The sequence below is a fragment of the Burkholderia sp. KL41 genome (assembly GCF_057005415.2).
On the sequence record NZ_CM174447.1, the window covers coordinates 1,031,783 to 1,142,763 of the forward strand.

110 protein-coding genes and 1 pseudogene (2 of these 111 running past the window's edge) are annotated in these 110,981 nt (G+C 68.2%); 60 read left to right on the forward strand and 51 right to left on the reverse strand.

The genetic code is table 11. From position 1 onward, the window contains the following. Positions 1–874, forward strand: the final stretch of a protein-coding gene (gene asnB / locus PQB87_RS22170; protein WP_060066567.1) for an asparagine synthase (glutamine-hydrolyzing). The gene continues 1,094 nt to the left of window position 1, outside the view; only the last 874 of its 1,968 coding nucleotides appear in the window; the start codon falls outside the window, past its left edge; it ends in the stop codon at positions 872–874. 19 nt (positions 875–893) lie between these two features. Here asnB and PQB87_RS22175 read toward each other — a convergent pair. Continuing rightward, positions 894–1,076: pseudogene (locus tag PQB87_RS22175) on the reverse strand (lytic transglycosylase); the annotation flags it as partial. Positions 1,077–1,594: 518 nt separating this feature from the next. Continuing rightward, positions 1,595–1,993 (reverse strand): winged helix-turn-helix domain-containing protein, encoded by a 399-nt coding sequence (locus PQB87_RS22180; protein WP_027789523.1) that lies wholly within the window; start codon positions 1,991–1,993, stop codon positions 1,595–1,597. A gap of 405 nt (positions 1,994–2,398) precedes the next feature. Between PQB87_RS22180 and PQB87_RS22185 the strand changes: the two genes are divergently transcribed. After that, positions 2,399–2,542: a hypothetical protein gene (locus PQB87_RS22185; RefSeq protein WP_021162971.1), complete on the forward strand. Its 144-nt coding sequence runs from the start codon at positions 2,399–2,401 to the stop codon at positions 2,540–2,542. A gap of 221 nt (positions 2,543–2,763) precedes the next feature. Here PQB87_RS22185 and PQB87_RS22190 read toward each other — a convergent pair whose 3' ends face one another. Both PQB87_RS22190 and PQB87_RS22195 read right to left on the reverse strand, forming a co-directional pair. Then, the gene (locus PQB87_RS22190; RefSeq protein ID WP_489243813.1) at positions 2,764–4,974 is read right to left on the reverse strand and encodes a xanthine dehydrogenase family protein molybdopterin-binding subunit; all 2,211 of its coding nucleotides are present in this window, start codon (positions 4,972–4,974) and stop codon (positions 2,764–2,766) included. A 2-nt stretch (positions 4,975–4,976) separates the two neighbouring features. Continuing rightward, positions 4,977–5,438 carry a (2Fe-2S)-binding protein gene (locus PQB87_RS22195; protein WP_021162969.1) on the reverse strand — a complete coding sequence of 154 codons (462 nt, stop codon included), beginning with the start codon at positions 5,436–5,438 and terminating at the stop codon, positions 4,977–4,979. Between the two features lie 466 nt (positions 5,439–5,904). On the opposite strand from PQB87_RS22195, the gene PQB87_RS22200 reads away from it, so the two are divergent. Continuing rightward, on the forward strand, positions 5,905–6,828 hold the full coding sequence (locus tag PQB87_RS22200; RefSeq protein ID WP_027789521.1) for an AraC family transcriptional regulator: 924 nt from the start codon (positions 5,905–5,907) through the stop codon (positions 6,826–6,828). Positions 6,829–6,870: 42 nt separating this feature from the next. On the opposite strand, the gene PQB87_RS22205 is transcribed toward PQB87_RS22200, so the two are convergent. Genes PQB87_RS22205 through PQB87_RS22225 form a run of 5 tightly spaced genes read right to left on the reverse strand, consistent with a single transcriptional unit; the run spans position 6,871 to position 13,333 of the window. Beyond that, positions 6,871–9,537: a glycosyltransferase family 2 protein gene (locus PQB87_RS22205; protein WP_489243815.1), complete on the reverse strand. Its 2,667-nt coding sequence runs from the start codon at positions 9,535–9,537 to the stop codon at positions 6,871–6,873. A 26-nt stretch (positions 9,538–9,563) separates the two neighbouring features. After that, positions 9,564–10,967, reverse strand: a complete 1,404-nt coding sequence (locus PQB87_RS22210; protein WP_489243816.1) for a UDP-glucose dehydrogenase family protein — start codon at positions 10,965–10,967, stop codon at positions 9,564–9,566. Positions 10,968–11,002: 35 nt separating this feature from the next. Then, the gene (galE, locus tag PQB87_RS22215; RefSeq protein WP_489243818.1) at positions 11,003–11,992 is read right to left on the reverse strand and encodes a UDP-glucose 4-epimerase GalE; all 990 of its coding nucleotides are present in this window, start codon (positions 11,990–11,992) and stop codon (positions 11,003–11,005) included. Beyond that, a complete protein-coding gene (locus PQB87_RS22220; RefSeq protein ID WP_489243820.1) occupies positions 11,989–12,996 on the reverse strand; it encodes a UDP-glucuronic acid decarboxylase family protein in 1,008 nt (335 codons plus the stop codon). The genes galE and PQB87_RS22220 overlap by 4 nt, the downstream gene beginning before the upstream one ends. Then, positions 12,989–13,333, reverse strand: coding sequence for a hypothetical protein (locus PQB87_RS22225; RefSeq protein WP_301863318.1), 345 nt, complete (start codon positions 13,331–13,333; stop codon positions 12,989–12,991). The genes PQB87_RS22220 and PQB87_RS22225 overlap by 8 nt, the downstream gene beginning before the upstream one ends. Before the next feature lie 1,753 nt (positions 13,334–15,086). Here PQB87_RS22225 and PQB87_RS22230 point away from each other — a divergent pair. The 7 genes from PQB87_RS22230 (at position 15,087) to PQB87_RS22260 (ending at position 21,151) form a co-directional block, all read left to right on the forward strand. Next, positions 15,087–15,413, forward strand: a complete 327-nt coding sequence (locus PQB87_RS22230) for a hypothetical protein (RefSeq protein ID WP_027789515.1) — start codon at positions 15,087–15,089, stop codon at positions 15,411–15,413. 111 nt (positions 15,414–15,524) lie between these two features. Next, positions 15,525–16,115 (forward strand): hypothetical protein, encoded by a 591-nt coding sequence (locus PQB87_RS22235; RefSeq protein ID WP_034195965.1) that lies wholly within the window; start codon positions 15,525–15,527, stop codon positions 16,113–16,115. A 75-nt stretch (positions 16,116–16,190) separates the two neighbouring features. Beyond that, complete coding sequence (locus tag PQB87_RS22240; protein ID WP_011354481.1) at positions 16,191–16,472, forward strand: hypothetical protein; 282 nt, start codon at positions 16,191–16,193, stop codon at positions 16,470–16,472. A 44-nt stretch (positions 16,473–16,516) separates the two neighbouring features. Next, complete coding sequence (locus PQB87_RS22245; RefSeq protein WP_489243822.1) at positions 16,517–18,241, forward strand: chemotaxis protein CheA; 1,725 nt, start codon at positions 16,517–16,519, stop codon at positions 18,239–18,241. 154 nt (positions 18,242–18,395) lie between these two features. Further along, the gene (locus tag PQB87_RS22250; RefSeq protein ID WP_060066530.1) at positions 18,396–18,980 is read left to right on the forward strand and encodes a hypothetical protein; all 585 of its coding nucleotides are present in this window, start codon (positions 18,396–18,398) and stop codon (positions 18,978–18,980) included. A gap of 110 nt (positions 18,981–19,090) precedes the next feature. Further along, positions 19,091–20,512: a sigma-54 dependent transcriptional regulator gene (locus PQB87_RS22255; protein ID WP_155635724.1), complete on the forward strand. Its 1,422-nt coding sequence runs from the start codon at positions 19,091–19,093 to the stop codon at positions 20,510–20,512. A gap of 132 nt (positions 20,513–20,644) precedes the next feature. Next, positions 20,645–21,151 (forward strand): hypothetical protein, encoded by a 507-nt coding sequence (locus PQB87_RS22260; protein ID WP_059587033.1) that lies wholly within the window; start codon positions 20,645–20,647, stop codon positions 21,149–21,151. Positions 21,152–21,178: 27 nt separating this feature from the next. On the opposite strand, the gene PQB87_RS22265 is transcribed toward PQB87_RS22260, so the two are convergent. Next, complete coding sequence (locus PQB87_RS22265; RefSeq protein WP_060086283.1) at positions 21,179–21,673, reverse strand: hypothetical protein; 495 nt, start codon at positions 21,671–21,673, stop codon at positions 21,179–21,181. 396 nt (positions 21,674–22,069) lie between these two features. On the opposite strand from PQB87_RS22265, the gene PQB87_RS22270 reads away from it, so the two are divergent. Continuing rightward, positions 22,070–22,747, forward strand: coding sequence for a LuxR C-terminal-related transcriptional regulator (locus PQB87_RS22270; RefSeq protein ID WP_048023326.1), 678 nt, complete (start codon positions 22,070–22,072; stop codon positions 22,745–22,747). Positions 22,748–22,772: 25 nt separating this feature from the next. On the opposite strand, the gene PQB87_RS22275 is transcribed toward PQB87_RS22270, so the two are convergent. Then, the gene (locus tag PQB87_RS22275) at positions 22,773–24,326 is read right to left on the reverse strand and encodes a methyl-accepting chemotaxis protein (protein WP_048023222.1); all 1,554 of its coding nucleotides are present in this window, start codon (positions 24,324–24,326) and stop codon (positions 22,773–22,775) included. Between the two features lie 552 nt (positions 24,327–24,878). Between PQB87_RS22275 and panE the strand changes: the two genes are divergently transcribed. The 8 genes from panE (at position 24,879) to PQB87_RS22315 (ending at position 34,130) form a co-directional block, all read left to right on the forward strand. Continuing rightward, on the forward strand, positions 24,879–25,826 hold the full coding sequence (gene panE / locus PQB87_RS22280) for a 2-dehydropantoate 2-reductase (RefSeq protein ID WP_111939401.1): 948 nt from the start codon (positions 24,879–24,881) through the stop codon (positions 25,824–25,826). A gap of 231 nt (positions 25,827–26,057) precedes the next feature. Continuing rightward, on the forward strand, positions 26,058–27,017 hold the full coding sequence (locus PQB87_RS22285; RefSeq protein ID WP_489243825.1) for an AraC family transcriptional regulator: 960 nt from the start codon (positions 26,058–26,060) through the stop codon (positions 27,015–27,017). 118 nt (positions 27,018–27,135) lie between these two features. Then, positions 27,136–28,080 carry a substrate-binding domain-containing protein gene (locus PQB87_RS22290; protein ID WP_059686662.1) on the forward strand — a complete coding sequence of 315 codons (945 nt, stop codon included), beginning with the start codon at positions 27,136–27,138 and terminating at the stop codon, positions 28,078–28,080. Positions 28,081–28,142: 62 nt separating this feature from the next. Continuing rightward, positions 28,143–29,663 (forward strand): sugar ABC transporter ATP-binding protein, encoded by a 1,521-nt coding sequence (locus tag PQB87_RS22295; RefSeq protein WP_489243827.1) that lies wholly within the window; start codon positions 28,143–28,145, stop codon positions 29,661–29,663. Then, complete coding sequence (locus PQB87_RS22300) at positions 29,650–30,663, forward strand: ABC transporter permease (protein ID WP_060066519.1); 1,014 nt, start codon at positions 29,650–29,652, stop codon at positions 30,661–30,663. The genes PQB87_RS22295 and PQB87_RS22300 overlap by 14 nt, the downstream gene beginning before the upstream one ends. A 46-nt stretch (positions 30,664–30,709) precedes the next feature. After that, the gene (locus tag PQB87_RS22305) at positions 30,710–31,798 is read left to right on the forward strand and encodes an alcohol dehydrogenase catalytic domain-containing protein (RefSeq protein WP_489243831.1); all 1,089 of its coding nucleotides are present in this window, start codon (positions 30,710–30,712) and stop codon (positions 31,796–31,798) included. 29 nt (positions 31,799–31,827) lie between these two features. Then, positions 31,828–33,375: an FGGY-family carbohydrate kinase gene (locus PQB87_RS22310; RefSeq protein WP_060066513.1), complete on the forward strand. Its 1,548-nt coding sequence runs from the start codon at positions 31,828–31,830 to the stop codon at positions 33,373–33,375. Next, complete coding sequence (locus PQB87_RS22315) at positions 33,372–34,130, forward strand: SDR family oxidoreductase (protein ID WP_301863789.1); 759 nt, start codon at positions 33,372–33,374, stop codon at positions 34,128–34,130. Before PQB87_RS22310 ends, PQB87_RS22315 begins: the two co-directional genes overlap by 4 nt. A gap of 78 nt (positions 34,131–34,208) precedes the next feature. Here PQB87_RS22315 and PQB87_RS22320 read toward each other — a convergent pair whose 3' ends face one another. The 8 genes from PQB87_RS22320 to PQB87_RS22355 form a co-directional block, all read right to left on the reverse strand. Next, complete coding sequence (locus PQB87_RS22320) at positions 34,209–34,349, reverse strand: hypothetical protein (protein ID WP_021158153.1); 141 nt, start codon at positions 34,347–34,349, stop codon at positions 34,209–34,211. Between the two features lie 203 nt (positions 34,350–34,552). Beyond that, the gene (locus PQB87_RS22325; protein ID WP_021158154.1) at positions 34,553–35,137 is read right to left on the reverse strand and encodes a nucleotidyltransferase family protein; all 585 of its coding nucleotides are present in this window, start codon (positions 35,135–35,137) and stop codon (positions 34,553–34,555) included. 103 nt (positions 35,138–35,240) lie between these two features. Next, positions 35,241–35,921 carry a M15 family metallopeptidase gene (locus tag PQB87_RS22330; RefSeq protein ID WP_489243835.1) on the reverse strand — a complete coding sequence of 227 codons (681 nt, stop codon included), beginning with the start codon at positions 35,919–35,921 and terminating at the stop codon, positions 35,241–35,243. Positions 35,922–36,077: 156 nt separating this feature from the next. Continuing rightward, complete coding sequence (locus tag PQB87_RS22335) at positions 36,078–36,473, reverse strand: type II toxin-antitoxin system VapC family toxin (protein ID WP_042973908.1); 396 nt, start codon at positions 36,471–36,473, stop codon at positions 36,078–36,080. Further along, on the reverse strand, positions 36,470–36,709 hold the full coding sequence (locus tag PQB87_RS22340; RefSeq protein WP_011659184.1) for a type II toxin-antitoxin system Phd/YefM family antitoxin: 240 nt from the start codon (positions 36,707–36,709) through the stop codon (positions 36,470–36,472). The genes PQB87_RS22335 and PQB87_RS22340 overlap by 4 nt, the downstream gene beginning before the upstream one ends. An 88-nt stretch (positions 36,710–36,797) precedes the next feature. Beyond that, a complete protein-coding gene (locus PQB87_RS22345) occupies positions 36,798–37,481 on the reverse strand; it encodes a Fe2+-dependent dioxygenase (RefSeq protein ID WP_059485426.1) in 684 nt (227 codons plus the stop codon). Beyond that, positions 37,478–38,245 (reverse strand): tetratricopeptide repeat protein, encoded by a 768-nt coding sequence (locus PQB87_RS22350; RefSeq protein ID WP_060066503.1) that lies wholly within the window; start codon positions 38,243–38,245, stop codon positions 37,478–37,480. Before PQB87_RS22350 ends, PQB87_RS22345 begins: the two co-directional genes overlap by 4 nt. A 3-nt stretch (positions 38,246–38,248) precedes the next feature. Continuing rightward, the gene (locus PQB87_RS22355; protein ID WP_059686649.1) at positions 38,249–40,495 is read right to left on the reverse strand and encodes a TonB-dependent receptor; all 2,247 of its coding nucleotides are present in this window, start codon (positions 40,493–40,495) and stop codon (positions 38,249–38,251) included. Between the two features lie 310 nt (positions 40,496–40,805). On the opposite strand from PQB87_RS22355, the gene PQB87_RS22360 reads away from it, so the two are divergent. Further along, positions 40,806–41,045 (forward strand): FitA-like ribbon-helix-helix domain-containing protein, encoded by a 240-nt coding sequence (locus PQB87_RS22360; protein WP_021158161.1) that lies wholly within the window; start codon positions 40,806–40,808, stop codon positions 41,043–41,045. Then, a complete protein-coding gene (locus PQB87_RS22365; protein WP_021158162.1) occupies positions 41,042–41,461 on the forward strand; it encodes a type II toxin-antitoxin system VapC family toxin in 420 nt (139 codons plus the stop codon). Before PQB87_RS22360 ends, PQB87_RS22365 begins: the two co-directional genes overlap by 4 nt. Before the next feature lie 135 nt (positions 41,462–41,596). On the opposite strand, the gene PQB87_RS22370 is transcribed toward PQB87_RS22365, so the two are convergent. Continuing rightward, positions 41,597–42,892 (reverse strand): aspartate carbamoyltransferase, encoded by a 1,296-nt coding sequence (locus PQB87_RS22370; protein ID WP_027789492.1) that lies wholly within the window; start codon positions 42,890–42,892, stop codon positions 41,597–41,599. A gap of 233 nt (positions 42,893–43,125) precedes the next feature. Here PQB87_RS22370 and PQB87_RS22375 point away from each other — a divergent pair, with 233 nt between their 5' ends. Next, positions 43,126–43,260 (forward strand): entericidin A/B family lipoprotein, encoded by a 135-nt coding sequence (locus tag PQB87_RS22375; protein ID WP_021158165.1) that lies wholly within the window; start codon positions 43,126–43,128, stop codon positions 43,258–43,260. A gap of 95 nt (positions 43,261–43,355) precedes the next feature. On the opposite strand, the gene PQB87_RS22380 is transcribed toward PQB87_RS22375, so the two are convergent. The 3 genes from PQB87_RS22380 to PQB87_RS22390 all read right to left on the reverse strand — a co-directional run bounded on the left by PQB87_RS22380 (position 43,356) and on the right by PQB87_RS22390 (position 46,359). After that, positions 43,356–43,904, reverse strand: a complete 549-nt coding sequence (locus PQB87_RS22380) for a permease (RefSeq protein WP_174415215.1) — start codon at positions 43,902–43,904, stop codon at positions 43,356–43,358. 183 nt (positions 43,905–44,087) lie between these two features. After that, the gene (locus PQB87_RS22385; RefSeq protein ID WP_489243839.1) at positions 44,088–45,041 is read right to left on the reverse strand and encodes a DMT family transporter; all 954 of its coding nucleotides are present in this window, start codon (positions 45,039–45,041) and stop codon (positions 44,088–44,090) included. A gap of 523 nt (positions 45,042–45,564) precedes the next feature. Further along, positions 45,565–46,359, reverse strand: coding sequence for an AraC family transcriptional regulator (locus tag PQB87_RS22390; RefSeq protein ID WP_489243841.1), 795 nt, complete (start codon positions 46,357–46,359; stop codon positions 45,565–45,567). A 170-nt stretch (positions 46,360–46,529) separates the two neighbouring features. On the opposite strand from PQB87_RS22390, the gene PQB87_RS22395 reads away from it, so the two are divergent. Next, entirely contained in the window at positions 46,530–47,363 is an 834-nt protein-coding gene (locus PQB87_RS22395; protein ID WP_048026766.1) for a molybdenum cofactor biosynthesis F family protein, read from the forward strand. Further along, positions 47,360–48,169: an SDR family oxidoreductase gene (locus tag PQB87_RS22400; RefSeq protein WP_489243843.1), complete on the forward strand. Its 810-nt coding sequence runs from the start codon at positions 47,360–47,362 to the stop codon at positions 48,167–48,169. Before PQB87_RS22395 ends, PQB87_RS22400 begins: the two co-directional genes overlap by 4 nt. A gap of 103 nt (positions 48,170–48,272) precedes the next feature. On the opposite strand, the gene PQB87_RS22405 is transcribed toward PQB87_RS22400, so the two are convergent. From PQB87_RS22405 to PQB87_RS22435, 7 genes are all read right to left on the reverse strand, one after another. Beyond that, on the reverse strand, positions 48,273–48,755 hold the full coding sequence (locus PQB87_RS22405) for a cupin domain-containing protein (protein ID WP_021158171.1): 483 nt from the start codon (positions 48,753–48,755) through the stop codon (positions 48,273–48,275). A gap of 277 nt (positions 48,756–49,032) precedes the next feature. Continuing rightward, entirely contained in the window at positions 49,033–49,755 is a 723-nt protein-coding gene (locus tag PQB87_RS22410) for a dihydrodipicolinate reductase (RefSeq protein ID WP_174415205.1), read from the reverse strand. Positions 49,756–49,927: 172 nt separating this feature from the next. Next, a complete protein-coding gene (locus PQB87_RS22415; RefSeq protein WP_153489218.1) occupies positions 49,928–50,695 on the reverse strand; it encodes a DUF4410 domain-containing protein in 768 nt (255 codons plus the stop codon). 348 nt (positions 50,696–51,043) lie between these two features. Then, entirely contained in the window at positions 51,044–52,390 is a 1,347-nt protein-coding gene (locus tag PQB87_RS22420; protein ID WP_489243846.1) for an ATP-binding protein, read from the reverse strand. Then, the gene (locus PQB87_RS22425) at positions 52,390–53,103 is read right to left on the reverse strand and encodes a response regulator (protein ID WP_048026791.1); all 714 of its coding nucleotides are present in this window, start codon (positions 53,101–53,103) and stop codon (positions 52,390–52,392) included. The genes PQB87_RS22420 and PQB87_RS22425 overlap by 1 nt, the downstream gene beginning before the upstream one ends. A 43-nt stretch (positions 53,104–53,146) precedes the next feature. After that, positions 53,147–53,452, reverse strand: a complete 306-nt coding sequence (locus PQB87_RS22430; protein ID WP_081064652.1) for an EF-hand domain-containing protein — start codon at positions 53,450–53,452, stop codon at positions 53,147–53,149. Between the two features lie 89 nt (positions 53,453–53,541). Beyond that, positions 53,542–54,621 (reverse strand): hypothetical protein, encoded by a 1,080-nt coding sequence (locus PQB87_RS22435; RefSeq protein ID WP_489243849.1) that lies wholly within the window; start codon positions 54,619–54,621, stop codon positions 53,542–53,544. 786 nt (positions 54,622–55,407) lie between these two features. Here PQB87_RS22435 and PQB87_RS22440 point away from each other — a divergent pair. From PQB87_RS22440 to creD, 5 genes are all read left to right on the forward strand, one after another. Beyond that, positions 55,408–56,316 carry a sterol desaturase family protein gene (locus PQB87_RS22440; RefSeq protein ID WP_048026789.1) on the forward strand — a complete coding sequence of 303 codons (909 nt, stop codon included), beginning with the start codon at positions 55,408–55,410 and terminating at the stop codon, positions 56,314–56,316. A gap of 105 nt (positions 56,317–56,421) precedes the next feature. Continuing rightward, the gene (locus PQB87_RS22445) at positions 56,422–57,135 is read left to right on the forward strand and encodes an SDR family NAD(P)-dependent oxidoreductase (protein ID WP_301863803.1); all 714 of its coding nucleotides are present in this window, start codon (positions 56,422–56,424) and stop codon (positions 57,133–57,135) included. An 85-nt stretch (positions 57,136–57,220) separates the two neighbouring features. Further along, positions 57,221–57,931 carry a two-component system response regulator CreB gene (creB, locus tag PQB87_RS22450; protein WP_027789482.1) on the forward strand — a complete coding sequence of 237 codons (711 nt, stop codon included), beginning with the start codon at positions 57,221–57,223 and terminating at the stop codon, positions 57,929–57,931. 15 nt (positions 57,932–57,946) lie between these two features. Further along, on the forward strand, positions 57,947–59,398 hold the full coding sequence (creC, locus tag PQB87_RS22455; protein WP_059683954.1) for a two-component system sensor histidine kinase CreC: 1,452 nt from the start codon (positions 57,947–57,949) through the stop codon (positions 59,396–59,398). A gap of 103 nt (positions 59,399–59,501) precedes the next feature. Further along, positions 59,502–60,911 carry a cell envelope integrity protein CreD gene (gene creD / locus PQB87_RS22460; protein ID WP_489243852.1) on the forward strand — a complete coding sequence of 470 codons (1,410 nt, stop codon included), beginning with the start codon at positions 59,502–59,504 and terminating at the stop codon, positions 60,909–60,911. Positions 60,912–60,983: 72 nt separating this feature from the next. Here creD and PQB87_RS22465 read toward each other — a convergent pair whose 3' ends face one another. Then, positions 60,984–61,406, reverse strand: coding sequence for a RidA family protein (locus tag PQB87_RS22465; protein WP_226145318.1), 423 nt, complete (start codon positions 61,404–61,406; stop codon positions 60,984–60,986). A gap of 160 nt (positions 61,407–61,566) precedes the next feature. On the opposite strand from PQB87_RS22465, the gene PQB87_RS22470 reads away from it, so the two are divergent. Together PQB87_RS22470 and PQB87_RS22475 are read left to right on the forward strand one after the other, a co-directional pair. Next, positions 61,567–62,004 carry a hypothetical protein gene (locus tag PQB87_RS22470; protein WP_261318291.1) on the forward strand — a complete coding sequence of 146 codons (438 nt, stop codon included), beginning with the start codon at positions 61,567–61,569 and terminating at the stop codon, positions 62,002–62,004. A gap of 82 nt (positions 62,005–62,086) precedes the next feature. Next, positions 62,087–62,278 carry an oxidoreductase-like domain-containing protein gene (locus PQB87_RS22475; RefSeq protein WP_081064653.1) on the forward strand — a complete coding sequence of 64 codons (192 nt, stop codon included), beginning with the start codon at positions 62,087–62,089 and terminating at the stop codon, positions 62,276–62,278. Between the two features lie 78 nt (positions 62,279–62,356). Here PQB87_RS22475 and PQB87_RS22480 read toward each other — a convergent pair whose 3' ends face one another. Next, positions 62,357–63,817 carry an MFS transporter gene (locus PQB87_RS22480; RefSeq protein ID WP_059698695.1) on the reverse strand — a complete coding sequence of 487 codons (1,461 nt, stop codon included), beginning with the start codon at positions 63,815–63,817 and terminating at the stop codon, positions 62,357–62,359. Positions 63,818–63,987: 170 nt separating this feature from the next. Between PQB87_RS22480 and PQB87_RS22485 the strand changes: the two genes are divergently transcribed. Further along, positions 63,988–64,860, forward strand: a complete 873-nt coding sequence (locus PQB87_RS22485; protein ID WP_059485416.1) for a LysR family transcriptional regulator — start codon at positions 63,988–63,990, stop codon at positions 64,858–64,860. A 55-nt stretch (positions 64,861–64,915) separates the two neighbouring features. Then, entirely contained in the window at positions 64,916–65,236 is a 321-nt protein-coding gene (locus PQB87_RS22490) for a DUF7660 family protein (protein WP_060066453.1), read from the forward strand. 79 nt (positions 65,237–65,315) lie between these two features. Here PQB87_RS22490 and PQB87_RS22495 read toward each other — a convergent pair whose 3' ends face one another. Continuing rightward, on the reverse strand, positions 65,316–66,218 hold the full coding sequence (locus tag PQB87_RS22495) for a LysR family transcriptional regulator (RefSeq protein ID WP_059683961.1): 903 nt from the start codon (positions 66,216–66,218) through the stop codon (positions 65,316–65,318). A gap of 98 nt (positions 66,219–66,316) precedes the next feature. On the opposite strand from PQB87_RS22495, the gene PQB87_RS22500 reads away from it, so the two are divergent. The 3 genes from PQB87_RS22500 to PQB87_RS22510 all read left to right on the forward strand — a co-directional run bounded on the left by PQB87_RS22500 (position 66,317) and on the right by PQB87_RS22510 (position 69,190). Continuing rightward, entirely contained in the window at positions 66,317–67,300 is a 984-nt protein-coding gene (locus PQB87_RS22500) for an NAD-dependent epimerase/dehydratase family protein (RefSeq protein ID WP_060066450.1), read from the forward strand. Positions 67,301–67,432: 132 nt separating this feature from the next. Next, a complete protein-coding gene (locus PQB87_RS22505) occupies positions 67,433–68,824 on the forward strand; it encodes an RtcB family protein (protein WP_436407308.1) in 1,392 nt (463 codons plus the stop codon). 225 nt (positions 68,825–69,049) lie between these two features. After that, positions 69,050–69,190 (forward strand): hypothetical protein, encoded by a 141-nt coding sequence (locus PQB87_RS22510; RefSeq protein ID WP_166741967.1) that lies wholly within the window; start codon positions 69,050–69,052, stop codon positions 69,188–69,190. Between the two features lie 33 nt (positions 69,191–69,223). Here PQB87_RS22510 and PQB87_RS22515 read toward each other — a convergent pair whose 3' ends face one another. The 5 genes from PQB87_RS22515 to PQB87_RS22535 form a co-directional block, all read right to left on the reverse strand. Further along, positions 69,224–69,931 (reverse strand): DUF2848 domain-containing protein, encoded by a 708-nt coding sequence (locus PQB87_RS22515; RefSeq protein WP_301863809.1) that lies wholly within the window; start codon positions 69,929–69,931, stop codon positions 69,224–69,226. A 49-nt stretch (positions 69,932–69,980) separates the two neighbouring features. Further along, entirely contained in the window at positions 69,981–71,300 is a 1,320-nt protein-coding gene (locus tag PQB87_RS22520) for an MFS transporter (RefSeq protein WP_027789470.1), read from the reverse strand. 104 nt (positions 71,301–71,404) lie between these two features. Next, on the reverse strand, positions 71,405–72,091 hold the full coding sequence (locus tag PQB87_RS22525) for a DUF4286 family protein (RefSeq protein WP_060066439.1): 687 nt from the start codon (positions 72,089–72,091) through the stop codon (positions 71,405–71,407). Positions 72,092–72,192: 101 nt separating this feature from the next. Next, entirely contained in the window at positions 72,193–73,251 is a 1,059-nt protein-coding gene (locus PQB87_RS22530) for a LysR family transcriptional regulator (protein WP_489243859.1), read from the reverse strand. Between the two features lie 190 nt (positions 73,252–73,441). Next, the gene (locus PQB87_RS22535) at positions 73,442–74,233 is read right to left on the reverse strand and encodes an SDR family NAD(P)-dependent oxidoreductase (protein ID WP_060350044.1); all 792 of its coding nucleotides are present in this window, start codon (positions 74,231–74,233) and stop codon (positions 73,442–73,444) included. A gap of 379 nt (positions 74,234–74,612) precedes the next feature. Here PQB87_RS22535 and ypfJ point away from each other — a divergent pair, with 379 nt between their 5' ends. Continuing rightward, the gene (ypfJ, locus tag PQB87_RS22540) at positions 74,613–75,494 is read left to right on the forward strand and encodes a KPN_02809 family neutral zinc metallopeptidase (RefSeq protein ID WP_059683973.1); all 882 of its coding nucleotides are present in this window, start codon (positions 74,613–74,615) and stop codon (positions 75,492–75,494) included. 28 nt (positions 75,495–75,522) lie between these two features. Here ypfJ and PQB87_RS22545 read toward each other — a convergent pair whose 3' ends face one another. After that, a complete protein-coding gene (locus PQB87_RS22545) occupies positions 75,523–75,729 on the reverse strand; it encodes a hypothetical protein (protein WP_489243862.1) in 207 nt (68 codons plus the stop codon). A 74-nt stretch (positions 75,730–75,803) separates the two neighbouring features. Between PQB87_RS22545 and PQB87_RS22550 the strand changes: the two genes are divergently transcribed. The 11 genes from PQB87_RS22550 (at position 75,804) to PQB87_RS22600 (ending at position 87,816) form a co-directional block, all read left to right on the forward strand. Further along, complete coding sequence (locus tag PQB87_RS22550; protein ID WP_489243864.1) at positions 75,804–76,544, forward strand: helix-turn-helix transcriptional regulator; 741 nt, start codon at positions 75,804–75,806, stop codon at positions 76,542–76,544. Between the two features lie 74 nt (positions 76,545–76,618). After that, positions 76,619–76,816 (forward strand): hypothetical protein, encoded by a 198-nt coding sequence (locus tag PQB87_RS22555; RefSeq protein WP_111943017.1) that lies wholly within the window; start codon positions 76,619–76,621, stop codon positions 76,814–76,816. A gap of 191 nt (positions 76,817–77,007) precedes the next feature. Then, the gene (locus PQB87_RS22560) at positions 77,008–78,510 is read left to right on the forward strand and encodes an aldehyde dehydrogenase family protein (protein ID WP_021163649.1); all 1,503 of its coding nucleotides are present in this window, start codon (positions 77,008–77,010) and stop codon (positions 78,508–78,510) included. A gap of 70 nt (positions 78,511–78,580) precedes the next feature. Further along, entirely contained in the window at positions 78,581–79,921 is a 1,341-nt protein-coding gene (locus PQB87_RS22565) for an aspartate aminotransferase family protein (RefSeq protein WP_021163648.1), read from the forward strand. Positions 79,922–80,157: 236 nt separating this feature from the next. Continuing rightward, on the forward strand, positions 80,158–81,660 hold the full coding sequence (locus tag PQB87_RS22570) for an APC family permease (protein ID WP_027789461.1): 1,503 nt from the start codon (positions 80,158–80,160) through the stop codon (positions 81,658–81,660). Then, complete coding sequence (locus tag PQB87_RS22575; RefSeq protein ID WP_174413935.1) at positions 81,657–82,244, forward strand: DUF3156 family protein; 588 nt, start codon at positions 81,657–81,659, stop codon at positions 82,242–82,244. The genes PQB87_RS22570 and PQB87_RS22575 overlap by 4 nt, the downstream gene beginning before the upstream one ends. A gap of 62 nt (positions 82,245–82,306) precedes the next feature. Next, entirely contained in the window at positions 82,307–83,245 is a 939-nt protein-coding gene (locus PQB87_RS22580) for a helix-turn-helix domain-containing protein (protein ID WP_021163645.1), read from the forward strand. Between the two features lie 167 nt (positions 83,246–83,412). After that, complete coding sequence (locus PQB87_RS22585; RefSeq protein WP_489243868.1) at positions 83,413–84,621, forward strand: porin; 1,209 nt, start codon at positions 83,413–83,415, stop codon at positions 84,619–84,621. A gap of 195 nt (positions 84,622–84,816) precedes the next feature. Continuing rightward, positions 84,817–86,055: an ABC transporter substrate-binding protein gene (locus tag PQB87_RS22590; protein WP_048022011.1), complete on the forward strand. Its 1,239-nt coding sequence runs from the start codon at positions 84,817–84,819 to the stop codon at positions 86,053–86,055. Between the two features lie 34 nt (positions 86,056–86,089). Continuing rightward, complete coding sequence (locus tag PQB87_RS22595) at positions 86,090–86,959, forward strand: carbohydrate ABC transporter permease (RefSeq protein ID WP_048022009.1); 870 nt, start codon at positions 86,090–86,092, stop codon at positions 86,957–86,959. Further along, positions 86,956–87,816, forward strand: coding sequence for a carbohydrate ABC transporter permease (locus PQB87_RS22600; RefSeq protein WP_111943025.1), 861 nt, complete (start codon positions 86,956–86,958; stop codon positions 87,814–87,816). Before PQB87_RS22595 ends, PQB87_RS22600 begins: the two co-directional genes overlap by 4 nt. A gap of 97 nt (positions 87,817–87,913) precedes the next feature. On the opposite strand, the gene PQB87_RS22605 is transcribed toward PQB87_RS22600, so the two are convergent. Beyond that, a complete protein-coding gene (locus PQB87_RS22605; RefSeq protein ID WP_489243871.1) occupies positions 87,914–88,951 on the reverse strand; it encodes a LacI family DNA-binding transcriptional regulator in 1,038 nt (345 codons plus the stop codon). 6 nt (positions 88,952–88,957) lie between these two features. On the opposite strand from PQB87_RS22605, the gene PQB87_RS22610 reads away from it, so the two are divergent. After that, the gene (locus PQB87_RS22610) at positions 88,958–89,878 is read left to right on the forward strand and encodes a phosphatidylinositol-specific phospholipase C (RefSeq protein ID WP_489243873.1); all 921 of its coding nucleotides are present in this window, start codon (positions 88,958–88,960) and stop codon (positions 89,876–89,878) included. On the opposite strand, the gene PQB87_RS22615 is transcribed toward PQB87_RS22610, so the two are convergent. From PQB87_RS22615 to PQB87_RS22625, 3 genes are all read right to left on the reverse strand, one after another. After that, complete coding sequence (locus PQB87_RS22615) at positions 89,875–90,831, reverse strand: alpha/beta hydrolase family protein (RefSeq protein WP_489243875.1); 957 nt, start codon at positions 90,829–90,831, stop codon at positions 89,875–89,877. The genes PQB87_RS22610 and PQB87_RS22615 overlap by 4 nt on opposite strands. A gap of 83 nt (positions 90,832–90,914) precedes the next feature. Continuing rightward, complete coding sequence (locus tag PQB87_RS22620) at positions 90,915–91,190, reverse strand: hypothetical protein (RefSeq protein ID WP_155637276.1); 276 nt, start codon at positions 91,188–91,190, stop codon at positions 90,915–90,917. Positions 91,191–91,291: 101 nt separating this feature from the next. Next, positions 91,292–91,903 carry a LysE family translocator gene (locus PQB87_RS22625; RefSeq protein ID WP_048022001.1) on the reverse strand — a complete coding sequence of 204 codons (612 nt, stop codon included), beginning with the start codon at positions 91,901–91,903 and terminating at the stop codon, positions 91,292–91,294. 87 nt (positions 91,904–91,990) lie between these two features. Between PQB87_RS22625 and PQB87_RS22630 the strand changes: the two genes are divergently transcribed. Beyond that, the gene (locus tag PQB87_RS22630) at positions 91,991–92,518 is read left to right on the forward strand and encodes a GNAT family N-acetyltransferase (RefSeq protein ID WP_489243878.1); all 528 of its coding nucleotides are present in this window, start codon (positions 91,991–91,993) and stop codon (positions 92,516–92,518) included. A gap of 42 nt (positions 92,519–92,560) precedes the next feature. Here PQB87_RS22630 and PQB87_RS22635 read toward each other — a convergent pair whose 3' ends face one another. Continuing rightward, the gene (locus tag PQB87_RS22635) at positions 92,561–93,598 is read right to left on the reverse strand and encodes a LysR family transcriptional regulator (RefSeq protein ID WP_230950429.1); all 1,038 of its coding nucleotides are present in this window, start codon (positions 93,596–93,598) and stop codon (positions 92,561–92,563) included. On the opposite strand from PQB87_RS22635, the gene PQB87_RS22640 reads away from it, so the two are divergent. Genes PQB87_RS22640 through PQB87_RS22650 form a run of 3 tightly spaced genes read left to right on the forward strand, consistent with a single transcriptional unit; the run spans position 93,597 to position 97,323 of the window. Next, entirely contained in the window at positions 93,597–94,784 is a 1,188-nt protein-coding gene (locus PQB87_RS22640) for a M20 aminoacylase family protein (protein ID WP_489243880.1), read from the forward strand. The two genes, PQB87_RS22635 and PQB87_RS22640, sit on opposite strands and share 2 nt — an antisense overlap. A 60-nt stretch (positions 94,785–94,844) precedes the next feature. Further along, positions 94,845–96,017 (forward strand): porin, encoded by a 1,173-nt coding sequence (locus PQB87_RS22645; protein ID WP_489243882.1) that lies wholly within the window; start codon positions 94,845–94,847, stop codon positions 96,015–96,017. Positions 96,018–96,030: 13 nt separating this feature from the next. Continuing rightward, the gene (locus PQB87_RS22650; RefSeq protein ID WP_111943037.1) at positions 96,031–97,323 is read left to right on the forward strand and encodes an MFS transporter; all 1,293 of its coding nucleotides are present in this window, start codon (positions 96,031–96,033) and stop codon (positions 97,321–97,323) included. Between the two features lie 101 nt (positions 97,324–97,424). On the opposite strand, the gene PQB87_RS22655 is transcribed toward PQB87_RS22650, so the two are convergent. Together PQB87_RS22655 and PQB87_RS22660 are read right to left on the reverse strand one after the other, a co-directional pair. After that, on the reverse strand, positions 97,425–98,486 hold the full coding sequence (locus PQB87_RS22655; protein ID WP_059684001.1) for an alkene reductase: 1,062 nt from the start codon (positions 98,484–98,486) through the stop codon (positions 97,425–97,427). Positions 98,487–98,567: 81 nt separating this feature from the next. Beyond that, positions 98,568–98,876 carry an ArsR/SmtB family transcription factor gene (locus PQB87_RS22660; RefSeq protein ID WP_027789442.1) on the reverse strand — a complete coding sequence of 103 codons (309 nt, stop codon included), beginning with the start codon at positions 98,874–98,876 and terminating at the stop codon, positions 98,568–98,570. A gap of 511 nt (positions 98,877–99,387) precedes the next feature. On the opposite strand from PQB87_RS22660, the gene PQB87_RS22665 reads away from it, so the two are divergent. From PQB87_RS22665 to PQB87_RS22675, 3 genes are all read left to right on the forward strand, one after another. Then, positions 99,388–100,068, forward strand: coding sequence for an HAD family hydrolase (locus tag PQB87_RS22665; protein WP_174413927.1), 681 nt, complete (start codon positions 99,388–99,390; stop codon positions 100,066–100,068). Positions 100,069–100,140: 72 nt separating this feature from the next. Next, a complete protein-coding gene (locus PQB87_RS22670) occupies positions 100,141–100,332 on the forward strand; it encodes a hypothetical protein (RefSeq protein WP_153489234.1) in 192 nt (63 codons plus the stop codon). 28 nt (positions 100,333–100,360) lie between these two features. After that, positions 100,361–101,530 (forward strand): alpha/beta fold hydrolase, encoded by a 1,170-nt coding sequence (locus tag PQB87_RS22675; protein ID WP_489243886.1) that lies wholly within the window; start codon positions 100,361–100,363, stop codon positions 101,528–101,530. Positions 101,531–101,656: 126 nt separating this feature from the next. On the opposite strand, the gene PQB87_RS22680 is transcribed toward PQB87_RS22675, so the two are convergent. The 4 genes from PQB87_RS22680 to PQB87_RS22695 form a co-directional block, all read right to left on the reverse strand. Next, positions 101,657–102,796, reverse strand: coding sequence for a patatin-like phospholipase family protein (locus tag PQB87_RS22680; protein ID WP_153489236.1), 1,140 nt, complete (start codon positions 102,794–102,796; stop codon positions 101,657–101,659). Between the two features lie 215 nt (positions 102,797–103,011). Next, positions 103,012–103,473, reverse strand: a complete 462-nt coding sequence (locus PQB87_RS22685) for a cupin domain-containing protein (protein ID WP_175829834.1) — start codon at positions 103,471–103,473, stop codon at positions 103,012–103,014. Positions 103,474–103,565: 92 nt separating this feature from the next. After that, complete coding sequence (locus tag PQB87_RS22690; RefSeq protein WP_059684022.1) at positions 103,566–103,898, reverse strand: cupredoxin domain-containing protein; 333 nt, start codon at positions 103,896–103,898, stop codon at positions 103,566–103,568. Positions 103,899–103,923: 25 nt separating this feature from the next. After that, on the reverse strand, positions 103,924–104,868 hold the full coding sequence (locus PQB87_RS22695) for a metallophosphoesterase family protein (RefSeq protein WP_175829835.1): 945 nt from the start codon (positions 104,866–104,868) through the stop codon (positions 103,924–103,926). Positions 104,869–105,123: 255 nt separating this feature from the next. On the opposite strand from PQB87_RS22695, the gene PQB87_RS22700 reads away from it, so the two are divergent. The 3 genes from PQB87_RS22700 to PQB87_RS22710 all read left to right on the forward strand — a co-directional run bounded on the left by PQB87_RS22700 (position 105,124) and on the right by PQB87_RS22710 (position 108,765). Continuing rightward, positions 105,124–105,573 (forward strand): hypothetical protein, encoded by a 450-nt coding sequence (locus PQB87_RS22700; protein ID WP_489243889.1) that lies wholly within the window; start codon positions 105,124–105,126, stop codon positions 105,571–105,573. A gap of 79 nt (positions 105,574–105,652) precedes the next feature. Further along, a complete protein-coding gene (locus tag PQB87_RS22705) occupies positions 105,653–107,407 on the forward strand; it encodes an ABC transporter permease (protein WP_060221909.1) in 1,755 nt (584 codons plus the stop codon). Positions 107,408–107,418: 11 nt separating this feature from the next. Beyond that, positions 107,419–108,765 (forward strand): ABC transporter ATP-binding protein, encoded by a 1,347-nt coding sequence (locus tag PQB87_RS22710; protein WP_119338068.1) that lies wholly within the window; start codon positions 107,419–107,421, stop codon positions 108,763–108,765. Positions 108,766–108,792: 27 nt separating this feature from the next. On the opposite strand, the gene PQB87_RS22715 is transcribed toward PQB87_RS22710, so the two are convergent. After that, positions 108,793–109,671, reverse strand: a complete 879-nt coding sequence (locus PQB87_RS22715) for a MurR/RpiR family transcriptional regulator (protein ID WP_027789432.1) — start codon at positions 109,669–109,671, stop codon at positions 108,793–108,795. Between the two features lie 363 nt (positions 109,672–110,034). Here PQB87_RS22715 and ggt point away from each other — a divergent pair, with 363 nt between their 5' ends. Beyond that, a protein-coding gene (ggt, locus tag PQB87_RS22720) for a gamma-glutamyltransferase (RefSeq protein WP_059685979.1) crosses the window boundary here: on the forward strand, positions 110,035–110,981 show its 5' portion. 805 nt of this gene lie beyond the right edge of the window; only the first 947 of its 1,752 coding nucleotides appear in the window; its start codon is at positions 110,035–110,037; its stop codon lies off the right edge, out of view.

The window sequence follows — 110,981 nt, forward strand, 5'->3', positions numbered from 1 at the left end:
GCTGACGCGCCGGCACGTGAAGGTGAGCCTGTCCGGCGACGGCGGCGACGAGCTGTTCGGCGGCTACACGCGCTATTTCCTGACGCCGCGCCTGTGGCGCAAGCTGCATCGCGTGCCGGGCGCCGTGCGCGCGCGGATCGCCGCCGCGCTGCATGCGTTGCGGCCCGATCACGCGGATCAGCTTGCGGCCGTCGCGCAGGGGGCGTGGGGCGGCGTGGAGGCACGCGAATCGGCGGCGCGCATCGGCGATCGCCTGCACAAGCTCGGCCACGTGATGACCGCCGAGAGCCGCATCGGGCTGTACCGGCTGCTGATGTCGTCGGTGCATCATCCCGAGCGCCTCGCGCTGTCGGGGCAGGAGCCGGCGACGCCGCTCGACACCGTATCCGCGTGGCCCGCGCACCTGAGCTTCGCCGAGCAGGCGATGGCGATCGATACGCTCACGTACCTGCCGACCGACATCCTCGCGAAAGTCGATCGCGCGGCGATGGCGGTGAGCCTCGAAACGCGCATGCCGTTCCTCGATCATCACGTCGTCGAATTCGCGTGGCGCGTGCCGGCGCACGTGCGCTTGCCGGAAGGGCAATCGAAGGCGCTGCTGCGCCGGCTGCTCGACCGCTACGTGCCGTCCGCGCTGATCGACCGGCCGAAGCAGGGCTTCTGCGCGCCCGTCGATCACTGGCTGCGCGGCGCGCTGCGCGACTGGGCCGAGGCGCTGCTGCGGCCGTCGCGGTTGCGCGAGGAAGGCTATTTCGATGCGGACGCGGTCGAACGTCTGTGGCGGCAGCACGTGACCGGCCGGATGAACTGGCAGCACCAGCTGTGGACGGTGCTGATGTTCCAGGCGTGGCTGGAGGCGCAACGCGCCGCATGAGGCGGCGCGTTGCGCGTCGTTACTGATCGAGGCAGCGCATGCAGCGCCGCTTCGCGTCGTTCGAGTGGAGGCCGCGACACATCGTCATCACGGGCCGGGCATGGCACGAAGGCGGATCGGCGGAGGCCGCCGGCGAAGCCTGGCGGCGCACGCGATCGGGCGGCGTGGTTGCAGCGGCATCCATCCGTCGCTGGCGTGCGGGCCGCGTGTCGCGACCGGCGCTGCCGTCATCCGGATCGCCCGGCGTCATCGACGCGACGCGAAGCGTGGTGTCGTTCGCCGCGTGCGCAACGGGCTGCGCGGTGCACACGAGTGCGACCAGCGCGGCCAACGCGCAATGGCAGGCGACGGCGGTTCGCGAATCGCACATCTTCATGATCGTTCCGTTCGTTCCGGGGCCGGCGGCGCGGAGGGCGCGCGGCTACCGGGTCGATTGTAGGGACGGCGATGGTCGTGTGTCACGCCGGATTCCGTAGTCGCGGGCATCGGCGCGGGGCACGAGTGGACGCGACGACGCGTGACGAAGCGCGGTGTCGTGCGGCCGCCGGCGCCCAAAAGCGACCGCCGCCCGGAGGCGGCGGTCGGGTCGCGACTGGCTGGCGGGCCGGGCGGCGTGCGGGCCGCGCCCGACGGGCGTGCCGCGAAGCGCTGCGGATCGGCGCAGCGCGGTGGGGGGAGCTCGCAGGCGAGCCGCACGCAATGCGGCTCGCGGGTAAATCGTCAGGCGTAGTCGGCGGCCATCACGGCTTGCGGTGCCGCGCGCAGGATCGGCGCGGCTTCGTGGCGCTCGACGTGCGTCATCGCCGCACCGAACAGCACCAGGCGATAGCCGACCGCGTAGATCGGAATGATCCGCAGGTTCTTGTCGTGATCGAGTTGCAGCTTCGAGCGGATACGCGAGATATGGGTGTCGAGCGTGCGCGACGACACGCCGAGTTCACGACCCCACACGGCTTCCTGGATTGCCTGCCGCGGCACGATCTTGTTCATGTTGTCGAGCAGGAATTCGACGACGTCGAATTCACGCGGCGTGACGTCGACGATCTTGTTGTCGATTTCGATCGTGCGGCGCACGAAGTTGATTTTTATGTTGTCGATGTACAGGTATTTGCAATCCATGGTGGCCCTCGCATGTCCATAAAGGAGTGTTTGCGGGTCCTGTGCTGCAACTTCCGGGCCAGGGAAGGGATTGTCATGTCACGACAGGGGGCGGCACCCGAGCGGACGGCGCTGTGGCCTTGAATTTAAAAGAATTTTCAAGGAGTGGCGTGCCGCGGGTAGAGAAAGGGTCCGAGCAAAGGTGAAGGATTGTTACGTAGCATCGGCGGGCGACGTTACGGGCGTTACGTCCGACGTAACGCGGGGGGAACCGCGCGGGCAACATGCGCGTGATCCGGATCGGCGGCAGGGGATGGGAACCCTACATCGAACCCGACATGGCTCGATGGAAAATCCATATGAATCAGTGACATAAGTGGCCACAATTGCCGACATCGAACCCTACATGAAACCCTGCACGGAAGCATGACGACCGTCGCCACCTTTGAGCCGTTGTTTCCCGAAGATCGCGTACTCGATCCGCTGCTTGAGCAGGCCGCCGAACTCGTCGATTCGTCGCAGCGGTTGCTTGCCGTACGCGATACCCCGCTGGCGACTGCGCTCTGCTGACTTCGCCCTCGCATCGCGGCGAACTTTCGTTCGGATTGCCGCTGAGCAGTCTCCGGTTTCTGTTTCCGAGGCTTTGGCCGGAAGTCGAGCAGGAGTAAGGGGGCCGACGGGCCGCGCGAGGTCGGGCGGCGTCGGCTCGAACAAGCACGACATTCCCGCGATACATTGAAAACGCCGGCCGCAGGGCGTCTCCGCCCCGCGGCCGGCGTGTCGCCCCGCCGTCAAGCCTTCGCGCTATCCGCCGAATCGAACGGCAGCACGTAATGCCGCTTGCCCGTTGCCGCGAAGATCGCGTTCGCGACCGCGGGCCCGACCGGCGCGACGCCCGGCTCACCGACCCCGGTCGGCGCTTCGGCCGACGGCACGATATGCACCTCGACCTTCGGCATCTCCGCGATGCGCAGCACGTGGTAGCCGTCGAAGTTGCGCTGTTCGACCTGGCCGTCCTTCAGCGTGATCGCGCTGTGCATCACCGCGCCGAGCCCGAAGCCGATGCCGCCCTCCATCTGCGCGGCGACGATGTCGGGATTGATCGCGATCCCGCAATCGACCGCGCACACCACGCGCTCGACCTTCACCTTGCCGTCCGCGTCGACCGACACCTCGGCCACCTGCGCGACATAGCTCTTGAACGCCTCGGCGACGGCGATCCCGCGCCCGCGGCCCTTCGGCAGCGGCTTGGCCGGATCCCAGCCGGCCTTCTGCGCGGCCAGGTCCAGCACCGCGCGCATGCGCGGCTCCTTCGCGAGCAGGTCGCGGCGGAATGCGTACGGATCCTTGCCCGCCGTGTGCGCGGCTTCGTCGATGAACGCCTCGACGGCATACGCGGTGTGCGAGCTGCCGACCACGCGCCACCACAGCACGGGCAGGCCCACCTTGGTGGTGGTGAGTTCGACCGACACGTTCGGCACCGCGTACGGCAGGTTCGCGGCGCCCTCGACCGAGGTGGCGTCGATGCCGTTCTTGACCATGAACGCTTCGAACGGCGTGCCGGCGAGAATCGACTGGCCGACGATCCGGTGGCGCCAGCCGACCAGCTTGCCGTCCGCGGTCAGCCCCGCGTCGAGCTTGTGGAAGTACATCGGCCGGTAGAAGCCGCCCTGGATGTCGTCCTCGCGCGTCCATTGCAGCTTGACGGGCTTGCCGTCAGCGCCGAGCGCCTTCGCGATCGACACGGCCTCGACCACGTAGTCGGACCACGCGTTCGCGCGCCGGCCGAAGCTGCCGCCCGCGTACAGCGTGTGGATCTGCACCTGTTCGGGCTTCAGGCCGGCCGTCCTGGCCGCGTTGGCCTGGTCGACCGTCTGGAACTGGTCGCCGGCCCAGATTTCACAGCTGTCCGCCGTCAGCTTGACGACCGCGTCGAGCGGCTCCATCGGCGCGTGCGCGAGATACGGGAATTCGTACGTCGCGCCGATCTTGCGCGCGGCGCCCGCGATTGCCGCATCGGCATCGCCGTCCTTGCGTGCCGACGTGCCCGGCTTGTCGGCGAGCTGCCGGTATTCGCGCATGATCTCGTCGGAGCCGCGCTTTTCGGCGTGCGCTTCGTCCCATTCGACCTTCAGCGCATCGCGACCCTGTTTCGCGGCCCAGAAGCCGGTTCCGACGACCGCGACGCCACCCGGCACCTGCACGATCGACACGACACCCGGCACGGCCTTGGCGGCCGTCGCGTCGAACGATTTCACCGTGGCGCCGAAGCGCGGCGGGCGCTGCAGCAGCGCGACCCGCATGCCGGGGAAGGTCGTGTCGAGCGTGAAATGCGCGGTGCCGTTCGATTTCGGCGACGCGTCGACGCGCGGAATCCGCTGGCCGATCAGCTTGAAATCGGCCGGCTGCTTCAGCACGACCTTGTCCGGCACCGGCAGCTTCGACGCATCGGCGACGAGCGTGCCGTATGAGGCCTTCTTGCCGCTCTTCGCGTGCGTGACGACGCCGTTGGCGGTCGTCAGCTCGCCGGCCGGAACCTTCCAGCGGGCCGCCGCGGCCGACACCAGCATCGCGCGGGCCTTGCCGCCCGCTTCGCGCAGCTGCTGCCACGAGTTCGCCATCGCCGAGCTGCCGCCCGTGCCCTGCATCGTGCCGAACGCGAGGTTCGCGTAGCGTTTCGCATCGGCCGGCGCGCTTTCGACGCGCACGGTCGACCAGTCGGCGTCGAGCTCCTCGGCGACGATCGTCGCGATGCCCGTATACGCACCCTGGCCCATTTCGACGTGCTTCGCGATGACCGTGACGGCGCCGTCGGGCGTGATGCGCAGGAACGCATTCGGCGCGAAGTCCGCGGCGGGCGCGGTCGCGGCCAGCGCGCGGCGGCCGAGGCCGGCCCATTCGAAGCCGATGGTCAGGCTGACGGCGGCCGCGGCACCCGCAGCCTTCAGGAACGTGCGGCGCGACGGACGCACCGACCCGGTGTTGTCGAGTTCGATCGTCATGGTCAGGCTCCCAGCGTCGCGGCCGCGTCGTGGATCGCCGCCCGGATGCGGGCGTAGGTCGCACAGCGGCACAGGTTGCCGTTCATCGCGGCGTCGATGTCCGCGTCGGTCGGCTTCGGGTTCTGTTCGAGCAGCGCGGTGGCCGACATGATCTGGCCGGACTGGCAGTAGCCGCACTGCGGCACCTGCAGCTTGACCCAGGCGGCCTGCACGGCCTGCGCGGGCTTGCTCTGCAGTCCTTCGATCGTCGTGATGTGCTTGCCCGCGATGCCGGCGAGCGGCAGCACGCACGAGCGGACGGCCTGGCCTTCGAGATGCACCGTGCACGCGCCGCACTGCGCCATGCCGCAGCCGAACTTCGTGCCGGTCAGTCCCGCGTGTTCGCGAATCGCCCAGAGGACGGGCATCGACGGATCGGCGTCGAGCGTGACGTTCTTGCCGTTCAGGACAAACGATGTTGGCATTTTGATTGTCTCCGTGGGGAAAACCCGGCATGCGCCCGGTTACAGGGTCTGCTCACGCTCATAGCGGGCTTGCGCTGGCCCCCAGAAGGGCCGAGCGCAAGGAATGCGACGCAGCGAATACTCGCCGTATTCGCAAGGAGCATGACGCCGCGATCGGCCCTTCTGGGGGCCAGCCCCAAGAATGAATTTTCCCAAACAGGGGAACGTGCGTTGCCGGCCGTATTGCGGCGTCGATCGTCCCTTATTTGGCGCGGCCAAACGGCGCTCCTCACTCCTTGCACTACGACCGGCAACGCACGTTCGCAAGCCCGCTATGAGCGTGAGCAGGCCCTGAGTGTGCGCGAGGCGCCGGTTTTTGCGTCTACCCAATCCTGCAAATTTATTGAACAATCCTGCAAATCCCCGGCAGGCTCCGGGCGGTTTCGCTATGCTCCCGCGACATGGGGAAATCTATCGAGGAAGTGTCATGGACATGACCGATATCGTGACGTCGCGCGAATCCGGGCGGCGCGAGCTGGCGACGCTGATCGGCCGTTTCGCGCCGGCGGACGGCTCGCATTCGACGGCCGTGCCGGGCCTGATGCTGCACCGGCACTCGCGGCCGGTCGATCTCGGCTGCGGCGTGTCGCGGGCCGCGCTCGTGATCGCCGCGCAGGGCGCGAAGCGCGTGATCGTCGCCGGTCAGGCTTACGAGTACGACACGCAGAATTGCCTGATTACATCGATCGACTTGCCGATCCTGTCGCGCGTGACGCACGCGTCGCCGGAAGCGCCTTACCTGTGCCTGTCGCTGACGCTCGATCCGCAGCGCATCGTCGAGCTCGCGGCCGAGATGCGGCTGCCCGAACCCGACGCGGGCCCCGAAGGCGAGGGGATCGCGCTCGCCGAGCTTACGCCGCCGCTGCTCGATGCCGCGCTGCGCCTGACGCGGCTGCTCGATACGCCGGCCGACATTCCGGTCGTCGCGCCGCTGATCGAAAAGGAACTGCTGTACCGGTTGATGACGAGCGGGCAGGGCACGCGGCTGCGGCACATGGCGATCGCGGGCAGCCAGACGCACCGGATCGCGCGCGCGATCGAATGGCTCCGCGATCACTTCGCGGAGCCGATGCGCGTCGAGTCGCTCGCGCAGGCAGTCAACATGAGCGTGTCGTCGCTGCACCACCATTTCAAGCACGTGACGACGCTGAGCCCGCTGCAGTACCAGAAGCAGCTGCGGCTGCACGAGGCGCGGCGGCTGTTGCTGCGGCAGGGCGGCGATGTCGGGTCGGTGGCGGCCGTCGTCGGCTACGAAAGCGCGTCGCAGTTCAGCCGCGAATACAGCCGGCTGTTCGGTGCGCCGCCGATGCGCGACGTCGTGCAGCTGCGGAAGAAGGAACTGCTCGGCTGACGGCCGGCAGCCGGCGCGCGGCCGGTTGCCGGTCACCTCATTTCATCGGGCAACCACCGTCGTCTGCAGGAACGTCGGCGCGATCCGCCAGTCCGGCACGTAATGCGCCGGCCACGCGCCCGGCGTATCGACCGCGTTGAAATACACGACCGCCTTCAGCAGCGGATAGCGCCACAGCGACCGCTGGAGTTCGTCGAGTGCCTCGCGCTTGCGCGAACCGGACCCGTCGACGCCGAGCTCCGTGATCATCACCGGCAGCCCGTAATCGGTCACCCGCTCGTATTTGGTCCGCAGGATGCTCGCGGCGGACGCATGGCCGCCGGCCGGCCAGGTCGCGCAGCGCGGGCAGTCGAACACGGACAGGCCGACGGCGTCCACATAACCGCGGCCCGGAAAATAGTCGTCGAGGTTCCGGTTGCCGGCCGGCGACCACACGTAGCGGAGCTGGTCGGTCATCGTGCGGCACGTGGTCACGACGCGCCGGTACGCATCCACGTAGGCCGGCGCATCGCCGATGGCCCACGGATAGCGCCCGGTGTCGGCCTCCATCTCGTGGCCCCAGCGCACGAACACGGGGCCCTTCAACGCGGCGAGCGCCGAGCAGGTGGCCGCGATCCGCGCGTCGTAGCGCCCGAGCGCGATATCCGCGAGCAGCGCGCCTGGGCGCGTGTCGCCTGCCGCCCAGGGCTCGACGGTCAGCATCAGCGAGCGGTTCCGTGCCTGCGCGTTCCGGTAGGCTGCGTCGATTTCCGCGCGGATGTCGGGCGCGTTCCACGACACGAACACATGGTCGAACGCGAGATCCCGGTTGGCCGCGAGCGTGTTGTCGGGATCGTATGCGCCGAGCTCGGGCTGCTTCACCGGTTCGCCCGGCGCGGGCGCGACCACGGCCGGCAGGCCCGAGCGCCACATCATCGCCTGCCAGCCTTTCGGCGCGCGCAACCCGATGCCCGCGAGCAGCATCGCGAGCGCGAACACGAACAGCGCGTTGCGCACCGGCAGGCGGCTGAAGAACATCTGCCGGAACGCCGACCATTCGAGCCCTTGCTCCCTGCCGTGATTCACCGCGACGACGGCCGCGATCACGAGATACAGGGTGCTCGTCAGCGTCGAGAACAGATAGAAGCCGGCGGCATTGCGCGGGTTCTCGACCGTGACGACGGGCAGGCTGCAGAACAGCGAGATCAGCAGGTACGGCGCGACCACGCGCAGCGGCGCGTCCTGTTCGATCGTGCCGCCCTTCGGCGTGACCTTGAACGGGAATTCCTTGCCGCGCACGAAGTCGAGCACGGCCGACGCGCAGCCGAGCACGACCCAGGGCCAGCGCGCGAACACGAACGACAGCCCTTCCCACGACAGCAGCTTCGTATTCAGCGGGCGGCACGACTGGGTCGAATGCGTGGCCCAGGTCACGACGCACAGGAGCAGCACGGCCAGCGGCAGCGCGTAGGTGAGGTACGTGAGGTAGTCGACGTGTGCCCACACGCGGCCGGTGAGCAGCGCGACGACCGGAATCACGACGCCGCCGGCCATCGCGAGCGCACACAGCGGGTACCACAGCTGGCAGAACAGGAACTGCGCCTTCAGCTTCAGCGGCAGCCCCATGAAATAGTGGCGCGTGTAGCGCAGCATGATGATCATCACGCTCTTGGACCACTGGAACTCCTGCGTGGCGAGGTCGCCGAACGTGCGCGGTCCTTCGCCGTTCGCGATCGCGTTCAGCGCGTGCATGCCGCGCCAGCCCTTCGAATTGAAGATCATCGTGGTCGAGTGATCCTCGGCGAGTTCGGGCCCGAGCCCGCCGATCTCGCGCAGCGCACGGCAGCGCACCGCATAGTGCGAGCCGATGCACAGCGGCGCGAGCCCGCCCGCATAACCGGCCTGCATCGTGCCGTGCAGCGGCCCCTCGACGTTCACGCGCCCGCGCGCGCTCCAGCTCCCGGCCGCGTTGCTGTCGCAGATGCTCGGTGCCGACACGTAGCCCACTTCCGGATCGACGAACGGCCGCAGCATCTCCTCGAGATAGGTGCGGGTCGGCACGTGGTCGGCGTCGAGCTGCGACACGAAATCGTAGTTGTCGTAGCCGACCATGTCGTAGAAGTACGCGAGATTGCCTTCCTTGCATTTGGTGCGGCGTGGCCAGCTCGCGCGGTGGTACGCGGCGATGCCGCGCCGCGTCGACACGAATACGCCGTGCTCGCGGCACCAGTCGAGCGTCTCGGGCGACGGGTCTTCATCCGCGAGCCACGTATCGTGCGGGTAGGTCTGGTCGAGCATCGCGAGCAGCGTCGTGCGGACGATGTCGAACGGCTCCGACGGCGCCTTGGTGACGACCATCGCGACGCGCCAGTCGCGCGGCACCGGCAGCGCGGGGTTCGGCACGACCGCCGAGCGGATGATGAAGATGAAGTAGCCGGGAATGAAGGTGGTCCAGAACAGCACGAAGCAGTTGACGCCGAAGCGGAATGCGTCGACGTAGTGCTCGTCGCGCAGCCACCAGCGCCAGAAGATGCCCAGCGCGACGAACCAGCACAGCGCGAGGATGTGGAAGACGATCCTGGTCCCGCTGTCCATCAACGGGACGACGAGCGGGACGTCTGCCTGCTGCGAGTCGGTGCGAACGGCTTCGGTGTCGGGTTCGGCGGTATCGGTGGTGTCGGCGGTATCCGGCACAGAGCCGCCGGCAAGCGACGCAACCAGCTTCTTCATGGTGTTCTCCCGTCAAGGTCAGATCATCAGTCTTGAAGCAGGCCGCGTTGCGGCCGGGTGTCCTCGCTGGCGTGCTGTTGTTCCGGTGCCGGGGCCGCCGGCGTGCGCTCGCCGCACGAGCGGCCCACGCGTTCGTAGCGGCGAAAGCCGCTGTCGACGGCCAGCCGTTCGCTGAACAGGTTGCGCATGTCGAGCATCACGGGATCGGCCATGTGATCCGCGAGGTCGGCGAGATCGAGTGCCTCGAACGCCTTCCATTCGGTCATCACGACGACGGCGTCCGCGCTGCGCACCGCGTCGATCGCGGAACCCTCCATGAATACCTGCGGCAGCAGCCGCGACGCTTCGTGCGGACGCGCCGGGTCGTATGCGCGGATATGCGCGCCCGCGCCGACGAGCAGCTGGATCACGTCGATGCTCGGGCTTTCGCGCACGTCGTCGGTCTGGCCTTTGAACGTGAGGCCGAGCACCGCGATGCGCTTGTCCTTGATCGAGCCGCCGCAGGCCTTCTCGATGCGGCGCAGGATCTGCTCCTTGCGCAGCGCGTTCGATTCGATCGCCGCGCTGACGATGCGCAGCGGCACCGCGTGTTCGGACGCCGTCGCCTTCAGCGCGCGCGTGTCCTTCGGAAAGCACGAGCCGCCCCAGCCGGGGCCGGCTTTCAGGAACGATGCGCCGATGCGGCGGTCGAGGCCCATCCCGTTCGCGACCAGTTCGACATCGGCGCCGACCGCTTCGCACAGGTCCGAGATCTCGTTGATGTAGCTGATCTTCACCGCGAGGAACGCATTCGCCGCGTATTTCACGAGTTCGGCCGTTTCGATCTCGGTCGCGAGCACGAGGTGGCCCGTCGCTTCGAGCGGCGCATAGATGGCCTTCATGATCTCGATCGCGCGCGGATGCTCGGCGCCGAACACGACGCGGTCCGGATGCATGAAATCGTCGATCGCCGAGCCTTCGCGCAGGAATTCCGGATTCGATGCGATCGCCGCGTCGACGCCTGCCGGCGCGTGGCGTTCGACGATCTGCTTGACGACCCGGTTGGTGCCGACCGGCACCGTCGACTTCGTGACGACGACCGCGAAACCGGTCAGGTTCGACGCGATCTCGCGTGCGGCTGCCTCGACGTACTGCAGGTCTGCCTGGTCGGTGCCCGGCAGCGTCGGCGTGCCGACCGCGATGAATACCGCGTCGCGATCGCACACGCTCGCCGCGAGGTCGCTGCTGAAGCGCAGCGTGCCGCGTTCGACGTTGCGTGCGACGAGTGCGTCGAGGCCCGGTTCGTAGATCGGGATGCGGCCTTCGTTCAGCGCGTCGATCTTGCCGCGATTGTTGTCGATGCAGACGACGTCATGCCCGAGATCCGCAAAGCACGCGCCGCTCACCAGCCCGACGTAACCGGTGCCGACGATGGCGATCCGCACATTCATGGTGATTCCCCTGGGTGGCGTTCAAGGAGACTGGCTCACTTGCCGGATTCGACTTGCAGTGCTTTCTGAAACCAGGCCGCGGCGTGTTCGACCATCGGTTCGATCGCGGTGAAACGCGGCCGCCAGCCGAGCACGAGCGCGGCTTTCGTGGCGTCGGCGTACAGCTCGGGCGGGTCGCCCGGGCGGCGCGCGGCCGTCACCGTCGGCACGCGGCGGCCCGTCACGGCTTCGACGGCGCGCAGCGCGTCGAGCACCGACGTCCCTTTGCCGGTGCCGAGATTCAATGCGACGCTGTGGCCGCCGCCGCACAGATAGGCGGTCGCCTGCAGGTGCGCGTCGGCGAGGTCGCTCACGTGCACGTAGTCGCGAATCGCCGAGCCGTCGGGCGTCGGGTAGTCGGTGCCCATCACCTGGAACGCGTCGCCCGTGCCGAGTGCCGCGCGGATCGCGAGCGGCAGCGCGTGCGTTTCCGGTTCGTGGCATTCGCCGATCATGCCGTCAGGGTCCGCGCCTGCCGCGTTGAAGTAGCGCAGCGCAACCCACCTGGTTCCGTACGCGCGCTCGAAATCGGCGGCCATCCGTTCCATCGCGTACTTGGTGAAGCCGTATGGATTGATCGGCCGCTGCGGCGTGCGTTCCGAGATCGGCAGCGCATCCGGAATGCCGTAAGTCGCGCACGACGACGACATCACGATCCGCCCGAGGCCGGCCGCGCGCATCGCGCTCAGCAGCGTGCAGGTGCCCGTGACGTTGACCGTGTAATAGCGCTCGGGCGCGAGCACCGATTCGCCGACGTAGGCGAGCGCGGCGAAATGGATCACGACGTCGGGCCGATGCACGGCGAATGCCTTCGACAGCGCGTCGCGATCGAGAATGTCGGCCGCGACAAGCGGCCCCCATCGAACGGCGTCGCGATGGCCGGTCGACAGATTGTCGTAGGCGACCGGCTCGTGTCCCGCCGCCGCGAGCGCCTTGCAGGTATGGCTGCCGATATAGCCCGCTCCGCCTGTCACGAGCACCTTCATGCCGTGGCCCCGGTCATGCGCAGCACCGGCTCGAGCCACAGTTCCCGGCTGAAATAGTCGATGGTCCGGCGCAGCCCTTCGTCGAGATCGACGGCCGGCCGCCAGCCGAGCTCGGCCGCCGCGATCGAGATGTCGGGCCTGCGCTGGTGCGGATCGTCGATCGGCAGCGGCCGGAACAGGATCTCCGATTTCGAGCCCGTCATCGCGAGCACTTTCTCCGCGAGTTCGAGCATCGTGAATTCGCCGGGGTTGCCGAGGTTGACCGGCGTGCCGATGTTGTGATCGGCACTCATCAGGCAGAAGAAGCCGTCGACCAGATCGGTCGCGAAGCAGAACGAGCGTGTCTGCATGCCGTCGCCGTAGATCTCGAGCGGCGCGCCGTTGAGCGCGCCGACGATGAAGTTCGACACGACGCGGCCGTCGCGCGGCGACATCCGCGGGCCGTAGGTGTTGAAGATGCGCGCGACGCGTACATCGATGCCGTGCATGCGGTAGTAGTCGTAACACAGCGCCTCGGCCGCGCGCTTGCCTTCGTCGTAGCACGCGCGCGGGCCGATCGTGTTGACGTTGCCGCGATAGGTTTCCGTCTGCGGATGCACGGCCGGGTCGCCGTAAATCTCGCTGGTCGACGCCTGGAACACGCGCGCGCCCGTCTTGCGCGCGAGCGCGAGGCAGTGGTGCATGCCGAGCACGTTCGTCATCATCGTGTGGACGGGATCGATCTGGTAGGTGGGCGGCGATGCCGCGCACGCGAGATTCCAGATCTCGTCCACCTGCAGTTGCGGCAGGCCGAGCGAGACGTCGCCCTTCACGAACTCGAAGCGGCCGGACGCCTTCAGGTCGGCGACGTTGAGCTTGCGCCCCGTCAGCAGGCTGTCGATGCACGTGACGGATGCGCCTTCCATGACCAGGCGCTCGCATACATAGCTGCCGAGAAAGCCGGCGCCGCCCGTGACGAGGACACGCTGCCCGGCGCGCGTCTCGAGCGTGACCCTGTCATTCATGGCTTTCACCTTCGTCGTTCAGCTCGGGGAACAACACGTCGATCAGTTCGACGGCGGCGCGCACGCGTTCCATCCCGCTGCACGGGTGTCGCTTCGGCAAGCGCCGGTTCGCATGTACGGAGGTTGACGAAGCGCCGCGACAGGCACTCCGGTTTCGCTGACTACCCCGTTGATGCTTGAACGACGCAAGCGTCGATCGATCGGTGGTGATCTTCATCGCCTTTTCCCCGATACGCTGATTGACGAGCAGGCCGCCGTTCGTGATCTTGTGCCACGGCGTGCCGCTCGGTGAGAGTCGGATATCAGGCAATCGGCATGCCATGAACGATGTCGACACGATGCGCACGGGCGCGGCGGCGAGATTGCAGCGTGATATGCGCGCTTCTGTTTCATGCGTGAATCGTGGGGCCAGAAAAGCCCGCAGGCCGATTGCCGGATCGATGCGATTCGATACGACGAAACACGCGATAAATCAGGCTTTTGCGGGATTCGCTTCGTCAAGCGGATGTTGAGCGGGAATGTTTCATCAATGAGAAATGAGCGGATAAAGGGATAAAAACGTTTCTTGAACGTGCAGCCAACCTGGAGATTGGGTGAATGAAAGGCTGGGGAATGAAAGTGAAAAAATGTTGTATGGCGTCCGGGTGAGGCCGCGTGTTTTCATTTGTTTTAATTATTACGCCGGTGCGAAAGTTTTAATTTTTACGGTTATTTCGACTTTCGAGCGTCGTGTGATCCCGTCGGTATTTTCACGAATGAATCAAATTCGTTTCGGTCATCCGGAGGAACGCGTGCCCACGGCATGCAGGGGGCTGATGTACCGGGCTCTCCGGGCATTGTGTCGGGCGAATCGATTCTCGTTTGTGATGGCGCGGCAGGGACCATACGCGCGTCGACCGGCGGTTCGCAAGCGGAAATGCCGGCGCCGCCGGCCTTGCGCGGCCATGCGCTTCTCAAGTTTGAAACACTCGTTCATCTGACCATCAGACGCACGGCCGCGAGCCGGATTCGTCCGTCAAATCCGGCAGTTGCGTCGTGGCGCTCGACAAGCGCCGAGGGCGTCAAACCGCCATTGCGATACATTCCTGAAACAAAAAATGTCGTTCCCGGCGATGCGGGCTGCCGTGGCGGCCGCTTGCCGTGCGCAATCTCCGGTGGAATAACGTGTGGCACGCTGCTTGCGGTACTGGACGCACCGGCGGGCGGTCGACACGAAGCAACGAACAGGTGGGGCGGCCAACTCGTCAATAAGCAGTCGGGGAAACGGCGATGAAGACCATAAGCTGTAGGTTGATCGGCGCGTACTTTGCGCATCAGTGGGGTAGTCGGAAAGGCCGGGGTGACGCTCGCGACGCTGTGCCAGCATCGCGGGTTGCGCTGTCCCGGTTTCTTGCCCGCCGCGCGCTTCGCGTGCTGGCGCGGTTGTCGCGCCGCACGGCAGTCGGGCGACAGCGACACTCACTTTCATTCGGTTCATCGGGATGGATCAGGCTGTTCGTGCCGGACAGCGTGATGCCGATTCGTCTTCGGCCGTGCAGGGCCGCTTCGATCGCGCCTGGCCCATGCCGGCGCCGGCCGGATTAGATCGAACGCCCGTCGGCCGGATTATCCGGAAGACCTTTCGTCGACAGCTCAGGGAGACGACATGCCACCTGGCTGCAATGCAGGCCCGTTGTCGCCTGAATAAAAGGTGTATTTTTCAACGTCGCTGCATTTGCGGTGGTTAATGTATTCGCGAATTTTCGATTCCGGAATGGAGTGCCGCGTGCCGGCACGCCGACCGGCGGGGTATCGAATATCGCGGGCCGGAAATGTGTCTGCATCTTTCCGGCTTGTCAGGCCGATTGTGTTTTTTTAATAAATCCAATGTTCATAAAAATAATAGAAAACACCTACCAAAAATATTTGGATAACCAAAAAACACGAGACTAAGCTTCGTCTGGCCAAATTCGCAAAAAACAGAAATTGAAAAGGCAGCATGATTTCTTAATTTGATAGTGATCCTTAATTTTGAGGATTGCTCAAGTCAGGAAGGTTGATGGCGTGCGATCTTCCCGACTCACTCCGTCCACGCCGTTTTGGAGTCGACCATGAAGAAGCTTCTGATTGCAGCAGCAGTTCTGGCGGTTTCGGGTGCAGCGTTCGCAGGTAGCGGCACGGTGTCGAGCAGCAGCTCGTCGAGCGGCGGTTCGACGATGGCAGGCGTTGCCGGCTTCGGCCATTTCACCGCGACCGATTCCGGCTCTGCACTCGGTGCAGCCGGCGCACTTGCCGGTGGCCCGGGCAGCGGTTCGGTCTCGTACACGAACCACACGCAATCGTCGTCGGTTAGCGGTTTCGGCTTCGGTGGCGCACAGGCAGGTGGCACCAGCGGCGCGAATGCCGGCTCGATCGGCTGGACGGTTCACCACTATTAAGCCGCGACGCGTAGCGTTCGTCATTGGCTGGCGGTACGGATGCCGGGTTCCGCTCGATGGGGGTAGACCCGGCTCCGCCACCGCCGAACTTACTCACAGCAAGGAATTGCTATGAAAGCCAAAGTCATTTTCGCGACAGCGCTCACCGTCATATCGTCGGCTGCATTGGCAGCGGGTTCCTCCACGACCAACCAGACACAGTCCGTTGCGGCGGGTGTTTCCGGTTCGGTTCTGGTCGGCTCTGGCAGCTATACCAGCAATTCGACTTCGACGGCGGGCGCGAACGCGGGCAGTACGGTGACACCCGCTGGTTCCGCCGGCACGGCATCCGCCTTCCACAACACGACCTCGACAGCCAGCGGTTCGGGCACGAACGGGGGCGCGTTCGCGGCAGGCGGCGGTATCGGTGCCGCAGGCTCGTACGGTGGAAACAGCAAAACGAACGAGAACGCGAATGCGCTGTCGGGAGGGGTGAGTGCCACGATCGTGCTGGGCGCCAACCACTACACGGCCAGCAGCGCGAACGACCAGGGCAATGCCAACGCGGGTGCCGCTGGGCTGACCGGCAGTGCTGGGTCAGGCGCGATCACGGGTTCGAATCACTACAACTCGTCGACCGTGTGGAGTACCGGTTCGGCCGGCTCGCCGTCCGCATCGGGCGGAAGCAACGCCAGTTCAAGTGCGACCGGAAGCAGTCATTAGTCAGGTGTGGGGGGGACCAGTTTCCCAGCGACGCTGGTCTCTTTTGCCCACATTGTTGTCACGTAAGGAGTTGGCATGAAGCAGAAACTGATTGCCGCCGCTCTGATGCTCGCGTCTCTGACGGCGTATGGCGCTGACCGTATTGCCAACGACGTGCAATCGAATTTGCAGACGTCAAACAACCCTGACCAGACAACCAAACCGTCAGAACAACAAACGCTTTCTTCGGGCAGTGCCATCGGCGGACCAGACGCCCAGCAGTGGCAGGGCATGTCGGCCGGCTCGTGGTCCCAGCTGGGCAACGGCTGGAAGCAGTTCGGGGAAGCAGGCAAAGCTGAAGGGAATCAGGGGAATTAGTACGGTTGCCTGGGTGGGAGGTCAAACCTCGTCCGGAGAGTGAAATGAACAGCAACAGGATCAAGGTGGCATGCGCTGCGATGTTCGCGATGACCACGATCGGCGCCCAAGCGCAAACCGCCGATTCGACTTCGAGCGCGCAGTCGTCGACGTCGTCGACGGCAGTCAGCCAGGGCGGCGGCTCGAGCATGAACACGAACACCACGAGCTCGCGCGGCGGCAACGCCACCAGCTCCAGCGGGGTTCGCAGCAGCGGCAATTCGAGCGTGAACGTGAACGTGACGATGCCGTCCAGCACGAGCGGCGGCACGAACGTGACGCCGCAGTCGCTGCAGTCGTCCGGCGCGCCCGGCACCAACCCGTACAACACCCAGTCGTCGGAAAACGTCAATTATTCCGGGACGCAGACGATCAAGACGAACCCCGCGATCCAGGCGCCGGGCCTCACGACCACGCTATCCGATACCTGCATGGGATCGGTGAGCGTCGGCGTGTCGTTCCCGGGGTTCGGCGCGACGGGCGGCACGACGCTGGTCGACCAGGCCTGCGTGCGGCGTCTCGATGCGCGTGAATTCCGTGCGATGGGCCTGACCGACGTGGCGCTCGCGCTGCTCTGCCAGAGCGACGCGAACCGGCGTGCGGTGGAAGCGACCGGGCATCTGTGCCCGGGCACGACGACGCCGCTCGCACGTTCGAACGTGGCGCCGAGCGTGGAAGCGACGGTCGCCGACGACGTGAAGTATCGCGATCCGATCGTGCGTGACCGCATGGGCTTGCCGCCGCTGGGCGCTGCCGCGCCGGCACCGGCGCAGGCCCGCCCGGTGGCGACGACCTCGGCGCAGGCGGCGCCCGTGTCGGTGCCGGTACCCGTGCCTGTGCCGTCGATCGCGCCGGTTGCCGCCGCGCCGGCCGTTGCCGCACCGGCCGTTGCTGCTGCCGCAGCCCCCGCCGTTGCCCCTGCCGTTGCCAAACCCGCCGTTGCAGCCGCGGCACCGGCCGTCGCCGCAGCGCCGGCGGTGGCTGCCGCACCCGCTGTCGCGGCCGCGCCCGCAGCCTCGGTCGTACCGGCGGCCGCGATCGCCGCCGTGCCGGCTGCCGCCGTGCTCGCCGCGCCGGCCGTTGCGGACAAGGCATCGCCGGTGCCTGCCGCGCCGGTCGCCGACACGAAGGCCGCCGAACCCGTGCAGCCCGTCGCCGACAAGGCACCGGAGCCCGCACCGGCGGTCGCCGACAAGGCACCGGAGCCCGCACCGGCGGTTGCCGACAAGGCACCGGAGCCCGCACCGGCGGTCGCCGACAAGGCGCCCGAACCCGCACCGGCAATCGCCGACAAGGCGCCCGAACCCGTGCAGCCCGTCGCAGACAAGGCGCCGGAGCCGATGCCGGCCGCGACCGACAACGCAGCGCAGGCCGCTGCCGCGCCGGCTGCGGACACGACGCCGGCCGCTGCCGTCGTCGCGGCGCCCGCAGCCGAGGCCGCGATGCCCGCACCGGCAGCCGATGCGAAGGCCGCCGAACCGGCTCCGGTCGCCGCGGAAGCGCCCGCACCGGAACCCGCGCAACCTGCCGCCGCCGCGGCCGCAGCGCCTGCCGACATGCCGGCAGCCGACGCGAAGGTGCCGGATCAGGCCGCCGCGCAGCCCGCCGAGATGCCGGCGTTGTCCGATCCGGCGCAAGGATTGCCGGCGGCTCCGGTCGACCAGCAGGCCGCCCCGGCCGCACCGGTCGTGCCGGCTCCGGCCGTCATCTCGACGAGCACGTCGTCGTAAGCACGCGGGTCTGGCTCCCGTGCGCCGGAATGGCGGCGCACGGGAGCCGTCCGGACCCGAGGCCCGACGGTCGTTTCCTGTTTGACGGGTGTTGATCCCATCCCCGAGGTCAACACCTCTTTTTGCCTGACGAGGATGCAAGGAGGCCTCAATCATGAGGATCTTTTTGGTCGCTCTGTTGTTGTACAGCGCACAAGCCGCAGCACAGGCGGTATTTCAGAACCCGGCGGTCTTCGTGATCCTGGGCGAGCAGACCGCGGCAAACGCCACGAGCGTCGCGCAGGCGCTGACGACGCTCGGTCGCGCCGACAACACGGCGTGCGCGCCGATGATGATGATCGGCGATCCGCAGATGATCTACATGATGCCGGAGGAGGGTCACGCGCCTTCGTGGCAATCGCCGGTGTACGGCCGTGGCGCGCCGTTCGAGGCGCAGAGGGGGCCGACGCCGACCGGCAAGACGGTCGGCGCGATGCAGCATGCCGAGGACATGCAGACGCAGCCGTGGAGCGACGGCAGCGCGATCACGCAGAAGATCGCAGGCGATGCGAGCGTGACGGCGGCGGACCAGGTGAGCGGCTGGCAGCGCAACGGGCTCAACTCGATCGAGACGGCCCGTGCGACGGAAGTGACGGTGAACGGCAAGACCTATCGGGCCTATCGTGACGACCTCAACGGTTCCGCGAAGCCGGTCGTCGAGCCGCAGATCTACACGCAGCGCGTCGTTTTCTGCCGATAACGAACGTCAATCCGAGGACGGCCCGGCGCCGCGCCGCGGGACCACGGTGCCCCGCTCCACGCGATCCGGCGACGGCCGTTTCGACAACCAACCCAAGCGACGAGGCCATCGTGAACCATTGCTGCCAGATCAGGGTGTCGGGCCCGCAGGATCTCGAACGCGATGCGGGGACGGCGCCGTTCATTGCCGTCCGGCGCAACCATGTCGTGCCGTCGCGGCCGCTCGTCTACCTGTCGCAGCAGCACGACGGCGCGCTCGTCGACTGTCTCGCGTCGCGCGGCTGGGACGTGTGGCGCGCGAAAACCGTTGCGGACGCACTGAATCTCGTCAGGGCGAACCGTCTGCATGCGGGCATCGTCGATTTCGGCAGCTTCGCGTCGCCCGACGTCACGTCGTTCGAGGCGCTGCTGCGCGACCCGCGCGTCGGCTGGCTCGCGTTCGCCGACGACGAGCGGCTGCGGGATATTTCGATCGCGCGCCTGATTCGCCACTGCTGTTTCGATTACGTGCGCAACGCGACTGCGTACACGACGATCGGCTATCTGGTCGGCCATGCGTACGGGATGCTGAGGCTCGCGGACGGCAGCCCGGACGCCGATGCGGCGCCCCCCGGCGGCACGATGATCGGCTCGTGCGACGCGATGCGCCGGCTGTTCGCGACGATCCGCAAGGTCGCGAATACGGAGGCGACCGTCTTCATCGCCGGCGAGTCCGGCACCGGCAAGGAGCTGACGGCGGCGGCGATTCACCAGCAGTCGTCGCGCGCCGACGCGCCGTTCGTCGCCGTGAACTGCGCGGCCATTCCGTCGACGCTGCTGCAGGCCGAACTGTTCGGCCACGAGCGCGGCGCGTTCACGGGCGCGCACCAGCGCAAGATCGGCCGTATCGAGGCCGCGCACGGCGGTACGCTGTTTCTCGATGAAATCGGCGACATGCCGTTCGAGAGCCAGGCGAGCCTGCTGCGCTTCCTGCAGGAAGGCACGATCGAGCGCCTCGGCGGGCACGCGTCGATTCCGGTGGACGTGCGGATCGTGTCGGCGACCCACGTCGATCTCGAGGCCGCGATGCAGGCGGGGCGGTTCCGTGCCGACCTGTACTACCGCCTGTGCGTGCTGCGCATCGACGAACCGCCGCTGCGCGTGCGCGGCCGCGACATCATGCTGCTCGCCGACCATGTGCTGCAGCGCTATCGCGGCGACAGTTCGCAACGGATTCGCGGCTTCATGCCGAGCGCGGTCGAAGCGATCCACAACTATCCGTGGCCGGGCAACGTGCGCGAGCTGATCAACCGGATCCGGCTCGCGGTCGTGATGACGAACGGCCCGATGATCTCGGCCGCCGATCTCGAACTGCACCAGTACACGTCGCGGCAGCCGCCGACGCTCGCCGAAACGCGCCGGCGCGCCGAGCGGCGCGCGATCGAGGAAACGCTGATGCGCCACCGCCACCAGCATGCCGACGTGGCGGCCGAGCTGGGTATCTCGCGCGCGACGCTGTATCGGCTGATGACCGCGCACGGGCTGCACGGCTGACACGCCGCGGCGCGTAGCCGCTCAAGACCGCGCGACGTCGGCCGTTAAGACATGAAACGGCCCGTCCGGACCGCCGGCGCGACGATGCGCGCGCGGCCGGCATGCGGCGCATCACGCTTATCCGAGGTTACCGTGGCAGAGTGCAGTCACTGCGGCAGGACGTTCCTGGTCGGCGGGCGGTCGATCGACGGCCGCCGCTATTGCCGTCCGGCGTGCGCCCGGGCGCATCCGATCGTCGTCGAGGCGGAGCGGGTGCCCGACGCGAAGGTCTGGGAGTACGTGCACGACTGGCGTTACGGGCCGTGCCCGATCTGCCGTCGCGACGACCGGCCGGTCGATGTCCATGCGTCGCATCGCGTCGTGTCGCTGCTGTTCGTCACGCGCTGGGCGACACGGCACCACGTGTGCTGCCGGCGTTGCGGCCGCAGGAAGCAGGCGGTCGCGTTGCTGGCGTCGGCCGCGTTCGGCTGGTGGGGGCTGCCGTGGGGCCTCGTGCTGACGCCGATCCAGCTCGCGCGCAACGCGCTCGGGCTGGCCGCGCGCGATCCGCAGGTCGCGACGCGGCAGTTCGAGCAGCTCGTGCGGCGCAAGCTGGCGGCGCGCCGGCTGCAGCGCGCGCGGCAGGGCGCCGGCGCCTGAGCGCGCGGCCCGGCGTGCCGCGCGCGATCAGGAGGCCGGCCGCTCGAAGCCCGAGGCGACCCAGCGCTCGGCACCGGCCTTGTTGAGCTTGAAACCGGCCGACACCTTGGCCTCGGCCAGCAGCTCGCCATACGGATCGAATGCCTTGAGCTGCGCGTAAGGCTCGAATTCGTCCGGCACGATGTCGAGCGTCACCGACACATCCTGGCCGTCCTCGCCCTGAACCGTCACTTCCTTGTGCAGCATCGCGCGCCGCTGCTGCTCGTGGCGCATCAGCACCTCGGTCGCGGTCTTCACGAGCGTGCGGAACGCGTTCGCGTCCATCGGCTTCGGGTTCTTCTTGTCGCGGCCCATGGTCCACGGCCCGACGAGCGCGGGCTCGGACTCGCCGTCCTTGATCATTTCGACGGCCCAGCCGTCGTCGTCTTCGTTCTTGATGATGCGGGCCGTCCAGCCGTTGTCGCGCCAGAGGCCGTCTTCGTGGATGGAGGTGTCGTCGGATTGCAGGTCGGATTCGGTCATGAGGAAAGCGGGGCGGGGCCACCGGAGTACGGGCGCGGGCGCAGGGCGGCGGCGCGCGGCCGGCATCGGCGCGTCGCTCGCCGCCGGCGGCCCGGCGCGGCATGCAAAGGCGTCGATTTTACCTGCTGGCCGGCCGGATGGCCCGTGTGGGCCGCCACGCCGGCCATCCGGCCGATGTTTCCAGGTGCCGGCCGCTCCGGGACGGCCGCTCGAACCGGCGCAAATTCAAACTCGTATTACGTCCCTGACGACCAATCCCGTTACCGTCCGATATCCCGTCCGCGTGCGGCTTCATAGAATCGGCGTTCAGGCTAAAAATAGCCTGAACGCCGATCAACGCCAAACCGGCCGTGCGCGTTCCGCGTCGCGCGGCCGATGAACCACCGGGAACCACGCATGAGGAAATTCAACGTTCGCATCGTCTTCGCGTACGACTGGCCGTTGACGCTGGCCGGCATCGAGCAGGTTGCGGGCAGCGCCTGCGCGATCGAGCTCGTCGCGGTGTGCCGGAATGTGGCCGAGCTGGCCGCGTCGCTCGGCGGCGTCGACTGCGATGTCGTGCTGGTCGACTATGCGATCCGCGGGGACGTGCAGATGGACGGCCTCGGGCTGCTCGACTGGCTGCGGCGCACGCGTCCGAACGTCGGGGTCGTCGTGCTGGTCGCGAACGAGAATCCGCTGATCGTCGGGTCGATCCTCGCGATCGGCGGCGTGAGCGTCGTCAGCAAGTTCGACGAGGTCGGCCATATCGTCACGGCCATTCATTCGGCCTACAGCGGCGGGCGCTACCTCTCGCCGCTCGTCAGGCGTGCGATCGAGGCGGCCGGCGAGCGCGGCGATGCGCCCGTGAAGCTGTCGGCGCGCGAGATCGAGGTCATTCGCCTGTATCTGTCGGGGGTGCCGATCAAGACGATCGCGCAGCGTCTGAGCAAGGGCAAGCAGACGGTCAGCGCGCAGAAGATCAGTGCGATGAAGAAGCTCGGCGCGAACAACGACGTCGAGCTGGTCCAGCGGGCGGCGGGGCTGGGGCTCGGCATCGGCCCCGCCGCGTCACGGCCCGGCGACGCCGCGTGAGCAAGCGTGCGCCGGGCGGCCGCCGTCAGGCCGGCAGCGCAAACCGCGTCACGGCGTCCCGCAGCGCCTCGGCCTGATCGCGCAGCGAATGCGCGGCGGCCGCCGCTTCTTCGACGAGCGCCGCGTTCTGCTGCGTGACCTGGTCCATCTCGCCCACCGCGCGATTGACCTGCTCGATCCCGGCGCTCTGTTCGCGCGACGCGTGGCTGATCTCGTCGAGGATCTCGTTCACGCGCCGCACCGACTGCACGATCTCGGCCATCGTCTCGCCCGCGTGCGTGACGAGCGCCGCGCCTTGCTCGACGGTCTCGTTCGACGACACGATCAGCGACTTGATTTCCTTCGCCGCCGTTGCCGAGCGTTGCGCGAGCGAGCGCACTTCGGCCGCGACCACCGCGAAGCCGCGGCCCTGTTCGCCCGCGCGCGCGGCTTCGACGGCCGCATTCAGCGCGAGGATGTTGGTCTGGAACGCGATCCCGTCGATCACGCCGATGATGTCGCCGATCTTGTGCGAGCGGTCGGTGATCTCGTTCATCGTGCGCACGACGTCGTCGACCACTGCGCTGCCGCGCGTCGCGACCTGCGCGGCCTGGCCGGCGAGCGACGCGGCCTGGGCGGCGCTGTCCGCGTTCTGCTTCACGTTCGCGGTCATCTGGTCCATGCTCGACGCGGTCTGCACGAGCGCGGCCGCCTGTTCCTCGGTGCGCTGCGACAGGTCCGTGTTGCCCGACGCGATCTCGCTTGCGCCGACGTTGATGTTCTCGGTACCCATCCGCACGCGCGACACCATGTCGATCAGCCCGCCTTGCATCGTGTGCAGCGCGTGCAGCAGGCTGCCGCGATCGTCGTGCTTCACGGCGACGTGCGCGGTCAGGTCGCCCTGCGCGATGCGCTGCGCGGCGTCGAGTGCCACTTCCAGCTCGCCGCCGAGGTTCGCGCGCACGCTTTTCAGCACCAGCACCATCACGGCGGTCGCGATCCCGCCGAGCACGGTCGTCATCGCGAGCCAGCGGCCGACGCTTTCGAGCACGGCGGTGCGCACGTCGTTCATGTACATGCCGGTCACGATGTACCAGTCCCAGGGTGCGAAGCGCTGCACGGCGCTGGTTTTCTCCTGCGGCTTGTCGGCGCCCGGCTTCGGCCACAGATACTCGACGAAGCCCTTGCCGCCTTCGAGGTTGCCGGCCTTCACGATCTCGACGAACAGGTGCTTGCCGTTCGGATCGGTGAAATTCGACACGTCCTTGCCGTTGAGGTCGGCCTTGATCGGATGCATCACGATCACGGGCTTCGAGTCGTTGACGGAGATGTAGCCGTCGGCGCCGGATCGCATCGCGGCGATCGCCTCGAGCGCCTTCTGCTTCGCGTCGGCTTCCGGCAGCGCGTTCTGCTGCGACAGCTTGTAGTAATGATCGGTCACGCTCGTGGCCTGCGCGACCAGCGACGCGAGCTGGTCGCGGCGGTCCGCGATCATCGATGCGCGCGTCTGCCAGGCCCCGAGCCCGGCGATCACGAGCAGGCCGAGCCAGAGGATGACGATCATCGAGGCGAGTTTCTGATTCAGGGAAAGGTTGCGCATGGTGTGTGGTCGGTCAGTCGTGGAAGCTCGCCGGGGCGGCGTGACGGGATAAGTGTCTTGACGGCGCCCGACGTGCGTTGCCGTAGGCGGGTTATCCCTAGGGTCTGTTTACATATGGAACGCACATGCGTTGCCACGAGAACGGCCGCTCGCGAGGCGCGTGACGCCGCGAATACTGACGTATTCGCAAGGAGCGCAACGCGGCGAGCGGCCGTTCTCGTGGCAACCCGAAATTAAAAATCCATGTCACGGGAATGCCCGAAATCGCCCGTATGGCGGCGTCGCTCGTCGCTTGTCCCCCAAGGGGACTTCCTGCGGGGCGTTTGGCTCGGCCAAACGGCGCTCCTCACTTCTTGCCCTACGAGCGATTTCGGGCATTCGCATGTGCGTTCCATATGTAAACAGACCCTAGGAGCCCGGCGCCATCGCCGATGCCTTCGACACCGACAAGGGTATCTATGCATATGCATAACGGGCGTCGCTATACTGTCGGGGCGATTGAATGCGCGCCGCGCGCGGCGCGGCGGCGAATGAAACCGAAAGGAGGCAACGATGCGAATTCTGGTGGTGGGGGCCGGCGCGGTCGGCGGATACTTCGGCGGCCGGCTGGCCGCGGCGGGGCGCGACGTGACGTTCCTGGTGCGCGACGGCCGCGCGGCCGCGCTGGCGCGCGACGGGCTGCTGATCCGCAGCCCGCGCGGCGACCTGACGCTCGCGAACGTGCAGACCGTGCGCGCGGGCGACGCGGGTGCCGGCGTCGCGCCGTTCGACCTCGTGCTGCTGAGCTGCAAGGCGTACAGCCTCGACGACGCGATTCAGTCGTTCGCGCCGTTCGTCGGCCCGCAGACGCTGATCCTGCCCATGCTCAACGGGATGCGCCATCTCGACGTGCTGCGCGAGCGGTTCGGCGCCGCGCAGGTGCTCGGCGGGCTGTGCGTGATCGCGGCGACGCTCGATCGCGAGCAGCGCATCGTGCACCTCAACGACACGCACGGGGTCACGTTCGGCGAACTCGCGGGCGGCGAATCGCCGCGTGTGCGCGCGGTGGCCGAGGTGCTCGGCGGCGCGGGTTTCGATGCGACGCTCAGTGACGACGTGGCCGCGCGGATGTGGGAAAAATGGGTGTTCCTCGCGACGCTCGCCGCGAGCACGTCGCTGTTCCGCGCGTCGGTCGGCGACATTCTCGCCGCGCCGGACGGCCGCCGCCTGCTCGAGACGATGCTCGGCGAATGCAGTGCGATTGCCGAGTACAACGGCCACCGGCCCGATCCGGCCGCCATCGAGCGGATGCAGCGGATGGTGCTGACGCCGTCGCCGCTGACCGCGTCGATGCTGCGCGACGTCGAAAACCATGCGCGCGTCGAAGCCGATCACGTGATCGGCGACCTGCTCGCGCGCCGCGACCCGCAGGCGGCCGATGCGCTGTCGCTGCTGCGGATCGCGTACAACCACCTGAAGGCATACGAAGCGCGTACCGCGCGCGAGCACGCGGCCGCGTAAGCGCCGGGCGGGCGGCCGCCCGGCCGTTCCGCACTGCACAAATTTGCCATCCGGCGCCATTTGCGGCCGGAATGGGCAAAAAAGTATCGAAAATCAGGCGTAAAGTTGGTGGAGCCGCGCGCTCGATCGACCTACATTGCTTCCCATGCGACCGGTCGCGTCGCCGCGTGAAATACGCGGCGCACGCGCAAAACGAACCGGCCGGCGAGACACGGGAATGGAGACGCCCACATGATGCACCCCGATCTGGAAGTGGTCGAAGTGCGACGCGACGAGTCGTTCAAGGTCTGGTCGCACGGTTATCCGTATCGCACGATCCGCTGGCACTTCCATCCCGAATTCGAGCTGCACCTGATCGTCGCGACGCGCGGCAAGTATTTCGTCGGCGACCACATCGGCTCGTTCGGCCCCGGCCATCTCGTGCTGCTCGGCCCGAACCTGCCGCACAACTGGGTCAGCGACATGGCAGAAGGCGAAACCGTCGAACGCCGCAATCTCGTGATCCAGTTCGATCCGGTATTCGTGCGCCGCTGCATGGACGCGTTTCCCGAATGCCGCGACGCGCAGGCGTTGCTCGACGATGCGCGGCGCGGGGTCGGCTTCGACGCGGCGACCAGCGCCGCGATCGCGCCGCTGTTCGACGAACTGCTGGCCGCGCGCGGCATGCGCCGCATCGCGCTGTTCATGACGATCCTCGAACGGCTGTGCGGCGCGGCCGAACGCACGCTGCTCGCGAGCCCCGCATACGACCAGGCCGATGTCACGCCGACGCGGCTCAGCCATGCGCTGTCGTACATCGGCAAGAACCTCGCGTCCGAGCTGCGCGAATCCGATCTCGCGCAACTGACCGGGCAGAGCGTCAGCGCGTTTTCGCGCGCGTTTCATCGACAGACGGGCATGCCGTTCGTCCAGTACGTGAATCGTCTGCGGATTGAATCCGCGTGCCAGCTGCTGCTCGCCGACGACGCGAACATCACCGATATCTGCTTCCAGGCCGGCTTCAACAACGTGTCGAACTTCAACCGCCAGTTCCGCGCGGTGAAGAGGATGGCGCCGTCCGAATTCCGCGCACTGCAGCGCCTGAACGCGCGCAGCCGCGAACTGGCGCTGCACGCGGCGCCCACCGGCAATCCGCTGCCGCCGCGCGTCGTGACGCCCGGCGCGCCCGAACTCGCCCCGCAGCCCGGATGATCGCCGGGCCGCCGCCCGCCCGAGTTTTCCACGCCGTTTCACCCAGCCGATCGCGCCGCCTGCGTCGCGAGGGGCTTGCTCACCCACGAAAAAGCCTTATACAACCGGAGACACCGTCATGACGCCTGCATCGCCCGCCTCATCCCCCCGTCGCGCCGCCCGCCTGGCGGCGGTTGCCGCGCTCGCCGCCGCGGCCTGGCTGCCCGCCGCCGCCGTGCAGGCCGCACCGCTGCGGATCGGCATGACGTTCCAGGAGCTGAACAACCCGTATTTCGTGACGATGCAGAAGGCGCTGAACGACGCGGCCGCGTCGATCGGCGCGCAGGTCGTCGTCACCGACGCGCATCACGACGTCAGCAAGCAGGTGAGCGACGTCGAGGACATGCTGCAGAAGAAGATCGACATCCTGCTCGTGAACCCGACCGATTCGACCGGCATCCAGTCGGCGATCACGCAGGCGAAGAAGGCCGGCGCGGTGGTCGTGGCCGTCGATGCGAACGCGAACGGCCCGGTCGATTCGTTCGTCGGCTCGAAGAACTACGACGCGGGCGTGATGTCGTGCGACTACCTCGCGAAAGCGATCGGCGGCAGCGGCGAGGTGGCGATCCTCGACGGAATTCCGGTCGTGCCGATTCTCGAACGCGTGCGCGGCTGCAAGGCGGGGCTTGCGAAATACCCGAACGTGAAGCTGGTCGACACGCAGAACGGCAAGCAGGAGCGCGCGACCGCGCTGTCGGTGACCGAGAACCTGATCTCCGCGCACCCGAAGCTGAAGGGCGTCTTCAGCGTGAACGACGGCGGCGCGATGGGCGCGCTCGCCGCGATCGAGAGCTCGGGCAAGGACATCAAGCTGACGAGCGTCGACGGCGCGCCCGAGGCGATCGCCGCGATCCAGAAGCCGAATTCGAAGTTCATCGAGACGACCGCGCAGTTCCCGGCCGACCAGGTGCGTATCGCGCTCGGCATCGCGATTGCGCGCAAGTGGGGCGCGACGGTGCCGAAGGCGATCCCGGTCGACGTGAAGGTGGTCGACCGCGGCAACGCGAAGGGCTTCAGCTGGTGAACGACGTGCAATGCGACCCGAAGGGCGGCGGCACGGCCGGCGCCCTTCGTACGGAGAAACCGATGGACACGATACTCCGGCTCAGCGACATCGCGAAAAGCTTTCCGGGCGTGAAGGCGCTGTCCGGCATTCATCTCGAGATCGCACGCGGCGAGATTCACGCGCTGCTCGGCGAGAACGGCGCGGGCAAGTCGACGCTGATGAAGATCCTGTGCGGCATTCATCGGCCCGATACCGGCACGATCGAGATCGACGGCGCGCTGCGTCGTTTCGCGGACTATCGCGACGCGGTCGCGGCGGGTGTCGGCATCGTGTTCCAGGAATTCAGCCTGATCCCGCATCTCGATGCCGTCGACAACCTGTTCCTCGGCCGCGAGCTGCGCAACCGCTGGGGCGCACGCGACCGCAAGCGGATGCGTCGCGCGGCGGCCGGCATCTTCGCGCGGCTCGGCGTCGCGATCGATCTCGATGCGCCGATCCGTGCGCTGTCGGTCGCGCAGCAGCAGTTCGTCGAGATCGGCAAGGCGCTGTCGCTCGACGCGCGCATCCTGATCCTCGACGAACCGACCGCCACGCTCACGCCGGCCGAGGCCGGGCACCTGTTCGCGATCATGCGCGAGCTGAAGCGGCAGGGCGTCGCGATGATCTTCATCTCGCATCATCTCGAGGAAATCTTCGCGGTGTGCGACCGCATCACGGTGCTGCGCGACGGCCAGTACGTTGCGACGACCGACGTCGCGAGCACCGACGTCGAGCAGTTGGTGCGGATGATGGTCGGGCGGCGGATCGAGAGCAGTTTCCCGCCGAAGCCGGCGCGCGCGGCGGATGCGCCGCGGGTACTGGAGGTCGATGCGCTGCAGATCGAGCGCGACGGCCCCGTGAACCGCTTCGCGCTGCATGCGGGCGAGATTCTCGGCTTCGCCGGGCTGGTCGGCTCGGGCCGTACCGAAACCGCGCTCGCGGTGATCGGCGCGACGCGTGCGCATCGCAAGGACGTGCGCGTGCGCGGCGCGGCGGCGACGCTCGCCGATCCGGCCGACGCGTTGCGCGCGGGCATCGGCATCCTGCCGGAAAGCCGCAAGACGGAAGGGCTCGTCACGTCGTTCTCGATTCGCGACAACATCTCGCTGAACAACCTCGGCAAGTACCGGTCGATGCGCTGGCTGATCGACCGCCGCGGCGAGGCGCGCGCGACGCACGACGTGATGCGGCGCGTCGGCGTGAAGGCGCCGTCGATCCATACCGAGGTCGCGACGCTGTCCGGCGGCAACCAGCAGAAGGTCGTGATCGCGCGCTGGCTCAACCATCACACGTCGGTGCTGATCTTCGACGAGCCGACGCGCGGCATCGACGTCGGTGCGAAAGCCGAAATCTACGGGCTGATGCGCGAACTCACCGCGCGCGGCTACGCCATCATCATGATCTCGTCCGAGCTGCCGGAGATCGTCGGCATGTGCGATCGCGTCGCCGTGTTCCGGCAGGGGCGCATCGAGGCGACGCTCGAAGGCGACGAGATCGATCCCGACACGGTCATGACCTATGCCACGGCCGGCACGCGAGGAGCGACCCATGAACCTGCCTGATTCTTCTTCCACGTCTTCCCCGACCCTCGCGGCTGCCGCCGGAAACGGCGACGCACCGCCGCCGCGCGCGATGTGGGCGCAGTTGCGACGCTCGACGCTGTTCTATCCGCTCGTCGGCCTGATCGTCGTGTGCATCGCGATGATGATCGCGAGCCCGAGCTTCCTGTCCGCCGCGAACCTGGAGAACGTGCTGCGCCAGGTGTCGATCAACGCGATCATCGCGGTGGGCATGACCTGCGTGATCCTGACCGGCGGGATCGACCTGTCGGTCGGCTCGGTGATGGCGCTGTCGGGCACGCTCGCGGCCGGGCTGATGGTGGCCGGCGTGAACGCGGTGGCCGCGCTCGCGATCGGCATCGCGGTCGGCCTCGGGTTCGGCTTCCTGAACGGCCTGTTCGTCGCGTTCGCGGGGATGCCGCCGATCATCGTCACGCTCGCGACGATGGGCATCGCGCGCGGCCTGGCACTGATCTACACGGGCGGCTATCCGATCGACGGGTTGCCCGACTGGGTCGCGTTCTTCGGCAGCGGCAAGGTGTTCGGCATCCAGGCGCCGGTACTGATCATGCTGGTGGTCTATGCAATCGCGTGGCTGCTGCTCGACCGGATGCCGTTCGGCCGCTACGTATATGCGATCGGCGGCAACGAGCAGGCGACGCGGCTCACCGGCGTGCGCGTGGCGCGCGTGAAGCTGATCGTCTACACGCTCGCCGGGCTCACGTCGGCGCTCGCCGCGATCGTGCTGACCGGGCGGCTGATGAGCGGGCAGCCGAACGCGGGCGTGGGCTTCGAGCTCGACGCGATCGCGGCCGTCGTGATGGGCGGCACGTCGATCTCGGGCGGGCGCGGCGCGATCCTCGGCACGCTGGTCGGCGCGCTGCTGCTCGGCGTGCTCAACAACGGGCTGAACATGATCGGCGTGAACCCGTATGTGCAGAACGTGATCAAGGGCGGAATCATCCTGCTCGCGATCTACATCAGCCGCGAACGGTCGCGGTAACGTGCGATCGATCAGACATCCGAATCATCAACGAAAGAGACAACTCATGACGACACCCGAAGCCCCGCCGCGGATGACCGCGGTCGTTTGCCACGGCCCCGAGGACTACCGCGTCGAACAGGTCGCGAAGCCGCGCCCCGGCACGAACGAACTCGTGATCCGCATCGCCGCGTGCGGCATCTGCGCAAGCGACTGCAAGTGCTATACGGGCGCGAAGATGTTCTGGGGCGGCCCGAACCCGTGGGTCAAGGCGCCCGTGATTCCCGGCCACGAATTTTTCGGCCACGTCGAAGCGCTCGGCGACGGCGCGGCCGAGCACTTCGGCGTGACGGTGGGCGACCGCGTGATCGCCGAGCAGATCGTGCCGTGCGGCAAGTGTCGTTATTGCCGGTCGGGCCAGTACTGGATGTGCGAAGTGCACAACATCTTCGGCTTCCAGCGCGAGGTGGCCGACGGCGGGATGGCCGAATACATGCGCATTCCGCCCACCGCGATCGTCCACAAGATTCCGCTCGGCGTGTCGCTCGAAGACGCCGCGATCATCGAGCCGCTGTCGTGCGCGATCCATACGGTGAACCGCGGCGACCTGCAGCTCGACGATGTGGTCGTGATCGCCGGAGCGGGCCCGCTCGGGCTGATGATGACGCAGGTCGCGCACCTGAAGACGCCGAAGAAACTTGTCGTGATCGACCTGATCGACGAGCGGCTCGAACTCGCGCGCGAGTACGGCGCCGACGTGACGATCAACCCGGCGCGCGACGATGCGCGCGCGATCGTCCGGTCGCTCACCGACGGCTACGGCTGCGACGTCTACATCGAGACGACCGGCGCGCCGGTCGGCGTGAGCCAGGGGCTCGACCTGATCCGCAAGCTCGGCCGCTTCGTCGAGTTCAGCGTGTTCGGCGAGGATGCGACCGTCGACTGGTCGATCATCGGCGACCGCAAGGAGCTCGACGTGCGCGGCGCGCACCTGGGGCCATACTGCTACCCGGTCGCGATCGACCTGCTCGCGCGCGGGCTCGTCACGTCGAAAGGCATCGTCACGCACGATTTCGCGCTCGAGGAGTGGGACGACGCGATCCGCGTCGCGAAATCGCCCGAATCGATCAAGGTGCTGCTGAAGCCGGCCCGCTGACGGCCGGCGTGCGCCTCACCGGAGACATCATGGAATACGTCATAGGCGTGGACATCGGCACGCAGAGCACCAAGGCGCTGCTCGTCGACCGGCACGGCACGATCGTCGCGCGGCGCTCGGCCGGCTACCAGCCCGATACGCCGCGCCCGCTGTGGGCCGAGCAATGGCCGCAGGTGTGGTTCGACGCCGTGCTCGAATGCATCGCCGGCTGCGTGAGCGATGCGCGCGCGCAGGGTGTGCCGGCCGACGCGATCCGCGCGGTGTGCGTGGGCAGCCTGTACGGCGGCTCGGGCGTTCCGGTCGACAGCGACATGCGGCCGGTCCATCCGTGCCTGATCTGGATGGACCGGCGCGCGACCGCTGAAGTCGACTGGATCAATGCGAACGTGAACGTCGAGCGGTTGCGCGTGATCACGGGCAACGGCGTCGACAGCTATTACGGCTTCACGAAGATGCTGTGGCTGCGCGACCAGCGGCCGGACGTGTGGGCGAACGTGCGCTACTTCCTGCCGCCGAACGCCTACGTGATCTACCTGCTGACCGGCGAGGTCGCGGTCGATCACAGCTCGGCCGGCAATATCGGCGGCGTGTACGACGTCGCGCGCCGCGAATGGTCCGACGATGCGCTCGACATGCTCGGCATCCCGGCGACGATGATGCCCGAGCGGCTCGTCGAATCGACGGACGTCGTCGGCGGCCTGCTGTCGCAATGGACGGAGCCGCTCGGGCTGCCGGCCGGCACGCCCGTCGTCGCGGGCGGTGTCGATGCGGCCGTCGCGACCTTCGCGGCCGGCGCGACGCGCGCGGGGCAGCATGTCGCGATGATCGGCACCAGCATGTGCTGGGGTTACGTGAGCCGGCACGTCGATGCGCGGCACGGGCTCGTCAGCATGCCGCACGTGTTCGACGGGCAGCGCGACCTGTACGTGTTCGGCGGCGCGATCACGGCAGGCGCGTCGGTCGCGTGGTTTCGCGACCAGTTCTGTCACGCGGAGATCGATGCGGCACGCCTGCTGCCGCACGGCGATCCGCACGTGTTGCTCGAGGAGGCGGCCGAAAGCGTGCCGCCTGGCGCCGATGGCGTGCTGTTCCTGCCGTACCTGATGGGCGAACGCAGCCCGGTGTGGGACGCGAAGGCGAGCGGCGCATTCGTCGGGCTGAGTCTCGCGCACACGCGCGCGCACCTGTATCGCGCGGTGCTCGAAGGCGTCGCGTTCGCGTTGCGGCACAACATCGAGGCCGGCCGACGCGGCGCGGCCGCGCTCGACGACCGGCTGATCGTCGTGGGCGGGGCCGCGCATTCGGCGCTGTGGATGCAGATCATCGCGGACGTGACGGGCTTCCCGGTGTGGACGATCGAGCAGGACGTCGAAGCCGCGATGGGGGCGGCCCTGCTCGCGGGAGTCGGGGTGGGGCTCGTGTCGCACGAGGATGCACAAGGCGGATGGGTCACGCTCGTCGAGCGCGCGCGGCCCGATGCCGAACGCGCGGCAGCCTATACGGCGCGCTTTGCGCTCTATACGGCGCTGTATCCGGCGCTCGAACCGATCATGCACGGGTTGCACACGCCATCATGAAAAGTCGATTCGATTTCGGCGGTTCGCGGGTGCTCGTCACGGGTGCGTCGAGCGGGATCGGGCGCGCGTGCGCGGTCGCGCTGGCGCGGGCGGGCGCGCGGGTCGTCGCGGCGGGGCGCGACATGGCCGCACTCGACGCGCTGGCCGGCGAGGCTGCGTGCGAGACGTTGCGCGTCGATGTCGGTGGCGACGAGCATGCGATCGATGCGGCGCTCGCCGCGCACGACGCGTTCGACGGCCTCGTGAATTGCGCGGGGATCGCGTCGCTCGAATCGGCGCTCGACGTGAGCGCCGCGCATTTCGATCGCGTGATGGCGGTCAACGCGCGCGGCGCGGCGCTCGTCGCACGGGCCGTTGCGCGGAAGATGATCGCGCGCGACGGACGTGGCGCAGCGCAGGCAAGGGGCAGCATCGTCAACGTATCGAGCCAGGCCGCGCTCATCGGCCTGCCCGCGCATCTGGGTTATTGCGCGTCGAAGGCGGCGATGGACGCGATCACGCGCGTGCTGTGCATCGAACTCGGGCCGCACGGCATTCGTGTGAACAGTGTGAACCCGACGGTCACCCTCACGCCGATGGCGCAGTTCGCGTGGAGCGAACCTGAAAAGCGTGCGCCGATGCTGGCCGCGATTCCGCTCGGGCGATTCGCGGAGCCGGACGAGGTCGTCGAGCCGATCCTGTTCCTGCTGAGCGATGCGGCATCGATGGTCAGCGGCGTATCGCTGCCGATCGACGGCGGGTATACCGCGCGTTAGCCAGCGTCATGCGCGGGCGCCGCATGACCGGAACCCGTGGCGAATGCACGGAGAATGCCCGGCGCGGCCGCCCGGCGGCTAGACCGGGTCCTTGCTCGGCGGTCCGTCCGGTTGCTGCGGGTTGTCGTGATGGCCGGGCGGCGACGACAGCGGGTCGTCTTCCGGGTCGCGGTTCGGGTCGGCCGGTGGCTCGGGCGTCGGGGTCGTGTGATCGGTCATGGAGAACTCGCGCAGTGCGTGACGGCGGTGGCGCGGCGGGGGCGCCTCGTCTCCGTTATAGGCAATCGGACGTGCATTTGCAGCGGGATTGTCGCGGTGGGGCGCCGGTCGTCGGTGCAATCCGCGCAGGCGCGGTTTTCGTGCCGACGCCTGCTGCGCCGGAGCGGGCCATGCGCCGCTCCGCGTGCGGGGCGGGATCGGCGTCAGCGCAAATCCGCGGGCGTATCGACGTCGCGCACGATGCCCGGATCGTCGACGTCCAGCAGCCTGACCGGTGCACTGGCGAACAGCGCGCGGGCGCCGGTGTCGCCGTCGAGGGCGGCGAGCGCATCGAAGTGGTGCGCGGCGAAACCGACCGGATGGCCGCGCGCGCCGCGATGCGCGGGTGCGACGATCGACGCGTCGTCGGCGTCGAGTGCGCGTGTGACGCTTTCGTAGGTGGACGCCGCGATCCACGGCATGTCGCCGAGCGCGACGAGCCAGCCGTTCGCGTCGGGTGTCGCACGTACGCCGGCCGCGAGGCTCGCACCCATGCCGCGCACCGCGTCGGGTGCGTAGACGACATGGCAGCCGGCTTCGTTCAGCAGCATCGCGAGTTTTTCGGCACCGGGACGCACGACGGCGATCACGTCGGCCGTGGCCGCCGCGAGACGGCGGGCGGCCGCGACCGCAACCGGCGTGCCGTCGGGAAGCAGCGCGAGCAGCTTGCTGTGCAGGCCGCTCGGGTCGAAGCGTTGACCGAGGCCGCCGGCGAGGAGGACGCCGGTGGCGAGTGACGCATAGGACATCGGCGCGGGGGAGAGTGATGCAGGTGCTGCGATTGTGCGGGAGCGGGCAAGGATCGACAAGTGAGGATGTTACCGGGGCGGGTTCGTTTCGTCGGACAGAACGTCAGCGCGCGGCTTCGTCGAGCGTGCTTTCCTCGACGGGACCGTAAATTGCGTGCGGCTGGTTGTGCATGACGGCCCAATAGCGGTCGCCGAATGACCAATGCCACCATTCCGACGGGTAATTGGTGAAGCCGGCGCCCGTCAACGCGGCGATCAGCACCTGGCGGTGGCGGGCGGCAGCCCGGCTGATGAACGGGTTGTGCGTATAACACGCGCCGGATGATTCCCGGTCGGTTGCGTCGAGCACGCAGCCCATGTCGAGCTCGACGCCATCCGTCGAGATCAGTGTCAGGTCGACGGCCGCGCCCGTCGGATGGGCGGCGACTTCCGGCGGCGCGACGTAGTGGCTCGTCAGCGCGACCAATGTGTCTTCGTCCGGCAGCGGGTTCAGCGTCCGGCGCAGGTGCGCGAGATGCCGGGTGAAGTAGTGGCGTTGCAGCGCCAGCGGACGATAGCCTTCCTTGACGTACAGGCGCAGGCCGTCGGGCAGCGCGTGCGCGGCGGCGATCAGCCGTTGCGCCACACCGTGACGCACTTTCAGGAAATGCCGGCTCGAGTGTGCGGTGTCGTCGCGGCCGGGATCGACGGCGATGCGGTCATGAAAACCGGCGAGATCGACAAACCCTTCGTGCGACTCCAGCAGGGCGATCGAGCGGACAACCGGATCGGAGAGCGATATCACGATAGCGGACGAAATGGCGCAATGACGCGATGACGGTTGCGGGCCATGAGCCGGCGCCGAGGCTGGCCGGCCGAGGTCGTTTTTGTCAGACGATTCGCCAATATGCCAGAGTCCGGCAAAGGATGCGCGGCGGTTTGGATCGCGGGCAGGCGACGCTCACCAGAGCGTCTTGACGTGCGCGTAAGCGCGGATTTTTTCGTCGCGCGTGACGAGCGGCACGCCGAGCCGTCGAGCGGTCGCAACGATCATGCGATCGGCCGGATCCTTGTGGAACGTGCCGGGGAGGTTGGTGGATTTCGCGGCGATGTCGGCGTCGACGGGCACGAAGCGCATCCCGTCGATCTGCGCGACGGTGGCGAGCCATGCTTCGACCTCCATCGTCAGTGCGAGGCGGTCGTTGCGCACCAGCATCGCAATCTCCCACGCGGAGATCGCGGACGCGGCGAGCGCGCCTTCGCTCCGGGCGCGATCGATCGCGCTTCTCGCCTTCCTGCTGAGCGACGGGTCGCCCGCCACCCACCATACCAATGCATGTGTATCCAGCACGATCACCGCGACGCCTCCCAATCATCTTCCGCAATCGGATCGAGAGGATTGTCATAGCGCATGACCGAACCGCGCAATATGTCCAACGGCTGAGCTTCGCGTGCGTGATACGGCCGGATCTCGAGCGTCGGCTTGCCGTGATCGGTGACGATCAGGCTTTCGCCCGACGCCTCGACGAGCCGGAAGTATTCGAGTGCGCGAGCCTTGAATTCGGATTTCGATACGGGAGCGTGCGGCATCATGATATGAGCATGGTCATTTGACGATGGTCATTTTAGTCATGGAGTCCGACGCAGCGCAAGCGCCGGGGGGCAGCGTTACCCGTTCGCGTTACGCATCCGCCCACTTCCTCAACAGGTTGTGATAAATCCCCGTCAACGCAATGACCATCGGGTCCTTCGCGCCTTTCTCGGCGGACAGCGCCTGAATCTGCGTATCGAGCTGGAACAGCAGCGTGCGGTCGCCGTCGTCGCGCACCATGCTCTGGATCCAGAAGAACGAAGCCACGCGCTCGCCGCGCGTGACGGGCGTCACCTGATGCAGGCTCGACGCCGGATACAGCACGAGATCGCCTGCCGGCAGCTTCGCGCGATGGGTGCCGTACGTATCCTCGACACACAGCTCGCCGCCGTCGTACGCATCGGGTTCCTCGAGAAACAGCGTCGCCGACAGGTCGCTGCGCACGCGGAAATCCGTGCCGCGCAGCAGCCGGATCGCGTTGTCGACGTGCGTGCCGAACGTCTCGCCGCCTTCGTAGCGATTGAACAGCGGCGGAAACACCTTGAGCGGCAGCGCCGCCGAAAAGAACAGCGGGTGGCGCGCGAGCGCGTCCTGGATCGCGTCGCCCACCGCACGCGCGGCAGGCGAGCCTTCCGGCAATTGGCGGTTGCGTTTCGCGAGCGCCGACTGCGTGCCGGACGTCGCGTTACCGTCGACCCATTCGGCCGCATCGAGGTGGTCGCGGCATTGCGCGACCTGCGCCTTGGTCAACACGCCGGGGATATGAAGCATCATGTTGCGGATTCCATAACGTGCGGCTGCGGCTGGGGTTGCAACTGCAGCGCCGCCGCACGAAACGCGTCGATCGGCGACGACGCGAGATACGCGCGCATCTTCGCGACGAACGCGGGGGTAGCGGTGGCCGGCACGCGCGCGAGCCAGCCGAGCGCTTCGTCGATGCGCCCGCGCTCGGCAAGCAGCCGCGCATAGTTGAACTGGCCGCGGAAGTCGCCGGCGACGGCGGCGCGGCGATAGTGGTCGAACGCGGCGTCGGGGTCGGCCGGTACGACCCAGCCGTCCTCGTAGAAGCCGCCGATCAGGTTGATCGATTTCGCGTGGCCGAGCGCGGCCGCGCGGCGGAACCAGTCGAGCGCGTCGGCGCGGTTCTCGTCGACGCCGTTGCCGAGCGCGAGTGCCGTCGCGTAGTTGTACATGCCCCAGTCGAGCCCTGCCTGCGCGGCGAGCCGGTACCAGTACACGGCGACCGGCGCGCACGCGGCCGTGCCCCAGCCGAACTCGTAGCAGCGGCCGAGCATGTTCATCGCCATCGCGTGGCCGGCCCGCGCCGCATGCCGGAACCAGTTGAACGCGGCCGCCGGGTCGCGCGCGACGCCATGCCCGTCGAGCAGGTACTGCCCGTAGACAGCCTGCGCATCGACGATGCCGTTGTCGGCCGCCGCCGCGACCCACGCGGCGGCGCGCTCGGGCGGCCCGGCCAGGATGTCGGCGAACTCGCGCGGCGATACCGACGCGAGCGCCTTCAGCGACACGGCCTCCATCGATCAGTAGCGCGCGTTCAGCGTGACGAACGCCGAGCGGCCCGGGGCGATCGACGCGTAGTGCGCCGGGTATGCCTGGTCGAAGTAGGTGCGGTTGAACAGGTTGTTCACGTTCAGCTGCAGGTCGAGCTTCTTGTTGATCCGGTACTGCGCCATCGCGTCGAAGCGCCAGTACGACGGCACCGCTCGCAGGTTCGCGGGATCGCCGAACACTTCCGACATGTAGAACGCGCCGCCGCCGACCGTGAACTTCGGCGTCACGTCGTAGTTCGACCACATCGTGAGGCTGTGCTTCGGCGTGTTCGGGAAGCGGTTGCCGTTGTTCGCCGCGTCCTTGCCGTTGTCGCGCAGCGCGCTCTTCATGTACGTGTAGCCGCCGAACACCTGCCACTGCTTCGTGATCTGCCCGGCGACGCCGAGTTCGAGACCCTGCACGCGCTTGTTGCCGACCATCGCGTACTGGTTGTTCGGCAGCGTCACGCGTGCGTTCGTCGTATCGATCTGGAACAGCGCGGCGGTGAGTGACAGCTTGTCGTTCAGCACGTTCCACTTGGTGCCGAGCTCGATGCTGCGGTTCTTCTCGGGAGACAGTTGATCGGCGTTCGGGCCGACACCGCCGCGGCCCGGCGTGAGCGACTGCGTTTCGCTGCCTTCGCCGAGCAGCATGCCGGCCGGCGTCGACGACGTCGCATACGACGCGTAGATGCTGCCGTTCTGCGCGGGCTTGAACACGAGGCCGGCCTGCCAGTTCACGAGCGTGTCGTCGCGCGTATAGGTTTTGCCGCCGTTGGCCTTGGTGTCGGTGAAGCGGGTCGAGTAGTCGTCGACGCGCACGCCGGCGTTGACCTGCCAGCGCGGCGTGATCTCGATCGTGTCGAAGCCGTAGATCGACTTCGTCGTGGTGCGTGCATGCGCGTAGTCGTTGTTGCGCGTGATCGAACCGGCCCACGGGTCGTTCGGGTTCGGCGACCACAGGCTCGTGCAGTTGTAGCCCGATGCGGCGCCGATGCCTTTCTGGCAGACCTTGCCGGTGTCGGTCGCGACGTTGTAGCTGTCGCGCTTGCCCCATTCGCGCGTCAGCTCGATGCCGGTCGTGAAGCTGTGCTTGAACGGGCCGGTGCGGAACTCGCCGAACAGCTCGGTCAGGTTCGCCAGGCTGTTGATCGAGCTGTCGCGGTTGTTGTTGCGGCGCCAGACCTTGCCGTTCACCACGTTGCCCTGGCTGTCGTCCGGCTGGGTCCAGATGTAGTCCTGCGTCGATTCCGTGTAACGCGTGGTGTTGCGGATCGTCAGCGCCGACGTGATGTCGTGCTCGATCTTGATCGTGCTGATGTCCGACGTGGTCTTGCGGAAGTCGCGGTCGATCAGCCCGTAGAAGTTGTGGCGGTCGACGGGGGCCGGATAGATCGTGCCGACGTTCGCCGGTTTGTTCGACGCCGTATAGAAATACGGGATGCCGCCGTCGGGCATGTCGTCGGTCGACAGGTGGTAGTAGCTCGCGGTTACGCGCGTCGGCGTGCCGAGGCCGAACGCGATCGACGGCGCGACGCCCCAGCGCTCGTTGTTGACGGCGTCGCGGCCGGCGACGTCGTTGTTGTGGCTCATCAGGTTCAGGCGGAACGCGGCGTGATCGGCGAATTGCCAGTTGCCGTCGGCCGTGAAGCGGCGATAGCGGTCGGTGCCGAGACCCGCGCTCGCGGCGGCGGTGGTGCCGAGGTGCGGGGCCTTCGTGATCAGGTTGATGCTGCCGCCCGCGCCGCCGCGGCCGCCGTATGCGCCGTCGGAGCCCTTGGTGATCTCGATGCGTTCGGTATTGAAGATCTCGCGTGTCGTGGCGCCCGTGTCGCGCATGCCGTCGACGAACATGCTGCCCTGCGTGTCGTAGCCGCGGATGAACGGACGGTCGCCGAGCGGGTTGCCGCCTTCGCCGGCGCCGAACGTGATGCCGGGCACGGTGCGCAGCGCTTCCGTCAGCGTCGACGCGCCGCTGTTCTGGATCAGCTCCTGCGGGATCACGGTGACGGATTTCGGCGTGTCGACGAGCGGCGCGGTGAATTTCACGGAAGCGGAGAAATCGGCCTTGTAGCTGTGCTCGGCCTTGCCCTGTACCTCGATCGGCGCGAGATGGCCTTCGGTGCCGGCCGGGGCGGGCGGCGGCGTGCCGTCCGCCGCGAATGCCGGGCTGGCGGCGAGCACGCTGCACAGGGTGGTGAATTTACCGAGCTTCAGCTCGTCGGGACGTGACTTCATGGTGCGCTTCGACCTCGCGGTGTGGCCCCGGGGCGGTGCGCTGCGGAAATGTGCACGCCGTCGGGAATTATTACGATTTGTTTTCAGGCGGCATTCTATGTAATTTCATCGTGAATGAGAAGCGTTCTTGTTCTCGTTTGTTAGGGAATTGTTGACGAATGTGACGGGGGCATTGCGGAGGGAAGATTGGCCGAATGACCAGATAGGAAGGGCTTGTCGGGCCGGTTAGAGTCGCAGTGTCGCGATTCACTTGGTATGACAGCAAAATGCTAATATGACTGCATTGAAAGCAATCTTGATGAGGCGCACCATGCCGGTGATCACCGTCCGAAATCTGTCCGATGAAGTGCATCGAGCACTTCGCATTCGCGCGGCCCAACATGGGCGCAGTACCGAAGCCGAGGTGCGCGACATTCTCGAACAGGCCGTTCTTCCGGGCGGGCGGCTCAAGCTGGGAACGATGCTGGCGGCAATCGGGCAGGAGGCCGGCGGATTCGATTTCGACGCCCAGCGCGACAAGACGCCTGCCGATCCGATGAGCTTCGAATGATCCTTGTTGATACGAATGTCATTTCCGAACCGCTACGACGCGAGCCGAACGCGGCCGTGATCGAGTGGCTCGATGCCCAGAATGTCGAAACCTTGTTTCTGGCTGCGATCAGTCTCGCGGAAATACGATTGGGCGTGGCTGTATTGCCGGAAGGACGCCGGCGAGAGTGGCTGCATCAGAGCATCGAGCAGCGCGTGCTGCCATTGTTTCGCGGACGAATCCTGCCATTCGACGATGCTGCGAGCAAAGCGTATGCGAGCCTTCGCGCACGCGCTCGTGCCGCAGGTGTCGCAATTGCACCATCCGATGGTTTTATCGCCGGCACGGCCGAAGCGAACGGCCTGATCGTCGCCACGCGCGACGTCACGCCGTTCGAGGCAATGGGGATTCGCGTAATCGACCCGTGGGCGCGCTAGCGAGCCCACGGCTGCCGGCCCCGCAGGCTGCCCCGCAATTGAAAAACGCGCCGTGCGATGCGGCGCGTTCTGCTTCAGGCGGGCGCGCCGCCAACCTGAAACGACGGCAGGCGGGCGCGAGACCCTGGATGCGATTCAATCGACGCCGTGAAACACCGCGTCCTCCGGCCCGAGGTATGCCGGCGGGCGCCACGTCGCGTCGCGCATCGAATGCTGGACGAGGTTCTCGACGCCGAGCAGCACCGCGAAGATCGCCATCCGCACCGGAATGCCGTTGTCGGTCTGACGGAAGATCGCGAGGCGCGGGTCGCGGTTCAGGTCGACCGACAGGTCGTTCGCGCCGGGCCGGCTGTCGCGCGGCAGCGGGTGCATGATCAGCGTGTCGGGCTTGCACACCGTGTCGACGAGCGCCTGGTTGATCTGGAAATCCGGCGTGTAGCCTTCGAACGACTCGTCGGTGAAGCGCTCCTTCTGGATCCGCGTCGCGTAGACGACGTCCGCGCCGCGCAGCCCGGCCGCGAGGTCGGTGGTCTGCTCGATCACGTGGCCGTTCGTCGCGATCTGGTCGACGATGTAGGCCGGCATCTCGAGCGTCGGCGGCGACACGAGCGTGAACTTCAGCCCGCGGTACAGCGCGAGCAGCTTGACGAGCGAGTGCACGGTGCGCCCGTACTTGAGGTCGCCGACCAGCGCGATGTGCGCGCCGTCGACGATCTTGCCGAGCCGCGAGAACTCGCGCTGGATCGTATAGAGATCGAGCAGCGCCTGGCTCGGGTGCTCGCCGGGGCCGTCGCCGCCGTTGATCACGGGCAGGTTGGTCGCGCGCGCGAACTCGGCCACCGAGCCTTTCTCCGGGTGGCGGATCACGAGCGCATCGACGTAGCCGGCCATCACGCGGCTCGTGTCGTAGATCGATTCACCCTTGGCCATCGACGAGAACGTGAAGCCCGTCGTGTCGCACACCGAGCCGCCGAGCCGGCAGAAGGCGGCGCCGAACGACACGCGCGTACGCGTGCTGGCTTCGAAGAACAGGTTGCCGAGCACGGCGCCTTCCAGGACGCGCGAAATCTTGTGGCGGCGTGCAATCGGCTGCATCACGTCGGCGACGCGAAACAGCGCCTCGACCGATTCCCGCGAGAACTGGTCGACCGACAGCAGTTGCGGCTTGCCTTCGAAAAAGAACTGCTTGGCGAGCCCTTGATTATCTACGCTTTGCGTATAGCTGCCGCCTTCCGGTGCCGAGCGCTCGACGATTTCCGACACGAAGCGCTCGACGATCTCGGGCATCCCGCGCGATTCCTGCGAATCGTCGGGCAACAGCCAGGTGTCCAGCGCGCGCCGGCTGACGCCGATGCGGTTGGCGAACGCTTCGCGGGTCATGTTGAGGCGGCGCATCGCGTCGCGGAGGAAGGCTTGCTGGGGAACGGTCATCGGCGGCTCCTGGCGGAAAATATACGCGGTGCGTATATTAGTTCCTGGCGCGTTGAAGTCAAGGAAAATCTGCGCGAACCGGCTGTGTGGCCCGTGTGACATGCGGCGGGTTCGTAGTGGCGCGTCGCGGCCGTCTCCGTATAATCAGGTCAGGCCCCGTGCCCGGCGTCTTGCCGGGCACGGGGCCGCATACGATTCGCCCGTCGGGCTTGTTGATTCGAAGGAGAATGAGAATGACGCGTACGATTGCTGCAATGCTGCTGGTAGTGACCGCCGCGCTCGCCGGTTGCAACACGGTCGCCGGCGTGGGCCAGGATATTTCGAAGGGTGGCCAGGCGATCAGCGATACGGCTGAAAAGGCCAAGTAAGCCGGCCGGTTTCGGAATGCAGAAAGCGCCGGGCCGTCCCGCGATTGCGGGGCGGCCCGGCGCTTTTTTTTCGACCGGCGCCGACGCCGGCGGCGTCACGCGTGTTCGACGAACGCGTAGCGGCCTTCGATCTTGCGCGGCGTGAACCAGCCGTAGTCGGGGAACATCCGGTTACGCACGTACCAGACGTAGCCCACCAGCAACGCGGTGATCACGAGACTCGGCAGCGCGGTCGACGGATCGCGTCCGAGCTCGGCGATGGTCTTCGGCAACTGCAGCAGCGACAGCAGGATGAACGCGTGATAGGCGCCGACGCGATGGGTCGCGAAGCCCCAGATGAACAGCAGCGACAGCGGAACGGTCAACGCCAGGAACACGGCCACGAGGCCGGTGCCGGCGCCGCTTGCGAAGAAGTAATACGCGAGCACGAGGCTGATCGCCAGTTGGGCGATACCGAGCGCGACCAGGATCCGGACGTGCACCTTGTTCTTGCGGCAGCGCTCGGGGTCGGGGCGCGATGCGATCAGGTGCGCGAGCACGCGATCCTTGAGCCCCTGTCCGGACAGTTCGGCAAGCGCGTCGGCCTTCCTCGTTCCCGCGGAGAGCAGCGCCGCGATTCTTGTTTTGGCTTCCTTCCTGTTCATTGCGTGTCGGATTGTTGTTCGATGGTTGTCAAAGGGGCCGGCCACGCGAATATTGCATCTTGCGGGGTGGTGCGCAATCGATTTGCGGCACGCGGACACATTCCTACAGTGGCCGGGGCGCGGGCCACGGCGATGTGACGGGAGGAAGTGGCCGCCGTTGCCGCGATCCCGCGATGACCGCAGTCAGTCGGCGGCGGTTTGAGCGGGGGTGGGCGCGGGGCTGGCTGGCCGGGCATCGTGCGTGTCGACGAGCCGCTCGCGCCGCCGCGTCGCGCCGACGAGCATGCCCGCGACGACGAGCGCGATGCCGGCGACCCGCGTGACGTTCAACGTTTCACCGAACAGCGCGACCGCGAACAGCACGGCCGAGACCGGCGCGACCGCCGTGAACAGCGCGGCCTCGGTTCCGCTGGTGCGCGCCGAACCCGCGTACCAGCACAGGTAGCCGAGCACGGTCGGCACCAGCGCGTAGTAGGCGATTGCCGACACGGCGCCGACAGTCCAGCCGTCTGCGACCGCGTGCCATTCGCATACAGCCGGCACGAGCGCGAGCACGAAGCCGAGGCCCGACATCGCGGTGGACAGCGCGAGCGGCGGCAGCGGCGCGGCAAGGCGCCGGTTGAGCAGGATGAATACGGCTTCGCATGCGACGGCGGCCAGCACCAGTGCATCGCCGGCAAGCGTCTGGAGCGACGGCAGCGCGTGGCCGGGGGCGAACGTGACGAACAGCACGCCGGCCGTGGCGAGCGCGGCGGCCGCCCAGTCGCGCGGCGTCTGCCGCTCGCGCAGCACGACGGCCGCGATCAGCGTCGACATCGCGGGCAGTGTGCCGAGCATCACGCCTGCGTCGAGCGGCGACGACAGCTTCGTGCCGCTGATCAGCAGCACCGTGTAACCGACGCCGCCCGCCGCAGCCTGGATGACGAGCAGCACGCCGTCGCGGGTGGAAATGCGTGGCCAGCGCATTCGCTGCGCGCGCATCAACGCGAACAGCAGCGGTGTCGCGATCAGGAAGCGCAGCGCGGTGGCCGTGAACGGCGGCAGGCCGCCTGCCGCGAGACGGCTCGCGATGACGGTGCTGCCGACGCCCGCCATCGCGGCGGCGAGATAGAGATAGCCGATCAGTCGTGTCTTCATGCGCCGCATCGTCGCGTGTGGCGGCATCGCGCGTCTTGAACGAAATTGCAACGGGCGCGGGCGCGTCGAGGGCCGTGCGTGGGGCGTTGCGCGCGTGCGTTCGTGCAGACTGCTGCCGAAGCCGAAGCCGAAGCCGAAGCCGAAGCCGAAGCCGAAGCCGAAGCCGAAGCCGAAGCCGAAGCCCAAGCCCAAGCCCAAGCCCAAGCCCAAGCCCAAGCCCAAGCCCAAGCCCAAGCCCAAGCCCAAGCCCAAGCCCAAGCCCAAGCCCAAGCCCAAGCCCAAGCCCAAGCCCAAGCCCAAGCCCAAGCCCAAGCCCAAGCCCAAGCCCAAGCCCAAGCCCAAGCCCAAGCCCAAGCCCAAGCCCAAGCCCAAGCCCAAGCCCAAGCCCAAGCCCAAGCCCAAGCCCAAGCCCAAGCCCAAGCCCAAGCCCAAGCCCGAGCCCGAGCCGCGCCAGCCGTCGTCGACGTCGGGGCCCGCCTTCGATCGCCTTGCGACCGATCGCGTTGCGCGGGGACGCAGGGCATCAACCGACCTGCGTAAACCTCCCAGGCGTGATCCCGAACTGGCGCGCGAATGCACGCGTCAGGTGGCTCTGATCGGCAAAGCCGGCTTCGGCCGCGGCATCGGCGATCGGCAGGCCGCTGGCGAGCAGCGCGCGTGCCAGCCGCGCACGCGACTGGATCAGGTAGGCATGCGGTGTGATGCCGAGTTCGCGGGCAAACCCGCGCAGCAGCTGGAAGCGGCTGACACCGCTCAGGCCGGCCAGCTCGGCGAGCGAAACGGGGGCGGCCGGTGCCGCGTCGAGCCGCTCCCGCGCGATGCGGATCGCCGGTGCAACGCCCGCCGTCGGCAGCGTGCGGTTCGCGTGCCGGGCGAGCAGCCCGGCGACGAGCATCACGAGTGCCTCGTCGCGGGCAAGCGGCCGGGATTCCCCCGCGACGATGTGCGCATGCAGCCGGCCGACGGCGGCCGTGAGCCGCGCGTCGCGCACCGCCGGATGCGCCAGCTCGATGCCGCCGAGGCCTTCTTCCTCCGCGACGCCCGCGACCAGCGCGGGCGCGAGATACAGCATCCGCCAGCGCCGGCCCGTGCCGGCCTCGATCGGCGAACCGTCGTGCATCTCGCCCGGGTTGACCATGATCGCGTCGCCGGCCAGGGCGTCGACCTGCCCGCGGCCGCTCCACGACCGGTGCGCGCCGCTGACGATCACGCCGACCCCGAATTCGTCGTGCGCGTGGCGCGGAAACGCGCGGTCGGATTCGAGGCTGATTGCCTCGATGCCTTCGCCGGTCCGTCGGTAGTGGGTGACGCGGTGCATGTGCGCTCCTCGCGCCGGTCGCGGCGCGGATTTCGTGCACTTTAGCGCGTTCCGGCGGCGCGCGCCCTTCATCCTCTTGGCCGATACCGCGCATCGCGCGCAGCCCGCACCATGTGCACATGAGCAGCGTACACGGCCCGCCGGGCCTGAAGCTGCGCGGGAGACGGCAGGTGGAACAACAGGATCCGGTATTCATTCAGGTTGGCGCGCTCGCGGACGGCTTCGCGCCGGAAGCGAACATCCTCGCATCCGTCGATGCGCTCGCCGGGCATACGCTGACGCTCGGCGACGCGTCGGGGGCATGGCGGGTCTACATGTTCGAGCCGGGCGCGCTGCAGTGGCGCGACGCGGCGACCGACACGGGCGGCCGCGAGCCGTGCCGCGTGACGCGGTTGCGCAACGGGCTGTACTTCGTCGACTACATCGATTCGTCAGCCCGCGCGACGTCGGTCAGTCTCGTGATCGATCTCGACAACGGGGTATGGACGTCGGTTGTCGGCACGCTGCCGACCGAATCAGACACGCGTATCGACGCATTCACGCGGGTTGCGCGCGGGCTGCCGCTGACGGGCGTCGAGGCCGGTTTCCGGCACGGCACGCTCGGCGGCCATACGCAGCCGGGGCCGCTGCACGGGCCCACGCGCGAGCTGATCGGCAAGCGGACGATGTACCGCTACAGCCCGACCGAATGCTACGAGCACATCTACCTGAACGAGAACTTCTACGCGTGGCAGTGCCTGCAGGGTGTCGAAGGCGGGCTGGCCGATGTCGACCGCTGCCATTACTTCAGGATTGCAGAGGAGCTGTATCTGTTCGTGTGGCGCGAAAAGGTGGTGCCGACGCTCGGCGTCGTGCTGATCGACCTCGCGCAGCGCAAGACCGACGGCAAGATCTTCGGCTACCAGGGCGGCGATTTCGGCACGCTGTCGAACTTCCCGATCGGCGCGCATGCGCAGGTGCTGAACGACACCGTGCATCCGCTCGACGGCGGGGCGCAGCGATGAATGCCGTGCCGGGCAGCGGCCACCTGCGGGCGGATTTCAGCGGGCGCGTCGTGCTCGTCACGGGCGCCGCGCAGGGGATCGGCGCGGCGATCGCGCGCCGTTTCGCGGAATCCGACGCGTTCGTCGCGCTCGCCGACCTGAACGGCGAGGCCGCCGCCGCGCAGGCCGACGCGCTCGCGAGCACGGGCGGCGAGGCGCGCGCCTATCGGGTGGATGCGGCCAGCCGCGACCAACTGGGCGCGTTGGTCGCGGCAGTCGAGCGCGATGGCGGCCGGCTCGATGTCGTCGTCCACAATGCCGCGTATTTTCCGCTGACGCCGTTCACGCAGATCGACGAGCCGACGCTCGACCGGACGCTGTCGGTCAACCTGTCGGCGCTGTTCTGGCTCGCGCAGGCCGCGTTGCCGGCCTTCGGGCGCGCGGGGGCGGGGCGGCTGCTCGTCACGTCGTCGGTGACGGGGCCGCGCGTCGTGTATCCGGGGCTCGCGCATTACGCGGCGTCGAAGGCGGGCGTGAACGGCTTCATTCGCGCGGCGGCGCTCGAGCTCGCACGCCACAACGTGACGGTGAATGGTGTCGAACCGGGAATGATCCGCACGCCGGCGGCAGGCAATCTTGGCGATGCGTCGGTTGCCGCGCAGATCGCGCGCGACATTCCGCTTGCGCGGATGGGCGAGCCGGAAGATATCGCGAACGCGATGCTGTTTCTCGCGTCGGCCGATGCCGCGTACATCACGGGGCAGACGATCGTCGTCGACGGCGGTGCGACGTTGCCCGAGAGCGGGGCGGTGCTGGGTGGCGAGTGACGGCTGGCCGGGTAACGCGCCGCGGAACGGGGCGGCTCCGGCGGCCTGCCGCGCGTTCACGCAGCAGGCTCGGCATGTTCCGTCGGGGGCATCTTCGCGAGCGTCAGTCCGGCATGCCGTCATGATCCCCGAGCGGCCTGGCGGGCCAGTCCACCCAGCGGTCCGCACGGGTAAGCTCGTACGCCTCGTTCTTCGGGTAGCGGATGCGGTTGTCGTCGCGCGGGCGTTCGCCGATCACCATCAGCCTGACCTCGTCCTTCGTGTTGTTGATGAAGGTGTGACAGATGCCGGTGCCCGCCGGAAATGCGACGGAATCACCTTCGGCAACAGGGTGCAGCACGCCGTCGATCCAGACATCGGGCTTGCCCTCGAGCACGTACACGAACTCCTGCTCGGTGCTTTCGGCATGCGGATATGACGTCCGCCGACCCGGCAGGAGCCTCACGTGATGAATGCCGATACGGGTGATGCCGAGTTCGGCGGAAAGCGGTGCGTCCAGCGCCATCGGCTCGGTGTCGCCGCGATAGCAATGCGCTTCCGGTTCTTCGAGTTCGGTCCAGTGCTTGATGAAATCGGGGCGGGTCATTGGGTGCTCTCCTTTAGGGGGATGTCGACTGTGGCGATTCGCGCGCCGGCGTCGGCAGCGGTTTGCGCCCCATCTCGGCGAATGAACCTCGGCCGATAACTTGCCGGCCGATACGAAACGACGGTTGCGCGTCGAGGCTGGCGGGCGGCGGGACGTGTGGCCCGGATGCCGCCGGCGAAGCGATCGGCGACATCCACGGCATTTTGCGACGAACCTGTTTGCGTTGTGGAAACGACGTGCGAGACGCGTGTATGCCTCCCGCCGCGTACTGCCGCGACTACAGCCAGCCGTTGCGGATGAACTCGACGATCGAATAGCGGCGGTGCTCGAGATCGTGCTGCCGGACGGCATCGACGATGCGCGATACGCCATCCGCGTAGGGCGTATCGCCCACCACGCGCGATTCGAACTGCAGGCTGCACGCACCGTCTTCGATGCGTATCCGGTGAATCGCGTGGCGGCCGAGCTGATCGTCGGCGACGGCGAATTCGCCTCGCTGCACGTCCGGGTCGCGCACGGAGCGGATGTCTTCCGGCGGCACGCCGAGCGACTGGCCGATCCCGACGGCCGTGCCCGGGACGGACGTCTTGCCGGCCTGGTGCGACTCCGTCAGGCTGATCCGGCAGTCGTGAAACAGGTGGCCGCTGGTTTCCAGCATGCTCATGAACTTGAGCATCAGGATGTTCGTGTTCGGACACAGCACGATCGGGAAAGCGTACGAGCCGGTTTCGAGCACGGAGCCGGTGGACAGCTCGACGAGCGGCGCCGCGGTGGCCTCGCAGAACGCGATGACGTCAGGGAGTTCGCGGCCGGAACCGGCATGCACGACGATCGAGCGGGCGTCGGCATGCCGGGCATCGCCATGTCGGGCGTCGCTACGCTGCGCATCGTGGTGCGTGCTGTCCGACCACGCCGTCACGCGACAGGTTGCGGGGTCGAGCCGGTGCGCGCCGAGCAGTTCGCTGGCCAGCTTGCCGGTTCCTACGACGAGTACTTGCATGGCATTGACGGGTTGAGGTTCGAAATTCGTTCAGGACGGGAAATGGCGCCGGCCGTCGGGCGGCCCGGCACGGTCGCGGCGCGTGCCGCCGCAGCGGCCTCGCGCATTATGCCCGGCCGCCCGCGTGCGCGCCCGCCGGGCCGCGCAGGCCGCGCAGGCGGCGAGCGGTGCGTCAGCTCGCCGACACAGTCGGCAGCCACGCGTTCGCCGCATTCTGCGTGGCGAGCTGCTTCGCGATCGAGCGCGCGAGTCGATCCGTATCGGACGCCACCGTGTCGTGCTTCGCTTCCGACACGCCATGCAGGCCGGCGCCGACCGCTGCCGATGTCGCGAGGCGGCCGGCCGCCGCGCCGACCCCGGCGGTTTCCACCATGCCGGGCAGGTGGCCGCTGTTCGCGCTGGACGAGAACGTGCCGAGCGGTTGCGGCGCGCCATGCGCCGGCCGGAACAGCACGGTGACCGATGCCTTCACTTCGCTCTTGCCCGCCCCGAGCCCGATCAGGGTGCGGCGGCGGCGGTTGCCGGCGTCGATCGACTCGAACCGGCCTTCGATCACCAGCGCGTCGCGGCCGTCGGGCACCGGGCCGCGCAGCGCGGGGATGCCTTGCGACCGGAGTTCGCGCACGAGCGCGTCGGCGAGCCGCTCGCGGGTCGTCAGCGCGCTCTGCTGGCGTTGCACGTCGGCGGACGAACCGCTCGCGAGGGTCGTGAGCTTGCCGATCATGCCGCCGTCGACCTTGACGTCGTTCGTGTCCACGTCGAACGCGGACACGTAGACGACGTCCGCACGAACCTGCGGCTGCGTGCGGGCCGCCGGCGCGGCGGTCATGGCGGTGGTCGCGGTCGACGCGCAGCCGGTCATCGCGAGTGCGCCGGCGATCAGCGCGACGCTCGTCAGACGTTTGGCGTGGGTGGCAAGTGTGTGAAGGGAAGTGAGCATGTCGATCTCCGAGGCCTGGATGAAGTTGCCGATACTGTCGCGGCATTCAGGAACGCGAACGATCGGAAGCGGGGCGTGATCGCTGGCGAGGGAGGGGTTTCATGCCGTTGCGCAACACGCAGGCGCAAGTATGCGGAGGCCGGGCGTGATGCGCCACGCAGGAATTATGTCGGCGCATGTCACGTGCCGCCGCGCGCGGGCACGCTGGGCCGCCGGATCGTCGGATCGTCAGGCAGTAAGGGAGTAAGGCGGCAAGGCGGCAAGGCGGTAAGGCAGTAGGGCAGTAGGGCAGTAAGGCGGACAGAAGAACCGAAGAACCGAAGAACCGAAGAACCGGCGAGCGGCCACTCAACCCGAAAGCCCCCGCCGCGCCTGCCCGGACGAATCGAGCGGCAGCGCGACGACGGCCTCCAGGCCGCCGCCGTCGCGGTCGCGGAACGTCAGCGAGCCGCCGTGCAGGCGGGCGATCCGCTCGACGATCGCGAGGCCCAGGCCCGTGCCGCCCGCATGGCTGCGTGCGTTCGCGCCCCGGCTGAACGGTGCCTTGAGCCGTTCGAGTTCGGCCGCGCGAATGCCGTTGCCGCGATCGCCGACCACCGCATACGCGATCCCGCCTTCGGCCCACGTGCGCACGCCGAGGCCCGTGCGGCCATAGACGACCGCGTTCTGCATCAGGTTCATCAGCAGCCGCATCAGGCTGATTGGACGAAACGCGAACAGGGGCACCTCGCCTTCGTCGAATTCGAATTCATGGCCGAGCCCCGCGAAATCCGCGACGAGCTGGCCGATCAGCGCGTTCAGGTCGCCGGTTTGCGGCGTTTCGCGTTCGCCGCTGCCCGCGTAGTCCATGAATTGCTGCAGGATCGTGTCGATCTGGTCGAGATAGTGCTCGGCCGATGCGGTGAGCGCGTCGTGCGTGCCGCGCGGCAGCGCCATCGCGATCGCCAGGCGCAGCTTGGTGAGCGGCGTGCGGATGTCGTGCGACACGCCGGCCAGCATCAGTGAGCGGGTCGCTTCCGCCTGCTGCAGTGCGTCGGCCATCTGGTTGAATGCGCGGCTCACGTCGGCGATTTCGGTCGGGCCGTCGGTGGGCAGCGGCGGCGGGCGCTCGCCCGCGCTGACGCGCTGCGCCGCCCGCGCCAGCGCGTCGAGCGGCCGGTTCAGGTGGAGCTGGATCAGGTAGCCGGTCAGCGCCGCGAGCAGCGCCAGCCCGATCGACAGCACGAGGGCCGTCGCGATGCCGCTCGCCTGCGCGTCGGCGGCCATCGGCAGCGGCACCCAGACAGGCGAGCCGGCCGCGTGCAGCCGGATCCACAGGCGCTCGTCGTCGCCGGATTGCCAGCGCGCCGGGAGGTCCGGCGGCAGGTGGCGTTCCAGTGCCTGCATGAACACGTCGCGCTGCCAGGTGCGGAAGAAGGCCGCCAGGTTCGGCGCTTGCGGCGGTGCGGCCGGCGGCAGCGCGGCCTGGCCGCCGAACTGCGCGACGGCCGTGCGGCCGGCATCGGGCGGCAGGCTGGCGAGCGTGCGGTCGAGCAACTGCACGTAGTCGGCGAAGACGATCGAGGCCCGCTCGATGCGCGGGCGCTGCACGTAGTGCAGCAGCACCGTGAGCGAACAGGCGAGCGAGAGCGCGACGAGCGCCACCAGCAGCGCGATGTTGCGCGCAAGCAGCGAGCGCGGCAGCGGGATGCGCATCACGGCTCGATGCCGGCCACCAGCATGTAGCCGATGCCCCAGACGGTCTTGATGAAGCGCGGCTTGGCGGGATCGTCCTCGACGATCTGGCGCAGCCGCAGGATCTGGACGTCGACGCTGCGGTCGAGTGCGGCATGGTCGCGGCCGCGCGCGCGGGCGAGCAGGTTCTCGCGGCTCACCGCGCGATTCGGCGACGAGCCGAGCGCGTGCAACAGCAGCATCTGCGCCGAATGGATCTCGACGGGCGTGCCGTCGCGCATCAGCGTCTGCTGGCCGACGTCGAACGTGAACGCGCCGAAACGCAGGCGCTGCGACGTGACCGTCGGCTCGCCGGCCGCCATCTTCTGCCGCCGCAGCAGCGCGCGGACGCGGGCGACGAGTTCGTCGGGGAGAAACGGCTTCGCCAGGTAATCGTCGGCGCCCGTCTCGAGGCCGACGACCTTGTCCGCGGCATCGCCTTTTGCGGTGAGCATCAGGATCGGCAGCGTCTGGCCTTCGGCGCGCAGGCGCCGGCACACGCTCAGGCCGTCCTCGGGCTCCATCATCAGGTCGAGCACCAGCAGGTCGTACGGCTCGCGCTGCAGCAGGCGGTCGAGCCGCTTGCCGTCGGCGACCGCGCGGACCTGGAAGCCGTGGCCGGTCAGGAAGCGCTGCAGCATGTTGCGCAGCTCGGCTTCGTCGTCGAGCACGACGATCCTGCAGGACTGTTCCATCGCTTGCCTCCCGGTGCGTGCGCGGCCGGATCGTCGTGCGGGTTCAACGGGCCGCCATGCGCTGGCGCATGAAACCGGCCAACTGCTCAAGCGTGACGTAGCCGTTGTGCTGCGTATCGATTTCGTCGAAATGCTGCGCGACCATCGGCATGCCGGCGGCGGCCTGCTCGCGGGTGAGCCTGCCGTCGTGCGTCGTGTTCGCGCTGGCGAAGCGGGCCTGCAACTGCATCAGCGCATGTTCGACGCGTGCACCGCCGTTCGCCGCGCCGGGCGGCACCTGCTGGGCCGACGCTGCTGCTGAGACGATACACAAAACGACGACGGCAATCATCTTCTTGATGGACTTCATGGGGTTTCTCCTTGCGTGGCCGACGGTCTGCGCCGGCCGGGTGGTTGATGAAACGGATGGAAAACGAAACAGACCGGAGCGGGGCCGGGTCATGCCCAGTGCGCGGGCACCCACACGCGGCCGGCCCAGTGGCCGGGCACCCAGACGACGGCGCGCGGCGGGTGGGCGACATACACGGCGCGCGGGGCGACGTACACGGCACGCGGCAGCGGCGGTGCGAGGTACAGGACCTTCGGCGGCGGCGGCGCGACGTAGACGACGCGCGGCGCGGGTGCGACCACGACGGCCTTCGGCGGCGCAACATGCACGACCTTCGGCGGGGGCGTGACGACGACGGCGGCCGGCGCGGGCGGCGGGGGCGTGACCACGACGGCGGCAGGTGCCGGTACCGCGACAGCGACCGTGGCAGCGGGCGGCGGGGGCGTCACGACCACCGCAGCGGGCGGAGGCGGTGCGACGGGCACGGGCACCGGCACCGCGACAGGAACCGGCACCGTCCCGCCGGCCACGACGACCGCACCGCCTGCCGCCGTGCTGCCGTGGATCACCGTCGTGCCGCCGGTCGAGACGGTGCCGCCGTGTACGACCGTCGAGCCCCCCGACGTCGTCACGACGCCCGGCGCCACGCGCGTCGCGCTGCCGGAGTGCGTGACGCTTGCGCCGTCGGTGCCCGTCGCGGTGCCCGAGCGCGAGCAGGTCGAGCCTGCGCAATTCGTCGACGCCGTATGGCTGGCCGTATTGCCGTTCGATCCCGTGATCGTGCCGCTCGACGCATACTGGCCCGGGCCGTTGCGCGTCACGCTGCCCGATGTCGTGGCGCTGTGGCCGTCCGAGCCCGTGAGCGAACCGGTATGCGAACAGGTGCCGTCCGCGCAGCTCGTGTCGCCGCTGTGTTCCACCGAGCGCCCGTTCGGGCCGACGGCCGTGCCGCTGTTCGAGAACTGGCCGGGCGCGGTGCGCGTGACGGTGCCGGTATTGGTCGCGATCCCGCCGCCGGGGCCGATCACGCCGCCCGCATGCGAGCAGCTGCCGCCGCCGCACGAACCGGCGTGCGCGCCGTTGTAGGTGCCGCGCGGGGTGTACGCGGTGCCGTGGCCGGACCAGCCGGCGAAGGCCGGCGCGCAGGCGAGGGCGAGTGCGGCGGCGGTGACGAGGAAGCGGGTTTTCATCGGGTGTCCTTGCGGTTCGTTTCGGTGCACGCGGTGGCGTGGCGACGGAACGAACTTTAGGGCGACGACACGCGCCCGTCGCGTCATAAAAGATGTCGCGGTGTTACACGTGTCGTGCTGTTTCGAGGTACGACGAATGCGTGCGCCGGCCGCGCCGATCGCGGGCATGCCGCGCCGGGCAAGGCTGCCGGCAGTGCGATCGCGTGAAGGCGGAGGGCGGCGGCGCGGGGCGGAACGTGGCGTGCGCGGCGCGAAACCGTGTCGCGGCGACATGCGGCGACATATTTGCGGGCCGATCCAAGCGTGCGCCGTGTCGAGCCACGTCGCGCGAATTGAACGCATGCAGTTGAACGCATGCGGTACGCCACATGCGACCGGAACCGGCTTCTCCGAAACATGAAGGGAATCGTCCGCCGTCGCATACCGTCCGAAGAATTGGCCTCCGGCCGGTCACGACTGTGCTCGCCTGTCGCGCAGGCTTGTCCATCGGCCCATGTCATTGTCATGTCTTGCACACTGTCGGCCGCCTTCGTCACGACATGCGGCGACACATTTCCCGCCGGAGATGCCCACGCGCCACCGCGAACCGGCCAGGCTCCAGCCGACAAGCGCATGTGACCGCCGCGCATCACCTGAATGCCGCCGACCGCGACGTACCGCGACATACGGCGACATATTTCCCGCGTGGTCTTTCCGTTCCGCGCCCACTACAGTGCGTTCCATCCGACGCGATGGCGGCCCGTGCCGCCCATGACGCGTCAGACTCAACCGAAGGAACGACCCATCATGCTCACGACCACCGGAAAGCTCGCGTACTACGTCACGCTCTTCATCGTCGCCGTCTCGCTCGTCGAGGCGGCGGTGCTCACCTGGCGCCGCGCCCGCGGGCCCGAACCGTTCGACTGGAACGAGGTATGGCTGTCGCTCGCCGACCTCGCGGGCCGCAAGCTGCTCGCGCTGGTGCCGCTGTCGCTCGCCACGCCGGTGTTCGATTTCGCGTGGGCGCACCGGCTCTTCACGATCCCGCTCCACAGCGTCGCGCTCGCGCTGCTCGTGTTTGTCGGCCAGGAGTTCTGCTACTACTGGTATCACCGCGCGTCACACCGCGTGCGCTTCTTCTGGTCGACCCATGCGGTGCATCACTCGCCGAACCAGTTGACGCTGTCGTCCGCATTTCGCCTCGGCTGGACCGGCAAGATCGCCGGCGCCGCGATGTTCTTCACGCCGCTTGTATGGCTCGGCGTGCGTCCGGAAGCCGTGCTCGCGATCCTGTCGTTCAACCTGATGTACCAGTTCTGGCTGCACAACACGTGGATGCCGAAGCTCGGCTGGCTCGAATACGTGTTCAATACGCCGTCCGCGCACCGCGTGCACCATGCGTCGAACCTCGACTACCTCGATGCGAACTACGGCGGCGTGCTGATCGTGTTCGACCGGCTGTTCGGCACCTATGTCGCCGAGCGCGCCGACGAGCCGTGCCGTTTCGGCCTCGTCACGCCGACCCGTTCGCGCAATCCGTTCGTCGTCGAACTCGAACACTGGGCGAGCCTCGCCCGCGACGTCGCGACGGCCCGCGACGCGTGGACGGCGATCCGCTTCGTACTGCTGCCGCCGGGCTGGCGCCCGGACAACCAGGGCGAAACGACGGAGGAACTGCGCCGCCGCAGCCTCGTCGCCGTGCGCACGGATGCGTGAACGCGCTACGCTGTGTCGAATTGCCGGCCGCGCATGCGTGCCGCGGCCGGCATGACCCATGCAATACGCATCATCAGGCAACCCTCGATCCAGGAGAAAACATCGATGGAACACGATTTCAAAGGCAAGGCAGTCGCGATCACCGGCGGATTCGGCCATCTGGGCGTCGCGACGGCCGCGTGGCTCGGCGCGCGCGGCGTACGCGTCGCGCTGATCGGCCGCGGCGCGGCCCCGGCGGCAGAGGCACTGCCCGGCGTGCCGGCCGACGCGCTGCGCATCGGCGGCATCGATCTGGTCGATCCGCAGGCCGCCGCGCGGGCGCTCGATACCGTGCAGCGCGAATTCGGCCGGGTCGACGCGCTGCTGAACATCGCGGGCGCATTCGTGTGGCAGACGATCGCCGACGGCGACGCCGCCACGTGGGACCGCATGTACGAACTGAACGTGAAGACCGCGCTGAACGCATCGAAGGCCGCGCTGCCGCACCTGCTGGCGAGCCCGGCCGGACGTATCGTCAACATCGGCGCGGGCGCGGCGTTCAAGGCCGGCGCGGGAATGGGCGCCTATGCGGCCGCGAAGGCCGGCGTCGCGCGGCTCACCGAGGCGCTGGCGGCCGAACTGCTCGACCGTGGCGTGACGGTGAACGCGATCCTGCCGAGCATCATCGATACGCCGCCGAACCGCGCGGACATGCCGGACGCGGATTTCACGCGCTGGGTGCGGCCGGAACAGATCGCGGCGACGATCGGGTTCCTGCTGTCGGCCGATGCGCAGGCGATCACCGGCGCGTCGATTCCGGTGACCGGCCGCGTCGCGTAGTCCGGCGGGCACGGGCTCGCGCTCGCGCGGCGGCCGGCCGTGCGTACAATGGCGCACCGGACACACGCGAGCCCAGCCCGAGACCATGCATCAGCCCCATATCCTGATCGTCGAAGATGAAGTGGCGATCGCGGACACGATCGTCTACGCCCTCGGCACCGACGGCATGCAGACCGTCCACTGCACCCTCGGGCAGGCGGCGCTCGACCGCCTGCGCGATGCGCGCTTCGACCTCGTCGTGCTCGACGTCGGCCTGCCGGACCTCAGCGGCTTCGAGGTATGCCGGCGGCTGCGCACGTTCTCCGACGTGCCGGTGATCTTCCTCACGGCGCGGCACGACGAAATCGACCGGATCGTCGGGCTCGAGATCGGTGCCGACGATTACGTGGTCAAGCCGTTTTCGCCACGCGAGCTGGCGGCCCGGGTGCGCGTGATCCTGCGGCGTTTCCACCGGGCGGCCGCCCCCGAATCGATACCCGCGCCCGCGCCGGCACCCGCCGCGACGACCGCACCGGGCTTCACGGTCGATACCGATGGCGCGCGCGTGTCGTGGCTCGGCCACGCACTGGATCTCACGCGCTACGAATTCGGGCTGCTGGCGCTGCTGGTCCGGCATCCCGGGCGCATCTATTCGCGCGAGCAGCTGATGGATCTCGTGTGGCACGAGGCCTTCGATTCGGCCGACCGCACCGTCGACACGCACATCAAGACGCTGCGCGCCAAGCTGCGCGCGATCGACCCCGAGCGCGACCCGATCCGCACCCATCGCGGGATGGGTTATTCGCTGCAACCGTAACGACCGGCACCGCCCATGCATATCGGCCTGCGCATCTTCTTCGGCTTTTTCCTGATCGTCGGGCTGGCCGCGCTGATCACGCTGCGCGTGTTCGTGCAGGAGGTGAAGCCCGGTGTGCGCGAGGCGATGGAGGACACCCTCGTCGATACCGCGCAAGTGCTCGCGACGCTGGCCGCCGACGACATGGCCAGCGGCCATATCGCCGACGGCGCTTTCGCGCGGCAGCTCGCACAACTTCACGAACGCCCGGTCAGCGCGAACGTGTGGGGCGTGCAGAAGAACGTGATCGGCTACCGCCTCTACATCACCGACGCGCACGGCATCGTGCGCTACGACTCGACCGGCCGCGCGCTCGGGCAGGACTATTCGCGCTGGAACGACGTGTACCGGACGCTGCGCGGCGAATACGGCGCGCGCAGCACGCGCAGCGATCCGAACGACGACAGCAGCACCGTGATGCACGTGGCGGCACCGATCCGGCGCGGCAACGAGATCATCGGCGTGCTGACGATCGCGAAGCCGAACCAGACGGTCGCGCCGTTCATCGCGCGCAGCCAGCGCAAGATCATGCTGTACGGCGCGCTGCTGATGGGCGGCGCGATCCTGATCGGCGTCGCGTGCACCTGGTGGCTGGTGGTCGGGCTGCGTCGCCTGCAGCGCTATGCGCGCGCGATTGCGGCGGGCGAGCGGGCCGAGATGCCGCTGCAGGGCGCGAGCGAGCTGGCCGAGCTCGGGCGCGCGGTGGAAAGCATGCATCAGCGGCTGGAGGACCGGCAGTACGTCGAGACCTACATCCACACGCTCACGCACGAGATGAAAAGCCCGCTGGCGGCGATCAGCGGTGCAGCCGAACTGCTGCAGGAAGACATGCCGGTTGCGAACCGCCGGCGCTTCACCGAGAACATCCGTCGCCAGGCCGGCCGCCTCGAACAGATGATCCGCAAGCTGCTCGCGCTCGCCGAAGTCGAACAGAAGCAGCGGCTGTCGGTGCGCGAACCGGTCGCGCTGCGGCCGGTGCTCGAACAGCTCGTCGACGATATCGAGCCGCGCGCACGGCAGCGCGGCGTGAACCTGGCGATCGACGCGCACGACGCGGCCGACCCGGCGGTCGTCGAAGGCGATCCGTTCCTGCTGCGCCAGGCGCTCGGCAACCTGCTCGACAACGCGCTGGATTTCGCGCCGCGGGGCAGCACGATCCGCATCGCGCTCGAACGGCAGCCGGCGGGCAGGGCGCACGTCGCGATCGTGCGCGTCGCCGATGACGGTCCCGGCGTGCCCGACTACGCACTGGCGCGCGTGTTCGAGCGCTTCTATTCGCTGCCGCGCCCCGACGGGCAGGATCGCAGCACGGGCCTCGGGCTGTGTTTCGTCCGCGAAGTCGCGATGCTGCACCGCGGCCAGGTCGCGCTCGCGAACCGGGACGAAGGCGGCGCGTGCGCGACGCTCACGCTGCCGTCGGCGGCCTGATCGCGCTTCACGTTCGCCCCACATTCGCTTCACACCGGCTTCAATCGCCCTTCACCGGGCCGGCGCATGCTGGCGGTACCTTTTACTCCGGTACCTGTCGGCCATGAATCGAGTCCTGTTGTTCAAATTCGCGATCACCGCGTTGCTTGCGCTGCTGATCCTGATCCCGCTGCAGATGGTGCAAAGCATCGTGCACGAACGCTCCGCGTATCGCATGGACGCGCTGCAGAGCATCTGGTCGAGCTATGCGGGGCCGCAGACGGTGTCGGGGCCCATGCTTGTCGTGCCTTACACGGAAGTCACGCGCGTGCGCGACGAGACGCCCGCCGGCGGCGCGACGAAGACGAGCCTGAGAAGCGAGACGAAGCGCCTGCTCGTGTTTCCGAAGACGCTGAACGTCGACGGCACGCTGACGACCAGCGTCCGCTATCGCGGCATCCACAAGGCGCTCGTGTACGAACTGACGAGCCGGTTGACCGGCACGCTGGCGTTGCCGGACCTGAAGAAGCTGCCGCAGGCGGACGGCCACGTGAGCTTCAAGGTCGACAACGCCTATGTCGCGATCGGCATCGGCGACATTCGCGGGCTGACCGCGCAACCCGACGTGCGTATCGGCGGCGCGCGTTTCGACGTGGAGCAGGGCACGCGGCTGGACAGCCTGCGCCAGGGTGTGCACGCGAACGTCGACCTCGCGGCGCTGGCCGAAGCAGGCGCGGGAGCGGGAGCTGGCGCGGTCGTGCCGTTCAGCATCGACCTGCCGCTGCGGGGCGCGGAGTCCGTCGCGTTCGCGCCGGTGGGCGACCAGAACGATTTCTCGCTGAAGTCGACGTGGCCGCATCCGAGTTTCGACGGCGCGTTCCTGCCGAACAACCGCACGGTCGATGCGCGCGGCTTCACCGGCAACTGGCGCGTGACCTCGTTCAACACGAAGGCGCGCGAGCAGATCGCCACCGGCAACGGGGAAGGCGCGATCGAAACGGCGTCGGTGTCGATGATCGAACCCGTGAACGTCTATCTGCAGGCCGAACGCGCAACGAAGTACGGCGCGCTGTTCGTGATGCTCACGTTCGCGAGCTTCTTCATGTACGAGCTCGTGAAGCGGCTGCGCATTCACCCGATCCAGTACACGCTGGTCGGCCTGTCGCTCGCGTTGTTCTTCCTGCTGCTGCTGAGCCTCTCCGAACACATCGCGTTCGCGTATGCGTATCTCGCGGCGAGCGGCGCATGCATCGGGCTGCTCGGCTTCTACCTGTCGTTCGTGCTGCACAGCGTGAAGCGCGGCGCGGTGTTCTCGGCGCTGCTCGCGGTGCTGTACGCGGCGCTCTACGGGCTGCTGCTGTCGGAAGACAACGCGCTGATGCTCGGTTCGCTGCTGCTGTTCGCGATCCTCGCCGGCATCATGACGCTCACGCGCCGCGTCGACTGGTATTCGCTCGGCGCCGCGTGGCAACCGTTGGCCGACAAGGCGGCCGCGGGCGTGGGCGCCGTGAAGCCGGGCGCGCAGGCGAAGTAGGCACGCGGGTGGCGAGCGCGCCGGTCGGCAACGCGACGGCCGGCGCGTCATCCGGCGCGGGACAGCCGCGCTTCACGCGCGCGGTGCGGGCCGGCGAAAACGCGCGAGCGGAATTTCGGCGACGGCGGTGATCTCGATCAGCAGGTCGGGATGGTAGAGACGTTCGACCTGGACGGTCGTCGTCACCGGATAGGGCGCGGCGAAATACGTGTTGCGGATGTCGCCGGCCTGCATGAAGGCATCGATGTCGGTCGCGTAGTGGACGAGCGAGATCACGTCCTGCATCTGCCCGCCCATCGCGGCGAGCACGGCGCGGATGTTGTCGAGCGTCTGCCGCACCTGCGTGCGCATGTCGCCGTGGCCGACCACCCGGCCGTCGCGGTCGAGCGCCACTTGCCCCTTCAGATGCACGATCCGGCCGTCGCCCTGGATCACGGCCATCGAGAACGCGCCGAACGGCGCCCAGACTTCCGGCGGATTCACTGCTTCGGCCATCACGCGGCTCCTGTGGGGCGGCGGCTGCACGGCTTGCGGCGAGCGGCCGCGCAACGAGGGCGCGCCGTCGACAGCACCGCTCGCTTCGTCGACAATCGCGCCATTATGGATGAACGCGCGGCGACGCATGGGGCGTTGTTCCGCGATCACGACGACACACATGGACGATATCCGCGTCATTAAGGATCGTGCGGCGCTCGACGGCACCGCGTACGTCGAACTCATGGGCGGGCCGTATGCGCGCACCTGCTGGAATGCCGGGTCGCTGTTCTTCGACGAGGAAGTGTTCGGGCTGCTCGAGGCGGCAATCGCGCGGCAGATCCCCGACTACGACCATTACACGTTCAACGCCGTCGGCATGGCCGACTGGCTTGTGATCGTCGCCGAACTGGCCGACACGGGCAGGAGGCTCGGCAACGCCGCGCAGCGCACCGACGCGCTCGACCGGCTCGGTTTCATTTTCAGCGGATCGCGGCAGGCTTTCGTCGCGCGTCTCGACGCAAGCTGCGCCGCGCTGGCCGGCGTGATCGCGGAAGTCGACGCGTGGACACGCGAAGTTCGGCTTCGCCACGACCAGGTGACGATCCTCGGGATGTGACGCGGCGCGTGCCGGGTGTCACCGCCGACAGGCCGGGCGGCATCCACTTATACTCAAGCTTTTCCGCCATTCGATTTTCGCCGTGCCCACGCCTGCCCCCACCGATCCGTCCATCGACGATCCGCGTCCGACCCCGCCCGTACAACCCGAACTGGAAGACTGCTGCAACAGCGGTTGTTCGCCGTGCGTTTTCGACCTGTACGACGAAGCACTGGCGCGCTATCGCGTCGAACTGGCGGAGTGGGAAGCGCGGCACGCGCAGCCCAAGCCATGACGACACGCCCGATGCCGGCAAGCGGTGCGCATTTGCCGCGCGTCTCGAGCCGCGCCGGCAGTGCGCACCGGCTCCGCGTCACGCGCCCGCATGCAGCCGCCGATGCAGCGGCCCGAGCATGGCCGACAGCGCGATGCACGCGAGCAGCACGGCCGTCAGCGCGAACATCGACGTTCTGAAGCCCTGCACATAATCGAGCGCGGCCGGATGCGTGCCGAGCCGGGCGAAGAACACGCCGCCGAGCGTCGCCGCGCCGACGGCCGCGCCGATCTGCAGCATCGCGGTGACCATGCCGGACGCCACGCCCGCGCGCGCGGTATCGACTTCCGCGAGCACGATCCGCACGACCGACGGCAGCACGAGGCCCTGGCCGACACCGATCGCCGCGATCCCCACGTAGAAGCCGGGGCCCGGCGCGGCCGCACCGGCGAGCGCGGCGGCCGTCGCGACGCCGGCCGCGAGCATCGCGAAACCGAGCGTGAGCACGCGATAGCCGCCGAACCGGCCGACGAGTCGCGGCATCAGCAGCGGGCTCGACAGGAAGCCGAGCCCGAGCGGCAGGATCGCGAGCCCCGATGCGAGCGGCGACCAGTTCAGGCAGCCCTGTAGATAGATCCCGTAGCTCAGGAAGAACGCGCTCAGCGTATAGAACAGGAACGCCAGCACGAGCCCGAGTGCGACGACCGGGTTCCGGAACAGGCGCACGTCGAGCAGCGGATCGTGGCCGCCCGCGAGACGGCGCGCCTCGACCGCCAGCAGCGCGCCGAGCATCGGCAGCGCGCCGACGAGGCACGCGACCATCCAGAGCGGCCAGCCAGCCTCGCGCCCGTGCGTGAGCGGGTAGACGAGCATCAGCAGGAACAGCGACAGCAGTGCCATGCCGGGCACGTCGATGCGCTGGCCGCGCGGCGGCCGGCTTTCCGGGATGAAGCGCCAGCTGCCGATCAGCGCCAGGATGCCGATCGGCAGATTGACGAGGAAGATCGCGCGCCAGCCGAGCCCGAACGGATGCAGGCTGATCAGCGCACCGCCGCCGAGCTGGCCGATCACGGCCGCGAGGCCGAACACGAAACCGTAGAAGCCCATCACGCGCACCTGCTCCTGCGGGCTGAACACGCTGCGGATCGTCGCGAGCACCTGCGGCGCGAGGATCGCGGCGAACAGGCCCTGCAGCACGCGGCCGCCGACCAGCACCGCGCCGCTGCCGGCGAGCCCGCACAGCGTCGACGCGACGACGAAGCCGGCCATCCCGATCATGAACATGCGCTTGCGGCCGTACAGGTCGCCGAGCCGGCCGCCGGTGATCTGCACGACGGCGTTCGCGCACGCGTATGCCGACACGACGAGCTGCAGCTCGGCCGGGCGTGCGCCGATGCCGTCGCGGATGGCCGGTAGCGCCAGATTCACAATGAAGTAGTCGAGCGGCGGCAAAATCGCGCCAACCAGCAGGACCACCAGCGCCCAGCCGTGGTGGCTGCGCGGTGTCGCCGCGGCGGCCGTGCCGGCCGGGCCGCAGGGGGCAAGGGTGTCGTGGGTCATGGAAACCAGTCCGAAGAAACGAGGGCCGCATCCACGCCGGACGCGGCGCCGGGGGCGCCGGTTCGGCCGGGGGCGGGCGATTGACCCCCATTCTGGGTGGTGTCAATGAATCGGAAAAGCGGGAATTGGTGGTAGCATCCATCGGGTTATTCGATGGATGGAGAAGGGCGATGCGCGGTTTCGACCTGGATCAGTTGCGTACTTTCGCGGCGGTCGCGGATGCCGGCAGCCTGACGGCCGCCGCGCCGCTGCTGCACCTGTCGCAGTCGACGGTCAGCGAGCAGGTGCGCAAGCTCGAATCGCGCGCCGGCGTGCCGCTGTTCGTGCGCAGCAAGCGCGGCGTCGAGCCGACCCCGGCCGGCTCGCGGCTGCTGCAGCACGCGCGGCGCATCGTCGCGCTGAACGAGGCCGCGTTCGACGAAGTGCGCGGGCAGGCGATCAAGGGCGAGCTGCGCGTCGCGATCACCGATTACTACCGGACGAACGAAGTCGCGGGCCTGCTGGCCCGGCTGCGGGAGTGCTACCCGCAACTGAGCCTGCACGTCAGCGCGATGAAGAGCGCGGATATCGAGGCGGCGCATGCGCGGGGGCAGGTCGATCTCGGCGTGGTGATGAACCTGTCGAGCGGGCCGTTCCGGCCGGCGTCGGCCGATACGCGCTGGGTGCTGCGGCGCGAGCCGCTGTCGTGGGTCGCGTCGCCCGCGCTGGCCGAGCAACTGCCCGAGCCGTTGCCGCTCGTGCTGCTGCCGGACGACTGCATGATGCATCAGGTCGCGGTGCGCGCGCTCGACGAGCGGCATATGCCGTACCGGCTCGTGCACAGCGCGTCGGGGGTCGCGGGGCTGCAGTCGATGCTGGCGGCGGGGCTCGGTGTGGGCTGTCTGTGCGCGTCGGCGATCGGCGAGGGCATGATGCGGCTCGGCGCGAAATACCGTCTGCCGCCGCTGCCCGATGCGGTGTTTTCGCTGACGCCGCCGATGCCGGGCGAACGCGAAACCGTCACGCAGGCGCGCGAGGTGCTGTCGCGGCAATTGCTGATGTAGAACCGGCCGCGCGATGCGCGGCGGCGCGTAACTGAGAGGCGCGCCAGGAGAAAAAATGAACGACGAACTGCAACGCCAGATGGCCGCGAAGCTGCAGGATGCGCTGGAGCGCGTGGTCGACGAACGCTCGCTGATCCACTTCCTGCGCGTGCTCGGCCACGACTGGAACAAGGAGCGGCAGCTCGAGGCCGACCTGCCGCCGTCGCCGTATGCGCGCGCCGCGCTCGGCTGGGAAAACCACTCGATCGGCGCGTACCTGGACGCGATGGTCGACTGGGCCGAGGCATCGGAGGAAGGGCTGCGCTACTACGACTTGCCCGACAATCCGTGGCGGCGCATGGCGGACATCCTGTTCGCCGGGAAAAGCTACGAATAGCGCCGCTCGGGCGATTCGTTCGCTGCACGTTCGCCGCTGCGAATCGCCCAACCGTTCAATCGCCTATTCGCCTATTCGCCTATTCGACCGGTTCGCCGTTCACATACGCACGCAGCCCGTCGGCCAGCGCATCGAACACCGCACGGCAGCGCGGGCTCGTGCGCAGGTCCTCGTGCATCACGACCCAGGTTTCCAGCTGCATCGCGGGCCCGTCCGGCAGCACGCGCACGAGCCGCGCGTCCCGTTTCGCGAGCCCGGTCTGGCAGAAGCCGATTCCGTAGCCGGCGCGGATCATCGCGAGCTGCGCCAGGTTGCTGTCGGTGCGCAGCGAGAACGCGTCGCGCTTCCACATCGGCATGCCGCGGCCCGCCGAGCGGATGAACGGCGTGACCGTGTCGAAGCCGATCAGCGCGTGATGCGCGAGTTCGTCGATCGTCGCGGGCGCCCCGTTGCGCGCCAGGTAGTCGTCGCGCGCATACAGCGCGACATCGATTTCGCCGATGCGTCGCGCCACGAGCGCCTCCTGCGCGGGCGGCGCCATCCGGACCGCGATGTCGGCCTCGCGCTTGAGCACGTCCTGGATGCGGTCGGTCGGCACCAGCTCGATGACGAGCCCCGGATGGTTGCGCCGCAATTGCGCGAGAACCGGCGGGAGCACTTCGACGGCGATCACGTCGCTGGCCGAGATCCGCACGATGCCGCGCACGCCGGCGCCGTGGCTCGCGGCCGCCCGCTCGAACGCGGCGGCCGCACTGCGCAGCGCCTCCGCATGGCCGCGCAGCGCGAGCGCCGCCTCGGTCGGCAGCAGGCCGGACGGCGAGCGCGTGAACAGCGTCTGGCCGAACGCGGCCTCGAGTGCCGCGACGTGGCGGCCGGCCGTCGGCTGCGTGATGCCGAGCGCCCGCGCCGCGCCGGACAGCGAGCCTTCCGTCAGCACGGCCAGGAAGGTGCGGTAGCGTTCCCAGTTCAGATCGGTGGTCATGCATAAATGTATAGCTGATCCATTGGGTTCGGCAATTCCTTGATAGCCTCCGGCGCGCCAGAATGCGTGTCATGACGGTTCATTCAAGGAGAGCGGCAATGACGAACCACGCAGGCGGGACGCAACGGCAGGCGCTCGTGCTCGGTGCAAGCGGCGGGATTGGCGGGGAAGTCGCGCGGCAGCTGCGCGATGCGGGCTGGCAGGTGCGCGCGCTGAAGCGCGGGCTCGACGCCGAGGCCGTGGAGCGCGACGGCATCACATGGATGCGCGGCGACGCGATGGACCGCGACGCGGTCGTCCGGGCCGCGCGCGGGTGCAGCGTGATCGTGCACGCGGTGAATCCGCCCGGCTACCGGAACTGGGCCGGGCAGGTGCTGCCGATGATCGACAACACGATCGCGGCGGCGCGGGCGGAGCAGGCCACCGTGGTGCTGCCGGGCACGGTGTACAACTACGGCGCCGACGCGTTTCCGGTGCTGCACGAAGATGCGCCGCAGCATCCGTCGACGCGCAAGGGTGCGATCCGCGTCGAACTGGAGCGCCGGCTGCAGGATGCGGCCGCTCAGGGCGTTCGCACGATCATCGTGCGCGCAGGCGATTTCTTCGGGCCGAAGCTCACCGGCAACAGCTGGTTTGCGGCGGGGCTCGTCAAGGCCGGGCAGCCGGTTGCGGCCATCAGCGTGCCGGGGCGCGACGGCGTCGGGCATCAGTGGTCGTATGTGCCGGATGCCGCGCGCACGATGGTCGAGCTGATCGAGCGGCGCGACACGCTCGAACCGTTCGCGCGCTTTCACCTCGGCGGGCACTGGGACGCGGACGGCACGCAGATGGCGGAGGCCGTGCGCCGCGTCGCGCAGCGGCACGGGCTGCGTCCGACGATGCGCAAGTTCCCGTGGTGGTTCGTGTGGGTCGCGGCGCCGTTCGTCACGACGCTGCGCGAATTGCTCGAAATGCGCTACCTGTGGCGCGAGCCGATCCGGCTGGACAACACGCGGGTGACCGCGCTGCTCGGCCGCGAGCCCGTCACGCCGCTCGATACCGCGATCGAGGCGACGCTGGCGGGGCTCGGGTGTCTCAAGTGAGCAACGGGGGGGCGCGAACGCAATCGCGTTCTGCTATGATCCGCGCTCCCTTCCTCGACGCTGCTGCAGGAAGGTACCCACGACCGCCGGAATGCCGGAGGCCGCGTCGTACCTTTTTCATTTTCAGCAGCGATGTCTACCTTTCCTCGTTTAAAAAAGGCCTTGCAACGGCAAGGCATCCGTGTCGACCATCACGCCGGCATCTATCACCTGCGCAATGAACTGGCGCAGGCGTCCGTCCTGTTGCCCGCTTCGCTCCCGCTCGAGGAGAAGGCCGTCCAGCAGTTGCTCGCGTTCGCGGCCGTCCGTTCGCCGGATGGCCATCAGCGCGTATGCAAGGCCTGCGCGACGCCGGACTTTCATCCGGGCGGGGTCGCGCCCGTCGGCTCGATCGTCGCGACCGACGACGCGTTCGTGATTCCCGCCGCGATCGGCACCGATATCAACTGCGGGATGCGTCTCGTCACCACGGGCCTCAAGCGCTCGGCGCTCGCGCCGTTCGAGACGGCGCTCGTCGAGCGGCTGACGCGCGCGATTCTCGCGGACCGGCGCGACGTGCCGGTCGGCAGCGATGCCTTCCGCGCGCTGTTCGACGCGGGCCCGGCGGCATTCGTCGATCGTGTCGCGTCGCAGGGGCTCTGGGCGCACGTCGACCGCGACCGGCTCATCGACGAACTGTCGTCGTGCATCGGCCTCGACCGGTTCGACGGCAGCGCGAAATACGCGCCCGACGCGCACGTCGGGTCGCGCGAGGTATTCCGCGACCCTTGCCTCGGCACCCCGGGCTCGGGGAATCATTTCGTCGAACTGCAGGTGGTCGACGCCGTGCTCGACCGGCATGCGGCCTACCGGGCGGGACTCGCGAAGGACGACGTCGTCGTGATGATCCACAGCGGTTCGCGCGATGTCGGCTTCTACGTCGGGCGACGCTGGATGGACCGGGCGCGCGCGGCATGGCCGGCGGGCGTCAGGCATCCGGAAAGCGGCCTGTACGGCCTTTCAGGCGAGCTGGCGCGCGACTATCTCGTCGCGATGGGCACCGCCGCGCGTTATGCGTGGCTCAACCGTGTCGTGCTTGCCGAGATGGTTCGCAAGGAACTGGCGGAGCTCATCGGCGAGACCCGCTCGGCACTCGTGGTCGACGTGCCGCACAACGTCGTGCTGCGCGAAAACGGGATGAACATCCATCGCAAGGGGGCGACCCCCGCCCGCGACGGCGATCTCGCGCTGATTCCCGGATCGATGGGCGATGCGTCGTTTCTTGCGACCGGGCTCGGCCATCCCGACTGGCTGTGGTCGTGCAGCCACGGCGCCGGCCGCAGCGTGCGCCGGCAGGCGGTGCGGCGGATGCGCGCGGAGCAGGCGCCGGGCACGTGGCGCTGTGTGACGCTGCGCGACGAGCGCCGCATCGAGGAAGCGCCGGAAGCCTACAAGCCGATCGGGCCCGTGATCGACGCGCAGGAGCAGGCCGGCCTCATTCGCAGCGCGGTCCGGTTGAAGCCGTGGGTCACGTTCAAGGCATGACGGGCGGCGGGGGCGGCGCGCACGCCGGCCGCCGCCGCGGCTTGCGCCGGGGCCGGCGATACGTCGTCCGCTTTCCCGGGCCGCGGTTTTGCCCGGGCATGGGCATGAGCACGGGAAAGTGTCCCGGTTAACCGACGAACCCTCGGGACAACAATTCTCCACATACCCGGGCGCGTCCGGTGAGCATCATGGCGGCAACGTCGATAAAGCGAAACCGGGGGCGCAATGCTGCATTTCGGATGGAAAGTGTCGGTTGCGGGGGCAATCATGTTCGCGTTGAGCGGGTGCACCAACCTGGTGGGTGTGCTGTATTGCGACAACTCGCAGGTCAACTTCCCGGACTATCACTGCTTTCAGCCGTACTAGCCGGGGCGGGCGCGGCGACGGAGCGCTGGCCCGTCACGCGACGACCGGCAGCACCTCCACCGCATAGCGGTGCCGAAGGCTGCGCCCGAGCACCGGATCGTGCAGTTCCATTTCGAACGCATCGCCGTCGCCCATCGCCGCGATTGCGCCATGCACGGCGACCGTGCCGCCATACATCGCGCAGCGCGCGGGCATCGTGCGGCGATAGTCGAAGCGATGCCACAGCTCGTCGGGCGCGAGCAGGCCGCTGACCGCGCCGTGCTGGTAGGCCGCGCGCTCGCCATCGCGCGGGATCAGCCACGCACGCATCTCGATTGCATCCCAGTGATCGGCGACATCCGCATAAAGCCACGCGTCGCGACCGAGCGGCTTCGCGCACACCTGCTTCGACACCGCGACGCCGTAGGCCTCGACCTCGCGATCCGTATGGTCGGAGCCGACGGTCACGAGCGTGCCGGCCGGGCTGTCGACCAGCACGCATTCGATCTCGCCACCCGAGCGCGCGCCGAGCACGCCGATCGACGGTGCCTGCGTGAGCAGCGCGGCCGACACGCGATAGAAGCAGGGCGTGGTCGACGGCGGCGCAACGCCGAGCGCCGCGAGTTCGTCGATATGCGCGCGGATCGCCGCCGGATCGCGGCCGGCCCAGCCGGCGATCACGACGCGCTCGATCTCGACGTCGACGTCGACGGTGGCCGGTGCGGGGTGCCGGGAAATCACGTTGAACGACAGGGTTGGCATGCGGGTATCCGTTTGAAGTCCGAAGGAAGGGAGCGACTCGCGGCGATGCTCAATCCGCGAGCGGCCGGTGCGCGGTTTCGCGCGCGACGAGGAGCGCGATCGACGTGACGACGAGCGCGGCGGCGACGTACAGCGACACGGCCGTCGTCGTGCCGGTCTGCCGGAACAGCGTGGCGATCACGAGCGGCGCGAAGCCGCCGCCGACGATGCCGGCGAGCGTGTACGCGAGCGACGAGCCCGCATAGCGCACGCGGGTCGGGAACTGCTCGGTCACGAACGCGCCCTGCGGGCCGTACATCACCGCGTGGATCACGAGGCCGATCGCGACGGCCGCGACGATCGCGCCCGGGCGCGCCGAATCGAGCATCGCGAAGAACACGAACGCCCACACGATCCCGGCGAGCGCGCCGGCGAGATAGACGGGCCGGCGGCCGAAGCGATCCGACAGCGCGCCAAAGAACGGCACCGCGAGCGCATTGCAGGCCGTGCCGATCATCACGGCCGTCAGGGCGACGGGGCGCGACAGGTGCAGCACGGTCGTCACGTAGGTCAGCGTGAACACGACGATCAGCGCATACAGCACGTCCGAACCGATTCGCGAACCGCCCGCGATCAGCAGGCGCTTCCAGTGGTACTTCAGCACGTCCGCGACCGGCACCTCGGCGGTCGCGTGCGATTCGGCGAGCTGTTCGAACTGCGGCGTTTCGTCGACGCCGCGGCGCAGCCAGAAACCGAACACGACGAGCAGCGCGCTGGCCGCGAACGGCACGCGCCAGCCCCACGACAGGAAGTCCCCGGACGTGGTCGACAGCGTCACGAGCGCGATGCAGCCGGTGCCGAGCAGCGTGCCGAACGACGGGCCGATCTGCGTCCACGATGCGGACAACCCGCGCCGCTTCTGGTCGCCGTGCTCGACCGACAGCAGCACCGCGCCGGCCCATTCGCCGCCGAGCGCGACGCCCTGCACGAAGCGCAGCGCGACGAGCAGGATCGGGCTCAGGATGCCGGCCTGCGCATAAGTCGGCAGCGCCCCCATCAGCGCGGTCGTCACGCCCATCAGCACGAGCGTGAGCATCAGCACCGCGCGGCGGCCGATGCGGTCGCCGAGATTGCCGAACACGAAACCGCCGAGCGGGCGCGACACGTAGCCGACCGCATAGGTCGAGAACGCGAGGATCGTGCCGGCGAGCGGATCGACCGAAGGGAAGAACAGGTGGTTGAAGACGAGCGCGGCGAGCGTGTTGTAGATCGTGAAGTCGTACCACTCGAGTGACGTGCCGATCATGCTCGCGGTCGCGAGTCGGCTGTTGCGGACGCGGCGGGGCGCGTGGGCGGCGGGCTGGGCGAGAGTGCTCATGGTGTCGGGCATGTCGTGAAGGGAACGGGATGGAGCGCCGGGCCGATGCGCGGGCGTGCCGCGCGCATGCGGGGCGACCGGCGTGGGCGACCGGCGTGGGCGACCGGCGCGGGCGATCAGGCCGGCAGCGCGGCGGCGGCAGGCTCGGTGTCGACGGCGCCGCGTGCCGCATGCAGCGGCGCGGCGGCGCGCCACAGCAGCGCGAAGGTGCGCACGTCGTCGTGCCCGGCGAGCGTGGCGGCCACGCGGCGCGTCGCGGCCGCATCGCTGCCTTCGATCAGCACGAGCGCATCGGCGGCCGGGCGGGCGGCCGCATCGGCGCCGATCGGCGCGGACAGGTCGGGCGCGGTGCGAAAAAGCCGTGCGGCGTGGATGCCCGGTTCGTGCAGCACGTCGTCGAAGCGTTCGCGCAGGTGCGGCACGTCGATGCGATCCGGCGGCAGTACGAACAGCGCGAGATGCGCGCCTTCGCCGTCGCCGGCCTCGATCGTCAGTTCGCCGACACGCCGCTGCGTGCCCGTCATGCGCTCGAAGTTCGCGAGCGACCATGCGGTCTGCTGCGTGAACGCGCGCCGGTACGCATCGCCGTGGAACACGTCGAGTGCGTCCGTCACGTACAGCGCGAGGTACTTGCGCGGGCCGCGATCGGTCGCGCGAAAGCGCCGTGCATGCGTGAAGCCTGGAATCGCGACACGTTCCTGCATGTGCTCGCGGTCGTACCACGCGTTGAAATCGGCTTCGTGCGCGGGGTCGATATCCGTCCAGACGCAAAGCTGGCCGTGCGGAAGGGAAAAGCGGGTCATTGCGGGTTCCTCGTGACGGGGGGCGTGTCAGGAACCGCAGTGTCCCGAAGACGGGCCGTGCCCGTCCAACAAGAAAACAAATTCGCGGTGAACAGGTTTTCTTATGAGCGGCGCGGGCGGCGTTTCGCGGGGGACGTGGCGGGTGGTGCGGATGGCGTCGTGCGTTTCGCTTTCGCCGGTGTTTGGGCTGTTGCCTTTGTCGCGGGGCGGGCGGGTGTGTTGTCCGTGCGATCGGCCGTGGTCGGTGTCGGTGTCACCGTCGCCGGCTTGGCGTGGCTTGCGGCGGCCGGCATCGCGCGCGCGACTTCGCTGGCCAGTTCCGCGATGCGCGCGGCCACCGGCAGGCCCTGGCTGCGGTACGTCGCGACGAGCGGCAGCGCGGGGAATTCGGGTTCGACGTCGAGCAGCTCCAGCGCACCTTCGTGCAGCTCGCGCCCGATGATCGCGGGCGGCAACGCGGCCACGCCGAAGCCGTCGGCGACGAGGCGGATCATCGCGGCGACCGACGTGATGCAGTTGATGCTGGCCGGCCGCTCGACGGCCGCGAACAGCCGTTCGATCGTCGCGTGCGGCCCCGAGTGGCGCGAGAAGCTGATGATCGGGAATTCGGCCAGGCGCGCGACGTCGAGCGGCTGGCCGCCGAGCCCGAGGCGCGGGCTGGCCGCCCAGCGCACCGGGAATTCGCACAGCGGCAGGTTCGTGAAGTCGGGGCCCGGCACCGGGTCGGTCTGCAGGATCAGGTCGACGCCGTCGGTGCTGAGCAGGCGGATCAGGTGCAGCGTCGTGTCGCTCGTGATCTCGACGTCGAGGCGCGGATAGCGCTCGCGCAGTTGCGCCATCAGCGCGGGAAACCAGCTGTGCACGATCGATTCGATCACGCCGATCCGGATCAGGCCCGCGTCGCTCGCCGCGTCGATGTCGCGCCGCATTTCGCCGTCGAGCCGCACGATCCGCTCCGCGTACGCGAGCATGCGGCGCCCGGCGGGCGTGAGCGTGGCCGAGCGCGTGTTGCGGTCGAACAGGCGCACGTCGAACGCTTCCTCGAGCGACGCGATGCGGCTCGACACGGCGGCCTGCGTCGTGTGCAGCTTTTCGGCCGTGAGCCGGAAATTTTCCAGCTTCGCGAGCCAGACGAAGGTTTCAAGAAACCGGATGTTCATCGAAGTCCGAAACGTGAGGCGGTGCCGGGCGGGGCGGCGGGACCGGTCGATGGTAGCGGATTTTCGGCGCCGGGAAACGAGCGGGCGGCGCGGTGCGCGTCGTGGGGGCGGATGGGCGGCGGCGTGCCGGCAAGCCCGCACGACGCGCCCGGTGCAACGAAGGGTGTCGCGGGCGGGGCGCCCGCGCGCATCAGAGCGTGTCGAATGCGAGCGTCGGCACGTCGACGACCATCGCGCCGCCGTCCGCGACGAGCGTCGCACCGGTCACGAACGACGCGTCCGGCGACGCGAGGAACGCGCACACGGCCGCGATCTCGTCGGGGGCGGCCGCGCGGCGCAGCGGCACGTCGGCGCTGACGCGCGCATACGCGCCGTCGAGCGTGTCGCCGTGCGCCGACATCAGCGGTTCCATCTCCGCATCGGCCATCGGCGTGCGGACCCAGCCGGGGCACACCGCGTTCGCCCGCACGCCGTGCGGCCCGTAGTCGCGCGCGAGCGACCGCGCGAGCCCGAGCAGCGCATGTTTGCCGACCGTGTAACCGCACACGCCCGGCCCGGCTGCGAGCGCGGCGATCGACGCGACCAGCACGATGCTGCCGCGCTGCGCGATCAGGTCGGGCAGGCACGCGCGCGCGCTCACGAACGCGGTGTCGAGGTTCGCGTGCATCGCGTCGCGCCACTGCGCGTCGTCGGTTTCGTCCGCGCGGCCGAGCCCGTGGCCGCCCGCGCAGGCCACGAGCGCGTCGACGCGGCCGACGCGTTCGGCGATGTGCGGCAGGAAGCGGGCCCAGTCGGTGGCGCTCGCGGCATCGCCGGCAAGCGCGAGGCCGCCCGTTTCGGCGGCCAGCGCGTCGAGCGGCGCCTGACGCCGCCCGATCAGCACGACGCGGTCGCCGCCGCGTGCGAAGCGGCGCGCGCACGCGGCGCCGATGCCGGTGCCGGCGCCTGTGATCGCGATCGTGCGGGGGGGCGGGTGTGTCATGTCGTGCTCCGGAAAGGGGTGGTTTCCGGTCACTTTAGGCGGGGCCGGCGAGCGCCGGTATCAGCCGAAAGGATGAACGCGGGCCGCATCCGGAGCGGGCGGGGCCATTTTGCAAAGGCTGACGATGTCCGGCGCCGAATCGCACTATCCTCCACATTTTTGCGATAAGTCACGAAAGCCCGGCAGAATAGCGCGGGCGGGCCGCGTATCGACGCGCGGCGCATCGGCCGGCCGATTCCGTCGTGCGAGCGGAGCGGCGGGCTGGCGATCCCGGCACGCAGGCGTTGCCTCTGCCGAACGATCGTGCCGCGACAACACAACATATTGCCCGGTTGCGCGCCCGCGCGCCGGCCATCGACAGGAACAGGGAGGGCCGGTTATGAGGCTGGACGACGAAAGGGAAAGCACGAACGTCGAGGATCGCCGTGGCGCGGGCGGGTTCGGCGGCGGGCGGGGCGCGACGATCGGCATCGGCACGATCGTGATCGCGTTCGCCGCGTCGTATTTCTTCGGGATCGACCCGCGCGTGGTGCTCGAAGGCGCATCGGTGCTGCAGGGCCGTCAGCAGCAGGCGCAGCCCGCGCCCACGCAGCGGCAGGGCGTGCCGGCGAACGAGCCGGGCGCGGTGTTCACGCGCAAGGTGCTCGGCAATATCGAGCGCACGTGGACGGGCGTGTTCAATACCCAGCTGCATGCGCAATACCAGCCGCCGACGCTCGTGATGTTCACGAACTCGACCCCGACCGCATGCGGCACGGGCCAGACGGCGATGGGGCCGTTTTATTGCCCGGCCGACCGCAAGGTGTATATCGATCTCGGTTTCTACGACGAGCTGCGCCAGCGTTTCGGCGCGGGCGGCGATTTCGCGCAGGCTTACGTGGTCGCGCACGAAGTCGGCCATCACGTGCAGAACCTGCTCGGCATTTCCGACAAGGTCGACGCCGCGCGCCGGCGGGCGAGCCAGGCGCACTCGAACGCGCTGTCGGTACGGATGGAGCTGCAGGCCGACTGCTTTGCCGGCGTATGGGCGAACAACGCGCAGCGCGCGAACCAGCGGCTGATGGAACCCGGCGATTTCGAGCAGGGGCTGAAGGCGGCCGCCGCGATCGGCGACGACCGGCTGCAGCAGCAAGGGCAGGGTTACGTGGTGCCGGAGAGCTTCACGCACGGCACCAGCGACCAGCGCGTGTACTGGCTGCGGCGCGGGATGGAATCGGGCGAGCTGAGCGCCTGCGACACGTTCGCGTCGAACGCGCGCTGACACGCGGCGCGCGCGTCGTCGCGCGCCTTTATCGTCCCGGTTGCACGGGTTGCACGGGTTGCACGGATTGCATCGGCTGCACCGGTCGCATCAGCCACACCAGCCACACCAGCCACACCAGCCACACCAGCCACACCAGCCACACCAGCCACACCAGCCACACCAGCCACACCAGCCACACCAGCCACACCAGCCCCCGCCGCCAAACCGCGACGATTTGCCGATTTGTGCTCACCGGCGCTTTTCGGCGCCGATAGGCTGGCCCGAACTTCGATTTTCGAGACGTTCGCGCCGCCAGCCGATTCCACCATGCCGCTCCCGACCGTTCCCGCCGATCCGGCCTCCGACGACTGGCCACGCGCGCTGCGCGCGTGCGTGGATGCGTTCGACGCGTTCGCGAGCCCGTCCGCGATCGTGTTCTACCGGCTCGACCAGAGCGGCGAGCCGGCCGATTTCGAGCTGTTCGGGATGCCGGAATCGATGCATCGCACCTATGTCGCGCGCTACCGGATGCTCGATCCGCTGCATCCGTCGCGTTGCGCGGCGGGCGACCGCGCGGTCGTCACGCTCGCGTCGCAATTGCCTGACGAAAGACGCGACGCGTCCGCGTACTGGACCCGTTTCCTGCGGCGCCACGACGTGGCCGACGTCGTCGAGATCTGGCTGCGCGACGCGGGCCGGACGGTCGGCGCGTTCTCGCTGTTGCGCTTCGGGGCCGGCGGCGCGCGCGGCAGCGCGGCCGGTAACGCCACGGCCGGGCGGTTCGCACCCGGCGAGATCGATGCGCTCGCGCGGCTGCAGCCAGTTGCCGAAGCCGCGCTGAGCCCGCTGCTGCGCGCGCGGCGCGGGATCCACCGGATCGGCTGCGAGGAGCGGCTGACCTACCGCGAGGAGCAGATCGCGCGCCTCGTGCGCGACGGCCGCTCGAACAAGGAGATCGCGCGCGATCTCGCGCTCGGCCAGCCGACCGTCAAGACGCACCTGATGCGCATGTACCGCAAGCTCGGCGTGTCGAACCGCACCGAACTGGTGGGGGCGCTGTTCCTGTAATTCATCGGATAATTGCGGTCCGGAATTCAAACCTTCGCGCTCGTCGTTTCGATAACAATCAAAGGGCCGGGAACATGGACGTCGCAATCATTGCCGCTTCGCTGGTGGTCATCGCCTTGAGCATTGCGCTACCGATTTTCATCATCAGAACCGTGCGAAGCGGGACTTACGACTCGCTGTATTTCCTGATCCCGCTTGCACTCGGCATTTACTGGCTGGATTACCAGGCATACGATTTCCTGACGTCGATGGCGCACGGTTTCAGAAACTAGCCGTCCGGTCCGTTCCTGTACCGGCTTTTCGCCTCGCCCCGCCTGACCTCCCGCGCGGTTCGACCCCGCCGCCTTCTCCCCACGCGCTGCCAATTTGCGCTCACCGGGCGTGAACCCTCGTCGATACAGTGATCCGACGCCCGCGTGCCTCACACGCACGCGGTCCAGCCACGACAATCCTCGAGACGCCCATGAGCACCACGAACTTCGTCGCCGTCAGCGACACCGTGCGCACTTTCGTTGCGCGCGATTTCGGCCTCTTCATCGACGGCGAAATGCAGCCCGCCCACGCGGCCGCGCGACTCGACGTGTACGACCCCGCGACGGGCGAGCGGCTCGCGACGGTCGCGGACGCCGACGAACGCGACGTCGACCGCGCGGTCGCCAGCGCGAAGCACGCGTTCGACACCCGCGTGTGGAGCGGCCTGCGCCCGGCCGACCGCGAACGCATCCTGCTGAAACTCGCCGACCTGATCGAGGCCGACGCCGAAACGCTCGCGCAGCTCGAAACGCTGAACCAGGGCAAGTCGATTCACGTGTCGCGCGCGATCGAGGTCGGCGCGAGCGTCGAATACGTGCGCTACATGGCCGGCTGGGCGACCAAGATCACCGGCCAGACGCTCGACGTGTCGATCCCGTTTCCGCCCGGCGCGCGTTATACGGCCTATACGCGCAAGGAGCCGGTCGGCGTGGTCGCCGCGATCGTGCCGTGGAATTTCCCGCTGATGATCGCGGTGTGGAAGCTGATCCCCGCGCTCGCGGCCGGCTGCACGATCGTGCTGAAGCCGTCGCCGGAAACGCCGCTCACCGCGCTGCGCCTGGCCGAGCTCGCACGCGAAGCCGGCGTGCCGCCCGGCGTGTTCAACGTCGTCACCGGCGGCCGCGTGTGCGGCGCCGCGCTCGCGAGCCACCCGTCGATCGCGAAGATCTCGTTCACGGGCTCGACCGCGACCGGCAAGCTGGTCGGCGCGGCGGCCGTGCAGAACATGACGCGCTTCTCGCTCGAGCTCGGCGGCAAGAACCCGATCGTGATGCTCGACGACATCGACGTCGCACAGGCGCTCGACGGCGTCGCCGCCGGCGCGTTCTTCAACCAGGGGCAGGTGTGCGCGGCCGCGTCGCGCATCTATGTGCACCGCAGCAAGTTCGCGCAGCTTGCCGACGGCCTCGCAGGCGTCGCGCAGTCGATGAAGCTCGGCGCGGGACTCGACACGACCGCGCAGATCAACCCGCTGGTCTCCGCGCACCATCGCGACAAGGTCGTCCAGCACATCGAGGGCGCGCGCCGCGCGGGCCTGACGTTCCTCGCGGGCGGCACGCCGGCCGACGACCTGCCCGGCTACTACGTGAAGCCGGCCGTGATCGCCGATCCGCATCCCGACAGCGCGATCGTGCGCGACGAAGTGTTCGGCCCGGTGATCGTCGTCGTGCCGTTCGACGACGCGGCCGACGCGGTGCGTCTCGCGAACGCGTCGCCGTACGGCCTCGCCGCGAGCATCTGGAGCAACGACCTGAAGCGCGTGATGAACCTCGTGCCGCAGATCGAGGCCGGCACCGTGTGGGTGAACTGCCATATCCCGCTCGATCCGTCGATGCCGTTCGGCGGCTACAAGCAATCGGGCATCGGCCGGGAGTTCGGCCAGTACGCGATCGAAGGCTTCACCGAAACCAAATCCGTCTGCATCGCGCACTGACGCGCGGCATCAACCTCGAACCCTGAACCCGGACGACCCAGGTTCAACCGATCCGACAGTGGAGACTGCAATGAGCTACAACGAAGCAAAATTCTGGCACCCGATGCTGCACCCGAACGAGATGAAGCAGCGCAAGCCGATCCGCATCGTGCGCGGCGACGGCTGCTACGTGTTCGACGAAGAGGGACGCAAGCTCGTCGACGGCGTCGCGGGCCTGTGGAACGTGAACGTCGGCCACAACCGCCAGGAAGTGAAGGACGCGATCGTGCGCCAGCTCGACGAGCTCGAATACTTCCAGCTGTTCGACGGGATCTCGCATCCGCGCGCGGAAGAGCTGTCGAAGAAGGTGATCGACCTGCTCGAACCGGAAGGGATGCGCCGCGTGCTGTACAGCTCGGGCGGCTCCGATTCGATCGAGACCGCGCTGAAGATCGCGCGCCAGTACTGGAAGGTGCGCGGCCAGGCCGACCGCACGAAGTTCATCTCGCTGAAGCAGGGTTATCACGGCACGCACTTCGGCGGCGCGTCGGTGAACGGCAACACGGTGTTCCGCCGCAACTACGAGCCGAACCTGCCGGGCTGCTTCCACGTCGAGACGCCGTGGCTGTACCGCAACCCGTTCACGCAGGACCCCGAAGAACTCGGCCGGATCTGCGCGGAAATGCTCGAGCGCGAGATCCAGTTCCAGAGCCCGGACACGGTGGCGGCATTCATCGCGGAGCCGATCCAGGGCGCGGGCGGCGTAATCGTGCCGCCGGCCAACTACTGGCCGCTTGTGCGCGAGGTGTGCGACCGTTACGGCGTCCTGCTGATCGCCGATGAGGTCGTGACGGGCTTCGGCCGCAGCGGCAGCATGTTCGGCAGCCGCGGCTGGGGCGTGCGCCCGGACATCATGTGTCTCGCGAAGGGGATCTCGTCGGGCTACGTGCCGCTCGGCGCGACGGTCGTGAACGCGCGGATCGAGGACGCGTTCGCCGCGAACGCCGATTTCGGCGGCGCGATCATGCACGGCTACACGTATGCGGGCCACCCGGTCGCATGCGCGGCCGCGATCGCGAGCCTCGACATCGTCGTGAAGGAAGACCTGCCGGCGAATGCGGCGAAGCAGGGCGCGTATCTGCTCGAAGCGCTGCAGCCGTTCGCGGAACGCTTCGCGGCAGTCGGCGAGGTGCGCGGCAAGGGGCTGATGCTCGCGCTCGACCTCGTCGCGAACAAGGACACGCGCGAGCCGATCGACCCGCTGTCCGGCTACGCGAACGCGGTCGCGGAAGTCGCGCGCGAGAACGGCGTGCTGGTGCGTCCGGTCGGCACGAAGATCATCCTGTCGCCGCCGCTCGTGATCCAGCGCGAGCAGCTCGACCGGATCGTCGACGCGCTCGCGGCGGGCTTCGAGGCCGTGCCGTTCGCGTGACGGCGTGATCGCGTGACGGCACACCGGCGGCGGGCAGTGCGGCCGCCGCCGGTTTGCCGATTTGCGCTATGACCGGATTATTTTGCCTGCGTATTTTTTCGACATCGGATCAAGGTGTGATCGACAGGGGGCCCGGGAATCGAAGCGCTGAAGCGCCGCCCCGGGCCGACCGCAAAGCATGGGGCCCCGATAGCTGCCGGAGCGCAGGTTCGGGCCCGTTCAGGAAGGAGACGAAGATGTCGGGATGGTCAGGAATTACCGGCGCCGCGGGCGGCGCGCCCGCCGGCACGCCGGCCGAGGCAGGCGGCGGCACGGCGCTGAAGGCGGGTGCGGTCGGCTTTCCGACCGCGCTGGCGAGCGCCGTCGGCCTCATCATGGCAAGCCCGGTGATTCTCACCGCGACGTCGGGCTTCGGGATGGGCGGCTGGGCGTTCGCGGTCGCGATGATCATCGCGTTCGTGATGATGCAGGCGCAGGCGACCACGTTCTCGGAAGCCGCCGCGATGCTGCCGACGGCCGGCTCGGTTTACGATTACCTGTCGTGCGGGCTCGGCCGCTTCTGGGCGATCACCGGCACGATCTCCGCGTATTTCCTCGTGCACGTGTTCGCCGGCACGGCGGAAACGATCCTGAGCGGCATCATGGCGCTCGTCAATTTCGAATCGCTGAATGCCGCCTTCGAGAAGCACAACAGCTCGTGGCTCGTCGGCGTCGGCCTCGTGGTCACGTTCGCGATCACCAACATCATCGGCATCAAGGTGTTCAGCAAGCTCGAGATCGTGCTGACGGCCGGCATGTGGCTGTCGCTGATGATCTTCGGCATCCTCGGGCTCGCGGCCGCGCCGGCCGTGCATCTCGACGGCTGGTTCGGCGGCTCGGAAGTCGGCACGTCGGTGCCGGCCGTGCTGTCGCTCGTCGGGATGGCGATGTTCATGTTCGTCGGCTGCGAGTTCGTCACGCCGCTCGCGCCGGAAATGAAGACGCCGGGCAAGACGATTCCGCGCGCGATGGCGCTCGGCCTCGTCGGCGTCGCGATCTGCATGTTCCTGTACGGCGCGGCGATCCGCCGCCAGGTCGCGAACGTGCCCGTGAGCCCCGACGGCCTCACGCACCTGCTCGACACGCCGGGCGCGATTCCCGCGTTCGCGCTGCAGGTGCTTGGGCCCTTCGGCCGCATCTGGTTCGGCATCGCGTTCCTGTGCGCGGGCGCCGCGACGATCAACACGCTGATGGCCGGGCTGCCGCGCATCCTGTACGGGATGGCGATCGACGGCGCGCTGCCGCGCTGCTTCGCGTACCTGCATCCGCGCTTCAAGACGCCGGTGGTCGGCATCGTCGCGGCGGCGATCGTGCCGATCTTCCATGCTTGGCTGATCAACGGCAATCTCGACAGCATCCTGCACCTCGTGCTCGCGGCGACCTGCGCGTGGGGCACCGCGTACCTGCTCGTCACCGCGTCGGTCGTGATGCTGCGGATTCGCCGCCCGGACCTGCCGCGCCCGTACCGTTCGCCGCTGTTCCCGCTGCCGCAGATCGTGTCGAGCGTCGGCATCGTGCTCGCGATCTGGTACATCACGCCGCCGGGCATGAACGCGCGCGACATCTACGTGCCGTTCGGCGCGATGCTCGGGCTCACCGCGCTGTACGCGCTGTTCTGGACGCTCGTCGTGCAGCGCCGGCATCCGTTCAAGCCGGTGCCGGTGGAAGAAGTGCTGCGCAACGAGCACGTCGCGTCGTGAAGGCTGCGCTCGCCCGCTGGCGCGTGGCGCCCGATGCGCCGCCGCCCGGCCATCGGCCCGGCGCGATCGCCGCGCGCGTGCTCGCCGATCTGGGCGCCGTGCGCGATGCCGACGGGGGCGGCAGTCTGACGGCCCGATTGCCGAACGGCGTGCGCGTGGGCATCGACGAGCGTGTCGATCGCCAGTTCCTGATGCATACGGTCAGCGTGAAGGTGGCGGCAACCGCGCGCGGCCCGGCCGTGCAGGGCCGAGCGCGGGTGACGCAGACCGGCTGGCTGCGCCGCACGGGCATCGACGCGATGGCCGAGCCGGGATGCGACCCCGGATTCGTCGACACGGTGGCCGCACTGGTCGCCGAGCCGTCGCTGGCCGACGCGCTGCGGCCGCTGCACCTGACCGACTGCGCGATCGACGCGCGCGACGGCCGCTGGACGCTCGCGATCGTGCCGTTCGGCGGCAGCGAGGTCGTGAACCGGATGCCGTCGTTCCGCCGCTACGTCCGCCTGACGGGCGAGCAGGCCGCCGCGCTGTCGGCGGCCTGTCTTGCGTTCGAAACCGCACTACGCAGGATTTTGCACGGGTAAGCTGTGGCGTTGCGCGCCGGGGAACCCGGCGGCCGCGTTTAGGGGTTTTACCGGAGATGCCGATGCTGTTCCAGTCACGCTCACACGAAGACGTGCACGATCACGGGCTCGCGATCGCGGGCTGGCATCAGGTCTACCGCCAGATGACGCCGGGCCGCTTCAAGGGCACCGTCACGCAGGTGCTGTACGACGATTTCCACTTCTTCCGCGAGACGACCAACCGGCGCGTCGCGCAAACCGGGCTCGCGCCGGCCGGGCGCACGTCGCTCGCGGTGCCGCTGTCGGTGCCGCTCGCGGGCACGTTCCAGGGCCAGCCCGTCGACGGCTATGCGCTGCTCGCGCTGCGCGCCGGCGAGGATTTCGAATTCCACACGCCGGAAGGGATGGGGCTCGTCGGGATCAGCGCGGCGTCCGACATGGTCGACGAGCTGTGCGAAGCCGAATTCGGCGCATCCGGCGCGCGCAAGCTGCGCCACGTGACCCGGCTGTCCGACGAGCAGGGTGTCGCGCTCGGCGTGCGGCTGTCGTCGTTGATCGACGATGCGCAGCGCAACCCGGGCCACCTCGAATACGCGGCCACCCGCAAGATGTTCCGCGACGCGATGCTCGGCATGTTCCTCGACGCGCTCGAGCAGGGCATCGGCGTCGAGCGCCGCGACATCACGCACGCCACCTACAGCGACATCGTGAGCCGTTGCGAGAAGCATCTGCGCGACCGCCCCGAGGAACCCGTCACCGTGCTCGAACTGTGCCGCGCGCTGCGCTGCAGCCGCCGCACGCTGCAGACGAGCTTTCAACGCGTGGCCGACGTCACGCCGGTCGGCTATCTGCGCACGATCCGGCTGAACGCGGTGCGCCGCATGCTGCGCACGACATCCGTGCAGCAGCTCGGCGTCGGCGAGGCCGCCGCGAGCTGGGGGTTCACGCACCTCGGTTATTTCGCGCGCGAGTATCGCGACCTGTTCGGCGAGCTGCCTTCCCAGACCACGCGTCCCGAATGACGCACGCGCACCGCGACGGCGCCGCCGGGCAACGTCGCCGGCCATGCGCGCCACGGTTTGCCGATTTGCGATAGAGGTCCTGAATTTTCGCTGGATAGAGTCCTGTCACCCATATCGACAACTCCATCGATCTGCACTGCGTATCGATGACAACAGAGGGGCGGGACATGAGAATCGGAAGACGACTGGCCGCGGCCGCGGCCACGCTCGGGTGCATGCACGCACACGCGCAGACCTCCGGCAGCGTGACGCTGTACGGCACTGTGGACACCGGCATCATCTACTCGACGAACCAGCAGTTCACGCGCGCGGACGGCAGCACGGGCGGCGGCCATGCGTGGCAGATGGGCGGCGGCAACCTCGTGCCGTCGCGCTTCGGTTTCCAGGGGGCCGAGCCGCTCGGCGGCGGGCTCGACGCGGTGTTCACGCTCGAGCAGCAGTTCCTGTCCGCGAACGGGCAGGCGCTGCAGGGCGGCACGGCGTTCAGCCGGCAGGCGTGGGTCGGGCTGCGCCAGGACGGGATCGGCACGCTCGGCCTCGGCCGCCAATACGACTCGTACACGGACATGCTCGGCGCGTATGTGTCGAGCAACAACTGGGCGACACCGTACGGCTCGCACCTCGGCGACGTCGACAACCTGAACGCCGCATTCAACTTCAACAACGCGGTGAAGTTCACCAGCGCCGATTTCAACGGCTTCACGTTCGGCGGCACGTTCAGCTTCGGCGGGCAGGCCGGCGATTTCTCCGCGAAGCGCGGCTATGCGGTGGCCGCGACGTACACGCGCGCGCCGGTGGCGTTCTCGGTCGGCTACCTCGACCTGCACCAGCCGCTCGACGCGGCGCTCGGCGGCGCGAGCGGCTATATCGGCGATTTCGCGTGCAGCAATCCGGGCGCGATGTACTGCCTGCTGCAGGATGCCGGCTCGATGCGCGCGTTCGGTGCGGGCGGGTCGGTCACGTTCGGCGCGGCGACGATCGCGCTCACCTACACGCATACGCGCCTCGGCGACAGCCGCTACTTCTCGACCACCGCGCAGCCGCGCACGCAGGCGTTCACGTTCGACATCGGCGAACTGAACGCCACGTACCTGTTCACGCCCGCGTTGCAGGGCGGCGTTGCCTACATCTTCAACGCCGCGCATACCGACGGGCGCGGCACGACGCGGTTCCACCAGGTGAACGTCGGCACGAACTACAGCCTGTCGAAGCGCACGGCGCTGTACGCGGTCGCGATCGGCCAGATCGCGAGCGGGACGGGGCTCGGCACCGACGCGAGCGGGGACGCGGTGAACTACGCGCAGATTCCGGTGCTCGCGAACAGCAACTCGAGCCGGCAGCTGGCGGTGATGGCCGGGATCCGCGTGAATTTCTGACCGGGGCGGAGGCACGGAGCGGCAGGCGGGGCGGGGCAGCCGGGCACGGCGACGGCCGTTCCCGCCGCGTGCCATAAATTCTTAACGATCGGCGTGAACAATGGCGTTCGCTTCAGGCGGCCAGAAGCGTCGCCCGCGTTGCACACGTGTGCAACGCCTGGCCGTCCCGCCACCACGCCGAACGAGAGAGACCTCATGACCTTGCTGAGCCGCCTGCGCGCGCTGTCCGCCGCCGTTGCGCTGTCCCTTGCCGCCTCGCACGCCTTCGCGGCGGATCTCGTCATCGCGGGCCGCGACGACATCTACGGAAAGGGGCTGGCCGACGCCGTCGCCGGCTTCAACAAGCTGCACCCGGGCACCGAGATCGAGCTGCTCAAGCTGCCGAACGCGAACCTGTACCAGAAGCTCAAGCTGTCGATGCGCGAAGGCACGGGCGCGTACGACCTCGTGATGATGGACGACACGTGGGCACCCGAATTCATCGGCAACGGCTGGCTGAAGCCGCTGCCGGCATCGCTGGCCGACGCCGACCTCGTGCCGTCCGCCGTCGCGCTCGGCCGCAACGCGGCCGGCGCGCTGTATGCGCTGCCGATCGTCGGCAACGTCGAGATGTTCGCGTACCGCAAGGACCTGCTCGCGAAATACAAGCTGCAGCCGCCGCGCAACTGGGACGACGTGCTGAAGATCGCGCAGACCGTCGGCGGCGCGGACAAGAGCGTTTCGGGTGTCGTGTTCCGCGGCACGAAGGGCAACCCGGTCGTGACGGGCTTCCTGCCGATCCTGTGGGCCTACGGCGGCGACGTGTTCGACCGTGCCGGCAACGTGACGATCGATTCGCGCGAGGCGCAGGCCGCGCTGAAGACCTTCCTCGCGCTGAAGGCGTCCGCGCCGAAGGACGTCGACGTCTACGGCGCGGCGGAAGTGCGCGACGCGCTGCAGCGCGGCACGGCCGCGCAGTCGATCGAAGTGTGGCCGGCGTGGGTGCCGGCCCTCGACGATCCGAAGCAGTCGCGCGTGGTCGGGCAGATCGCGCTGCAGCCGCCGCCCGGGCAGACCGCCGGCCCGGCGCCGATGCTCGGCATCTGGCAGATGGGCATTCCGAAGGACGCGCCGCACGCGAAGCTCGCGCAGGACTTCCTCGCGTACCTGACCAACCGCGACACGCAGACGCGCCTCGCCGGCATCGGCATTCCGCCGACCCGCCGCAGCGTGTTCAACGATCCGGCGCTGGTGCGCCAGTATCGCTGGTATCCGGATCAGCTGAAGGCGCTCGAGGCCGGCCGTGCGCGGCCGCGCGTGAAGGACTGGCAGCAGGTCGAGAGCATTCTCGGCGACCAGCTGCAGCTCGCGCTGACGGGGCAGGCCGCGCCCGACGCCGCGCTGCGCCAGGCGCAGCAGAAGATCGCGCAGGCGACGGCCGCGGCCGGCAAGTGACGACGCGCGTCAACTCGGCAGCCGGAGGTCGCGCATGAAGTCCTTCGGCCGCAGCCTGCCGTTCGTCGCACTGCTCGGGCCCGCGCTGCTGGTGCTCGCCGCGCTCGCGCTGTATCCGGTCGCGCAGGTGCTGATCGATTCGTTCTGCCACGTCGACTACTCGGCCGGCCGCCGCGCGTTCGCGGGGCTCGCGAACTATCGCGCGGTGCTCGGCGACGACGCGTTCACGGCCGGCTTCGGCAACACGCTGCGCTTCACGATCGTCGCGTCGCTCGCCGAAGTCGCGCTGGGTTTCGGCCTTGCGCTGCTGTTCGTGCGCGCGTTTCCGGGGCGGCGCATCGCGCTGCCGCTCGCGATCCTGCCGATGATGCTGTCCACGCTCGTGTGCTCGGCGATCTGGCGCAACTGGCTCAACTTCGACGGCTTCCTGAACGCGCTCCTCGCGGCGTTCGGCGTCGAAGGCGTGCGCTGGCTGTCCGATCCGCATCTCGCGTTGTGGTCGCTCGCGCTCGTCGACGTATGGCAGTGGACGCCGATGGCCTTCCTGATCGTGCTGGCCGGGTTGCAGTCGATCCCGCAGGAACTGTACGAAGCCGCACGCACCGACGGCGCGAGCGAGTGGCAGTGCCTGCGCGACATCACGCTGCCGCTCGCGGCGCCGCAGATCGGCCTCGCGCTGCTGCTGCGCTCGATCGACACGTTCAAGCTGTTCGACAAGGTCTATGCGCTGACGGGCGGCGGCCCCGGCAACGCGACGCAGACGCTGTCGACCTATATCTACGACACGGGCTTCCGCTTCTTCAACGTCGGGCCGGCGAGCGCCGCGTCGGTGCTGATGCTCGCGGCGTCCGCGCTGCTGGTCTCGGGGTACGTATGGCAGACGGTTCGCAAGCGGCGCGCATGACGGCGCAATCCGCAGGCATTTCGCGCGCGCGAACGGGCGCCGCATTCGGTCGCGCGCTGCCGTGGGCGCTGCGCACCGCCGCGCTCGCGCTGTTGCTGCTGCCGTGCCTGTGGATGGCCGGCGCGGCCTTCATGCCGACGCTCGAACGTCTCGATCATCCGCTGCGGATCTGGCCAGCCGCGCCGACCTTCGCGCATTTCGCATCGGTATGGTCCAACGGCATCGGCGCGCCGCTCGTCAATTCATTGCTGGTCGGCTTCGGCACGACGCTGCTCGCGCTGGCGCTCGCGTTTCCGGCCGCATATGCGCTCGTGCGGCTGCGGTTTCCGGCGCGGCTCGACCTGCTGTTCCTGGTGCTCGTGCTCGCGTTGAAGCTGATGCCGCCGATCACGATCGCGGTGCCGCTGTTCGCGCTCGCGAAACGGCTGCACCTGCTCGATTCGATGCCCGGCCTGATGCTCGCGTATCAGATTTACGCGCTGCCGATGGCGATCTGGATGCTGCTCGCGTTCGTGCGCGACGTGCCGATCGAATACGAGGAAGCGGCCTGCATCGACGGCGCGGGGCTGGCTCGACGGCTCGTGCAGATCGTGCTGCCGCTGTGCGCGCCGGGCCTGATCGCGACCGCGATCTTCGTGTTCATCGCCGCTTGGAACGAATTCCTGATCGCGCTGCTGTTCGTGTCGACGCCGAGCCGCTTCACGCTGCCGCTCGCGATTGCCGGCTACGTGACGGAGAACGGCATCGACTGGGGTGACCTGATGAGCGCGGGGCTGATGGCGTCGCTGCCCACGCTGGCCGTGGCCGGCTATGTGCAGCGTTACCTGTTGCGCGGGTTCGCGGGCGGGTTGAAGTGACGCCGATGCAGGGCGGCGGTGCGCCGCGCGGCAGGCTTCGCTGCGCGCTCGCGCCTGTCATGCAACACGTTGGCGCACGCGTGCGCATCGCACGTCGCTACGCTGGACGGCCGGCGCAGCTGTGACGAACGACGCAGGTCACCGGCACGACCCGCGTGCGCGATGCGCCGGCGAACGCCTGCATCCGCTCGGCAAGCATGTCGACGGCCGCGTTCGCGAGGCCTTGCGTGTCCTGACGGAGCGTCGTCAGCGCATAGCCGTCGAATGCGGCGGCAGGAATGTCGTCGAAGCCGATGACGCGCAAGTCTTCCGGCACGCGCAGCCCGAACTGCTGGCGCGCGGTGTCGATCATGCCCAACGCGAGCAGGTCGGACGAGCAGAACACGCCGTCCGGAACGGTGTCGCCGGACAGCAGATGCCGTGCCGCTTCGACACCGCATGCGTATGTGTCGGACGGCGTGTCCTGAATCCGTACGCTTGCGACGCCATCGGTATCGCCGTGACGACGAAGCGCTTCGACGAACGCGGCGGCACGCGCGCTCGCACTGTAGCTCGCGTTGCGCGGCCCGACGAACGCGACCCGGCGCGCGCCCGCCTGCGCGAGCATTCGCGCGGCATGCGCGGCGCCGGCCGCGTTGTCGCTGACGACGATATCCGCGCCCGGCAGGTTCGCGTCGCGGTTGATCATCACGACCGGGACCCGGTGTTCGAGATACTGCTGCGCGACCGACAGCGGCGGCGACGCGGACGTCATCACGAGGCCCGCGATCCGGTAGCTGAGCAGTTGCTCGAGCGATTGCCGGACCTGGCGCGGGTCTTCCGCATTGGTCACGAGCGGCGTGAGCGCGCGCTGCCCGAGCGCGGCCATCAGGTCCGACAGCAGCCGCGCGCGAAACGGATTCTCGAACCCGGCCGTCACGACGCCGATCATGCTGCTGCGCTGCGTGATCATGTCGCGCGCGATCAGGTTGACCTGGTAGCCGAGCGCGCGCGCGGCGACCATCACGCGCTCACGGGTTTGCGGTGCGATGCTCGCCGTCGGCGAGAATGCACGCGACACCGCGGAGCGCGATACGCCGGCGCGCGCCGCGACATCCGACGCCGTCACCCACGGTTTTCTTTCCTTGTCATTCATCGATTCATGATTCCTTCGAGCCACGATACGCGCACGCCGCCTGCCGACTGGATGTCGGCGCTCGACGACGCGCGGCCGCTGCATACGCTGACCCTACCGGGCAGCCATGACACTTGTGCGTATACCGTCGACGATGGGCTCGTGCGCACCCAGCATGCGCCGCTCGATGCGCAGCTCGCGCATGGCGTGCGGCTGCTCGACATCCGCTGCCGGCACGTGCGCGACGCGTTCGACATCCATCACGGCGGCATCGCGCTCGGCATGACGTTCGACGACGTGCTGGCCGATTGTTTGCGATTTCTCGACGAACATCCGCGCGAATGCATCGTGATGTCGGTGAAGGACGAATGGCCGGCGCACGTGTGCACACGCAGTTTCGATGCGACGTTCGATGCGCATCGCGCGCGACATCCGCGGCTGCGCTGGCATGCCGGCGGCACGCTGCCCGCGCTCGGCGACGTGCGCGGCGCGATCGTGCTGCTGCGGCGCTTTCGCAGCAGCCGGCCGCTCGGCATCGACCTGACCGCGTGGCCCGACAACGCGACGTTCACGATCGATCATCCCGACGGCGCGTTCGTGATCCAGGACGAATATCGCGTGCCGGTGGCGGCGTCGATCGGCTGGAAGTGGCGTGCGATCGACGCGCTGCTGACGGACCTGCCGTCGCCGGACAGTGGCCGCTGGGCGATCAACTTCTGCAGCGGGACCGGCATGGGCGCGAATCCGTCGGTCGTTGCCCACGGCGACGGCCGGGTGCAGGGCATTCATGCGCGGCTGGCCGCACGGCTGCGCGAGCAGCGCGGCCCGTGCGGCGCGATGCTGCTCGATTTCTGCGATGACGACGATTGGGCGCTGGTGCGCGCGCTGATCGCGTGCAACGACCATGCGCCGGTGCAGGGTGCGTGGCGCAAGGCGTTTCGCTGTTAGCGAAGATGGGCGGTGAAGAATGCGAGCGCCTTTGCATCGAGCATCGTGTGGAACGCCGCGCGGTCGAATCCCTTCGCATCGGTACAGACTTCAGGCGAGTCGTGTGCCAGCTGTTCGGGGCACGGCGCGAGAAACGCGAAGTGCGCGGAATTCGGCACGACGTGGAATTCCGGCCGTTGAGGCAGCAGGCCGGCCAGCGCGGAGATCGTTTCCGGCTCCACGCCGTCGCCGCCCGCTTCGGACGCCCAGAGCTGGATCGGCGCGTGCACGTCCTTCAGCGTTTCGGCGGTCGGGAATTCGTCGAGCGGGTCGGCGAGCACGTAGGCCTTGATCCTCGGATCGTGCGTCAGCGGCTGGCGCGGCAGGTCGTGGTCGCGGATCTGCTTGCAGATCAGCCAGGTCGGGTCCGGGCAGGCCACCCGTGCGTGCACGAAATCCGGATTCGCGCCGGCCAGCACGAGGCCCGTATAACCGCCGCGCGAGAAGCCGAAGAAGCCGATCCGCGCGGGATCGACATGCGCGGCGTCGGGCGCGTTGGCCAGCATGTAGTCGACGAGGCGCTTGATGTCCGCCGGCCGCTCGGCCAGCTCCCGCAGGTCGGCCGCGTGGCTCATGTCGGCATGCGTGTCGCCGGGATGATTGATCGCTGCGACGACGAAGCCCGCGTCGGCGAGCGTTTCGGCGAGGTCGTGATGGCCGAAGTACGTGCCGGCGTGACCGTGCGAGATCACGACGAGCGGCAGCTTGTCGCCGACGGTCGGGCAGTCGCGTTGCCCTTTCAATTCGGAAGGCCCGATCGTGAACGTCCGGGCGGCGTCAGCGCAGGGCGTCCATACGACTGCCTTCAGTTCGGGGCCGCCGGCGTCGGCCGGAATCCGGACGAACTTGACGCCGGCCGCGTGCGCGACCGTGGCGGACAGGCAGAGCAGGGCAGCCGATAGCCAGGCTTTCATGGTGCATCCCTCCGGGACACTGAGCAGACTGCCGTTGCGGATCGCCGGTCGGGCGCCAGCGTGCGATTGCACAGGTATGAAGATCAGTGTGCGTCACCGATCGTGATGCAGAAATGCAGCCGGTCGGTCGTTGCGTGGTATTCGTCGTGCCACGCCTGGGCGTCGGACGTCATCGTGCTGCGGCAGAACGCGGCAGCATCCGCCAGCGGCCAGTCTGCAAGACACACGGTGCCCTGCGGTGCGCTGCCGTGTCCGACCCGTCCGTCGGCAGTCAGGACCCAGCCTTCCCATCCGTAGATCGGAATGCGATGACGCACGCAATAATCGATGCATTCGAGCGCGGCGTCGAGCGGAAGCACGATCTCGCGACCGGAAATCGATTGTGCGGCGAGAGCGGCAGGAATCTTCCCGAGTTGCGACATGGCGGGCGGCAGGGGCGGTGTGGTGCGGGACCGGCGGGCTACCGCGTCGCGATTGCCACTGCCGCGCCGGCCATTGCGGTCGCGCTCGTGCGGTTCGCGATCCGTTTCGCGCGCGCCGAAGTGAGAAAAGCCCGCGCGCGCGCCGCGAGCAGTGACCAGAAGCAGTCGGCGAGGATCAGCACCGCGAGCATCGTGGCGACGAGTTCGGCCCACGCGGTCACACCGACGTGCGTGAGATCGACGATGGTCGGCAGCAGCGCGAGATAGAACACCATGATCTTCGGGTTGCCGAGCGTGACGAGCATGCCTGCGACGAACATGCGCGACGGCGACTGGCCGCGCGGCAGGTCGTCGGCGCCGGCCTCGGTCGGCGCGGTCCACATCTTCCACGCGAGGAACAGCAGGTACGCGACGCCGAGCAGCTTCAGCACGATCAGGCCGGCCGCGAACGTGCGCGCGAACGCGGACAGCCCCGCGACCGCAAGCGTGAGCCACAACGCTTCGCCGAGCCACATGGCGGCGAGGAACGGCAGCACGTCGCGCACGCCGTTGGTCAGCACGCGCGCGACGAGCGCGGCGACGCTCGGCCCGGGGGTGCCGGCGGTGACAAGCAGGGTGACAGCGAAGACGGCGAGCGCGGACAACGTCATGACGAACCTCGTGGGTGGGGCGTTCGAAACGTATGAAGTTTCGATTATAGTGACGGCCGTTCCAGACTGCCTGCCTGAATTGCCGCAATGACCGCATCGATCGTGATTCGCCCCGCCATGCGGGAAGACGCGGCCGCAATGGCCGCCGTGGAAGTCGCCGCCGCGCAGCGGTTTCGCGAAATCGGCATGACCGACATCGCCGAAGCCGAGCCGACCGATACGGCTGCCGTGCTCGCGCGCATCGATGGCGGCCGCGCGTATGTGGCGGTCGATATGCAAGGGGCGTGCGTCGGGTTCGCGTTCTATCGGCTGCTGGATGCGCGGCGGCTCTATCTGGAGGAACTGGATGTCGCGCCGTCGCATGCCGGACAGCGGATCGGCGCGCGCCTGATCGAACAGGTGAGCGCACGCGCCGCGCGGGAAGGCATCGCGGAGGTCGTGCTGTCGACGTTTCGCGATGCGCCGTGGAATGCGCCGTATTACGCGCGCCTGGGTTTCAGCATCGTCGACGACGCCACGCTCGACGACACGCTGCGTGCGATCCGCGCACACCACGTCGCGCTCGGGCTCGATGAAACGCGGCGCGTGTTCATGCGGATGCGCGTCCCGGGCTGACGCAGCCGCGGCGGGTTGCGGTGCAGGCAGCGCGACCGGGTGTCAGCGCAATGCCCGGCTTCCGGTCACCGGCAGCGACGCGAACGCGGCCTCCACGTGCGCCAGAAAATCGGACGCGGGCCGCGTCAGTTGCAGGCCGGGCGGCGTGAGCCGGTACAACTGAAGCGGTGGCGGCGACATCGGCAATGGCAGCGGCGTCAGCTTCTGGCCGAACACGGTTTCCGCGAGCGACAGCCGGGTCCACGAGAAAATCGCATCGTTGGTCATGAGCAGGCTGTAGAACAGCGCATACGACGTGCAGCGCGTGATGCAGCGCGGCGGGGGCAGGCCCGCGTGTTCATGCAGGTCGCGGATATAGGTGGGGAAGTTGTCGCTGGCGTCGGCGTGGATCCATTCCGCGTCGCGCAGCGCCTCGAGCGATGTTGCGCCCGCGAAGCGCCCGTTCTCGCGGGTGACGAACGCGGTGTCGAACGTGCGGATCGCCCTGATGTCGACCGACTCGGCAATGGGGCCCGTGACGGCGACGAAGGCGAGATCGAGCGTGCGATTGCGCAACTGTTCCGTGAGCAGGTTGAACGTCAGTTCCCGAAGTTCGCATTCGACGTTCGGCCAGTGGCGGCGGAAGGCGGCGTAGGCTTCCGCAAAGCCCGTCACCGCGACGATCGGCGTGAAGCCGATCACGAGCCGCCCGTCGCGCAGCCCCTTCATGTGCGCCATGTCCTCGCTCGCCCGTTCGAGCTCGCGCACGACGGCCTGGGCGCGCCCGAGCAATGCGTCGCCTTCCGGCGTCGGCACCACGCCCCACGGTTTGCGCTCGAGGAGCGTCACGCCGAACTCGTTTTCCAGTTCCTGGATCGCCTTGCTGATGGCCGGCTGCGTGACGTGCAGGGTCCTGGCCGCCGCCTTGATGCTGCCGGCCGTCGTGACGGCGACGAGTGCGCGCAATTGATGGATTTTCATGATGCGGAAGATATTACCAAAAGTTATTCGCATCAAAATTCGTGAGTTTTTTGACCCGAAACGCGTCTTTATGCTTGGTCGGGACGGTCGCGAGGCGGCCGATTCCACGGAGCCATCCATGACGCAGAACCTTGCTCACGTACTCGCGGCGATTCGCGAGTCGGAGCCCCGATTCGTTGCGATCCGCCACGACATCCACGCCCATCCCGAACTCGGTTTCGCCGAGACCCGCACCGCGCAGCTCGTCGCCGAACAACTGGCCACATGGGGCTACGACGTGACGACGGGGGTGGGAGGCACCGGCGTCGTCGGCCAGTTGCGGCGCGGCGCGTCGGTGCGCACGCTCGGCCTGCGCGCCGACATGGATGCGCTGCCGATCGAGGAGGCGACGGGGCTGCCGTATGCGAGCACGGTTGCGCGCACGATGCACGCATGCGGTCACGACGGCCACACGGCGATCTTGCTGGCCGCCGCCCACTATCTTGCCGAACAGGGCCGTTTCGACGGCACGCTCAACGTGATCTTCCAGCCGGCCGAGGAAGGGCTCGGTGGCGCAAAGCGGATGATCGACGACGGCCTGTTCGAACGTTTCCCGTGCGAACGCGTGTATGCGCTGCACAACGCGCCGGGCGTGCCGGTCGGCCATTTCGCGTTGCGCTACGGGCCGATGATGGCGTCGTCCGATTCGGTGACGATCACCGTGACGGGCAAAGGCGGGCATGGTGCGATGCCGCAGCTCGCGAGCGACCCGATCGTCGCGGGCGCGCAAATCGTGACCGCGCTGCAATCGATCGTCTCCCGCAACGTCGATCCGCTGAAGCCGGCCGTCGTGACCGTCGGCACGTTCCATGCGGGCACTGCCCCGAACGTGATCCCGGAAACGGCGACGCTGCAGTTGTCCGTGCGCGCGCTCGACGCGACCACGCGCGACGAAATCGAGGCGCGGATCCGCCGGATCGTCGACGCGCAGGCGCAGGCGTTCGGGATGACCGCGCAGATCGAATACCAGTCGATCTCGCGTGTCGTGGACAACGACCGTGCGGCGTCGGATCTCGCGGTGGAGACGATCGCGGCGCTGGCCGGCGAAGGCGCGCTCACGCTGTTGCCCGATGGCGTGATGGGCAGCGAGGATTTCTCGTGGATGACCGAATGCGCACCGTGTTGCTACGTGCTGGTCGGTAATGGCGTCGATTCCCGGGGCGGATGTTCGGTGCACAACCCGCATTACGACTTCAACGACTCCGCGCTGAGCTGGGGGGCAGCCTATTTCGCCGGGATTGCCGAACGCTTCCTGAAGATGGACTGACGAAGGCGCAAAGGAGACGCGCTGGCCGGACCCGGGTTGACTTGACGATAAGGATGACGAATGAAAAAGCGATTTGCATTAGGCGCGGCCTGTCTCGCGTTCGGCGCCGGCAACGCGCGCGCCGTGCCCTATCAGGACGTGTTGCTGGCGGCGGTGCCCGAGTACAACGGCAGGATGACGGAGGGCGTCGCGCTGTACGGTTCGCTCGACATGGGGATCAACTACCAGACGGTCGGCGGCCGTTCGCTGTGGCAGACGCAGAGCGGCGGCGAGTGGACCTCCAAGTTCGGCTTCTTCGGCCGCGAGAACCTCGGCGGCGGCTGGCGCGCCGAGTTCAACCTCGAAAGCGGTTTTCTCGCGAACAGCGGCGCGCAGCAGGATGCGCAATCGACGTACAACAGGCAATCGTGGGTCGGCCTGTCGTCGGACAGCTACGGCCGGTTGCGTTTCGGCAAGCAGATCGGCACGGCGCTGCCGCTGTTCATCGACGTGTTCGGCACGGTGGGCACGAACTCGGTCTATACGTGGCTGGGCGCGGCAGCCGTGCAGACGAGCCGCGGCGTCGGCTACAACTCGGACCTCGGGCCGGGGGCGACGCAATTGCCGGCGCGCGTCGACAACGCCATCACGTACCGTACGCCGATCGTCGCGGGCACCACGTCGCTGATGCTGATGGTTGCGCCGAGCAACGTGGCCGGGCGGGCCCCCGCGGCGTCCGCGCAAGGCGCGCTGCTGCAGTGGTACAACGGCACGACCTATCTGGCCGCGAGCTACAACCAGGTGTGGGGCCTCAACGGGGCGAGCACCGTGCGCAACGACCTGTACGGGCTCGGCGCCGTCTATGACACCGGGCGGATCGTGCTGTCCGCATCGTTCAACCAGTACGCGCCGAAGCTGGCCGGCGACGGCATCGCGCGCGTCTACACGCTCGGCGCGATCGTGCCGTTCGGCGTCAATGCGATTCGCGCGTCGGTTGTCTATCGCGATACGTCGGGTGTGCGCGACGCGGCCGGCCAGCCGGCCAGGGATTCGGCACTCGGTGCGATGCTGGGCTACGACTACCTGCTGTCGAAACGCACGGGCCTCTATGCGCGTGCGGGGTTCATCCGCAACTACGGCATCTCGACGGTGTTGCTGAACGGCAATCCGCTGCCGACCGAACCGGGCGGAACGACACCGCGCACCGGGACGACACCCGTGACGCTGTCGCTCGGCATGTACCACAACTTCTGAACGGGAATTTTCGATGCATACCCTGAATCGCACGGCCGCTGCGCCGGTCGAATCCGGGCCGCGCGTAACGCGCCGCACGGTCGTTGCGGCCGCACTCGGCAACGGGCTCGAATTCTTCGACTTCACCGTCTACAGTTTCTTCGCCGCATTGATCGGCAAGCTGTTCTTTCCCGCGTCGAGCGATGCAGGCGCGTTGATGCTGTCGCTCGCGACGTTCGGTGTCGGGTTCGTCGCACGGCCGCTCGGCAGCGTCGCGATCGGCGCCTATGCGGACCGTGCCGGCCGCAAGCCCGCGCTCGTGCTGACGGTCGCATTGATGGCGCTTGGCACCGGGATCATCGGCTTCGCGCCGACCTATGCGCAGATCGGCATCGCCGCGCCGCTGCTGATCGTCATCGGGCGTCTGCTGCAGGGCTTTTCGGCGGGTGGCGAAGTGGGGGCCGCGACGACCCTGCTGATGGAGTCGGGTGACACCGGCCGGCGCGGCGAGCGGGTGAGCTGGCAGATGGCGAGCCAGGGCGGTGCGACGCTCGTCGGCGCGTTCGTCGCGCTGACGCTGTCGCGCGCACTGCCGCCCGACGCGCTGCACGCGTGGGGGTGGCGCGTCCCGTTCGTGCTCGGTCTGCTGATCGGCCCGGTCGGCTTTTACCTGCGGCGCCATCTGGACGATACGCTGCCGCACCCAGCGGCCGGCGCACCGCGCGAGCGTGCGCGCATTCCGTGGCGGCAGGTCGTGGCCGGCACGCTGCTCGTGATCGGCGGCACGTCGACCACCTATACGATCGTGTTTTTCCTGCCGTCGTTCCTGACGCTGACCGTCGGCATGCCGGCATCGGTGTCGCTGCTGTCGGGCTGCGCGGCAGGTGCAGTGCTGCTGATCGGTTCGCCGTTCGCGGGGCGGCTCGCGGATCGCGTGCGTCGTCGCAAGCGGCTGGTGGGCGTGACGTGCGTCGCGTCGGCCGTGCTCGTGCTGCCGGCGTTTTACGCGATGAAGATGTGGCCGTCGGCGGGCACCGCGGTTGCGGTCGTGATCGTGCTGATCGGCTTGATGACGCTGTCGAGTCCCGCCGGCTTCGTGATGATCCTCGATGCGTTTCGGCCCGAGGTGCGGGCGATGTCGCTCGGGATGATCTATGCGCTCGGCGTGACGATTTTCGGCGGGTTCGCGCAACTGATCGTCGGCGCGATGTGGCGCGCGACCGGCAGCTTTTACGCGCCTGCGTGGTATGTGCTGGGATGCAGCGTCGCGAGTCTGGTCGGTCTGTCGCTGTTCGCGGAAGCGTCCGACGTGGAAGGCAGGCGGTGAACGGGAGGGGCGGACACGTGACGTGCCCGCCCTGGGGATGGTGCGCGCGACGAACGGACGGGCGGGGCCGCTCCGTTCATCGCGCGTGCGCTGTCGCGCAATCAGGCCGCGTCGCTTAGCGCCGGGTAATCGGTATAACCCGTTTCGCCTTCCGCGTAGAACGTCTCCGGCACCGGCTGGTTGAGCGGTGCGCCGAGTTCGAGGCGGCGCGGCAGGTCGGGGTTCGCGATGAACAGCTTGCCCCATGCGATCGCGTCGGCGTTGCCGCTGGCGAGCGCGGCTTGCGCGGTGTCGAGCGTGAACTGCTCGTTGGCGATCAGCGGGCCGCCGAACGCTTCCTTCAGGCGCGGGCTCAGGTGGTCGCCCGAATACGATTCGCGCGTGAAGATGAACGCGATCTTGCGGCGGCCGAGTTCGCGCGCGACATAGCCGAACGTGGCCGCCGGATCGGAATCGCCCATCGTGTGCGCGTCACCGCGCGGTGCGAGGTGCACGCCGACACGGCCGGCGCCCCACACGTCGATCGCGGCGTCGACCACTTCGAGCAGCAGGCGTGCGCGGTTCTCGATCGGGCCGCCGTACGCATCGGTGCGGTGGTTGGTGCTGTCCTGCAGGAACTGGTCGAGCAGGTAGCCGTTCGCGCCGTGGATCTCGACACCGTCGAAGCCGGCGGCCTTCGCGTTCTCGGCACCCTTGCGGTACGCGGCGACGATGCCCGGGATCTCGTCGAGTTCGAGCGCGCGCGGCGTCACGTACGGGCGCTGCGGACGCACCAGGCTCACGTGGCCACCCGCGGCGATTGCGCTCGGTGCGACCGGCAGGTCACCGTTCAGGAACACCGGGTCGGAGATCCGGCCGACGTGCCAGAGCTGCAGCACGATGCGCCCGCCGGCCGCGTGCACGGCCTGCGTCACCTGCTTCCAGCCTTCGACCTGTTCGTCGGACCAGATGCCGGGCGTGTCGGCATAACCGACGCCCTGCGGCGTGACCGACGTCGCTTCGGTAATGATCAGGCCGGCCGATGCACGCTCGCGGTAATAGCGCGCCATCAGTGCGTTCGGCACGCGCGCCGTACCCGCACGGGCGCGGGTGAGCGGCGCCATCACGATGCGGTTCGGCAGGGTCAGGTCGCCGAGGGTAACGGGGTCGAACAGTGTAGGCATGGCAAATAACCTCTTCACGAAAGGCGGGGAAGCCGGCGCGTCATGTGCGGCGGCGGCCCGCATGGCCGGTTCGGCCGTTGGCTAGAGTTCGCGGCGCAGTGCGTCGTGAAATGCGTCGATGACGGCCTCGTTGCGCTGGAAAAACGCCCACTGGCCGATCCGCGTCGACGTCACGAGCCCCGCGCGCTGCAGCGTCGCGAGGTGCGCGGAGACGGTCGATTGCGACAGCCCGCAGCGCGCGTCGATCTGGCCCGCGCAGACGCCGTGTTCATACGGCAGCGTCTGGTTCGGGAAATGCACGTCCGGCGTTTTCAGCCAGGCGAGGATTTCCCGGCGCACGGGGTTCGAGAGCGCTTTCAGGATCGCTTCGATGTCGAGTTCGGTCGGCATGGACAGGTTTGGCGTTTCGCTCGGGTAACGAGGTATCGTCGATAGGCGAATCTTATATCGGAACTTGACGATATGTTTGAAAGCATTGCCGGCAATAGGGTTGATAGCGAAGGGCGATTGCGGGGACAGAGCAAGGCGACCGCGAAGGACGCGGAGCGGAGCCGCCGTCCCGCCACGCGCCATCCGGCCCTCAGTCGGGCACGTCGACGATCTCGTACCTCCCCTGCGTCGCATCGACGTGCGCGAGCGTATCGGGCACGCGTATCGCGGGCGGGTAGCCGCGAGCTTCGGCAACTCGAGCAGCGCCTCGTCGCTGGATCTGCCCGGGCGACGCACCACGTTGCGCATCCTGTGGGATGCTACGCGGCGAGGCGCGACCCGGACGGGTTCGACGCGGCCGATCGCGAGCCATCCGGCCAGGCGCGCCGATCGATCGACGCGCGCGTGCGCATCGCAACGTCATGCCGGTTCGTCCATCGCGCACGAACCGATTTTTTTGCGGAGTCCTTTCATGTCTGTTCGGGCCGTCATCTTCGATTTCGATCTGACGCTGGCGGATTCGTCCGCCGCGATCGTCGCGTGCACGGAGTACGCGTTGCATCAGCTGGATGCCGCCGGCGCGACGCCGGCGCAGATCGCGGCCGTGATCGGGCTGCCGCTGCACGAGATGTTCCGCTCGCTGACGGGCGAAACCGAGCCGGCGCGGGCCGACGCGTTCGCACGTCACTTCGTGGTGCGGGCCGACGAGATCATGGTGCGCGGCACGCGCATCTATCCCGAGGTGCCGCCCCTGCTCGCGCGTCTGCGCGAGCAGGGGCTCGCGGTCGCGATCGTTTCGTCGAAGTTTCGCTACCGGATCGAGGCGATCCTTGCGCTGAACCAGTTGCAATCGCTCGTCGACGTGCTGATCGGCGGGGAAGACGTACAGCGTCACAAGCCCGATCCCGAAGGGCTCGTGCTGGCGTTGGCGCGGCTTGGCTTGCCCGCTCGTTCGGCGATCTACGTGGGCGACCACGCGGTGGACGCGCAGGCGGCCGAGCGCGCCGGCGTGGCGTTCGTCGGCGCGGTGAGCGGGATGACGTCGTTCGACGGATGGACACGCGCGGGCAAGCAGGCGGTCGCCAACCATATCGGCGAACTGGACACGATCGTGCAGCGGATGCGGCGCGACTCGTCCGCGGCATCGGGCTGACGCGCCCCCGGGCGGCGCCCGCGCCGACGCGCCGCGGGTAGCGTTGCGCCCCTTGCCGAGGCGGGAATCGCGGTGTCGAGCACACGTTCACTGCGGAGGGGGCGCAACCGCCGCGTCGGCGAGCGGGTCGTCGACGATTCGCTCTGCTACGATCCTCAACACCATGCACTCGGTGCGGATATCGGCACGCTGCCCGATTCGCAGCGCGTGCCGGTGTTCGACTACCCGGCCACCGGCGACGGATTTCGCGACCCTCGCCGTTAAAGTCATATCCGCCACTCGATCCGTCGCCATGTCACTCATTTCCGTCGCCTTCGCCAACCTCCGGTTCTTTCGCGTGCTGCCGGCCGCCCGAATGCTGTCATGCGCCGTTTCGCTCGCGGCAGCCTGTGCCGCCATCGGCATGCCGGGCGGCGCGCGTCCGGCCGAAGCCGCCACGCTCACGCAGCGCGAACGCCTCGAGGCGCCGGTCAAGGCCGTCGCCGGCCAGCGCGTGGCCGTCGATACGCCGCAGGGCCATGCGGTGCTGCCCGTCTACGCCGATCGTCCGCTCGACCAGGCCGCGCCCGATGTCACGCGGGTCTTCGTCGTGATTCACGGCACGCTTCGCAATGCCGACGCGTACTACGCATCGGGGCGCGAGGTCGTCGAAAAGGCCGGGGCGGCCGGCAAGGGCACGATGGTTGTCGCACCGCAGTTCCTGACGCGCGCCGATACGCGCGCGTTTTCGTTGCCCGCGCAGACGCTCGCCTGGACGCAGGAAGGATGGAAGGGCGGCGACGCGGCCCGTCAGCCGGGGCCGATCAGTTCGTTTACCGCGCTCGACGCATTGCTCGCGCATTTCGCCGACCGCAGCCTGTATCCCGCGTTGTCGAGCGTGGTCGTGATCGGCCATTCCGCCGGCGCGCAGTTGCTGCAGCGCTATGCGGTGGCCGGGCACGAAGGCGACGCGCTGGTGCGGGCCGGCATCGCCGTGCGTTATGTGGTCGCGAACCCGTCGAGCTACCTGTATTTCGACGACGAACGGCCGGACGGCCAGGCGATCGCAGGCGGCACCTGCCCGCGCGCGAACGAGTGGAAATACGGGCTGGAGTCGGCGCCGCCCTATGTCGCGTCGCAGGACGTGCGCGCACTCGAAACGCGCTACGCGGCGCGTCATGTCGTGTACCTGCTCGGGCAGGCCGACACGAACCCTTACACGCACTTCATCGACCGTTCGTGCGCGGCGATGGCGCAAGGCCCGTACCGGCTCGCGCGCGGGCTCGCGTATTTCGATTACCTGAAGAATCGGCATCCGGACGATCTCGCGCAGCAGGTCGTCGAAGTGCCGGGCGTCGGGCACGACAATCTCGGCATGTTCACGTCCGCCTGCGGGCTCGCCGTGCTGTTCGGGCAGGCGCTGCCGCAATCGTGTCCGGTCGTCGCCGGTACCGCGCCGGCCGTGCGCGCGGAATTGCCGTAAGCCGTCGTGCCTTCGTGCCTTCGTGCCTTCGTGCCGTCGTGTGATAGCCGCCGCGTCGACGATCGATCGGAGGCCGAGCGCGCGTGATTTCGCCATGCTGCCGGCGCGCGATGGCGGCGCCGCGCGTCATGCCGGTGTGCCGACGCCCGGCGCCGCGTCCGGGTCGAATACCGTCAGCCCTTCCGTCGGGTCCGTCGGCAGCTCCCACGGACGTGCGGCGATCGCCCGCCGCGCGGCGTCGTAACCGGCCTGCCGGCGGGCCGCGATGCCGGCCGGCGTGAAATCGATGTCCTTCAGCTGATTGTCGCTGGCGAGGCGCGGCGCCGCGAGCTTGACCAGGTGCATCGTGGTTTCGCATCCCCACGCGGCGAGCCGGCGCACGGCCGGCGACGCGCGTTCGGCTTCCGGCACGTGGCGGGCCAGTTCGCGGATCACGTGGCGCAGCCGGTGGATCTGCTGCTGGCGCGCGATGTGGCTGTCGGTGCGGCTCGCGTACTGGATGTCCTTCTGTCGCTCCGACACCTGCCAGATGCTCTCGGGCTCCGGGCCCGCCGGATTCCACATCTGCACCGAGAAGATGATCGAACTGCGGCGCGGATTGTCGTCGAGCACGACTTCGACCGGCGTATTCGAATACACGCCGCCGTCCCAGTAAGGCTCGCCGTCGATCCGTATCGCCGGAAACGCGGGCGGCAGCGCGCCCGAGCTCATGATGTGCTCGATCCCGAGCCGCGTATCGCGCGAATCGAAATAGCGCATCGTGCCGGTGCACGCATTGACCGCGCTGACGGTCAGGCGCGGGTGGCCCGCGTTCAGCAGGTCGGGGTCGATCAGCGACGCGAGTGTGTCGCGCAGCGGTGCGATCCGGTAATACGACGCACGATCGACACCGAGGCGCACCATCGGCCCGAGCCACGAGGCCGGATTGGGCTGGAAGAACCCCGCGATGCCGCCGCCGATGATCATCATCTCGGCCAGCATCCGGTCCCAGCCGGGCACCAGCGGCGGGACGTCGAAACGGGTTCGTTCGGTCACGCGCCGCCAGAACGCCGAAAGCCTGTCGTAACGCTGTTCCGGCGGATTCCCGGCGATCAGCGCCGCGTTGATCGCACCGATCGACGTGCCGACCACCCAGTCGGGCCGGATCCCGGCTTCGTCCATCGCCTGAAAGACGCCGAGCTGGAACGCGCCCAGTGCGCCGCCGCCCTGGAGCACGAGTACGACTTGTCCGGGGAGGTTCATGCGTGCCGGTTCGCTCGCGGTCATGGCTCGCCTCGCTGCGTGTGAAGGTGGGTCGGAACCGAATGGCTCGATTCAGTGTAGGCGATGGCCGGCGGGGATCGCGCGCCGCGCATCGGCGATTCGCGCCTGCTTCGCCGGTCGCTTCCGGCGCTTCCGGCGCTTCGGCGCGGTGGTGGCCTCGCGAAGACGGCGCTCGGCGCGCGCGCCGTGCTTCGCGGTGCATCCGCGAGCGACCGGCGTCACGCGTCCGGGTAAGGCGTGCCGTCCTTGTGCAGGAACCGGCCGTCGCGGCTCGGGCTCATCATGTCGATGTCGGCGCAGGTGATCACGTCGTCCGGCGAGCGCGAGCCGACCTCGAGATAGACGGCGAGCGCCTCCGACCGGTTGACCAGGTGATGACCGTTGCCGGAGCCTTTCGGAAACGCCGCGCAGTCGCCCGCGCGCAGCACGGTTTCGCCGTCGTCCTCGATCATCACGAGTTCGCCTTCGAGCACGTAGACGAATTCGTCTTCGTCGGAATGCCAGTGGCGCTGCGCCGACCAGCCGCCCGGCGGCACGCGCATCAGGTTGACGCCGAAATCGCGCAACCCGCCGGCGTCGCCGACGCGCTGGCGGATGCGCTGCGCGCACGGCGCGTCGAACGGCCGCGGATAGCCGCTGCCGCGGCGTTCGGGCACGGCGTTGAGGTCGATCCTGGGCATGGGCGGCTCCGTCGGCCACGCGGGCGAATGGGATGCGGGCATGGTAGGCGCCGCGGCCCGCCATTCGTCCGCGCGTGTCGTGGTGCGCCGCGTCATTCCACCGTGATGGTCTCCTTCATGTACGGGTGAATCCCGCAGAACACCTTGTAGACGCCCGGCTTGTCGAAGCGGAACGAGTACGTGTCGCCCTGGTCGAGCGCCGACGAGTGAAAGATGCCGGCGTCGTTGACGACCGTATGCGGCTCCCCGTCGAGGTTCTTCCACGTGACCGTCGTGCCGGCCTTGATCGTGGTCGACATCGGCGAAAACATGAAATTGCGGATCGTCACGAGCGGGCCGCCCGGGCCCTGGGCGAACGCGGCGAGCGGGGCGGTGGTGCACAGGATCAGCGCCGCGACGAGGCTGGCGTGCTTGAAGCGGGTCATGTCGGTCTCCTTGCGGTTCGGTGCGTCAGGCCAGCGTCGCATCGTGCAGCGACGACGCAACCGGATGGCCCGCGAATTCGACGGTCGTCACGCCGAGCATCGACGGCAGCCGGTCGCGCGGCACGGTGAGCGGCACGGGGCCCGGGCCGTTGCCGGCCGTCGGCTGCGGGAACGCGGTGGAGCGCGCGGTGTGGAACGTCACGTTGCCCTCGACCTTCGACACGATCTGGTGGATGTGTCCGTTCAGCACGGTGACCGAGCCGAAGCGGCGCAGCAGCGCCATCGTTTGCGGCGCGTCGCCGGTGCCCCAGCCCCACGGCTCGTAGATGGTCCACATCGGCATGTGCGAGAACACGACGATCGGCGTGCTCGACGAGCGGCCCTTGAGATCCTGTGCGAGCCACGCGAGCTGGTCGTCGCCGAAGCTGCCGAGCCCGTTCGGCTTGAAGTGCATCACGTTGACGAGGCCGATGAAGTGCACGCCCGCGTGATCGAAGCTGTAATAGCCGCGGTTGTCCGACGCCTTGCCGAACCGGCTGAAATATTCGGCGCCCGAACCGTCGGTGACGTCGTGCTCGCCGGGCACCGTATGCAGTTCCGGCACGCGCAGCGCGGACAGCAGCTGCGACGCGTGGTCGAACTCCTCGGCCTTGGACAGGTGCGTGATGTCGCCCGTGTGGATGGCCAGCGCGGGCATCGCGGGCATCCCGTTGACGAGTTCGATCGTCTGCTTGAGCGTGGCCGATACATCGGGATTCGCGTCCTTGTTGAAGCCGATGTGCGTGTCGCTGACCTGCACGAACAGCGGCTTGCCCGCGTTGGCCGGGAGCGTGTCGCCGGTCTGCGCGAGCGCCAGGTCGAACGGCGTCAGGATGCCGCCCGACAGCGTAAACAGCGTGCCGAGGCCGCCGAAGGCCATGCACTGCAGGGCCTTGCGGCGCGACGGGCGGGTGGGGGTCGATGAAGACATGGGAGCCTCGCAATCGTGTGACGAAACCGGACGGCCGGATCGTCCTGGAATAAACCGGCGCCTTCGCGTGCCATACCGGCGAAGCGGCGGATTTATTCCCGCGCGCGACACGGTCGATCACCCGTGTTCGCGGCTTGCGCGGCGATGCGCTGTTCCTGATAAATGACCTGTCAATGTCCTGTAAGTGACACGTCACATTTGCGTCACGGCCGATCGATAGCCTGCCACTCCGAGTCACCTCTCCGGAGCCCCTTCATGCCGAATCTCGCGGCAACGGAAACCAGCGGTGCGGTCGGCAACTGCACGCGTGCCGTCAGCCTCGCGCTGTTTTTTCTGATCGTTGCCTGCGGCATCGTCTACGTCGGCATCCATCCGGGCGCCGATTTCGGCTCCGTCAAGGAAAGCTCGATCCTCCCGTTCCTGCTGCTGGTTGTCGCGCCGCTGGTCGCACTCGGCTTCGAGTTCGCCAACGGTTTCCGCGACACCGCGAATGCGGTCGCGACCGTCATCCATACGCACCCGCTCGATCCGCCCCTCGCCGTCGTGCGGTCGGGCCTCCGGAACCTGTTCGGCGTGCGCGTATCGAGCGGCTCGGGCCTGCGCCGGGATGCGGTGCATAGCCTGTTGCTCGCGCGGGTGCTGACGTTGCCGGTGTCGATCGCGCTGTCGGCCGTGCCGTACCGGGCGCTGCACGGGCTGTTCTGATTCGCGCCGGGGGGCGCCTTCCGGCCGCGCGACGCGTGGCCGGTCCCGTCGATTTTCAATTCAACACAAGACGCTACCGATGGATATCAGGTTCTTCGATCCGAATCGCACCGCGAACGCTTCGGCGTGGCGCGTGCTCCCCAACCGCTGGGATGCCATCGCGTTTCCGCTGATCATCTGCCTGCTCGCGATGGCGATCGTCGGCTTCCATCAGACGATGGCGCCGATCGGCACCCTGCAGACGCAGAAGATCTCGCTCGACCCGTCGAACCTGCCCGAATACGCGTTGCGCACCACGCTGCGGATGCTCGCCGCGATGGTCGCGTCGCTCGCGTTCACGCTCGTCTACGGCACGCTCGCGGCCAAGAGCCGCCGTGCCGGCATGGTGCTGATCCCGATCCTCGACATCCTGCAGTCGGTGCCGGTGCTCGGCTACATCTCGTTTACCGTCACGTTCTTCCTCGCACTGTTTCCGGGCCGCGTGCTCGGTGCCGAGCTGGCTGCGATCTTCGCGATCTTCACGAGCCAGGCCTGGAACATGACGTTCAGCTTCTACCAGTCGCTGCGCACGGTGCCGCGCGACCTGAGCGAAGTGTCGCGCGGCTTTCACCTGACGCCGTGGCAACGCTTCTGGAAGCTCGAAGTGCCGTTCTCGATGCCGGGCCTGATCTGGAACATGATGATGTCGATGTCCGGCGGCTGGTTCTTCGTCGTCGCATCCGAGGCGATCACCGTCGGCAACCAGACCATCACGCTGCCGGGCATCGGCGCGTATCTCGCGCAGGCGATCTCCGACAAGAACCTCGGCGCGGTCGGCTGGGTGATCGTCGCGATGTCGGTCGTGATCCTCGCCTATGACCAGTTCCTGTTCCGCCCGCTCGTCGCCTGGGCCGACAAGTTCCGGATGGAGAACACCGCGTCGGGCGATGCGCCGCAATCCTGGCTGCTCGACATGATGCGCCGCACGCACCTGATCCATCAGCTGCTCGTGCCGGCCGGCTGGCTGCTGTCGCAGGCCGCGCGGATTCCGCTGCGCGCGCCGTCGCGGCAGGGTACGCGTGCGCGCGGCGCATCGGCGCGCCGCGCGTCGCGCATCGGCGACATCGTGTGGGGCGCGTTCGTGATCCTGCTGACGGTGTACGTCGTGTGGCGCGTCGTCAGCTTCGTCGCGACCGGCGTGACGATGGGCGAGGTCGGCCACGTGCTCGTGCTCGGACTCGTGACGCTGCTGCGCGTGCTGGTGCTGATCGCGATCGCGTCGCTGGTCTGGGTGCCGCTCGGCGTGCTGATCGGGCTGCGCCCGAAGCTGGCCGAGAAGATCCAGCCGCTCGCGCAGTTCCTCGCCGCGTTCCCGGCGAACCTGCTGTTCCCGGTGTTCGTGATCGTGATCGTCCGCTTCCACCTGAATGCCGACATCTGGCTGTCGCCGCTGATCGTGCTCGGCACGCAGTGGTACATCCTGTTCAACGTGATCGCCGGTGCGATGTCCTACCCGAACGACTACAAGGAAGCGACGAAGAATTTCCGCATCCGCGGCTGGCAGTGGTGGCGGCAGGCGATCCTGCCCGGGATCTTCCCGTACTACGTGACTGGCGCGATCACCGCGTCGGGCGGTGCGTGGAACGCGAGCATCGTGTCCGAGTTCGTGCAGTGGGGCGACACGAAGGTCGTCGCGCACGGCCTGGGCTCGTACATCGCGCAGACCACCGCCGCCGGCGATTTTCCGAAGATCATCCTGGGCATCGCCGTGATGTCCCTGTTCGTCACCTTGTTCAACCGTCTGCTGTGGCGTCCGATGTACGCCTATGCGGAATCCCGGCTCCGTCTCGATTGAGAGTAAGCGCGATGCAAAATTCGAACGTTATCAACGCCCCCGTCAAGACGTCACAGCCGCTGCAGCCGCCGCGCCTCGGCGAAGAAATCCTGCGCGTGGAGCACGTGAACCGCGGCTTCAACAAGACGCAGGGCGAACTGCTCGTGCTCGACGATGCGAACCTGTCGCTGCGCGAAGGCGAGATCGTCGGCCTGCTCGGCCGTTCCGGCTCGGGCAAGTCGACGCTGCTGCGCATCATCGCCGGGCTGATCGAGCCGACCGGCGGCGAGGTGACCTACCTCGGCAAGCCGCTGCGCGGCCCGGCCGAAGGCGTCGCGATGGTGTTCCAGACCTTCGCGCTGTTCCCGTGGCTCACCGTGCTGCAGAACGTGGAAGCCGGGCTGGAAGCGCTCGGCGTCGGCGCGCGCGAGCGGCGCGAGCGTGCGCTTGCGGCGATCGACCTGATCGGTCTCGACGGCTTCGAGAACGCGTACCCGCGCGAGCTGTCGGGCGGCATGCGCCAGCGTGTGGGCTTTGCGCGCGCGCTCGTCGTCGATCCGACGATCCTGCTGATGGACGAGCCGTTCTCCGCGCTCGACGTGCTGACCGCCGAGACGCTGCGTACCGACCTGCTCGACCTGTGGACCCAAGGCCGCATGCCGATCAAGTCGGTGCTGATCGTCACGCACAACATCGAGGAAGCGGTGTTCATGTGCGACCGGATCCTGGTGCTGTCGTCGAATCCGGGTCGCGTGATCGCCGAGATCAAGGTGCCGTTCAAGCATCCGCGCAACCGGCTCGACACGGATTTCCGCAAGCTCGTCGACGACATCTACGCGAAGATGACCGCGCGCCAGACCAACGAGGCGACGAAGAAGGGGCTGGAGCTCGGCAGCTGGATGCCGCGCGTGTCGACCAACCTGATGGCCGGCCTGATCGAGACGCTCGCGATGGCGCCGTACCACGGCCGCGCGGACATGCCGGAAATCGCGCGCACGCTGCACCTCGAGGTCGACGAACTGTTCCCGATCGCCGAAGTGCTGCAATACCTCGGCTTCGCGGACGTGCGGGAAGGGGACGTGTTCCTGACGCCGCCGGCGCGTGTGTTCGCGGAATTCGGCACGCAGGAGCGCAAGCTGATGTTCGCGGACCACCTGCTGAAGCACGTGCCGCTGGCCGCACGGATCAGGAAGGTGCTGAACGAGCGCCCGGGCCATCGCGCGCCGCGTGTGCGCTTCGAGCAGGAGCTGGAGGATTTCCTGTCCGATGAAGCCGCCGAGGAAACGCTCGACGCGGTGATCGACTGGGGGCGTTACGGCGAAGTCTTTTCGTATAACGACAAGACGGAAGTGTTCAGTCTCGAGGATGTCGAGAGCTGAAGTCCGTGCCCGAATGGCGAGCGATCGTCATTCGGGCAAATCGCGGCTGTTGGCGTGCTGCTCGATTCCGCCGGTATTGAGCGATTCGATCCTCTCCATCCGCTGCCTTGCCAGCTCGGGCAACCGGTTCGTCACGCCGATCACGAGTGCTTCGGCGAGCGCGAGCGCCGGCACGTTGGTCTGCAGCATCGCGAACGGCTGCCCCTGGATCCGCAGCACGATCTCCGCAAATTCCCCGATCGGCGAATGCCATTCGTCGGTGACCAGCAGCACGCGCGTGCCGAGCTGGTGTGCAGCTTGCGCGAACCGGATGCTGTCGCGCTGGTAGCGGCGAAAATCGAAAATGACGAGCACGTCGCCGGGCCCCATGTCCGCGAGGGCGACCGAGGCGAGGTTCACATTCGGTTCGACATACTGGACGCGTGGCCGCGCATACGCGAGCGTGAACGAAAACAGCGAAGCGAGCGGCGCGGTGTAACGCCCGCCACCGCAGAAAACGCGAACGTCCTGATCGGCCAGCAGTGCCACGGCAGCATCGAACGCCGCCGCATCGAGCCCTTCGATCGTAGTGGCCAGCGATTGCGACAACCGCTGGAAAATCGCCGCATGACTGTCGCGCAGCCCCGAAGCCGAGTGAAACGCATCCATTCGCGCGAGCGGCGAATTCATCGCGGTGTCGATTTCGCCATACAGCGCCTGCTGGAACGACGAATAGTTGGGAAACCCGATCCTGACGACGAACCGAAACACGGTCGGGTCGCTCACGTCGGCCTGCTTCGCGAACTGCGCGATGGGCCCCAGCCCGAGACTGGGATAGCGATCCAGCAACGCCTGGGCAACCTTCTGTTCCGACGGCGTGAAGCTATCCATCTGGGATAACAGCAACGCCCTGATGCTCGTCCCCATCGGGCACTCCGACTCTCTCGATCCGAATGACAAACGGCAGACGTGCGTCTGCCGGCGAATCCACGCATGTTAGCCGATTGACGTGCGGCGGGCCGCCCGCACCCCGGAATTAGAGGGACGCATCGCACGGTCGGCAGGCTCGTCGACGAATGTAATGAAACATACATTTATAAAGAAGCCATCCAGTCGATATTCGTTCTTAGTTCAGTGATAACCCTAGGTTTTGGTGCAAAAAACCGAGTGCTATGATCGCGGCCTCGCTGGAATGTATGATTCATTACATCGCGAATCGACGTGTCGACACGTGACGATGCGGCGTCGCATTCCGGCATGGCACGGTTTATTTGTCTGGAGGATTCCGTCATGAGGCGGCTCGTAGTACTCACCCTGTTGTCGGCAATGAGCGTGTGCGCATTCGCCGCGTCGGACCCGGCGGTCGAAGCGAAGAACGGCATGGTCGTGTCCTCGCAGCACTTCGCGTCGCAGATCGGCGTCGACATCCTGAAGGAAGGCGGCAACGCGGTGGATGCGGCGGTGGCGGTCGGTTATGCGCAGGCCGTGACCAATTCGTGCTGCGGCAATATCGGCGGCGGCGGTTTCATGACCCTTCACCTGGCCGACGGCCGCGACCGCTTCATCAATTTCCGCGAGACCGCACCGGCCGCGGCTTCCGCGAACATGTACCTCGACGCGAAGGGCAACGTCATCCCCGACGACAGCCTGTACGGCTATCGCGCGGTCGGCGTGCCGGGCACGGTCGCGGGCCTCGATCTCGCGCAGCGCAAGTACGGCAAGCTGACGCGCAGGCAGGTGATGGAGCCGGCGATCCGGCTCGCGCGCGACGGCTTCGTGCTGACGCGCGGCGATACGGACATCCTCGACACGACGGTCGCGCGCTTCAGGAAGGACCCGGAAGCGGCCCGCATCTTCCTCCGCCCAGACGGCACGCCGCTGCAGCCGGGCGACCGCCTCGTGCAGAAGGACCTCGCCCGCACGCTCGAGCGCATCGCGGAGCAGGGGCCCGACGCGTTCTATCACGGCGAGATCCCGAAGATCGTCGAGGCCGCGGCCCGGCGCGCGGGCGGCGTGATCACGGCCGCCGATTTCGCGTCCTACCGCGCGCAGGACATGGCGCCGCTGACGTGCACGTATCGCGGTTACGAGTTCGTGTCGGCGCCGCCGCCGAGCTCGGGCGGCGTGACGATGTGCGAGACGCTGAACATCCTCGAAGGGTACGACCTGCGCAAGCTCGGCTACCACTCGGCCGCGGCGGTCCACTACATGACCGAAGCGATGCGGCACGCATACGA

What these genes read in the sequence shown, in the direction of transcription:
- PQB87_RS22210 (WP_489243816.1), bottom strand. Translation starts at nt 10,967, where the DNA reads ATGAATGTGCGGATCGCCATCGTCGGCACCGGTTACGTCGGGCTGGTG.
- PQB87_RS22635 (WP_230950429.1), bottom strand. Translation starts at nt 93,598, where the DNA reads ATGGATGGCTCCGTGGAATCGGCCGCCTCGCGACCGTCCCGACCAAGC.
- PQB87_RS22505 (WP_436407308.1), top strand. Translation starts at nt 67,433, where the DNA reads ATGTCTACCTTTCCTCGTTTAAAAAAGGCCTTGCAACGGCAAGGCATC.
- PQB87_RS22180 (WP_027789523.1), bottom strand. Translation starts at nt 1,993, where the DNA reads ATGGATTGCAAATACCTGTACATCGACAACATAAAAATCAACTTCGTG.
- PQB87_RS22385 (WP_489243839.1), bottom strand. Translation starts at nt 45,041, where the DNA reads ATGAAGACACGACTGATCGGCTATCTCTATCTCGCCGCCGCGATGGCG.
- PQB87_RS22315 (WP_301863789.1), top strand. Translation starts at nt 33,372, where the DNA reads ATGAAAAGTCGATTCGATTTCGGCGGTTCGCGGGTGCTCGTCACGGGT.
- PQB87_RS22390 (WP_489243841.1), bottom strand. Translation starts at nt 46,359, where the DNA reads ATGCACCGCGTCACCCACTACCGACGGACCGGCGAAGGCATCGAGGCA.
- PQB87_RS22565 (WP_021163648.1), top strand. Translation starts at nt 78,581, where the DNA reads ATGAGCTACAACGAAGCAAAATTCTGGCACCCGATGCTGCACCCGAAC.
- PQB87_RS22680 (WP_153489236.1), bottom strand. Translation starts at nt 102,796, where the DNA reads ATGACCGCGAGCGAACCGGCACGCATGAACCTCCCCGGACAAGTCGTA.
- PQB87_RS22410 (WP_174415205.1), bottom strand. Translation starts at nt 49,755, where the DNA reads ATGCAAGTACTCGTCGTAGGAACCGGCAAGCTGGCCAGCGAACTGCTC.
- PQB87_RS22445 (WP_301863803.1), top strand. Translation starts at nt 56,422, where the DNA reads ATGGAACACGATTTCAAAGGCAAGGCAGTCGCGATCACCGGCGGATTC.
- PQB87_RS22425 (WP_048026791.1), bottom strand. Translation starts at nt 53,103, where the DNA reads ATGGAACAGTCCTGCAGGATCGTCGTGCTCGACGACGAAGCCGAGCTG.
- PQB87_RS22235 (WP_034195965.1), top strand. Translation starts at nt 15,525, where the DNA reads ATGAAAGCCAAAGTCATTTTCGCGACAGCGCTCACCGTCATATCGTCG.
- PQB87_RS22550 (WP_489243864.1), top strand. Translation starts at nt 75,804, where the DNA reads ATGCCGCTCCCGACCGTTCCCGCCGATCCGGCCTCCGACGACTGGCCA.
- PQB87_RS22595 (WP_048022009.1), top strand. Translation starts at nt 86,090, where the DNA reads ATGAAGTCCTTCGGCCGCAGCCTGCCGTTCGTCGCACTGCTCGGGCCC.
- PQB87_RS22625 (WP_048022001.1), bottom strand. Translation starts at nt 91,903, where the DNA reads ATGACGTTGTCCGCGCTCGCCGTCTTCGCTGTCACCCTGCTTGTCACC.
- PQB87_RS22220 (WP_489243820.1), bottom strand. Translation starts at nt 12,996, where the DNA reads ATGAATGACAGGGTCACGCTCGAGACGCGCGCCGGGCAGCGTGTCCTC.
- PQB87_RS22295 (WP_489243827.1), top strand. Translation starts at nt 28,143, where the DNA reads ATGGACACGATACTCCGGCTCAGCGACATCGCGAAAAGCTTTCCGGGC.
- PQB87_RS22705 (WP_060221909.1), top strand. Translation starts at nt 105,653, where the DNA reads ATGGATATCAGGTTCTTCGATCCGAATCGCACCGCGAACGCTTCGGCG.
- PQB87_RS22615 (WP_489243875.1), bottom strand. Translation starts at nt 90,831, where the DNA reads ATGAAAGCCTGGCTATCGGCTGCCCTGCTCTGCCTGTCCGCCACGGTC.
- PQB87_RS22270 (WP_048023326.1), top strand. Translation starts at nt 22,070, where the DNA reads ATGAGGAAATTCAACGTTCGCATCGTCTTCGCGTACGACTGGCCGTTG.
- PQB87_RS22690 (WP_059684022.1), bottom strand. Translation starts at nt 103,898, where the DNA reads ATGACCCGCTTCAAGCACGCCAGCCTCGTCGCGGCGCTGATCCTGTGC.
- PQB87_RS22205 (WP_489243815.1), bottom strand. Translation starts at nt 9,537, where the DNA reads ATGAAGAAGCTGGTTGCGTCGCTTGCCGGCGGCTCTGTGCCGGATACC.
- PQB87_RS22185 (WP_021162971.1), top strand. Translation starts at nt 2,399, where the DNA reads ATGACGACCGTCGCCACCTTTGAGCCGTTGTTTCCCGAAGATCGCGTA.
- PQB87_RS22500 (WP_060066450.1), top strand. Translation starts at nt 66,317, where the DNA reads ATGACGAACCACGCAGGCGGGACGCAACGGCAGGCGCTCGTGCTCGGT.
- PQB87_RS22365 (WP_021158162.1), top strand. Translation starts at nt 41,042, where the DNA reads ATGATCCTTGTTGATACGAATGTCATTTCCGAACCGCTACGACGCGAG.
- PQB87_RS22305 (WP_489243831.1), top strand. Translation starts at nt 30,710, where the DNA reads ATGACGACACCCGAAGCCCCGCCGCGGATGACCGCGGTCGTTTGCCAC.
- PQB87_RS22570 (WP_027789461.1), top strand. Translation starts at nt 80,158, where the DNA reads ATGTCGGGATGGTCAGGAATTACCGGCGCCGCGGGCGGCGCGCCCGCC.
- PQB87_RS22675 (WP_489243886.1), top strand. Translation starts at nt 100,361, where the DNA reads ATGTCACTCATTTCCGTCGCCTTCGCCAACCTCCGGTTCTTTCGCGTG.
- PQB87_RS22610 (WP_489243873.1), top strand. Translation starts at nt 88,958, where the DNA reads ATGATTCCTTCGAGCCACGATACGCGCACGCCGCCTGCCGACTGGATG.
- PQB87_RS22360 (WP_021158161.1), top strand. Translation starts at nt 40,806, where the DNA reads ATGCCGGTGATCACCGTCCGAAATCTGTCCGATGAAGTGCATCGAGCA.
- PQB87_RS22650 (WP_111943037.1), top strand. Translation starts at nt 96,031, where the DNA reads ATGCATACCCTGAATCGCACGGCCGCTGCGCCGGTCGAATCCGGGCCG.
- PQB87_RS22715 (WP_027789432.1), bottom strand. Translation starts at nt 109,671, where the DNA reads ATGGGGACGAGCATCAGGGCGTTGCTGTTATCCCAGATGGATAGCTTC.
- PQB87_RS22250 (WP_060066530.1), top strand. Translation starts at nt 18,396, where the DNA reads ATGAGGATCTTTTTGGTCGCTCTGTTGTTGTACAGCGCACAAGCCGCA.
- PQB87_RS22465 (WP_226145318.1), bottom strand. Translation starts at nt 61,406, where the DNA reads ATGGCCGAAGCAGTGAATCCGCCGGAAGTCTGGGCGCCGTTCGGCGCG.
- PQB87_RS22470 (WP_261318291.1), top strand. Translation starts at nt 61,567, where the DNA reads ATGGACGATATCCGCGTCATTAAGGATCGTGCGGCGCTCGACGGCACC.
- PQB87_RS22370 (WP_027789492.1), bottom strand. Translation starts at nt 42,892, where the DNA reads ATGACCGTTCCCCAGCAAGCCTTCCTCCGCGACGCGATGCGCCGCCTC.
- PQB87_RS22290 (WP_059686662.1), top strand. Translation starts at nt 27,136, where the DNA reads ATGACGCCTGCATCGCCCGCCTCATCCCCCCGTCGCGCCGCCCGCCTG.
- PQB87_RS22325 (WP_021158154.1), bottom strand. Translation starts at nt 35,137, where the DNA reads ATGTCCTATGCGTCACTCGCCACCGGCGTCCTCCTCGCCGGCGGCCTC.
- PQB87_RS22320 (WP_021158153.1), bottom strand. Translation starts at nt 34,349, where the DNA reads ATGACCGATCACACGACCCCGACGCCCGAGCCACCGGCCGACCCGAAC.
- PQB87_RS22435 (WP_489243849.1), bottom strand. Translation starts at nt 54,621, where the DNA reads ATGAAAACCCGCTTCCTCGTCACCGCCGCCGCACTCGCCCTCGCCTGC.
- PQB87_RS22665 (WP_174413927.1), top strand. Translation starts at nt 99,388, where the DNA reads ATGTCTGTTCGGGCCGTCATCTTCGATTTCGATCTGACGCTGGCGGAT.
- PQB87_RS22600 (WP_111943025.1), top strand. Translation starts at nt 86,956, where the DNA reads ATGACGGCGCAATCCGCAGGCATTTCGCGCGCGCGAACGGGCGCCGCA.
- panE (WP_111939401.1), top strand. Translation starts at nt 24,879, where the DNA reads ATGCGAATTCTGGTGGTGGGGGCCGGCGCGGTCGGCGGATACTTCGGC.
- PQB87_RS22585 (WP_489243868.1), top strand. Translation starts at nt 83,413, where the DNA reads ATGAGAATCGGAAGACGACTGGCCGCGGCCGCGGCCACGCTCGGGTGC.
- PQB87_RS22535 (WP_060350044.1), bottom strand. Translation starts at nt 74,233, where the DNA reads ATGACACACCCGCCCCCCCGCACGATCGCGATCACAGGCGCCGGCACC.
- PQB87_RS22525 (WP_060066439.1), bottom strand. Translation starts at nt 72,091, where the DNA reads ATGACCCGCTTTTCCCTTCCGCACGGCCAGCTTTGCGTCTGGACGGAT.
- PQB87_RS22245 (WP_489243822.1), top strand. Translation starts at nt 16,517, where the DNA reads ATGAACAGCAACAGGATCAAGGTGGCATGCGCTGCGATGTTCGCGATG.
- PQB87_RS22605 (WP_489243871.1), bottom strand. Translation starts at nt 88,951, where the DNA reads ATGAATGACAAGGAAAGAAAACCGTGGGTGACGGCGTCGGATGTCGCG.
- PQB87_RS22490 (WP_060066453.1), top strand. Translation starts at nt 64,916, where the DNA reads ATGAACGACGAACTGCAACGCCAGATGGCCGCGAAGCTGCAGGATGCG.
- PQB87_RS22285 (WP_489243825.1), top strand. Translation starts at nt 26,058, where the DNA reads ATGATGCACCCCGATCTGGAAGTGGTCGAAGTGCGACGCGACGAGTCG.
- PQB87_RS22300 (WP_060066519.1), top strand. Translation starts at nt 29,650, where the DNA reads ATGAACCTGCCTGATTCTTCTTCCACGTCTTCCCCGACCCTCGCGGCT.
- PQB87_RS22415 (WP_153489218.1), bottom strand. Translation starts at nt 50,695, where the DNA reads ATGCTCACTTCCCTTCACACACTTGCCACCCACGCCAAACGTCTGACG.
- PQB87_RS22230 (WP_027789515.1), top strand. Translation starts at nt 15,087, where the DNA reads ATGAAGAAGCTTCTGATTGCAGCAGCAGTTCTGGCGGTTTCGGGTGCA.
- PQB87_RS22350 (WP_060066503.1), bottom strand. Translation starts at nt 38,245, where the DNA reads ATGGAGGCCGTGTCGCTGAAGGCGCTCGCGTCGGTATCGCCGCGCGAG.
- PQB87_RS22700 (WP_489243889.1), top strand. Translation starts at nt 105,124, where the DNA reads ATGCCGAATCTCGCGGCAACGGAAACCAGCGGTGCGGTCGGCAACTGC.
- PQB87_RS22240 (WP_011354481.1), top strand. Translation starts at nt 16,191, where the DNA reads ATGAAGCAGAAACTGATTGCCGCCGCTCTGATGCTCGCGTCTCTGACG.
- PQB87_RS22515 (WP_301863809.1), bottom strand. Translation starts at nt 69,931, where the DNA reads ATGCCAACCCTGTCGTTCAACGTGATTTCCCGGCACCCCGCACCGGCC.
- PQB87_RS22190 (WP_489243813.1), bottom strand. Translation starts at nt 4,974, where the DNA reads ATGACGATCGAACTCGACAACACCGGGTCGGTGCGTCCGTCGCGCCGC.
- PQB87_RS22405 (WP_021158171.1), bottom strand. Translation starts at nt 48,755, where the DNA reads ATGACCCGCCCCGATTTCATCAAGCACTGGACCGAACTCGAAGAACCG.
- PQB87_RS22520 (WP_027789470.1), bottom strand. Translation starts at nt 71,300, where the DNA reads ATGCCCGACACCATGAGCACTCTCGCCCAGCCCGCCGCCCACGCGCCC.
- PQB87_RS22580 (WP_021163645.1), top strand. Translation starts at nt 82,307, where the DNA reads ATGCTGTTCCAGTCACGCTCACACGAAGACGTGCACGATCACGGGCTC.
- PQB87_RS22430 (WP_081064652.1), bottom strand. Translation starts at nt 53,452, where the DNA reads ATGAAGTCCATCAAGAAGATGATTGCCGTCGTCGTTTTGTGTATCGTC.
- PQB87_RS22560 (WP_021163649.1), top strand. Translation starts at nt 77,008, where the DNA reads ATGAGCACCACGAACTTCGTCGCCGTCAGCGACACCGTGCGCACTTTC.
- PQB87_RS22485 (WP_059485416.1), top strand. Translation starts at nt 63,988, where the DNA reads ATGCGCGGTTTCGACCTGGATCAGTTGCGTACTTTCGCGGCGGTCGCG.
- PQB87_RS22510 (WP_166741967.1), top strand. Translation starts at nt 69,050, where the DNA reads ATGCTGCATTTCGGATGGAAAGTGTCGGTTGCGGGGGCAATCATGTTC.
- PQB87_RS22590 (WP_048022011.1), top strand. Translation starts at nt 84,817, where the DNA reads ATGACCTTGCTGAGCCGCCTGCGCGCGCTGTCCGCCGCCGTTGCGCTG.
- PQB87_RS22530 (WP_489243859.1), bottom strand. Translation starts at nt 73,251, where the DNA reads ATGAACATCCGGTTTCTTGAAACCTTCGTCTGGCTCGCGAAGCTGGAA.
- creD (WP_489243852.1), top strand. Translation starts at nt 59,502, where the DNA reads ATGAATCGAGTCCTGTTGTTCAAATTCGCGATCACCGCGTTGCTTGCG.
- PQB87_RS22375 (WP_021158165.1), top strand. Translation starts at nt 43,126, where the DNA reads ATGACGCGTACGATTGCTGCAATGCTGCTGGTAGTGACCGCCGCGCTC.
- ypfJ (WP_059683973.1), top strand. Translation starts at nt 74,613, where the DNA reads ATGAGGCTGGACGACGAAAGGGAAAGCACGAACGTCGAGGATCGCCGT.
- PQB87_RS22265 (WP_060086283.1), bottom strand. Translation starts at nt 21,673, where the DNA reads ATGACCGAATCCGACCTGCAATCCGACGACACCTCCATCCACGAAGAC.
- PQB87_RS22480 (WP_059698695.1), bottom strand. Translation starts at nt 63,817, where the DNA reads ATGACCCACGACACCCTTGCCCCCTGCGGCCCGGCCGGCACGGCCGCC.
- PQB87_RS22495 (WP_059683961.1), bottom strand. Translation starts at nt 66,218, where the DNA reads ATGACCACCGATCTGAACTGGGAACGCTACCGCACCTTCCTGGCCGTG.
- PQB87_RS22400 (WP_489243843.1), top strand. Translation starts at nt 47,360, where the DNA reads ATGAATGCCGTGCCGGGCAGCGGCCACCTGCGGGCGGATTTCAGCGGG.
- PQB87_RS22195 (WP_021162969.1), bottom strand. Translation starts at nt 5,438, where the DNA reads ATGCCAACATCGTTTGTCCTGAACGGCAAGAACGTCACGCTCGACGCC.
- PQB87_RS22275 (WP_048023222.1), bottom strand. Translation starts at nt 24,326, where the DNA reads ATGCGCAACCTTTCCCTGAATCAGAAACTCGCCTCGATGATCGTCATC.
- PQB87_RS22710 (WP_119338068.1), top strand. Translation starts at nt 107,419, where the DNA reads ATGCAAAATTCGAACGTTATCAACGCCCCCGTCAAGACGTCACAGCCG.
- PQB87_RS22640 (WP_489243880.1), top strand. Translation starts at nt 93,597, where the DNA reads ATGACGCAGAACCTTGCTCACGTACTCGCGGCGATTCGCGAGTCGGAG.
- PQB87_RS22380 (WP_174415215.1), bottom strand. Translation starts at nt 43,904, where the DNA reads ATGAACAGGAAGGAAGCCAAAACAAGAATCGCGGCGCTGCTCTCCGCG.
- PQB87_RS22420 (WP_489243846.1), bottom strand. Translation starts at nt 52,390, where the DNA reads ATGCGCATCCCGCTGCCGCGCTCGCTGCTTGCGCGCAACATCGCGCTG.
- PQB87_RS22440 (WP_048026789.1), top strand. Translation starts at nt 55,408, where the DNA reads ATGCTCACGACCACCGGAAAGCTCGCGTACTACGTCACGCTCTTCATC.
- PQB87_RS22310 (WP_060066513.1), top strand. Translation starts at nt 31,828, where the DNA reads ATGGAATACGTCATAGGCGTGGACATCGGCACGCAGAGCACCAAGGCG.
- PQB87_RS22685 (WP_175829834.1), bottom strand. Translation starts at nt 103,473, where the DNA reads ATGCCCAGGATCGACCTCAACGCCGTGCCCGAACGCCGCGGCAGCGGC.
- PQB87_RS22660 (WP_027789442.1), bottom strand. Translation starts at nt 98,876, where the DNA reads ATGCCGACCGAACTCGACATCGAAGCGATCCTGAAAGCGCTCTCGAAC.
- PQB87_RS22555 (WP_111943017.1), top strand. Translation starts at nt 76,619, where the DNA reads ATGGACGTCGCAATCATTGCCGCTTCGCTGGTGGTCATCGCCTTGAGC.
- PQB87_RS22200 (WP_027789521.1), top strand. Translation starts at nt 5,905, where the DNA reads ATGGACATGACCGATATCGTGACGTCGCGCGAATCCGGGCGGCGCGAG.
- PQB87_RS22655 (WP_059684001.1), bottom strand. Translation starts at nt 98,486, where the DNA reads ATGCCTACACTGTTCGACCCCGTTACCCTCGGCGACCTGACCCTGCCG.
- PQB87_RS22645 (WP_489243882.1), top strand. Translation starts at nt 94,845, where the DNA reads ATGAAAAAGCGATTTGCATTAGGCGCGGCCTGTCTCGCGTTCGGCGCC.
- PQB87_RS22345 (WP_059485426.1), bottom strand. Translation starts at nt 37,481, where the DNA reads ATGATGCTTCATATCCCCGGCGTGTTGACCAAGGCGCAGGTCGCGCAA.
- PQB87_RS22340 (WP_011659184.1), bottom strand. Translation starts at nt 36,709, where the DNA reads ATGATGCCGCACGCTCCCGTATCGAAATCCGAATTCAAGGCTCGCGCA.
- creC (WP_059683954.1), top strand. Translation starts at nt 57,947, where the DNA reads ATGCATATCGGCCTGCGCATCTTCTTCGGCTTTTTCCTGATCGTCGGG.
- creB (WP_027789482.1), top strand. Translation starts at nt 57,221, where the DNA reads ATGCATCAGCCCCATATCCTGATCGTCGAAGATGAAGTGGCGATCGCG.
- galE (WP_489243818.1), bottom strand. Translation starts at nt 11,992, where the DNA reads ATGAAGGTGCTCGTGACAGGCGGAGCGGGCTATATCGGCAGCCATACC.
- PQB87_RS22355 (WP_059686649.1), bottom strand. Translation starts at nt 40,495, where the DNA reads ATGAAGTCACGTCCCGACGAGCTGAAGCTCGGTAAATTCACCACCCTG.
- PQB87_RS22630 (WP_489243878.1), top strand. Translation starts at nt 91,991, where the DNA reads ATGACCGCATCGATCGTGATTCGCCCCGCCATGCGGGAAGACGCGGCC.
- PQB87_RS22695 (WP_175829835.1), bottom strand. Translation starts at nt 104,868, where the DNA reads ATGTCTTCATCGACCCCCACCCGCCCGTCGCGCCGCAAGGCCCTGCAG.